The sequence below is a fragment of the Pseudomonas sp. NPDC089407 genome, assembly GCF_044900445.1.
Lineage (GTDB): Bacteria > Pseudomonadota > Gammaproteobacteria > Pseudomonadales > Pseudomonadaceae > Aquipseudomonas.
Map to the genome: position 1 here is coordinate 1 of NZ_JBJDNB010000013.1, position 102,559 is coordinate 102,559.

At 62.3% G+C, this 102,559-nt stretch carries 101 protein-coding genes; 52 read left to right on the top strand and 49 right to left on the bottom strand.

Annotated elements, in window-relative coordinates:
- Nucleotides 1-409: 409 nt before the first annotated feature.
- Nucleotides 410-1,630, bottom strand: coding sequence for a CaiB/BaiF CoA transferase family protein (locus ACI2KG_RS12060; protein WP_404662067.1), 1,221 nt, complete (start codon nucleotides 1,628-1,630; stop codon nucleotides 410-412).
- A 15-nt stretch (nucleotides 1,631-1,645) separates the two neighbouring features.
- Entirely contained in the window at nucleotides 1,646-2,827 is a 1,182-nt protein-coding gene (locus ACI2KG_RS12065; protein WP_404662068.1) for an acyl-CoA dehydrogenase, read from the bottom strand.
- Between the two features lie 161 nt (nucleotides 2,828-2,988).
- Here ACI2KG_RS12065 and ACI2KG_RS12070 point away from each other — a divergent pair, with 161 nt between their 5' ends.
- From ACI2KG_RS12070 to ACI2KG_RS12115, 10 genes are all read left to right on the top strand, one after another.
- Nucleotides 2,989-3,888, top strand: a complete 900-nt coding sequence (locus ACI2KG_RS12070) for a LysR family transcriptional regulator (protein ID WP_404662069.1) — start codon at nucleotides 2,989-2,991, stop codon at nucleotides 3,886-3,888.
- A 436-nt stretch (nucleotides 3,889-4,324) separates the two neighbouring features.
- The gene (locus tag ACI2KG_RS12075; RefSeq protein WP_404662070.1) at nucleotides 4,325-5,446 is read left to right on the top strand and encodes a Re/Si-specific NAD(P)(+) transhydrogenase subunit alpha; all 1,122 of its coding nucleotides are present in this window, start codon (nucleotides 4,325-4,327) and stop codon (nucleotides 5,444-5,446) included.
- Between the two features lie 11 nt (nucleotides 5,447-5,457).
- Nucleotides 5,458-5,772 (top strand): NAD(P) transhydrogenase subunit alpha, encoded by a 315-nt coding sequence (locus ACI2KG_RS12080; RefSeq protein WP_003256966.1) that lies wholly within the window; start codon nucleotides 5,458-5,460, stop codon nucleotides 5,770-5,772.
- A gap of 2 nt (nucleotides 5,773-5,774) precedes the next feature.
- Nucleotides 5,775-7,211, top strand: coding sequence for an NAD(P)(+) transhydrogenase (Re/Si-specific) subunit beta (locus ACI2KG_RS12085; protein ID WP_400613207.1), 1,437 nt, complete (start codon nucleotides 5,775-5,777; stop codon nucleotides 7,209-7,211).
- 189 nt (nucleotides 7,212-7,400) lie between these two features.
- Nucleotides 7,401-8,894, top strand: coding sequence for an acetyl-CoA hydrolase/transferase family protein (locus ACI2KG_RS12090; protein ID WP_404662071.1), 1,494 nt, complete (start codon nucleotides 7,401-7,403; stop codon nucleotides 8,892-8,894).
- Between the two features lie 455 nt (nucleotides 8,895-9,349).
- Nucleotides 9,350-9,565 carry a DUF1127 domain-containing protein gene (locus ACI2KG_RS12095; RefSeq protein WP_201204204.1) on the top strand — a complete coding sequence of 72 codons (216 nt, stop codon included), beginning with the start codon at nucleotides 9,350-9,352 and terminating at the stop codon, nucleotides 9,563-9,565.
- Nucleotides 9,566-9,874: 309 nt separating this feature from the next.
- Entirely contained in the window at nucleotides 9,875-10,192 is a 318-nt protein-coding gene (locus ACI2KG_RS12100) for a DUF2388 domain-containing protein (protein WP_400613202.1), read from the top strand.
- A gap of 90 nt (nucleotides 10,193-10,282) precedes the next feature.
- A complete protein-coding gene (locus tag ACI2KG_RS12105) occupies nucleotides 10,283-10,576 on the top strand; it encodes a DUF2388 domain-containing protein (protein ID WP_400613200.1) in 294 nt (97 codons plus the stop codon).
- A 36-nt stretch (nucleotides 10,577-10,612) separates the two neighbouring features.
- Entirely contained in the window at nucleotides 10,613-10,933 is a 321-nt protein-coding gene (locus ACI2KG_RS12110) for a DUF2388 domain-containing protein (protein WP_400613197.1), read from the top strand.
- On the top strand, nucleotides 10,930-12,885 hold the full coding sequence (locus ACI2KG_RS12115; RefSeq protein WP_404662072.1) for a DUF4105 domain-containing protein: 1,956 nt from the start codon (nucleotides 10,930-10,932) through the stop codon (nucleotides 12,883-12,885). The genes ACI2KG_RS12110 and ACI2KG_RS12115 overlap by 4 nt, the downstream gene beginning before the upstream one ends.
- A gap of 125 nt (nucleotides 12,886-13,010) precedes the next feature.
- Here the strand turns inward: ACI2KG_RS12115 and ACI2KG_RS12120 are convergent, their stop codons facing one another.
- Nucleotides 13,011-13,412, bottom strand: a complete 402-nt coding sequence (locus tag ACI2KG_RS12120; protein WP_404662073.1) for a GFA family protein — start codon at nucleotides 13,410-13,412, stop codon at nucleotides 13,011-13,013.
- 267 nt (nucleotides 13,413-13,679) lie between these two features.
- Between ACI2KG_RS12120 and ACI2KG_RS12125 the strand changes: the two genes are divergently transcribed.
- From ACI2KG_RS12125 to ACI2KG_RS12165, 9 genes are all read left to right on the top strand, one after another.
- Nucleotides 13,680-14,987, top strand: coding sequence for a CitMHS family transporter (locus ACI2KG_RS12125; protein ID WP_400613190.1), 1,308 nt, complete (start codon nucleotides 13,680-13,682; stop codon nucleotides 14,985-14,987).
- 74 nt (nucleotides 14,988-15,061) lie between these two features.
- Nucleotides 15,062-15,832, top strand: a complete 771-nt coding sequence (locus ACI2KG_RS12130; RefSeq protein WP_400613187.1) for a TerC family protein — start codon at nucleotides 15,062-15,064, stop codon at nucleotides 15,830-15,832.
- 280 nt (nucleotides 15,833-16,112) lie between these two features.
- Nucleotides 16,113-17,771 (top strand): Na/Pi cotransporter family protein, encoded by a 1,659-nt coding sequence (locus tag ACI2KG_RS12135; RefSeq protein WP_404662074.1) that lies wholly within the window; start codon nucleotides 16,113-16,115, stop codon nucleotides 17,769-17,771.
- Between the two features lie 30 nt (nucleotides 17,772-17,801).
- Nucleotides 17,802-19,208, top strand: coding sequence for a M16 family metallopeptidase (locus ACI2KG_RS12140; protein WP_404662075.1), 1,407 nt, complete (start codon nucleotides 17,802-17,804; stop codon nucleotides 19,206-19,208).
- A gap of 157 nt (nucleotides 19,209-19,365) precedes the next feature.
- Entirely contained in the window at nucleotides 19,366-20,388 is a 1,023-nt protein-coding gene (locus ACI2KG_RS12145) for a DUF5924 family protein (protein ID WP_404662076.1), read from the top strand.
- Nucleotides 20,389-20,589: 201 nt separating this feature from the next.
- A complete protein-coding gene (locus tag ACI2KG_RS12150; protein ID WP_404662077.1) occupies nucleotides 20,590-21,723 on the top strand; it encodes an ABC transporter permease in 1,134 nt (377 codons plus the stop codon).
- The gene (locus tag ACI2KG_RS12155) at nucleotides 21,720-22,511 is read left to right on the top strand and encodes an ABC transporter ATP-binding protein (RefSeq protein WP_404662078.1); all 792 of its coding nucleotides are present in this window, start codon (nucleotides 21,720-21,722) and stop codon (nucleotides 22,509-22,511) included. The genes ACI2KG_RS12150 and ACI2KG_RS12155 overlap by 4 nt, the downstream gene beginning before the upstream one ends.
- Before the next feature lie 3 nt (nucleotides 22,512-22,514).
- A complete protein-coding gene (locus ACI2KG_RS12160) occupies nucleotides 22,515-23,453 on the top strand; it encodes an MlaD family protein (protein WP_404662079.1) in 939 nt (312 codons plus the stop codon).
- Nucleotides 23,450-24,067 carry an ABC-type transport auxiliary lipoprotein family protein gene (locus ACI2KG_RS12165; RefSeq protein ID WP_404662080.1) on the top strand — a complete coding sequence of 206 codons (618 nt, stop codon included), beginning with the start codon at nucleotides 23,450-23,452 and terminating at the stop codon, nucleotides 24,065-24,067. The genes ACI2KG_RS12160 and ACI2KG_RS12165 overlap by 4 nt, the downstream gene beginning before the upstream one ends.
- Before the next feature lie 156 nt (nucleotides 24,068-24,223).
- Here ACI2KG_RS12165 and ACI2KG_RS12170 read toward each other — a convergent pair whose 3' ends face one another.
- The 6 genes from ACI2KG_RS12170 to ACI2KG_RS12195 form a co-directional block, all read right to left on the bottom strand.
- The gene (locus ACI2KG_RS12170; RefSeq protein ID WP_404662081.1) at nucleotides 24,224-25,453 is read right to left on the bottom strand and encodes a nucleoside recognition domain-containing protein; all 1,230 of its coding nucleotides are present in this window, start codon (nucleotides 25,451-25,453) and stop codon (nucleotides 24,224-24,226) included.
- A 224-nt stretch (nucleotides 25,454-25,677) separates the two neighbouring features.
- Nucleotides 25,678-27,006 carry a glutamate/aspartate:proton symporter GltP gene (gltP, locus tag ACI2KG_RS12175; RefSeq protein WP_201204279.1) on the bottom strand — a complete coding sequence of 443 codons (1,329 nt, stop codon included), beginning with the start codon at nucleotides 27,004-27,006 and terminating at the stop codon, nucleotides 25,678-25,680.
- 744 nt (nucleotides 27,007-27,750) lie between these two features.
- Nucleotides 27,751-28,221: an inhibitor of vertebrate lysozyme family protein gene (locus ACI2KG_RS12180; protein ID WP_404662082.1), complete on the bottom strand. Its 471-nt coding sequence runs from the start codon at nucleotides 28,219-28,221 to the stop codon at nucleotides 27,751-27,753.
- Nucleotides 28,222-28,223: 2 nt separating this feature from the next.
- Nucleotides 28,224-28,385 (bottom strand): DUF1328 domain-containing protein, encoded by a 162-nt coding sequence (locus tag ACI2KG_RS12185; RefSeq protein WP_404662083.1) that lies wholly within the window; start codon nucleotides 28,383-28,385, stop codon nucleotides 28,224-28,226.
- Between the two features lie 35 nt (nucleotides 28,386-28,420).
- Nucleotides 28,421-28,711 (bottom strand): hypothetical protein, encoded by a 291-nt coding sequence (locus ACI2KG_RS12190; RefSeq protein ID WP_404662084.1) that lies wholly within the window; start codon nucleotides 28,709-28,711, stop codon nucleotides 28,421-28,423.
- A 174-nt stretch (nucleotides 28,712-28,885) separates the two neighbouring features.
- Complete coding sequence (locus ACI2KG_RS12195) at nucleotides 28,886-29,707, bottom strand: BON domain-containing protein (RefSeq protein ID WP_404662085.1); 822 nt, start codon at nucleotides 29,705-29,707, stop codon at nucleotides 28,886-28,888.
- Nucleotides 29,708-29,919: 212 nt separating this feature from the next.
- On the opposite strand from ACI2KG_RS12195, the gene algB reads away from it, so the two are divergent.
- Together algB and ACI2KG_RS12205 are read left to right on the top strand one after the other, a co-directional pair.
- Nucleotides 29,920-31,266: a sigma-54-dependent response regulator transcription factor AlgB gene (gene algB, locus ACI2KG_RS12200; RefSeq protein ID WP_027591966.1), complete on the top strand. Its 1,347-nt coding sequence runs from the start codon at nucleotides 29,920-29,922 to the stop codon at nucleotides 31,264-31,266.
- Between the two features lie 11 nt (nucleotides 31,267-31,277).
- Entirely contained in the window at nucleotides 31,278-33,044 is a 1,767-nt protein-coding gene (locus tag ACI2KG_RS12205; RefSeq protein WP_400613157.1) for a KinB sensor domain-containing domain, read from the top strand.
- On the opposite strand, the gene ACI2KG_RS12210 is transcribed toward ACI2KG_RS12205, so the two are convergent.
- From ACI2KG_RS12210 to ACI2KG_RS12240, 7 genes are all read right to left on the bottom strand, one after another.
- The gene (locus ACI2KG_RS12210) at nucleotides 33,023-34,639 is read right to left on the bottom strand and encodes an EAL domain-containing protein (RefSeq protein WP_404662086.1); all 1,617 of its coding nucleotides are present in this window, start codon (nucleotides 34,637-34,639) and stop codon (nucleotides 33,023-33,025) included. The genes ACI2KG_RS12205 and ACI2KG_RS12210 overlap by 22 nt on opposite strands.
- Nucleotides 34,640-34,866: 227 nt before the next feature.
- Nucleotides 34,867-35,655, bottom strand: a complete 789-nt coding sequence (locus ACI2KG_RS12215) for an N-acetylmuramoyl-L-alanine amidase (RefSeq protein WP_400613152.1) — start codon at nucleotides 35,653-35,655, stop codon at nucleotides 34,867-34,869.
- Nucleotides 35,656-35,717: 62 nt separating this feature from the next.
- Nucleotides 35,718-37,652 carry a diguanylate cyclase gene (locus ACI2KG_RS12220; protein WP_404662087.1) on the bottom strand — a complete coding sequence of 645 codons (1,935 nt, stop codon included), beginning with the start codon at nucleotides 37,650-37,652 and terminating at the stop codon, nucleotides 35,718-35,720.
- 96 nt (nucleotides 37,653-37,748) lie between these two features.
- Complete coding sequence (locus ACI2KG_RS12225; RefSeq protein WP_400613147.1) at nucleotides 37,749-38,603, bottom strand: endonuclease/exonuclease/phosphatase family protein; 855 nt, start codon at nucleotides 38,601-38,603, stop codon at nucleotides 37,749-37,751.
- 12 nt (nucleotides 38,604-38,615) lie between these two features.
- Nucleotides 38,616-39,248 (bottom strand): thiol:disulfide interchange protein DsbA, encoded by a 633-nt coding sequence (gene dsbA / locus ACI2KG_RS12230; protein ID WP_404662088.1) that lies wholly within the window; start codon nucleotides 39,246-39,248, stop codon nucleotides 38,616-38,618.
- A gap of 319 nt (nucleotides 39,249-39,567) precedes the next feature.
- Complete coding sequence (locus tag ACI2KG_RS12235) at nucleotides 39,568-40,185, bottom strand: c-type cytochrome (protein WP_400613140.1); 618 nt, start codon at nucleotides 40,183-40,185, stop codon at nucleotides 39,568-39,570.
- A gap of 31 nt (nucleotides 40,186-40,216) precedes the next feature.
- Nucleotides 40,217-40,519, bottom strand: coding sequence for a c-type cytochrome (locus tag ACI2KG_RS12240; RefSeq protein WP_400613263.1), 303 nt, complete (start codon nucleotides 40,517-40,519; stop codon nucleotides 40,217-40,219).
- A 193-nt stretch (nucleotides 40,520-40,712) separates the two neighbouring features.
- Here ACI2KG_RS12240 and yihA point away from each other — a divergent pair, with 193 nt between their 5' ends.
- Nucleotides 40,713-41,345 (top strand): ribosome biogenesis GTP-binding protein YihA/YsxC, encoded by a 633-nt coding sequence (yihA, locus tag ACI2KG_RS12245; protein ID WP_009683587.1) that lies wholly within the window; start codon nucleotides 40,713-40,715, stop codon nucleotides 41,343-41,345.
- Nucleotides 41,346-41,783: 438 nt separating this feature from the next.
- On the opposite strand, the gene polA is transcribed toward yihA, so the two are convergent.
- Nucleotides 41,784-44,534 (bottom strand): DNA polymerase I, encoded by a 2,751-nt coding sequence (gene polA / locus ACI2KG_RS12250; protein WP_404662089.1) that lies wholly within the window; start codon nucleotides 44,532-44,534, stop codon nucleotides 41,784-41,786.
- Nucleotides 44,535-44,609: 75 nt separating this feature from the next.
- Here polA and ACI2KG_RS12255 point away from each other — a divergent pair, with 75 nt between their 5' ends.
- The 3 genes from ACI2KG_RS12255 to ACI2KG_RS12265 all read left to right on the top strand — a co-directional run bounded on the left by ACI2KG_RS12255 (nucleotide 44,610) and on the right by ACI2KG_RS12265 (nucleotide 47,105).
- Entirely contained in the window at nucleotides 44,610-44,897 is a 288-nt protein-coding gene (locus ACI2KG_RS12255) for a DUF2782 domain-containing protein (RefSeq protein ID WP_010951520.1), read from the top strand.
- Nucleotides 44,898-44,968: 71 nt separating this feature from the next.
- A complete protein-coding gene (locus tag ACI2KG_RS12260; RefSeq protein ID WP_201206686.1) occupies nucleotides 44,969-45,919 on the top strand; it encodes a homoserine kinase in 951 nt (316 codons plus the stop codon).
- A gap of 877 nt (nucleotides 45,920-46,796) precedes the next feature.
- Nucleotides 46,797-47,105, top strand: coding sequence for a hypothetical protein (locus ACI2KG_RS12265; protein ID WP_404662090.1), 309 nt, complete (start codon nucleotides 46,797-46,799; stop codon nucleotides 47,103-47,105).
- A 397-nt stretch (nucleotides 47,106-47,502) separates the two neighbouring features.
- On the opposite strand, the gene ACI2KG_RS12270 is transcribed toward ACI2KG_RS12265, so the two are convergent.
- Entirely contained in the window at nucleotides 47,503-48,459 is a 957-nt protein-coding gene (locus tag ACI2KG_RS12270; protein WP_404662091.1) for a zinc ABC transporter substrate-binding protein, read from the bottom strand.
- Nucleotides 48,460-48,477: 18 nt separating this feature from the next.
- Between ACI2KG_RS12270 and zur the strand changes: the two genes are divergently transcribed.
- The 4 genes from zur to ACI2KG_RS12290 all read left to right on the top strand — a co-directional run bounded on the left by zur (nucleotide 48,478) and on the right by ACI2KG_RS12290 (nucleotide 51,339).
- Nucleotides 48,478-48,963: a zinc uptake transcriptional repressor Zur gene (gene zur / locus ACI2KG_RS12275; RefSeq protein ID WP_404662092.1), complete on the top strand. Its 486-nt coding sequence runs from the start codon at nucleotides 48,478-48,480 to the stop codon at nucleotides 48,961-48,963.
- Nucleotides 48,960-49,733 (top strand): zinc ABC transporter ATP-binding protein ZnuC, encoded by a 774-nt coding sequence (gene znuC / locus ACI2KG_RS12280; RefSeq protein ID WP_016712841.1) that lies wholly within the window; start codon nucleotides 48,960-48,962, stop codon nucleotides 49,731-49,733. Before zur ends, znuC begins: the two co-directional genes overlap by 4 nt.
- Nucleotides 49,726-50,508, top strand: coding sequence for a zinc ABC transporter permease subunit ZnuB (znuB, locus tag ACI2KG_RS12285; RefSeq protein ID WP_019099207.1), 783 nt, complete (start codon nucleotides 49,726-49,728; stop codon nucleotides 50,506-50,508). Before znuC ends, znuB begins: the two co-directional genes overlap by 8 nt.
- A 126-nt stretch (nucleotides 50,509-50,634) precedes the next feature.
- Nucleotides 50,635-51,339 (top strand): PA5502 family lipoprotein, encoded by a 705-nt coding sequence (locus ACI2KG_RS12290; RefSeq protein WP_404662093.1) that lies wholly within the window; start codon nucleotides 50,635-50,637, stop codon nucleotides 51,337-51,339.
- Nucleotides 51,340-51,460: 121 nt separating this feature from the next.
- On the opposite strand, the gene katE is transcribed toward ACI2KG_RS12290, so the two are convergent.
- Nucleotides 51,461-53,596, bottom strand: coding sequence for a catalase HPII (gene katE / locus ACI2KG_RS12295; protein WP_404662094.1), 2,136 nt, complete (start codon nucleotides 53,594-53,596; stop codon nucleotides 51,461-51,463).
- 224 nt (nucleotides 53,597-53,820) lie between these two features.
- Between katE and ACI2KG_RS12300 the strand changes: the two genes are divergently transcribed.
- The 3 genes from ACI2KG_RS12300 (at nucleotide 53,821) to ACI2KG_RS12310 (ending at nucleotide 56,337) form a co-directional block, all read left to right on the top strand.
- Entirely contained in the window at nucleotides 53,821-54,828 is a 1,008-nt protein-coding gene (locus tag ACI2KG_RS12300; RefSeq protein WP_404662095.1) for a methionine ABC transporter ATP-binding protein, read from the top strand.
- Nucleotides 54,828-55,499 (top strand): methionine ABC transporter permease, encoded by a 672-nt coding sequence (locus ACI2KG_RS12305; protein ID WP_012269918.1) that lies wholly within the window; start codon nucleotides 54,828-54,830, stop codon nucleotides 55,497-55,499. Before ACI2KG_RS12300 ends, ACI2KG_RS12305 begins: the two co-directional genes overlap by 1 nt.
- 64 nt (nucleotides 55,500-55,563) lie before the next feature.
- A complete protein-coding gene (locus ACI2KG_RS12310) occupies nucleotides 55,564-56,337 on the top strand; it encodes a MetQ/NlpA family ABC transporter substrate-binding protein (RefSeq protein ID WP_404662096.1) in 774 nt (257 codons plus the stop codon).
- 97 nt (nucleotides 56,338-56,434) lie between these two features.
- Here ACI2KG_RS12310 and ACI2KG_RS12315 read toward each other — a convergent pair whose 3' ends face one another.
- From ACI2KG_RS12315 to ACI2KG_RS12335, 5 genes are read right to left on the bottom strand one after another with little or no spacing between them, the layout of a single operon-like run.
- The gene (locus ACI2KG_RS12315; protein WP_404662097.1) at nucleotides 56,435-57,067 is read right to left on the bottom strand and encodes an SCO family protein; all 633 of its coding nucleotides are present in this window, start codon (nucleotides 57,065-57,067) and stop codon (nucleotides 56,435-56,437) included.
- Nucleotides 57,064-57,957: a heme o synthase gene (gene cyoE, locus ACI2KG_RS12320; RefSeq protein WP_404662098.1), complete on the bottom strand. Its 894-nt coding sequence runs from the start codon at nucleotides 57,955-57,957 to the stop codon at nucleotides 57,064-57,066. The genes ACI2KG_RS12315 and cyoE overlap by 4 nt, the downstream gene beginning before the upstream one ends.
- On the bottom strand, nucleotides 57,942-59,021 hold the full coding sequence (locus ACI2KG_RS12325) for a heme A synthase (RefSeq protein WP_404662099.1): 1,080 nt from the start codon (nucleotides 59,019-59,021) through the stop codon (nucleotides 57,942-57,944). The genes cyoE and ACI2KG_RS12325 overlap by 16 nt, the downstream gene beginning before the upstream one ends.
- A gap of 9 nt (nucleotides 59,022-59,030) precedes the next feature.
- Nucleotides 59,031-59,612, bottom strand: coding sequence for a hypothetical protein (locus tag ACI2KG_RS12330; RefSeq protein WP_404662100.1), 582 nt, complete (start codon nucleotides 59,610-59,612; stop codon nucleotides 59,031-59,033).
- Nucleotides 59,581-60,318: an SURF1 family protein gene (locus tag ACI2KG_RS12335; protein ID WP_404662101.1), complete on the bottom strand. Its 738-nt coding sequence runs from the start codon at nucleotides 60,316-60,318 to the stop codon at nucleotides 59,581-59,583. The genes ACI2KG_RS12330 and ACI2KG_RS12335 overlap by 32 nt, the downstream gene beginning before the upstream one ends.
- A gap of 51 nt (nucleotides 60,319-60,369) precedes the next feature.
- On the opposite strand from ACI2KG_RS12335, the gene ACI2KG_RS12340 reads away from it, so the two are divergent.
- Nucleotides 60,370-60,573, top strand: coding sequence for a twin transmembrane helix small protein (locus ACI2KG_RS12340; RefSeq protein ID WP_003258925.1), 204 nt, complete (start codon nucleotides 60,370-60,372; stop codon nucleotides 60,571-60,573).
- Between the two features lie 108 nt (nucleotides 60,574-60,681).
- Here ACI2KG_RS12340 and ACI2KG_RS12345 read toward each other — a convergent pair whose 3' ends face one another.
- Genes ACI2KG_RS12345 through coxB form a run of 4 tightly spaced genes read right to left on the bottom strand, consistent with a single transcriptional unit; the run spans nucleotide 60,682 to nucleotide 64,923 of the window.
- Nucleotides 60,682-61,569, bottom strand: coding sequence for a cytochrome c oxidase subunit 3 (locus tag ACI2KG_RS12345; protein ID WP_404662102.1), 888 nt, complete (start codon nucleotides 61,567-61,569; stop codon nucleotides 60,682-60,684).
- Nucleotides 61,570-61,585: 16 nt separating this feature from the next.
- On the bottom strand, nucleotides 61,586-62,152 hold the full coding sequence (locus ACI2KG_RS12350; RefSeq protein WP_404662103.1) for a cytochrome c oxidase assembly protein: 567 nt from the start codon (nucleotides 62,150-62,152) through the stop codon (nucleotides 61,586-61,588).
- Nucleotides 62,153-62,162: 10 nt separating this feature from the next.
- Nucleotides 62,163-63,752, bottom strand: coding sequence for a cytochrome c oxidase subunit I (gene ctaD / locus ACI2KG_RS12355; RefSeq protein ID WP_404662104.1), 1,590 nt, complete (start codon nucleotides 63,750-63,752; stop codon nucleotides 62,163-62,165).
- Between the two features lie 43 nt (nucleotides 63,753-63,795).
- Entirely contained in the window at nucleotides 63,796-64,923 is a 1,128-nt protein-coding gene (gene coxB, locus ACI2KG_RS12360; protein ID WP_404662105.1) for a cytochrome c oxidase subunit II, read from the bottom strand.
- Between the two features lie 369 nt (nucleotides 64,924-65,292).
- Here coxB and ACI2KG_RS12365 point away from each other — a divergent pair, with 369 nt between their 5' ends.
- On the top strand, nucleotides 65,293-65,934 hold the full coding sequence (locus ACI2KG_RS12365) for a hypothetical protein (protein WP_404662106.1): 642 nt from the start codon (nucleotides 65,293-65,295) through the stop codon (nucleotides 65,932-65,934).
- A 139-nt stretch (nucleotides 65,935-66,073) separates the two neighbouring features.
- Here ACI2KG_RS12365 and ACI2KG_RS12370 read toward each other — a convergent pair whose 3' ends face one another.
- The 6 genes from ACI2KG_RS12370 to prlC all read right to left on the bottom strand — a co-directional run bounded on the left by ACI2KG_RS12370 (nucleotide 66,074) and on the right by prlC (nucleotide 74,524).
- Entirely contained in the window at nucleotides 66,074-67,606 is a 1,533-nt protein-coding gene (locus tag ACI2KG_RS12370) for a SulP family inorganic anion transporter (RefSeq protein WP_404662107.1), read from the bottom strand.
- 193 nt (nucleotides 67,607-67,799) lie between these two features.
- On the bottom strand, nucleotides 67,800-68,519 hold the full coding sequence (locus tag ACI2KG_RS12375; protein ID WP_003253046.1) for a carbonic anhydrase: 720 nt from the start codon (nucleotides 68,517-68,519) through the stop codon (nucleotides 67,800-67,802).
- A 426-nt stretch (nucleotides 68,520-68,945) separates the two neighbouring features.
- Nucleotides 68,946-70,004, bottom strand: coding sequence for a PA0069 family radical SAM protein (locus ACI2KG_RS12380; RefSeq protein ID WP_404662108.1), 1,059 nt, complete (start codon nucleotides 70,002-70,004; stop codon nucleotides 68,946-68,948).
- A gap of 71 nt (nucleotides 70,005-70,075) precedes the next feature.
- Nucleotides 70,076-72,070: a M3 family metallopeptidase gene (locus ACI2KG_RS12385; RefSeq protein WP_404662109.1), complete on the bottom strand. Its 1,995-nt coding sequence runs from the start codon at nucleotides 72,068-72,070 to the stop codon at nucleotides 70,076-70,078.
- A 124-nt stretch (nucleotides 72,071-72,194) separates the two neighbouring features.
- Complete coding sequence (locus ACI2KG_RS12390) at nucleotides 72,195-72,476, bottom strand: YheV family putative zinc ribbon protein (protein WP_404662110.1); 282 nt, start codon at nucleotides 72,474-72,476, stop codon at nucleotides 72,195-72,197.
- Complete coding sequence (gene prlC, locus ACI2KG_RS12395; protein WP_404662111.1) at nucleotides 72,473-74,524, bottom strand: oligopeptidase A; 2,052 nt, start codon at nucleotides 74,522-74,524, stop codon at nucleotides 72,473-72,475. Before prlC ends, ACI2KG_RS12390 begins: the two co-directional genes overlap by 4 nt.
- Nucleotides 74,525-74,626: 102 nt before the next feature.
- Between prlC and ACI2KG_RS12400 the strand changes: the two genes are divergently transcribed.
- Together ACI2KG_RS12400 and ACI2KG_RS12405 are read left to right on the top strand one after the other, a co-directional pair.
- Nucleotides 74,627-75,175, top strand: a complete 549-nt coding sequence (locus ACI2KG_RS12400; RefSeq protein ID WP_004575263.1) for a gamma carbonic anhydrase family protein — start codon at nucleotides 74,627-74,629, stop codon at nucleotides 75,173-75,175.
- Between the two features lie 114 nt (nucleotides 75,176-75,289).
- Nucleotides 75,290-75,940 (top strand): HAD family hydrolase, encoded by a 651-nt coding sequence (locus ACI2KG_RS12405; protein WP_404662112.1) that lies wholly within the window; start codon nucleotides 75,290-75,292, stop codon nucleotides 75,938-75,940.
- Nucleotides 75,941-76,063: 123 nt separating this feature from the next.
- On the opposite strand, the gene ACI2KG_RS12410 is transcribed toward ACI2KG_RS12405, so the two are convergent.
- Nucleotides 76,064-77,137, bottom strand: a complete 1,074-nt coding sequence (locus ACI2KG_RS12410; protein WP_404662113.1) for an aminopeptidase — start codon at nucleotides 77,135-77,137, stop codon at nucleotides 76,064-76,066.
- An 85-nt stretch (nucleotides 77,138-77,222) separates the two neighbouring features.
- Between ACI2KG_RS12410 and ACI2KG_RS12415 the strand changes: the two genes are divergently transcribed.
- Both ACI2KG_RS12415 and ACI2KG_RS12420 read left to right on the top strand, forming a co-directional pair.
- Entirely contained in the window at nucleotides 77,223-77,636 is a 414-nt protein-coding gene (locus ACI2KG_RS12415; RefSeq protein WP_404662114.1) for a hypothetical protein, read from the top strand.
- A 53-nt stretch (nucleotides 77,637-77,689) separates the two neighbouring features.
- On the top strand, nucleotides 77,690-78,103 hold the full coding sequence (locus tag ACI2KG_RS12420) for a hypothetical protein (RefSeq protein ID WP_404662115.1): 414 nt from the start codon (nucleotides 77,690-77,692) through the stop codon (nucleotides 78,101-78,103).
- Nucleotides 78,104-78,237: 134 nt separating this feature from the next.
- Here ACI2KG_RS12420 and ACI2KG_RS12425 read toward each other — a convergent pair whose 3' ends face one another.
- Together ACI2KG_RS12425 and ACI2KG_RS12430 are read right to left on the bottom strand one after the other, a co-directional pair.
- Nucleotides 78,238-78,471: a DUF1161 domain-containing protein gene (locus tag ACI2KG_RS12425; protein ID WP_046615292.1), complete on the bottom strand. Its 234-nt coding sequence runs from the start codon at nucleotides 78,469-78,471 to the stop codon at nucleotides 78,238-78,240.
- A 74-nt stretch (nucleotides 78,472-78,545) separates the two neighbouring features.
- On the bottom strand, nucleotides 78,546-78,971 hold the full coding sequence (locus ACI2KG_RS12430) for an OsmC family protein (RefSeq protein WP_400613073.1): 426 nt from the start codon (nucleotides 78,969-78,971) through the stop codon (nucleotides 78,546-78,548).
- A 153-nt stretch (nucleotides 78,972-79,124) separates the two neighbouring features.
- Here ACI2KG_RS12430 and ACI2KG_RS12435 point away from each other — a divergent pair, with 153 nt between their 5' ends.
- A complete protein-coding gene (locus tag ACI2KG_RS12435) occupies nucleotides 79,125-80,129 on the top strand; it encodes an LLM class flavin-dependent oxidoreductase (protein WP_404662116.1) in 1,005 nt (334 codons plus the stop codon).
- Between the two features lie 99 nt (nucleotides 80,130-80,228).
- On the opposite strand, the gene ACI2KG_RS12440 is transcribed toward ACI2KG_RS12435, so the two are convergent.
- Together ACI2KG_RS12440 and ACI2KG_RS12445 are read right to left on the bottom strand one after the other, a co-directional pair.
- A complete protein-coding gene (locus tag ACI2KG_RS12440) occupies nucleotides 80,229-80,450 on the bottom strand; it encodes a DUF1161 domain-containing protein (RefSeq protein ID WP_400613068.1) in 222 nt (73 codons plus the stop codon).
- Between the two features lie 101 nt (nucleotides 80,451-80,551).
- A complete protein-coding gene (locus tag ACI2KG_RS12445; protein ID WP_400613066.1) occupies nucleotides 80,552-80,767 on the bottom strand; it encodes a dodecin in 216 nt (71 codons plus the stop codon).
- 150 nt (nucleotides 80,768-80,917) lie between these two features.
- Between ACI2KG_RS12445 and ACI2KG_RS12450 the strand changes: the two genes are divergently transcribed.
- Nucleotides 80,918-81,241, top strand: coding sequence for a YqjD family protein (locus ACI2KG_RS12450; RefSeq protein WP_404662117.1), 324 nt, complete (start codon nucleotides 80,918-80,920; stop codon nucleotides 81,239-81,241).
- On the opposite strand, the gene ACI2KG_RS12455 is transcribed toward ACI2KG_RS12450, so the two are convergent.
- A complete protein-coding gene (locus tag ACI2KG_RS12455; protein ID WP_404662118.1) occupies nucleotides 81,238-82,134 on the bottom strand; it encodes a LysR family transcriptional regulator in 897 nt (298 codons plus the stop codon). The genes ACI2KG_RS12450 and ACI2KG_RS12455 overlap by 4 nt on opposite strands.
- A gap of 110 nt (nucleotides 82,135-82,244) precedes the next feature.
- Between ACI2KG_RS12455 and trpB the strand changes: the two genes are divergently transcribed.
- Together trpB and trpA are read left to right on the top strand one after the other, a co-directional pair.
- Complete coding sequence (gene trpB / locus ACI2KG_RS12460) at nucleotides 82,245-83,462, top strand: tryptophan synthase subunit beta (RefSeq protein ID WP_404662119.1); 1,218 nt, start codon at nucleotides 82,245-82,247, stop codon at nucleotides 83,460-83,462.
- Entirely contained in the window at nucleotides 83,459-84,268 is an 810-nt protein-coding gene (gene trpA, locus ACI2KG_RS12465; protein WP_404662120.1) for a tryptophan synthase subunit alpha, read from the top strand. The genes trpB and trpA overlap by 4 nt, the downstream gene beginning before the upstream one ends.
- Before the next feature lie 92 nt (nucleotides 84,269-84,360).
- Here the strand turns inward: trpA and ACI2KG_RS12470 are convergent, their stop codons facing one another.
- Nucleotides 84,361-84,693 carry a DOPA 4,5-dioxygenase family protein gene (locus tag ACI2KG_RS12470; protein ID WP_403200446.1) on the bottom strand — a complete coding sequence of 111 codons (333 nt, stop codon included), beginning with the start codon at nucleotides 84,691-84,693 and terminating at the stop codon, nucleotides 84,361-84,363.
- A 52-nt stretch (nucleotides 84,694-84,745) separates the two neighbouring features.
- On the opposite strand from ACI2KG_RS12470, the gene ACI2KG_RS12475 reads away from it, so the two are divergent.
- Nucleotides 84,746-85,363 carry an NAD(P)-dependent oxidoreductase gene (locus ACI2KG_RS12475; RefSeq protein WP_404662121.1) on the top strand — a complete coding sequence of 206 codons (618 nt, stop codon included), beginning with the start codon at nucleotides 84,746-84,748 and terminating at the stop codon, nucleotides 85,361-85,363.
- Between the two features lie 162 nt (nucleotides 85,364-85,525).
- Here the strand turns inward: ACI2KG_RS12475 and ACI2KG_RS12480 are convergent, their stop codons facing one another.
- Entirely contained in the window at nucleotides 85,526-86,425 is a 900-nt protein-coding gene (locus tag ACI2KG_RS12480; RefSeq protein WP_404662122.1) for a choline sulfate utilization transcriptional regulator, read from the bottom strand.
- Nucleotides 86,426-86,533: 108 nt separating this feature from the next.
- Between ACI2KG_RS12480 and betC the strand changes: the two genes are divergently transcribed.
- The 3 genes from betC to ACI2KG_RS12495 all read left to right on the top strand — a co-directional run bounded on the left by betC (nucleotide 86,534) and on the right by ACI2KG_RS12495 (nucleotide 90,690).
- Nucleotides 86,534-88,051 (top strand): choline-sulfatase, encoded by a 1,518-nt coding sequence (betC, locus tag ACI2KG_RS12485; protein ID WP_404662123.1) that lies wholly within the window; start codon nucleotides 86,534-86,536, stop codon nucleotides 88,049-88,051.
- A 14-nt stretch (nucleotides 88,052-88,065) separates the two neighbouring features.
- Nucleotides 88,066-88,995, top strand: a complete 930-nt coding sequence (gene choX / locus ACI2KG_RS12490; RefSeq protein ID WP_404662124.1) for a choline ABC transporter substrate-binding protein — start codon at nucleotides 88,066-88,068, stop codon at nucleotides 88,993-88,995.
- 129 nt (nucleotides 88,996-89,124) lie between these two features.
- On the top strand, nucleotides 89,125-90,690 hold the full coding sequence (locus tag ACI2KG_RS12495) for a SulP family inorganic anion transporter (protein WP_404662125.1): 1,566 nt from the start codon (nucleotides 89,125-89,127) through the stop codon (nucleotides 90,688-90,690).
- Nucleotides 90,691-90,831: 141 nt separating this feature from the next.
- Here the strand turns inward: ACI2KG_RS12495 and aroE are convergent, their stop codons facing one another.
- Entirely contained in the window at nucleotides 90,832-91,656 is an 825-nt protein-coding gene (gene aroE, locus ACI2KG_RS12500; RefSeq protein WP_404662126.1) for a shikimate dehydrogenase, read from the bottom strand.
- 25 nt (nucleotides 91,657-91,681) lie between these two features.
- The gene (gene hemF / locus ACI2KG_RS12505; protein WP_404662127.1) at nucleotides 91,682-92,593 is read right to left on the bottom strand and encodes an oxygen-dependent coproporphyrinogen oxidase; all 912 of its coding nucleotides are present in this window, start codon (nucleotides 92,591-92,593) and stop codon (nucleotides 91,682-91,684) included.
- Between the two features lie 135 nt (nucleotides 92,594-92,728).
- Between hemF and ACI2KG_RS12510 the strand changes: the two genes are divergently transcribed.
- Nucleotides 92,729-93,706 (top strand): NADPH:quinone reductase, encoded by a 978-nt coding sequence (locus ACI2KG_RS12510; protein ID WP_404662128.1) that lies wholly within the window; start codon nucleotides 92,729-92,731, stop codon nucleotides 93,704-93,706.
- Between the two features lie 170 nt (nucleotides 93,707-93,876).
- On the opposite strand, the gene ACI2KG_RS12515 is transcribed toward ACI2KG_RS12510, so the two are convergent.
- From ACI2KG_RS12515 to dprA, 5 genes are all read right to left on the bottom strand, one after another.
- Nucleotides 93,877-94,185 (bottom strand): Txe/YoeB family addiction module toxin, encoded by a 309-nt coding sequence (locus ACI2KG_RS12515; RefSeq protein ID WP_400740548.1) that lies wholly within the window; start codon nucleotides 94,183-94,185, stop codon nucleotides 93,877-93,879.
- Nucleotides 94,151-94,435, bottom strand: coding sequence for a type II toxin-antitoxin system Phd/YefM family antitoxin (locus ACI2KG_RS12520; RefSeq protein WP_172286922.1), 285 nt, complete (start codon nucleotides 94,433-94,435; stop codon nucleotides 94,151-94,153). The genes ACI2KG_RS12515 and ACI2KG_RS12520 overlap by 35 nt, the downstream gene beginning before the upstream one ends.
- 300 nt (nucleotides 94,436-94,735) lie before the next feature.
- Nucleotides 94,736-95,053, bottom strand: a complete 318-nt coding sequence (locus ACI2KG_RS12525) for a hypothetical protein (protein WP_404662144.1) — start codon at nucleotides 95,051-95,053, stop codon at nucleotides 94,736-94,738.
- A 782-nt stretch (nucleotides 95,054-95,835) separates the two neighbouring features.
- A complete protein-coding gene (locus ACI2KG_RS12530; RefSeq protein WP_011953122.1) occupies nucleotides 95,836-96,393 on the bottom strand; it encodes an L-threonylcarbamoyladenylate synthase in 558 nt (185 codons plus the stop codon).
- A 42-nt stretch (nucleotides 96,394-96,435) separates the two neighbouring features.
- Nucleotides 96,436-97,533, bottom strand: coding sequence for a DNA-processing protein DprA (gene dprA / locus ACI2KG_RS12535; RefSeq protein ID WP_404662129.1), 1,098 nt, complete (start codon nucleotides 97,531-97,533; stop codon nucleotides 96,436-96,438).
- A gap of 205 nt (nucleotides 97,534-97,738) precedes the next feature.
- On the opposite strand from dprA, the gene def reads away from it, so the two are divergent.
- The 5 genes from def to ACI2KG_RS12560 are packed head-to-tail and all read left to right on the top strand — an operon-like array spanning nucleotide 97,739 to nucleotide 102,263.
- Nucleotides 97,739-98,245, top strand: coding sequence for a peptide deformylase (gene def / locus ACI2KG_RS12540; protein WP_016712797.1), 507 nt, complete (start codon nucleotides 97,739-97,741; stop codon nucleotides 98,243-98,245).
- Between the two features lie 60 nt (nucleotides 98,246-98,305).
- The gene (gene fmt / locus ACI2KG_RS12545; RefSeq protein ID WP_404662130.1) at nucleotides 98,306-99,238 is read left to right on the top strand and encodes a methionyl-tRNA formyltransferase; all 933 of its coding nucleotides are present in this window, start codon (nucleotides 98,306-98,308) and stop codon (nucleotides 99,236-99,238) included.
- Entirely contained in the window at nucleotides 99,235-100,545 is a 1,311-nt protein-coding gene (rsmB, locus tag ACI2KG_RS12550; protein ID WP_404662131.1) for a 16S rRNA (cytosine(967)-C(5))-methyltransferase RsmB, read from the top strand. The genes fmt and rsmB overlap by 4 nt, the downstream gene beginning before the upstream one ends.
- Nucleotides 100,546-100,569: 24 nt before the next feature.
- Complete coding sequence (gene trkA, locus ACI2KG_RS12555) at nucleotides 100,570-101,943, top strand: Trk system potassium transporter TrkA (RefSeq protein WP_201200348.1); 1,374 nt, start codon at nucleotides 100,570-100,572, stop codon at nucleotides 101,941-101,943.
- 11 nt (nucleotides 101,944-101,954) lie between these two features.
- Nucleotides 101,955-102,263 (top strand): tetratricopeptide repeat protein, encoded by a 309-nt coding sequence (locus ACI2KG_RS12560; protein ID WP_404662132.1) that lies wholly within the window; start codon nucleotides 101,955-101,957, stop codon nucleotides 102,261-102,263.
- Nucleotides 102,264-102,559: the final 296 nt, after the last annotated feature.

Below are 102,559 nucleotides of genomic sequence, written 5' to 3' on the forward strand. Positions count from 1 at the left end.
CTGTGAGATCGAGCGCCGCCCGCGCGGCGCTTCGCGGGACAAGCCCGCTCCCACAGTCTGTTTCAGGCCAGTTATTCCTGCACCTCCCCACTCGCGCCATGGGGATTGCAGAAAAGCTGAGGCGACACCTTCTATATCGAGGGGGACAAACAAGGCGGGCAGCGGAGACCTCACAGAAGAGACTGGCCCGAAACAGACTGTGGGAGCGGGCTTGTCCCGCGAAGCGCCGCGCGGGCGGCGCTCGATCTCACAGGCGCTGCATGTGTTGAGGCGGACACCTCTCAACCCAACACTATCTATAAACAGGCCCATCACCCCATATACAACCCCATCCCGCACAGCCAAAAGCCCAAAAGCAAAAGCGGGGCGGCCTGACGGCCACCCCGCTTTTCAATACAACCCTCTACCTTTAAAGCACACCAGCACCGCGCAAGCGCTGCACCTCACCGGCATCCAGCCCCAACACCTCTCCCAACACCACCTCGGTATGTTCACCCAGCAATGGCGGCGCCCGACGATACTCCACTGGCGTCTCCGACAACCTGATCGGGCTGGCCACCTGTGGCACGCTACCCGCCAACGGGTGCGCCATGTTCACTGCCAATCCGCGCGCCAGCACCTGGGGGTCCTGGAACATCTGCGCCAGATCATTGATAGGCCCACATGGCACCCCCGCAGCCTCCAGCTGGCTCACCCACTCGGCGGTGGTCTTGAACACCGTGGCCTGGCGAATCAATGGAATCAGCTCGGCGCGGTTGGCCACACGCAGCTTGTTAGTAGCAAAGCGCGAGTCATCCGCCCACTGCGGTTGCCCCGCCACCTCAGCGAACCTGCGGAACTGGCTGTCGTTACCCACGGTAAGGATGAAGTCGCCATCCGCCGTCGGGAAATCCTGATAAGGCACGATATTTGGGTGCGCATTACCCAGCCGACGAGGCGCGACCCCCGTGGTCAGGTAGTTCATTGCCTGGTTCGCCAGGCAAGCCACCTGCACATCGAGCAAGGCCATATCGACATGCTGACCCACGCCCGTCTGATCTCGATGGGCGAGGGCGGCCAGCATGGCCACCGTAGAATAAAGGCCGGTAAGAATGTCGGTAAGCGCAACACCCACTTTCACCGGCCCTGCGCCGTCTTCACCCTCCGGGCGACCGGTCAGGCTCATCAGCCCACCCAACCCCTGGATCATGAAGTCGTAACCAGCACGCTTGGCATAGGGCCCGGTTTGGCCAAAGCCGGTAATGGAGCAATAGATAAGCCTTGGATTTACCGCCTTCAGGCTCTGGTAGTCCAGGCCATAGGCTGCCAGCCCGCCCACCTTGAAGTTCTCGATGACGATATCGCACTTCGCTGCCAGCTCGCGCACCAGACGCTGCCCCTCGGGCTGGGTGAAGTCGATGGTCACCGAGCGCTTGTTGCGGTTGGCCGACAGGTAATAAGCCGCCTCACTGGTGTTTTCACCCTCGGCATCCTTGAGGAAGGGTGGCCCCCATGAGCGCGTATCGTCGCCACTGCCCGGGCGCTCGACCTTGATTACGTCAGCGCCAAGGTCAGCGAGGATCTGGCCAGACCACGGGCCAGCCAGCACGCGCGAAAGGTCCAGCACCCGCAGATGTGATAGCGCGCCCATGGGCTGGCTCCTTTATCAATAGAAGGCCTGGATACCGGTTTGCGCACGCCCCAGGATCAGCGCATGTACGTCATGGGTGCCTTCATAGGTGTTGACCACCTCCAGGTTGACCAGATGACGGGCCACGCCAAACTCGTCGGAGATACCGTTACCGCCCAGCATGTCTCGCGCCATGCGGGCGATATCCAGTGCCTTGCCGCAGGAATTGCGTTTCATGATCGAGGTGATCTCTACTGCAGCCGTACCTTCGTCCTTCATGCGCCCCAGACGCAGGCAACCTTGCAGCGCCAAGGTAATTTCGGTCTGCATGTCGGCCAGCTTTTTCTGGATCAGTTGGTTGGCAGCCAGCGGGCGGCCGAACTGCTGGCGGTCCAGGGTGTACTGGCGGGCGGTGTGCCAGCAGGCTTCTGCAGCACCAAGCGCCCCCCAGGAGATGCCATAACGGGCTGAATTCAGGCAGGTGAAGGGGCCTTTCAGGCCGCGCACGTCCGGGAAGATGTTCTCTTCCGGCACAAACACGTTGTCCATGACGATTTCGCCGGTGATCGAGGCGCGCAGGCCGACCTTGCCATGAATAGCCGGGGCACTCAGGCCTTGCCAGCCTTTCTCCAGAACGAAGCCACGGATATCGCCGGCATCATCCTTGGCCCAGACCACGAACACATCGGCGATCGGGCTGTTGGTGATCCACATCTTGCTACCGCTCAGGCGATAACCACCATCCACTTTCCTGGCACGGGTAATCATCGATCCCGGGTCGGAGCCATGGTTGGGCTCGGTCAGGCCGAAGCAACCGATCCACTCGCCACTTGCCAGCTTGGGCAGGTATTTCTGCTTTTGTGCTTCGGTGCCGAATTCGTTGATCGGCACCATCACGAGCGACGACTGCACACTCATCATCGAACGGTAACCCGAGTCGATGCGCTCCACTTCGCGCGCAATCAGGCCATAGCACACGTAGTTCAAGCCGCTGCCACCGTATTGCTCGGGAATGGTTGCCCCCAGCAGGCCGACGTCTCCCATCTCGCGGAAGATTGCCGGGTCGGTCTGCTCGTGACGGAAGGCCTCGAGCACGCGCGGGGCCAGCTTGTCCTGGGCGAACTGATAAGCGCTGTCACGCACCATGCGCTCTTCTTCAGTGAGCTGCTGATCCAGCAGCAGCGGGTCGATCCAGTTGAAGCTTGCTTTACCGGCCATGAGCGAAATCCTCGAAATAGGGAGCAGTTTCTTGTGCCTTTGAGCCTAGGCCTGATCGGCTGCGGGTACAAACGAGGATTGCGCACCAATTAGTGATAATTTATCACTTCGTAAATCGGCAAATCGCCACATTGACAGCCTTATAAGTGAGGTTGACGTACATGCGCCGCAAGATTCCCAGTACCGCTGCCCTGATTTGTTTCGAGGCGGCAGCGCGCAACGAGAGCTTTACCAAGGCGGCTCAGGAACTTGCCCTGACCCAGGGCGCCGTCTGTCGCCAGATCGGTGGCTTGGAGGCCTTCCTTAATGTGGAACTGTTTCGTCGCTCGCGGCGCGGCGTAAAACTGACCGAGGCAGGCCTCTCTTATAGCCGCCAGGTTGCCGCACAACTGGACGCCGTGGAACGCGACACCTTGTCGGTGATGCGCCAGCAGGGCGCCAACGTGATCGAACTGGCAGTGGTGCCGACGTTTGGCACCCAATGGCTACTACCTCGGCTGAAGGACTTCCAGCAGTGCCATCCCGACGTCACGGTCAACCTCACCAACCGCACCCGGCCATTCCTGTTTGCCGATACCACCTTCGATGCCGCCATCTATTTTGGCGACGCCGACTGGTCCGGCACCCAGTCGCACCGGCTCATGGGGGAAAACCCGGTGCCTGTTTGCAGCCCTGCGCTGCTGGACGGGCAGGGCACGCTCGAGGCACAGCGCATCGCCCAGCTACCCCTGCTGCAGCAAAGCACGCGCCCCTACGCCTGGCGGCAGTGGTTCGGCAGCATGGGCATGAACGTGGAGGGCGACATGACAGGCCCGCGTTATGAACTATTCTCGATGCTCGCACAGGCGGCCATGCACGAAATGGGCATAGCCCTGATACCCCCATTCCTGATCCAGCGCGAGTTGCAGGAGGGTAGGTTGGTAGTCGCTAACAGATACGCCCTGAGTAGCGACAAGGCCTACTATCTGATGATTCCAGAGCGCAAGGTGGAGTCTGCTTCGCTCCGCGCTTTCCGCGACTGGCTGGTTAGCCAGGCCCAGGCATACACGGCAAAAGCGTGAACAAATGCGACAACTTGACTGCGTAGTCAATTATTTTGAACGCCTACAGATATATGTATTTGTCGCATTAAAGCAAACTGTTCCGCAAACACAAAAATACCCTTTAACCCTGCTGACTGCACGGCTTTGCGGGCTATTTTGCGACATTCAGCAAGTTGTAAGCGAATTGACCGAATTTATTTTGATTTTTTCTTCTAATCTGCCAATAGCCCATGTTTGACGGGCTAAAGCCTTACTGCTGCGACAAGCGGTCACAGGGTGACTTGTAGTTTTAACTTGGTTTCGCTCCAGAACGGGTTGAAGGCCCTGGGGTTCGTCTGCAAAATGCTTCGCCCGCCCGGGATCCGGCGGGTTGGCGCTCCACAGCCGCCCCAGCTCACCATCCGAAGTGTGCTGGCTTTTACAAAGACAAAAGGTCACCGCAGGAGAAATAGTCGTGCACATTGGTGTTCCTCTCGAGACGCAGACCGGTGAGACAAGGGTCGCTGCGACCCCGGAAACCATCAAGAAACTGATTGGCCAGGGCCATCAGGTCACCGTCCAACGGGGGGCAGGGCTTAACGCCGCCATTCCGGACAGTGCCTATGAGGCCGTGGGTGCTTCCCTGGGAAGCGCAGCCGATGCCTACGGCGCTCAATTGGTTCTCAAGGTGGCCGCTCCCAACGACCAGGAACTGGCGCTTATCAACAGCGGCAGCCTTCTGGTGGGCATGCTCAACCCGTTCAACAGCGAACTGATCGGCAAGATGGCAGAACGCGGCATCACCGCCTTTGCCCTGGAAGCCGCGCCGCGCACCTCGCGGGCGCAAAGCCTCGACGTACTGTCGTCGCAGGCCAACATCGCCGGCTACAAGGCTGTGTTGCTGGCCGCCCATCACTACCCACGCTTCATGCCCATGCTAATGACCGCCGCTGGTACCGTGAAGGCCGCGCGTGTATTGATCCTGGGTGCAGGCGTTGCCGGCCTGCAGGCGATTGCTACGGCCAAGCGCCTGGGCGCAGTGATCGAGGCGTCCGATGTACGCCCGGCAGTGAAGGAGCAGATCGAGTCGCTGGGCGCCAAGTTCATCGACGTACCCTACGAGACCGACGAAGAGCGTGAATGCGCCGAAGGCGTCGGCGGTTATGCGCGTCCAATGCCGGCCAGCTGGATGCAGCGCCAGGCCCAGGCCGTGCACGAGCGTGCCAAGCAGGCGGACATCGTCATCACCACCGCGCTGATTCCCGGCCGCAAGGCACCGACCCTGCTCAGCGCCGAAACCGTGGCGCAGATGAAGCCCGGCTCGGTGGTCATCGACCTCGCTGCAGCCCAGGGCGGCAACTGCCCGCTGACTGTCGCTGATCAGGTGGTGCAGGCGAACGGTGTGACCATCGTTGGCCCTACCAACCTGCCGGCTCAGCTGGGCGCTGATGCCTCGGCACTGTATGCACGCAACCTGCTGGACTTCATGAAGCTGCTGTTCGACAAGGACGGCGCGCTGGTCATCAACCTCGAAGACGACATCGTCGCGGCCTGCCTGATGTGCCGCGATGGCCAGGTCGTCCGCAAGAACGGCTAAGGAGCACGACAATGGAAGACATGCTGATTTCCCATGGCATCTACAACCTGATCATCTTCGTGCTGGCCATCTATGTGGGCTACCACGTGGTGTGGAACGTCACCCCGGCGCTGCACACACCGCTGATGGCGGTCACCAACGCCATCTCGGCGATCGTCATCGTTGGCGCCATGCTGGCAGCGGCCCTGACCGTGACCCCGGCAGGCAAGCTGATGGGCACCCTGGCGGTGGCCCTGGCCGCGGTCAACGTGTTCGGTGGCTTCCTGGTCACCCGCCGCATGCTTGAGATGTTCAAGAAGAAAACCAAGAACGAGGCGCAGAAGTAAGCATGAGCATGAATCTGGTAACGCTCCTCTATCTTGTCGCCTCGGTGTGCTTCATCCAGGCGCTCAAGGGCCTGTCGCACCCGACTACCTCGCGGCGCGGCAACCTGTTCGGCATGATCGGCATGGGGCTCGCGATCCTCACCACGGTTGGCCTCATCTATAAGCTCGGGGCTGAGCTTGCTACTGCCGGCATCGGCTACGTGATCGTCGGCCTGCTGGTCGGTGGCACCGCCGGCTCGGTCATGGCCAAGCGTGTAGAGATGACCAAGATGCCTGAGCTGGTCGCCTTCATGCACAGCATGATCGGCCTGGCTGCGGTATTCATTGCCATCGCCGCGGTACTGGAACCACAGTCGATGGGCATCGTTGCTGCCATCAGCGACCCGATCCCGACCGGCAACCGCCTGGAGCTGTTCCTTGGCGCAGCCATCGGTGCCATCACCTTCTCCGGTTCGGTAATCGCCTTTGGCAAACTGTCGGGCAAGTACAAGTTCCGCCTGTTCCAGGGCGCACCGGTACAGTTCGCCGGGCAGCACAAGCTGAACCTGATCCTCGGCCTGACCACCATCGCTCTCGGCCTGCTGTTTACCTTCACCGGCCACTACAGTGCCTTCACCCTGATGCTGGTTCTGGCCTTCATCATGGGTGTGCTGATCATTATTCCGATCGGCGGCGCCGACATGCCGGTGGTGGTATCGATGCTCAACAGTTATTCGGGCTGGGCAGCAGCCGGCATCGGCTTCTCGCTGAACAACTCGATGCTGATCATCGCCGGCTCCCTGGTCGGCTCGTCCGGTGCCATTCTCTCGTACATCATGTGCAAGGCGATGAACCGTTCGTTCTTCAACGTGATCCTCGGTGGTTTCGGCGGCGATACCGATGCCGGCGCCGCGCAAGGTTCGCAAGAGCAGCGCCCGGTGAAGTCCGGCTCGGCCGACGATGCCACCTTCCTGCTGAGCAATGCCGACAGCGTGATCATCGTCCCGGGCTACGGCCTGGCGGTGGCCCGCGCCCAGCACGCGCTCAAGGAACTGACCGAAAAGCTGACCCACAACGGTGTGACCGTGAAGTACGCGATCCACCCGGTGGCGGGGCGGATGCCCGGGCACATGAACGTGCTGCTGGCCGAGGCCGAAGTGCCGTACGACCAGGTGTTCGAGATGGAAGACATCAACGCCGAGTTCGGCCAGGCCGACGTGGTGCTGGTGCTCGGGGCCAACGATGTGGTCAACCCGGCGGCGAAGAACGATCCCAAGTCGCCTATTGCCGGCATGCCGATCCTCGAAGCGTTCAAGGCCAAGACCATCATCGTCAACAAGCGCTCGATGGCCAGCGGCTATGCCGGCCTGGACAACGAATTGTTCTACCTGGACAAAACCATGATGGTGTTCGGTGACGCGAAGAAGGTCATCGAAGATATGGTCAAAGCGGTCGAGTAATCCGTTCAGCTACAAACACTGCGTTATATAGAAAGCCCCGGCGAGAATTCTCCCGGGGCTTCTGCATTTTGCTGATCCAGATCAATGGCTCTTTTTCCGGACCTTTCATACGACCATGGTCGCGGGACGGCAAAGGGCGAAGTCTCTAGACTGCGCTGCAGTAGTTTCAGTAGCCCGAGATAACAATCCATGTACCGTGATCGTATCCGCTTGTCCTCCCTGCACAGCAAGGTAATGAGTGCGGCTGATGCCGCTGGTCTGATCGAGGACGGCATGACCGTCGGCATGAGCGGGTTCACCCGCGCCGGCGAAGCCAAGGCCGTACCGCATGCACTGGCCGAACGTGCCAAGCAGTCGCCACTGAAAATCAGCCTGATGACCGGCGCCAGCCTGGGCAACGACCTGGACAAGCAACTGACCGAGGCCGGCGTGCTGGCTCGCCGCATGCCATTCCAGGTCGACAGCACTTTGCGCAAGGCCATCAACGACGGCCAGGTGATGTTCATCGACCAGCACCTGTCGGAAACCGTCGAACAGCTGCGCAACCAGCAGCTGAAGCTGCCGGACATCGCGGTCATCGAAGCCGTGGCCATCACCGAGCAGGGTCACATCGTGCCAACCACGTCGGTGGGCAACTCGGCCAGCTTCGCGATTTTCGCCAAGCAGGTGATTGTCGAGATCAACCTCTCGCACAACACCAACCTCGAAGGCCTGCACGACATCTATATCCCGACCTACCGCCCGACCCGCACGCCTATCCCGCTGGTCAAGGTTGACGACCGTATCGGCAGCACCGCCATCCCCATCGACCCGGCCAAGATCGTGGGTATCGTCATCAGCGACCAGCCGGACTCGCCGTCCACCGTATTGCCGCCGGATGACGAAACCCAAGGTATCGCCGACCACCTGATCAACTTCCTGAAGAAAGAAGTCGACGCTGGCCGCATGACCAACAAGCTCGGCCCGCTGCAAGCCGGCATTGGCAGCATTGCCAACGCGGTGATGTGCGGCCTGATCGACTCGCCGTTCGAAGACCTGACCATGTACTCCGAAGTGCTGCAGGACTCCACCTTCGACCTGATCGACGCGGGCAAGCTGAGCTTTGCCTCGGGCAGCTCAATCACCCTGTCGACGCGCCGTAATGCCGATGTGTTCGGCAACCTGGAGCGTTACAAGGACAAGCTGGTGCTGCGCCCGCAGGAAATCTCCAACCACCCGGAAGTAGTGCGTCGCTTGGGCATCATCGGTATCAACACCGCACTGGAGTTCGATATCTACGGCAACGTCAACTCTACTCACGTGTGCGGCACCCGGATGATGAACGGCATCGGTGGCTCGGGTGACTTCGCCCGTAACGCCCACCTGGCCGTGTTCGTGACCAAGTCGATTGCCAAAGGCGGGGCGATTTCCAGCGTGGTGCCGATGGTCAGCCATGTCGACCACACCGAGCACGACGTGGACATCCTGGTCACCGAGCAAGGTCTGGCCGACCTACGTGGCCTGGCGCCGCGTGAGCGGGCACGAGCGATCATCGACAACTGTGTGCACCCGGACTACCGCGCTGCGCTGAACGACTACTTCGATCGTGCCTGCCAGCGTGGTGGCCATACCCCGCACATTCTGCGTGAAGCGCTGAGCTGGCACGAAAACCTGGAAGAAACCGGGCGTATGCTGGCTGGCTGATCCAGTCGCGGTGCGGAACAGCGGCCCTGCTTCTGCTGTTCTGGTCATGCCCCTGTAGGAGCGGCCTTGTGTCGCGAAAGGGCTGCACAGCAGCCCCGGCAATCTCAACTGTAACCTTGAGATTCCAGGCCCGCTTTGCGGCCCATCGCGACACAAGGCCGCTCCGACAATTTTGTGCAACACAGCTGAAGCGCACCTCTATAAAAATCTGTTCTACTGTATCGGTGCTTTCACCGATTCTCACCGTCTGAAATCGCTTCAACTTCTAGAAATGCACTATTTAAGTGCAGACCAGTACAGTTACGCCTATTTCGAGTGCAACAGTAGGATTACACAGTTAACTGAGCTATCGTCTTTCACCCGAACTGTATCTACTGTTATGGACAGCAGAGGAGGATCATTGGCATCAGTTAAATCACTACCTAATCCCGCCATAAGCGGAAGGATGAAGCATCATGGAACGTACCCTCAGTTCCGGTCTGGTTTTTGAAAGCAACGCCCAGCAATCCAACGCCTCGATGCCGCTGCGCGCACTGTCCACCCTGCTGCTGTGGCAGCGCCGTATGGCCAGCCGCCGTCAACTGGCTCGCCTGGACGCCCGCCTGCTGGCCGACGCCGGTATCAGCGAGTCACAGCGTTACGAAGAGCTGAGCAAGCCTTTCTGGCGCTAAGCTCCCGGCTTGCCGGCCTCAGCCGGTACCGCGAATTCCCCAAACCCGTTGCAGGTTACTGCGACGGGTTTTTTTTGCCTGTAATGTGCATTGCAGAGCATTCGCAGCCGCAACCAGTACAATTCTACTTTATTCAAAAACGACCATAACAGTTGCTTGCGCAACACTCATTAGCATCCAGATACAACACTGCGTGATACGCTTGGCTTAACCGTCTGCTAGAACCAGTTGTTGGAAATGTGCCGCGACGCGCCGTGCAAACATCCGAGAAAGCAGAATCAACCTGACCCTACCCAGGAGTCCACGATCATGTCCCGTAAACACCTGATTGGCGCCGCCCTGCTGCTCGGCCTGGCCAGCACTGCCAACGCCACCAGCTTCGTTGTCACCACCGACGCCGTAGTGGGTGCGGTAGCCGCGTCTACCGATGCTACCTCCGATATCTCCTCCTCGTTCCGCGACGACAAAATCGTTCAGGCAGCTCGGGATGACGCAGCTACCTTCGTCGGCACGCAAGGCGATATCCGTGGTGCCCGACTGGAAAGCGCCTTCGTGCACATCCGCTCGAACATGCCGGCACTGCAAGCCAGCGACGCACAGCTGGCCCAGGCCATCCTGGCGCTCTGATCCACGCCACGCAAAAACAGGTGCGTCGGCTTCGGCCCTCGCACCTGAGGTAGCGTGCGCCGCCTATTTTCCCAGCCTGCAAGAATGCCGATGCGTTATCTGTTGCCGTTGCTGTTCGCCGCCGCTGGCATGCCCAGCGCCCATGCCATGGATACCACCACGCAAGGCCTGGTCATCTCCGGCTATGCCACCAGCCAGGTCACTACCGCACCCTTCGACCGCAAACTGGTCCGCCAGGCGCGCGACGATGCCGCCGCATTCGTTGCCACCGAGGGTTTGATCCGCGGTGCACGGCTGGAAGCCGCTCTGGAATCATTACGCCACAATTGCGCGCGGCAGGCTGTCGGCGACCTGGAACTGGCGCAGGCAATTCTCGTCCAATAACTACTTCTGACTCCTTGAATTTTTCGGAGATGCTCCATGCGTAAACCGCTGATTGCCGCTACCCTCGGCATGCTGCTGCTGGCCGACCTGGCCCAGGCACAGACGCTGGTGGCCACCAGCAACATCATCGTGCGTGCCTTTGGCCGTTCGATCGACTTCACCTCGGACACCACCACGTCGATCCGCGACTCCAAAGTGGTACGCGAAGCCCACGACGACGCCGCCAGCTTCGTCGCCAGCAAGGGTGACATCCGCGGCGTCCAGCTTGAGGCAGCCTTCAACACCCTGCGCGAGCGCGTACCGGAAGCACGCGGCGCCAGCGATCAGGTACTGGCCGAAGCCATTCTTGCACTGTGAAGCGCATGCGCGCCTGGCTGTTCGGCGGCGCCCTGGCGCTGCTCGGCACGCCCGCCCTGGCCGACCTGCAGCTTGAGCTGCAGGCATCCGGCCTCGACCCACAACAAACCCAAGCCAGCCAGGCGCTGCTCGACGAGGCCATGGCCAAGCTGCCCCCACGCTTCAAACAGCAGCTCGACCGCCGTGTGCGGGTCAGCTGGAGCGACAACATGCCGGCCGACGCTTACGGTCAGGCATCGCTGGTGTCCACCCTTGAGCTCAACCGCCGCCTGCTGCCCGGGCTTACCGACGGCAGTGCCGCCCACGAACGCACCAACCGCCCCCATGGCACGGTGCGGGAAGAGCTGCTGGCCACCGTGCTGCACGAACTCAGCCATATCTATGACCGTGCCCGGCTATGGCCAGGCTCCGAGAAATCCCTGATTGCCCGCTGCAAGCGCCAGCAAGGGACGCTGGGCAAGGTCGGCCTGCCCGAGGAATGCCGAGGCCAGGCCGAGCGCCGCTTTACCCTCAGCGACGACCCGCGCCTGCTCGACCTCGCAGGCTGGCCGCAATACGTCGGCCGCCGTGGCGAGCGCGAGCAGCACAACGGCCAGTTCGTGCGCAGCCCCGACAGCTATGAACTGAGTAGCCCCAAGGAGTACATCGCGGTCAACATGGAGTACTTCCTCCTCGACCCGAGCTACGGCTGCCGCCGCCCCGCGCTTAACCGGTACCTGCGCGAACACTTTGGCTGGGCACCGCAACAGGACACCTGCGCCAAAGGCCTGCCGTTCATCAATGCCGGCAGCGACTTTGCCCGCCAGCCACTAGGCGAAATCGACCCTGAGCGGGTCTATGAAGTGGACTATCTGCTGGCCGAAGCCAACCAGAACCTGGTCAGCCGCTGGGGCCACAGCATGCTGCGTCTGGTCATCTGCAAACCGGGCCGGCCACGTGGGCCGGACTGCCGACTGGACCTCGACCAGAGCCTGGTGCTGTCGTACCGCGCCTTCGTCAACGACGTACAGCTGTCCAGCTGGGACGGCCTGGTTGGCGTTTACCCGTCGCGCCTGTTCGTGCTGCCGCTGGGCCAGGTGATCGACGAATACACCAAGACCGAACTGCGCAGCCTGGCCTCGGTGCCGTTGAAGCTGAACCGCGACGAAATCGAGAACCTGGTGCGCCAGGCTGCCGAAATGCACTGGAGCTACGACGGTAACTACTGGTTCCTGTCCAACAACTGCGCGGTGGAGTCGCTGAAGCTGCTGCGCAGCGGCACCGCCAACCCACAGCTGAACGACCTCGACAGCATCATGCCCAATGGTTTGCTGGCCGTGCTCAAGGGCAGGGGGCTGGCCGACACCAGCGTGCTCGACAACCCGCGCGAGGCGCTACGCCTGGGCTACCGTTTCGACTCCTACCGCGACCGCTACCAGGCCATGTTCGAGGTACTGCGCAAGCAACTGCCGATCAAGCAGGCACAAGTGGAAGACTGGCTGGCCCAGGATGCCGAACAACGCCGCCCCTGGTTCGCCAAGGCCGACCTGCGCACCAGCGCTGCCTTGCTGTTGCTTGAGCAAGCCAGCTTGCGCCGGCAACTGCTGCTGGCCCAGGACGAGGTCAAGCAGCGTTACCTGAATGCTGCGGCGCTGAAGGATGGCAGCATCAACAAGGCCGACGCCACGCTCAAGCAGATGCTCGCCAACAGCGGCTTCCTCAGCCGCCCGGCCGAGCTGCTCGATGCCAAGGGCTACGGGCTGCCGCAGCTGGAGGAGCGCAGGCACCTGGAGCAGGAGAGCAACGAGCGACAGGCGCAACTGTTGCGTTTGAGCACCAACCTGGACAAAGAGGTGAGGGCGCTGCTGGACCCTTCGCGGGCCAGGGAAATTGCTGCGGTCGAGGCCAATGTGAAGCAGATCGGTGAACATTTGCGGGCATTGCACAAGGCTGCGGGTGGCCTGCAGTTGTGATGTTTGCAGGTCTGGCCCTATCGCCGGCAAGCCAGCTCCCACAGGATCACCACAGGGTTGAAGGTAGTGGAATCCTGTGGGAGCTGGCTTGCCGGCGATAGGGCCAGCCGCACAAACATGATTTCCTAAAGGCTTTCCCCATTCTCCCCCGGCAAATCTTCATCCAGGCGCAGCCAAGGTAACCGGCTACCCACCCAGATATGCCGGTTGGCCCGCACCCGCTCCGGGTGATCGAAGGTGGCCACCGTCACATCGATGGTTTCAGGGCTGTGCGTGGTCAACAGCGCCACATGCGCCCCGCACTCCCCACAGAAGTAGCGGCGGCAACTGGCCGGTGCCACATAGCAGTTCGGCTCACCCGCCAGCCACTGAAAGCCCGAGCGGGGCAGGGTAAGCCAGGTCACTACCAGCCCGCCGCTGACCCGCCGGCAGATCGAACAATGGCAGTGGGCGATGTCCGTCAAGTCACCCTCCAGCCTATAACGCAAGGCGCCACAATGGCAGCCACCCTCTGTCACATCCTGCATCACCTACCTCTCGTCGCCTTTGCTTCAGCGAAAGCTGGTTGAAAGCTTGCCCTCATAGGATAGCGCCCACTACCGGCACAAGACCGGTCAGCCAGGGCACCCGGTAAACACCGCGCCCGGCCCAATCAACAACAACAATGGTGATTCTGATGTATTCCTGTGCCCGCCTTCCTGAAGTCCCCCTCCGCATGCTCCCCGCGCAGCGCCAGTCGCGCTGATCCGCCCGAATCGACAGTCCTTTCGTAGCGCCACGCCTGGAGTATTGCCATGCTGACCTTCCTTGGCTTTGCCATGGTCATCACCTTCATGTACCTGATCATGACCAAGCGCCTGTCGGCCTTGATCGCGCTGATCCTGGTACCGATCCTGTTCGCCCTGTTCGGTGGCTTTTCCGCCAAGATCGGCCCGATGATGCTCGAGGGCATCAGCAAGCTTGCGCCAACTGGCGTGATGCTGATGTTCGCCATTCTCTACTTCGCCCTGATGATCGACTCCGGCCTGTTCGACCCGGCCGTGCGCAAGATCCTCAAACTGGTCAAGGGTGACCCGCTGAAAGTCTCGGTCGGTACCGCCGTGCTGGCCCTGGTAGTCTCGCTCGACGGTGACGGTGCCACCACCTACATGATCTGCTGCGCCGCCATGCTGCCGATGTACAGCCGCCTGGGCATGAGCCCGCGGATCATGGCCGGCCTGATCATCCTCGCCGGCGGGGTAATGAACATGACGCCGTGGGGTGGGCCCACCGCCCGTGCCGCCAGCGCCCTGCATGTCGACCCCTCGGACATCTTCGTGCCGATGATCCCGGCCATGCTGTTCGGCGTACTGGCAATCCTGGCCATTGCCTACATGTACGGCAAACGCGAACGGGCCCGCCTGGGTGAACTGCATTTGCCGACCGACGACATCGACCACAGCGAAATCACCGTTTCGCAGTTCCCTGAAGCGCGCCGCCCCAAGCTGCTGTACTTCAACGGCGCGCTGACCGCTGCGCTGATGGTTGCCCTGGTCGCCGGTGTACTGCCGCTACCCGTGCTGTTCATGATCGCCTTCAGCATCGCCATGATCGTCAACTACCCGTGCCTGCAGCAGCAGAAAGACCGCATCGCCGCCCACGCCGGCAGTGTGCTGGCCGTGACCGGGCTGATCTTCGCCGCCGGCATTTTCACCGGTATCCTGTCGGGTACCGGTATGGTTGATGCCATGTCCAAAAGCTTGCTGGCGGTCATCCCCGAAGCGCTGGGCCCTTACCTGGCGGTGATCACTGCCATCGTGAGCATGCCGTTTACGTTCTTCATGTCCAACGACGCGTTCTACTACGGCGTGTTGCCAGTACTGGCCGAAGCCGCCAGCCACTACGGCATCACCCCGGTGGAAATGGCCCGTGCATCGATTGTCGGCCAGCCGGTACACCTGCTCAGCCCGCTGGTGCCTTCCACTTACCTGCTGGTGGCCCTGGCCGGTATCGAATTCGGCGATCATCAGCGCTTCACCCTGAAGTGGGCAGTGCTGGTATGCCTGTGCATAATGTTCGCCGCGCTGCTGATGGGCATTTTCCCGCTGTTCAGTAGTCTTTAATAAATACGAATTACCCTACCGCGACGCGCCCCTTGGTTTGGGGCGCTTCGCCTTTACCGTTTGAAGGAAATGACATGGAATGGCTGACCAGCCCGGAAATCTGGGTTGCCTTTTTTACCCTTACCGCGCTTGAGATCGTCCTCGGGATCGACAACATCATCATGATCTCGATCCTGGTCAGCCGCATGCCCAAGCACATGCAGCCACGCACCCGGATCTTTGGCCTGGCCCTGGCCATGGTCACCCGCATCATGCTGCTGCTCTCGATCACCTGGGTCATGCGCCTCACCGCCGACCTGTTCGTGGTGCTTGGCCAAGGCATCTCCGGGCGTGACTTGATCCTGTTCTTCGGTGGCCTGTTCCTGCTGTGGAAAAGCTCGCAAGAGATCTACCACGGCCTGGAAGGCGAGGACGAAAATGCCGACGAGCCGAAAGGCGCAGGCGGCAAGTTCTTCTACACCATCATCCAGATCGCCATCATCGACATCGTGTTCTCGCTGGATTCGGTGATCACCGCAGTAGGCATGGTTTCCCACGTACCGGTGATGATCGCCGCCATCGTTGTGGCCGTGCTGGTGATGATGCTGTGTGCCGGCGCCATCAGTGACTTCATCGACAAGCACCCGTCGCTGAAGATGCTCGCGCTGTCGTTCCTGATCGTGGTCGGTACCGTGCTGATCGCCGAAGCGTTCGACGTACATGTACCGAAGGGTTACGTGTACTTCGCCATGGCCTTCTCGCTGGCGGTAGAGGCCATCAACATCCGCATGCGCACCGCCTTGTCCCGCAAGGAAGGCAAAGAGCATGACCCGGTGAAACTGCGCAAGGACATTCCGGGTCAGTAAGATCAGGAAGTGCAGGACAGCCAGGGCCCTTCGGGGCCCTTTTTCATTTTCTGGATGACTGGAAAACGGCTTTTCTTGTGCCGGCCTCTTCGCGGGTTCACCCGCGAAGAGGCCCGCACAGACAACATTCACTGCCAGCGTGTTTCAAATCACAGGCAGCCATGCGAAGCTGGCGGCAGCTGCGTAAAACAACTAAAGCTTTGAGTGAGCACTGAAAATTATTCAAACGCTCACGTTTTTTCCTTGGCCCAGTGGGCCTGTGCAACAGGGGGCCTTCACCATGCTGACCCTGCTCAACCTGCTCTCGGCCGTGACGCTTCTGGTCTGGGGTACACATATCGTGCGTACCGGCATCCTTCGGGTATTCGGTTCCGACCTGCGGCGCATCATCAGCCAGAACATGAACAAGCGCCCGTTGGCGTTCATTGCCGGTATCCTGGTCACAGCCATGGTGCAAAGCAGTAACGCCACCGCCATGCTGGTCACCTCGTTCGTTGGCCAGGGCCTGATGGCCATGACCCCGGCCCTGGCGATCATGCTCGGTGCCGACGTGGGTACCGCGTTGATGGCCCGGGTACTGACCTTCGACCTGTCATGGCTGTCGCCGCTATTGATCTTCCTCGGTGTGATCTTCTTCCTCTCGCGCAAGCAAACCCGCGCCGGCCAGTTGGGCCGGGTAGGCATCGGGCTGGGCCTGATCATCCTGGCACTGGAGCTGATCGTGCAGGCTGCTGCGCCGATCACCCATGCGCAAGGGGTGAAAGTGCTGTTCGCCTCGCTGACCGGCGACATCATGCTCGATGCCCTGGTCGGGGCCATGTTCGCCATGATTTCCTATTCCAGCCTGGCCGCCGTGCTGCTCACCGCAACCCTGGCCGGGGCCGAGTTGATCAGCCTGCCGGTAGCCATCGGCCTGGTGGTCGGCGCCAACATCGGCAGCGGCCTGCTGGCCTTCATCAGCACCAGCATGCAGAACGCCGCCGGGCGCCGGGTGGCCTTGGGCAGCCTGCTGTACAAGCTGATCGGCTTGGTGCTGATCATTCCTGTGCTGCACCCGCTGGTAGCGTGGATGGACTCGCTGAGCTTCAGCCCACAGGAACTGGTCATCGGCTTCCACCTGCTCTACAACACGCTGCGCTGCCTGATCATGCTGCCCACGGTCAAACCGATGGGCCGGCTGTGCAACGTGCTGCTCCCCGAGCGGGAAATCGGCAATGGCCAGGTGCGAGCGCGCCACCTTGATGCCTCGGCGCTGGAAACCCCCAGCCTGGCCCTGGCCAACGCTGCCCGTGAAACCCTGCGCCTGGGTGACATCGTCGACAGCCTGCTCGAAGCCATGCTGGGTGCCCTGCGTGGCACCCAGACAGCCTTGCCGCAGCAGGTGCGCGCCTTGGGCGAGGACGCCGATGCCTTGTACAGTGCGATCAAGCTGTACCTGGCGCAAATGTCACGAGAGGACCTCAGCGAGCAGGACAACCGCCGCTGGGCCGAAATCATCGAACTGGCTATCAACCTCAAGCTCGCCTGCGACCTGGTCGAACGCATGCTGCGCAAGGTCCAGCAGCAGAAAACCAGCCAGCGCCGGGCGTTCTCCCAGGTGGGCCTGGAGGAGCTGACCGGCCTGCAGGAGCAATTGCTGGCCAACCTGCGCCTGGGGCTGTCGGTGTTCCTCAGTGCCGACCCGGAAAGCGCCCGCTTGCTGCTGCGGGAAAAGCGCCGGTTCCGTGCCCAGGAACGGCGCCTGGCCCACGCCCATGTCAGCCGTCTGCAACGCAAGGTGGTGCAAAGTATCGAGACCAGTTCGCTACACTTGGAACTGATTGCCGACATGAAGCGGTTGAACTCTTTGTTCTGTAGCAGTGCCTATGTGGTACTGGGCGGCTCGGACACCGGCGGGCTGATGCTCGACAGTGTGCCGGATGAAGCCCGCCAGCCGTGATTACGCCTAGCTGAGGATCTTTGCTCGCCCATGCGTTGCCTGATGTTCGTTTGCCTGCTGATCTGCAGCCTGCCCACCTTCGCCCTGGACCGCTCGCGGGTGGAAGGCTATCTGTTGCCCAATGGTCTTCAGGTGATCCTGAAAAACGGCTACGAGCGTGACCATGTGGCCATTCGCCTGGTGGTCGGGGTGGGCCTGGATGATTTCAATTGCGAGCAGAAAGAACTGCCGCACCTGCTTGAGCACTTGCTGTTCAGCGGCATCGACGAAACGGGCGAGGGCGGCCTGGAAGAGCGCCTGCAAGCGCTTGGCGGAGAATGGAACGCCTTTACCAGCAGCGCCGATACAACTTTCGTCATCGAGGCCCCGGCGCGCAACCAGCGCAAGGTGCTCGACCTGCTGCTGGCGGTCGTGCGCGACACTCGCATCGATGCCAAGGCGCTGGCCACCGCCAAGCGCATCATCGAACGCGAGGATGGCGGCCATTATGGCCACCTGCAGCGCTGGCTGGACCGTCAGGACATCGGCCACCCGGCCAGCGACCAGCTGGCGACCGAACTGGGCCTGAAGTGCCCGGAACGTTCCAATATCGACGACATGACGCTGGAGCAGGTGCAGGCCCTGCGTGACCACTGGTACGCCGCCAACAACATGAGCCTGATCATGGTCGGCGGCCTCGACCGCCTGCTACCGGCCTATCTGGAACGCACCTTTGGCGAGTTGCCGGCCAGCGAGCCGGGAGAGCGGCGCAACCTGGAGAGCATTACCCAGCAAGCCGAGCAACGCCGTGACCTGACCCGCGGCTGGCTGGGCGACAGCGTCAAACTGCACTGGCTGTTCATCGAGCCGGTGCTGGACAACGACCACCAGGCCACCTTGGACCTACTGTCGCGCTACCTGGACTGGGCGCTGTACGACCAACTGCGCCTGCGCAACGGCTTGTCCTATGGCCCCTCGGTGCAACGCGAAAGCTTCGGTGACACCGGCCTGCTCAGCCTCAATGCCGACCTGGAGCGCGATGACATCGACAAGGCCGTGTCGGTGATGCAGGCGCTGTTCGACCACCTGCGCGAGGAGGGCCTCGACCCGGACACGTTCGCCCGCATCAAGGACGCCAGCGTTGCCAAGGAAAGCTGGAGCACCCAGGGCAACAGTGCCTTGGCCGATTACTACTGGGGGGCGCTGAACGATTACACCGACGGGCGTTTTGCCAACCCGGTGCGTAAATTGCGCCAAGTGACGCTGGAACAGGCCAACCAGGCGTTGAAGGAACTGCTGAAGGAAAACGGGTACGTACGGGTCGAGAAGCCGTTGCTGGGTTATGACGAACTGTACGGGCTGGCGGCCTTGCTGGTGGGGCTGATACTGGCGGCGGGGTTGCTGCGCTGGCGACGCAATGGACCGCAGCGGCCAAGTGGTGCTACACGGCAGCGGTAGATCGGCGGTATCCTTTTGCCAGTACCGGCCTCTTCGCGGGTGAACCCGCTCCCACAGGATTAGTGCAGTCCCTGAAGTCTGCACTGTACCTGTGGGAGCGGGTTCACCCGCGAAGGGGCCGGAACAGCCACCTCATTCCTCCCTGTTCTAGCCTCCAATGCCCCCTATCCCTCATATCGTCCAACGCATCATCGAGCTGCTCAAACGCTACCCTGGCATCATCGCGCTCGGCGGTTTCCTCTCCGGTATCGGCAGTTTCATCCTGGTCGACCGCCAGGCCGGCCTGGCCAGTTGGGTCGCAATCCTGATGCTGGTCAGCTGGGTCTGGCTGATGCTGGAAAACACACTCACCGGCCTGTTCGCGCGCACCTTCAACCGCGAAATCCCACAGCCGCTGTTGCGCTACGCAACGCAGATGATCCACCAGGAAACGCTGTTCTTCGTGTTGCCGTTCTTCTTCATCACCACCACCTGGAACAGCGGCCAGCTGATCTTCACTGGCCTGCTCGGCGCAGCCGGCCTTATTTCGATCATCGACCCGCTCTACTACAAATGGCTGGCCCCACGGCGCTGGCTGTTCCTGGCGCTGCATACCCTGACCCTGTTCGCCGCATTGCTCACGGCGTTGCCGATCATCGTTCACCTGACCACGGCGCAGAGCTTCAAGCTGGCGCTCATCATCGCCATGGGCCTGTCATTTCCCAGCCTGGCCAGCAGTTTCCCCATCAATAACTGGCGCCGTGCCGTGGCGCTGGTGCTGGTCACCCTGTCCGTAGGCGCCGGCGGCTGGCTGGTCCGGTCCTGGGTACCCCCGGCAACCTTGTGGATGACCGAGGTGGCGGTAAGCACCGAAGTGCAAAATCGCCAGCCGGGCGAATCACTGAAGGAAATTGCCGCCAGCCGCATCCGCAGCAGCGGGCTGTATGCCTACACCGCCATCAATGCACCACGCGGCCTGAACGAACGGATCTACCATGTGTGGCAAAAAGACGGCCAGGAAGTCGATCGCATTGCCCTGGACATCAACGGCGGACGCAAGGAAGGCTACCGAGCCTGGACCCACAAGCAGAATTTCCCGCCCAACCCGGTGGGCAAGTGGCAGGTGAGGGTGCTGACCGAGGATGGCCAAGTGATTGGCGTGCTGCGCTTCAAGGTAATCGACGATAAGCCAGCGCAGTGATCGAAACGGGCTGCTTCGCAGCCCATCGCCGGCAAGCCAGCTCCCACAATGAGCAGGTATGCGCAGGCCCCTGTGGGAGCTGGCTTGCCGGCGATGGGCCGCAAAGCGGCCCCTGTGCCCAACACACAGCACATAATCACCAAACAGCCCATGCCCGCTGCGCTATGATCAGCCCCTAAGCCTTAGCGCCGAGTCAATTGCATGGAGCCTATGACCACCCCCAGCGCCACTCTGGACACCAGCAGCCAACCGGCCTGCCTGCGTATAACCGGCGACTGGACCCTGGCGCACTACGCCAGCCTCAAGCGCGAGAGCGAAAAGCTGCGTGCGCAATACACTGCCGAAACCGTCGCCGACCTCAGCCAATTGGGCCGCCTGGACACCGCCGGCGCTTCGCTGCTGGCAGAACTGCTTGGCTCCGAGCGCCTGTCTCGCTGCACCCATGACTTGCCCGAAGCCAGCCGTGCGTTGTTGAAGAACGTCTACCAATCGGTGCAGGACTACTGCATCCCGATCAAGGAGCCCGAGCGCAACGTGCTGATGCTGCTGCTGGAGCGCATCGGCTGTGCTGTCGGCACCCTGTGGCAAGACAGCATGCAGTTGCTCGGCTTCGTCGGCGTAATCCTCGAAACCTTGCTTCGTCGAGCGCTCCAGCCCCATCGCTGGCGCATCACACCGGTCGTTGCACACATCGAGCAGACGGGCCTGGATGCCGCACCTATCGTCGCCTTGCTTACCTTCCTGGTGGGCGCAGTGGTGGCCTTCCTCGGCGCCACGGTGCTGGCCGACTTTGGCGCGACCCTTTTCACCGTCGACCTGGTGGCGTTCTCGTTCTTGCGCGAGTTCGCCGTACTGCTGACGGCCATCCTCATGGCCGGGCGCACCGCCAGTGCGTTCACAGCGCAGATCGGTTCGATGAAAGCCAACGAGGAAATCGACGCCATCCGCACCCTGGGCCTCAACCCCATGGAACTGCTAGTCGTGCCACGGGTGCTGGCACTGCTGATTTCGCTGCCGTTGCTCACTTTTGTCGCAATGATCTGCGGGATTGTCGGCGGTGCGGTGGTATGCGCCCTGACGCTGGATATCTCGCCGGCCATGTTCCTGTCGCTGCTGCAAAGCGACATCGGCGTGCAGCACTTCCTGGTGGGCCTGGCCAAGGCACCGTTCTTCGCCTTCCTGATTGCCGCCATCGGCTGCCTGGAAGGTTTCAAGGTCAGCGGCAGCGCCGAATCGGTGGGGGCACACACCACCTCGGCGGTGGTGCAATCGATTTTCGTGGTCATTGTGCTGGACGCGGTGGCTGCCCTGTTCTGCATGGAGATGGGCTGGTGAGCGGTGAAGAACGCGTGATCGAAGCCCGCGGCATCTGCAACCGCTTCGGCCGCCAGGTGGTGCATGAACACCTCGACCTGGACCTGTACCGCGGCGAGATCCTTGCCGTGGTCGGTGGTTCGGGCAGCGGCAAGTCGGTGCTGCTGCGCAGTATCATCGGCCTGCGCCGGCCCAACGAAGGGCAGATCCAGGTGTTCGGCCAGGACCTGGCCGGCCTGGGTGAAGAGCAGCGCTCGCTGGTCGAGCGGCGCTTTGGCGTGCTGTTCCAGAAGGGCGCGCTGTTCTCTTCGCTGACCGTGACCGAAAACGTGGCCTTGCCGCTGATCGAGCATGCCGGGCTGTCCCGCGCTGATGCCGAGCACCTGGCGGGGGTGAAACTGGCCCTGGCCGGGCTGCCGATTTCAGCCGCCGACAAATACCCGTCATCGCTGTCAGGCGGCATGATCAAGCGCGCAGCGCTGGCACGCGCCCTAGCCCTGGACCCGGACATCCTGTTCCTCGACGAACCCACCGCAGGCCTGGACCCGATCGGCGCTGCCGCCTTCGACCAGTTGATCCTGACCCTGCGCGATGCCCTGGGCTTGTCCGTGTTCCTGATCACCCACGACCTCGACACCCTGTACACCATCACCGACCGCATTGCCGTGCTGTCGCAGAAAAAGGTCCTGGTAGCCGGCCCGCTGTCCGAGGTCGAGCAGACCAACGACGCCTGGATTCAAGAATACTTTCACGGCCCACGCGGGCGCGCTGCCGAGCAGGCCGCCACCCGTGCCGGGCAGGAGCGCTAAGCCATGGAAACCCGAGCCCATCACGTCCTTATCGGCCTGGTCACCGTCCTGGTGGTCGCCGGCGCCATGCTGTTCGGCCTGTGGCTGACCAAGTCCAGCGTCGACGATGCCTTCAAGGATTACGAAGTCGTGTTCAACGAGGCAGTATCCGGCCTGTCGCGCGGCAGCCCGGTGCAGTACAACGGCATCAAGGTGGGCGACGTGTCCACCCTGCGCCTGGACCCGAAAGACCCGCGCCGGGTATTGGCGCGGGTGCGCCTGAGCGGCGATACCCCGGTGAAGGAAGACACCCAGGCCAAGCTGACCCTGGCCGGGGTGACCGGCAACTCGTTCATCCAGCTCAGCGGCGGCACGCCGCAAAGCCCCGAGCTCAAAGGCAAGGACGGCAAGCTGCCGGTCATCATCGCCTCGCCATCGCCCATCTCGCGCCTGCTCAACGACAGCAGTGACCTGGTAACCAACATCAACCTGCTGCTGCACAACGCCAACCAGATGTTCTCCGAAGACAACATCGGCCACCTCAGCAATACCTTGGCCAACCTCGACAAGACTACCGGCGCCTTTGCCGGCCAGCACGGCAGCATTGCCGAAGCCATCGAGCAACTGGTGGAGGTGGGCAAGCAGGCCAGCGCCACCCTGGCCGAAACCCAGACGCTGATGCGCAATGCCAACGGCCTGCTCGGCACCCAGGGCAAGCAGGCCATCGGTAGCGCCGAGCAGGCCATGCAATCGCTGGCCGAAAGCACCGCCACCATCAACAGTTTGCTGAAAAACAACAGCGAGGCCATCGGTGACGGCGCCCAGGGCCTGAACCAGCTGACCCCGGCCATTCGCGAGCTGCGCGAAACCCTCAACGCCCTCAAAGGCATCTCCCGGCAACTGGAGGCCGACCCCAGCGGCTACCTGCTCGGCCGCGACAACAACAAGGAGTTCCAGCCATGAAACCGTCGCTGCGCCTGCTGGCCCTGGCGGCCGCGTTGTGCCTTGCCAGTGCCTGCTCGATACTGCCCAAGAGTGAACCCGTCGATCTGTATCGGCTGCCGGTCAACCAGCCCAGCCGTACGGCAGCGCCGCTGGACTGGTCGCTGCGCCTGAACAAGCCGCTGGCCAGTGAAGTGCTGGCCGGGCCGCGGATAGCCGTGATTCCCCAGGGCGATGTAGTCAGCAGTTACAAGGGCGCACGCTGGAGCGATACAGTGCCGGTGCTGCTGCGCAACCGCCTGCTCGACGGTTTCCAGCGTGACGGCCAGGTGCAGCGCCTGAGCGCCGATGACAGCAACCTGCAGGCTGACTACGAGCTGGCTGGTGAGCTACAGGCGTTCCAGACGGAATACCGCGCAGATGGGTCGGTGGAGGTGCTGATCCGTTATGACGCGCGGCTGGTACAGGGTCGTACCCAGCGTATTCTGGCCAGCAAGCGCTTCGAGATCCGCCAGCCATTGGCTGACAAGCAGGTGTCAGCAGTGGTGGCCGGGTTTGGCCAGGCGTGTGACCAGCTGAGCGGGCAGGTGGTGGGGTGGACGATTGCGCAGGCGGGCAGTACCTCAACTCACTGAAGGCCTGCTCGCTGTTGTAGGAGCGGCCTTGTGTCGCGATGGGCCGCGAAGCGGCCCCAGAAGTTAGCGCTAATGCTGAAATCGCCGGGGCCGCTTCGCGCCCCATCGCGACGCAAGGCCGCTCCTACAAAGGACTGTGCGTACCCGGCAAATAACTCAGGCAAAGAACCAGTAGCAGACGAAAATCGCTGCCACCACGCCAGAGAACTCAGCCAGCAGCGCACACCCCACCGCATGCCGTACACGCTGGATACCCACCGCACCAAAGTACACCGCCAACACATAGAAGGTGGTCTCGGTACTGCCCTGAATGGTCGCCGCCACCAGCGCCGGGAAGCTGTCCACGCCCTGGGTCTGCATGGTCTCGATCAGCATCGCCCGCGCCGCACTGCCAGAGAACGGCTTGACCAGCGCTGTCGGCAAGCCCTCGACAAAGCGCGTGTCCAGGCCCATCCAGTTCACCGCATGGCGAATGCCGTCCAGGGCCAGCTCCAGCGCGCCTGAGGCACGCAGCACACCAACCGCTACCAACATCGCCACCAGGTAGGGCAGCAGGTTCTTGGCCACGTCGAAGCCCTCCTTGGCGCCTTCGACAAAGGCTTCATACACCTTGACCCGCTTCAAGGCACCTATCACCAGGAACAGCATGATCACGCCAAACAGCGTGAGGTTGCCCAGGATCGACGACAGACCGGCCAGCGCGGCCGCCGACAGGGTGCCAAGGAAGGCCATGAAGCCGCCCAGCAGCAGCGCGCCAGGGATGAAATAGGCGAGCACCACCGGGTCCCACAGGCGCAGGCGCTGCATCACTGCCACCGACAGCAGGCCGACCAGGGTCGACACGCTGGTCGCCAGCAGGATGGGCAGGAACACCATGGTCGGGTCGGGCGCGCCTTGCTGGGCCCGGTACATGAAGATGGTCACTGGCAGCAAGGTCAGCGACGAGGCATTGAGCACCAGGAACAGGATCTGCGCATTGCTCGCCGTGGTGCTGCTGGGGTTCAGTTCCTGCAGCGCGCGCATGGCCTTCAGGCCGATCGGTGTGGCGGCGTTGTCCAGGCCCAGGCCGTTGGCGGCGAAGTTCATGGTGATCAGGCCCAGGGCCGGGTGGCCCGGCGGCACCTCCGGCATCAGGCGGGCGAACAGCGGGCCCAGTACCTTGGCCAGCCATTCGACGATGCCAGCTTTTTCGGCAATCTTGAGAAAGCCCAGCCACAGGGTCAGCGTGCCGAACAGCAGCACCATCACCTCGACCGACAGCTTGGCCATGGCGAAGATGCTTTCGACCATGGCCGCAAAGATGCCAGCGTTGCCACCTACCAGCCATTGGGCCAGGGCAGACACTGCCGCCACCAGGAAAAAGCCGAGCCAAAGGCCGTTGAGCATCCGTGTGTTCCCCCTGAAAAATGCCCGAATGATAGCGGAAGTTGTCTGTACCGGCCTCATCGCCGGCAAGCCAGCTCCCACAGGTGACGCGCTGGCCTCGGCCCTTGTGATATCCCTGTGGGAGCTGGCTTGCCGGCGATAGGGCCGGTGCAGGCGCCCGTGACCCTTACAGACAACAAAAAGCCCCGACAAGTCGGGGCTTTTGGGTCAATCAGCCTTCAGGCTTAGCGCTTGGCAGCTTCGCCAACCACTGCGGCGCCCTGCTTGTCGGCCATCAGCGAGGCGTAGTACTTCTCGCCCTTGGCCGCATCGTACATGCCTTCCCAACGGGAGATGACCAGTGCCGCCAAGGCATTGCCGATCACGTTCAGTGCGGTACGGGCCATGTCCATGATGCGGTCGACACCGGCGATGAATGCCAGGCCTTCCAGCGGAATACCGACACTGCCCAGGGTGGCCAGCAGCACCACGAACGATACGCCCGGCACGCCGGCAATACCTTTGGAGGTGACCATCAGGGTCAGCACCAGCAACAGCTGCTGGCTCCACGACAGGTCGATACCGTACAGCTGGGCAATGAAGATGGCCGCAATGCTCTGGTAAAGGGTCGAGCCGTCGAGGTTGAACGAGTAGCCGGTCGGCACCACGAACGAGCAGATCGACTTCGGCGCACCGTACTTCTCCATCTTCTCGATCACCCGCGGCAGCACGGTTTCCGAGCTGGAGGTGGAGTAGGCCAGGATCAGCTCATCTTTCATGATGCGCATGATCTTGATCACCGAGAAGCCGAACAGGCGGGCAACCAGGCCCAGCACCATGAAGGCGAAGAAAGCGATGGCGAAGTATACCAGCAGCACCAGCTTGGCCAGCGGCAGCAGCGAGCTGAAGCCGAAGTTGGCCACGGTCACGGCGATCAGGGCGAACACGCCGATCGGGGCGTAGTTCATGATCATGTGGGTGACCTTGAACATGGTTTCCGATACGCCCTGGAAGGTGCGTACCAGCGGGTCGCGCAGGTCAGCCTGCAGGCTCGACAGGCCCAGGCCGAACAGTACCGAGAAGAAGATGATCGGCAGCATTTCGCCACGCATCAGCGCTGCGAAGATGTTCGACGGGATCAGGTTCAGCAGGGTTTCGATGAACGCGTGCTCATGCTGCACTTCAGCCGCAGTTGCCTGGTATTTGGAAATGTCCACGGTACCCAGGGTGCTCATGTCGATGCCGGCGCCCGGGTGGAACAGGTTGGCCAGCACCAGACCGACGACGATGGCAATGGTGGTCACCACTTCGAAGTAGATGATGGTCTTCAGGCCGATGCTGCCCAGTTTCTTCGCATCGCCAACCCCGGCGATACCCACGATCAGCGACGAAATCACGATCGGGACAACGATCATCTTGATCAGGCGAATGAAGATGTCACCGGCGGGCTGGAGGACGTTGCTGATCCACCAGGCCTTTTCCGCGCTGAAGTGGTTCAGCAGCGCGCCGATTGCAACGCCCAGGACCAGACCGATCACGATCTGCCAGGCGAGGCTAAGTTTTGCCTTCTTCATGTCTTTACCCTTTGTTCTAGTGGTCATGGCAGCGGGTGGAAACAGGCGTAACAGAGCCCTTGGCAAGGTCACACGCATTGACGGTTTCCGTCCGGCGACGTCATGTAAGGACACCGCAGGCGAGCGACAGGGCGCTCTGGCCAGCGAAAAAGGCGGCAACTATTGCGATGGCAGGGGGGGAAATCTAATGCCGGAAACGCATACCCTATGCGCGATATGCATAACGCATTCGACCGAAAAGATAGGTTTGTAAGTCATTGATTTATAACGTTCGGAATCCCGAACAAGACCAACCGGCCATTTTTAGGCAGATTTGACGGTATGAAGAGGGGGTATCGGATGGCTTGTTCGACAATCCGAATGGCAGAAATGCCACTTTTTGAACGGGCCGGGTCGTTGGAAAAAAATGATGTGCGGTCGAGACAAAATGTGTCCTAGAGGAAAAAACGCGCAAGGGAAGCGACGTTTCCTACATGGCTCCTCGGAAGTCAGGTCTGGCAAGGTATCCCTGTGACACCGCCGACCTGATGCTTCCGATTCCGCCTTTCCTGACCCGGCCCAATGCTGGAGGCACTCCCTGTACCCCTAGGCCACTCCGATCCTGCAACAATCAGAACAGCCCGGCCCCTTGGTCATGTGCTGCCCCTCCTCGGGGCGGCGCATCATAGAAGGCTGAAATATAAAAAGGTTCAGCTTCTATTACGTGACAGTGGGTGACCTTTCATCGGCACTGGCAAACAAGGCTCAGTACCAGTTCGGGTCACGCTTCAACTGCTCCTGCAGCATGGCTTTCATGCCGTCGTCCGGTTTGCCCAACCAGCGATATTGCGCATGCCGGGTAGGCGACTTGTCGTTCGGCAAACCTTCGGGTACCTCCACAAGCATCCCGTAGGCATCGTCTTTGTCCCAGCTGAACGCGACGATCAGGCGCTTGTAGGTGCAGTTGTCCTGGGCCTCGCACAGCGGGCCGACCAAGTACTTGTCGCCATCCTCCGTGACTGCCGACATTTGCTGCTCAGCGCTGCCGGTCAGATTGACCACCCAATCGGGCAGGCGTTCCTCGCCCTCGATCGCGTCCTGCCAGGTTTCCCGGTATTCAGGGTCCGAGCCAAGCAGCTGGTTGGCTCGCAGCTGGCCATCATTGGCCGCCATGGCCGCTGTACTGCCGCCCATGAGCAGGGCGGCAGCCAGAGCGGACTTGAGCATCCTGCCCATTTTCAACCTCGACCACGTCCGAAGAAGAAGGACGCCACGAACAGGACCAGGAAGACAACGAACAGGATCTTCGCAATACCTGTGGCAGCGCCGGCGATACCACCGAAGCCCAGAACGGCAGCGACAATGGCGATGATGAGGAAAGTGATAGCCCAGCTCAGCATGGTGTTTCTCCTTTCTTTTTTCAAAGCAAAGCGTCTCAGAAGACCCAACGGTCCTGAGGCACCACATGTTCAAGGGTGGCCGGCGATGTGGCCTTGGTGTCGGAAGGCAGCGGCTCCGCTGCCTTGACGAAATTATTGGCACGGGTGGCCTGAATCTGGCTGAGCAGGGCAGTTTGCGCCGCTACCTGATCGGCCAGCCGCGCAGTCTGCCAGCTGTAATAGAAGAGACCGGCAGCCAAGGTCAGCAGTAGTGCCATGCCAAGCGTCAGCATGTGGCGCAGGGACAATGTGGCAACGTGCGAACGGTTGACGGATTGGCGGTTCATGCCGGCTCCTCCTGCTGTAATTTTTGTTCAAACCTGAACAGGTAATTGCAGCCTGCGTGCCAGACTTACATATCCAAGAAAACCTTTATAAATCAACAGGTTAAGTTAACGACGAATAACCAGAAGGCGCGTATCCTGCACGATGCCACCCGTGCAGCCGTGCGAATTGCACGATCAGCCTTCAACCTTGGTCGCCACCTTCAGCAAGTCGGCATCCACCCCGCGCACGCCGATGATCTGCCTGGCGATCTCCACCGCGATGGTTTTCTGCTCGGCGCTAACCACCTCGCCCGACAGCCGCACCATGCCTTCTTCGCTGGCGACTTTCAGGTTCAGCCCATCGAGGTTGCGGCTGAAGCGGTAGCTGTTCTGGATCTTGTCGATGATCCAGCTGTCGCTGGGCTGCGGGCCGGTGGGTACCCCCACGGGGGTTTCGCGCGCCTTGGCCATGGCGGCGGTATCGAGGCTGACCAGGTTGTTGACCAAATGCACACCGTCGGTGGTACGCGCCACCACACCGGCCAGTTCCTTGGCTTCGGCACTGTCGACCCGGCCACGTAGCGTCACCACGCCCTCGCTGCTTTGTACTTCTATAGGTGCCTTTTCTGTGGTGCGGCTCCACAACAGCCGGGCTCGGATCACCGCCGCCAGGGTGGCGTCCTCCAGCCGCTGGGCATAAGCCCGCAGCTCAAGTGGGCGTTCCACCAGCTGGGCATTGACCTGCAACTGGTTATCTACCTGCTCAATGCCCCGGGTAGCCCGGGCTACATCCTCGGCCAACTGCCGTTCGACAGCATTCTCCACTTCGCCGGAAAGCCGCGCCTGCTTGCCTTCCACGTCGACCTTGATGCGGAATGGGTCGAGCATGCGGTTCAGGGATAATGCAGTTTGCAGGGCGCCTTCCAGGCGCGCGTCCTGCACCGGGTCGGCGAATGCCGGGGCAAAAACCGGCAACAAAGCGGCGGCCAATACAGCGCTGCGTAGGGGAAAGGTCATGGCAGAGCCTCCTTTTTGTTGGCAAAAACTTAAAAACGTCGCAACCAATGTGCCATCGCGTGCCTCTAAGCAAAGCACCGCAAAAACGCGGCCTGCAGGCGTTGTTTGGCTATTGGCTAGCATGCAAAGGACATAATCCTTCAGAATTGACCATGCAACTTGCCCGATTTTTCCCACACTAAATAAAGATCTATCCCTAAGGAGCGTAGGAAATGGAATCAGCCCAGGACAACCAAGGCCGCATTCTGCTGGTGGATGACGAGTCCGCGATCCTGCGCACTTTCCGCTATTGCCTGGAAGACGAAGGCTACAGCGTGGCCACTGCCAACAGCGCCGCCCAGGCCGAGACCCTGCTGCAGCGCCAGGTATTCGACCTGTGTTTCCTCGATTTACGCCTCGGTGAAGACAACGGCCTTGATGTGCTGGCGCAGATGCGCATCCAGGCCCCCTGGATGCGCGTGGTGATCGTCACGGCGCATTCGGCTATCGACACGGCAGTAGACGCTATCCAGGCCGGCGCCGCAGACTACCTGGTAAAGCCTTGCAGCCCCGATCAGCTACGCCTGGCCACCGCCAAACAACTGGAAGTGCGCCAGCTTTCTGCACGCCTTGAAGCGTTGGAAGGCGAAGTGCGCAAACCCAAGGACGGCCTCGACTCGCACAGCCCGGCGATGATGGTGGTGCTGGAAACCGCACGCCAGGTTGCTACCACCGACGCCAATATCCTTATCCTTGGCGAATCCGGCACCGGTAAAGGCGAGCTGGCCCGGGCCATCCATGGCTGGAGCAAGCGTGCGCGCAAAGCCTGCGTGACCATCAACTGCCCGTCACTGAACGCCGAGCTGATGGAAAGCGAGCTGTTCGGCCATACCCGCGGTGCCTTCACCGGTGCCAGCGAAAGCACCCTGGGGCGGGTCAGCCAGGCTGACGGCGGCACACTGTTCCTCGACGAGATCGGCGATTTCCCACTGACCTTGCAGCCCAAGCTGCTGCGCTTCATTCAGGACAAGGAATACGAGCGCGTCGGCGACCCGGTCACCCGCCGTGCCGATGTGCGCATCCTGGCGGCTACCAACCTCAACCTCGAAGAAATGGTGCGCGAAAGCCGCTTTCGCGAGGACCTGCTCTATCGCCTGAACGTCATCACTCTGCATCTGCCGCCCTTGCGCGAGCGCAGTGAAGACATTCTGACCCTGGCTGACCGTTTCCTCGCCCGCTTCGTCAAGGAATACTCTCGCCCCGCCCGCGGTTTCAGCGACGAGGCACGTGCCGCCCTGCTCAATTACCGCTGGCCCGGTAATATTCGCGAGCTGCGCAACGTGGTGGAACGGGCCAGTATCATCTGCCCGCAGGAGCGGGTCGAAATCAGCCACCTGGGCATGGGCGAACAGCCGGCCGGCAACGCTCCGCGGGTGGGCGCCGCACTCAGCCTGGATGAGCTGGAACGTGCACATATCGGTGCGGTACTGGCCGCCAGCGATACCCTCGACCAGGCGGCCAAGACCTTGGGCATCGATGCCTCTACCCTGTACCGCAAACGCAAGCAGTACAACCTGTGAAGTGGCCGCCCATGAAGCTGCGCACGCGGCTTTTCCTCAGCATCTCGGCACTGGTCACCGTGGCCTTGCTCGGGCTGCTGCTGGGCCTGGTCAGCGTGCTGCAGATGGCCACGGTGCAACAGCAACGGGTGCGTGACACCACCCACGCCCTGGAGGTGGGGCTGAAGCTGCGGCAAAACCTGGGCGAACAGCTGACCTTGATCCTCGATGAGGACACTGCCCCGGAAAACCTGCGGCTGCTGCAAGAGAGCTTTCAGGGTCTGCTCAACCTGGGCCTGGAGCAGGGTGGTGAACGCACCGGCTTCAGCAAGGCCAGCAGCAACTACCAGGCCTTTCTCCAGGCCTACCGCGACAGCCCCGCACCTGCTCGCAGCATGGGCGTCGATCAGCCACTGGGGGCGGCCTTCAACCAGGTGCGCACCGACCTGATCGACGCCCACAAGCAGGCCCTGGACCTGATCACCCGTAGCGAGGAACACAGCCGTGACCGCGCGTTGCTGGTTAGCGGCGTGCTCGGCCTGATGGGTCTGGTGGTGGTGGTTCTGGGCTTTATCACCGCGCACAACATCGCCCGCCGCTTCGGCCAACCGATCGAAGCGTTGGCCAAGGCGGCCGACCAACTCGGCAAAGGCAATTTCGATGTTACCCTGCCTGTCACCCAAGCCACCGAGCTGAACCTGCTGACCCGCCGCTTCGGCCTGATGGCCGATGCCTTGCGCAAGCACCAGGCCACCAACGTCGATGAACTGCTGGCCGGTCAGCAGCGTTTGCAAGCCGTGCTCGATAGCATCGACGACGGCCTTCTGATCATCGACCGCCAGGGCCGCCTGGAACACCTCAACCCGGTAGCGCAGCGCCAGTTGGGTTGGAACGACAGCCGCGTCGGCAGCAGCCTGGCCGAAGCCTTGCAGCGACCGGAGCTGGAGCAGCAGCTGCGCCAGGTATTGCGCGGCGGCAGCCTCGACCGCCCGCCAGACGACCTGAACATGGAAGTGGACGAGGAATCGCGCCTGCTCACCTACAGCCTGACCCCGGTCAGCCACCCCCAAGGGCCGATCCTTGGCGCGGTGATGGTGCTGCACGATGTGACCGAGCAACGGGCCTTCGAACGGGTGCGCAGTGAATTCGTGCTGCGCGCGTCCCATGAACTGCGCACCCCCGTGACCGGCATGCACATGGCTTTCGGCCTGTTGCGCGAGCGGGTCAAGTTCCCGCCCGAGGCACGCGAGAACGACTTGCTGGAAACCATCGGCGAAGAAATGCAGCGCCTGACCCAGTTGATCAACGACCTGCTCAACTTCTCCCGCTACCAAAGCGGCTTGCAGAAACTCGAGTTGGCGCCGTGCGCCCTCGACGAACTGCTGGAGCGTGCGCAACTGCGCTTTGCCGACCAGGCCAGGCACAAGCAGATCGAGCTGATCAAGGAGCTGGAGCTGCCACTACCGCGCATCCTGGCCGACGTTCCCCAACTCGACCGGGTGCTGGACAACCTGTTGCACAACGCCATCCGCCACACCGCCAGCGGCGGGCGTATACGCCTGCATGCGCGGCGGCATGCCGAGCGGGTGATCATCAGTGTCGAAGATAATGGCGAGGGTATTGCCTATGGCCAGCAAGGGCGCATTTTCGAGCCCTTCGTGCAGGTAGGGCGCAAGAAAGGTGGGGCGGGGCTGGGATTGGCGCTGTGCAAGGAGATCGTGCAGCTGCACGGCGGGCGCATGGGCGTGTTCTCCCGGCCTGGGCAGGGGACGCAGTTCTACATGGCCTTGCCTGTTTGAGGGCGTGGTGGCAAATGCCCTCGTGCCACCAGTTCGGCAAACTGCCGCGCATTCAACGGCCGGGCAAACAGCCAGCCCTGGCCATAATTGACCCCCTCACTGTTCAATAACACTGCCTGGTCTTCACATTCGATGCCTTCGGCAATCACCCGCAAGTGCAGGTCGTGGGCCATGCGGATGATATGCGGGGCGACGCCGCTGCTGGCAGCATCATGGCCCAGTGCATCGATGAACGCCTTGTCGATCTTCAGGCAGTCCACCGGCAGGGTCTGCAGGTAGGCCAGGCTGCAATAACCGGTACCAAAATCGTCGATCAGCACCTGGTGCCCGACGGCGCGCAGCGCCTGCAGGTTGTCACGGGCAACGACCACGTCGATCAGGCCGCGCTCGGTCACTTCAAAGGCAATCTGGCTGGGCGCCACCCGATGCAACGCCAGCAGGCGTGCTGCCACCCGGCCAATCCGCGGCACCATCACATCGCAGGCCGCCAGGTTTATGGAGATATACAGCTTGGGGTGCGAGCGCAGCAGCTGTCCTAGCTGCTCGAGCACACGTTGCAGGACAAAGTCAGTGATCTGGCGGATCTGCCCGGTGTTTTCCGCCAGCGGAATGAACAGGTCCGGGCTGGTCAGTGAGCCGTCCGGGCGACGCCAGCGCACCAGCGCTTCGGCCCCCACGCAGCGCCGGCTGTCGAGCTCGATGATCGGCTGGTAGAGCACCTGCAGCTCGCCACGGCGCAAGGCATTCTGCAATTCCGAACTCATCGAGCGCCGCTGCAGGATCAGTTGCAGCACCAGCCAGCCAATGCAACAGGCGGCCAGCACACTCCCGGGGAACAGCAACCAGAGCATGCCGTTCATGCGCAGCGGCAGGCTGGCGCGTGGGGCAATCAGTACCAACTGGTAGTCAGGCGACTTGGTCGGCATGCGATAGATCAGCCGGTCGCTGAGTTCGAGTAGCGAGTTATGGCTGTTCGACCAGGCAGAGGGTGGCGGCCATACCTGTGGTGGGCCGAGCACCGGAATGGCGCGGGCACCGTTGTCGAGCACCACCACCAGGCTGCCCCCCGGAGGCAGGTCGACCACATCGGTCAGGTGACCACGGGAGGTGGAGACCAGAAACTTGCCCCGGCCCAGCATCAGTGCGGCCAGGTTTTCGTTCGGCTCGGTGGTGGTATTGAGCCAGTAACTGTACGTGGGCCCTTGGATGTCCGGTGCGCGCAGCGGCACGAACGCGCGTTCATCACCCCGGTTGGAGCAGGCAACCTGGCCATCCACATAAGCCGCTTCATAGATGAACCTCGAACTCAGGCCAACCTGCTGCAAGGCAGCCAGCATCGCCGGGCTGCAGCCGCGCAAGGGCTGCGCTTGCAGCAGGTCGACACCTTCGCGCAATTGGCCGAATACCTGCTCGAGGCGATCCAGAAAACGCTCGCCCTGGGCGTTCATCTGTTCGCTCTCGCTCTGCTTCATCTGTTGCAGGGCAATACCGATGCTGGCAGTCAGCAACACCGCGGCGCTGGCCAACGCTGCCAAAGTGGCCAGCATCCAGGGACGGTAAAAAATTTGGCGCAGCAGGGCAATTAAAGATGACATCGACGGCATCCAGTTGATAACTAAGGTATAGCAACTGAATCGATAATCACCCGCGCCGTTTGGCGCTTCGCTGCAGGCTTTTCTGCGGCCACAACTGCCTTGTGCCGCCTGTATAGGCCTCATCGCCGGCAAGCCAGCTCCCACAGGTTAAACACAAGCCTAGAGAACTGAGCAACACCAGTGGGAGCTGGCTTGCCGGCGATAGGGCCAGAACAGGCGGCGCATGCTCAACGCATGCGGTTAAGCACCTGCAGCATCGCTGCCGTCTGCGCATCCGGCATGCCATCGAAACGCTGTGGGCGGAAGCGCATCTGGAACGCGGCGATTACATGGCGGGTGGCCACATCCAGTACGCCGGTCTGTTCGACCTGGTAGCCGAACCGTGCCAGCTCCTGCTGGTACCAGCCAACGCTGGGCGGGTTGACGCTGAAATAGGCCTGCTGGCGTGCCACCGCATTGGCCTCGGGCCAGATTCCCAGCCCGGCGTCGGCCAGGCGCTTCCAGGGGAACAACGGCCCTGGGTCAAGCTTGCGCAACGGGGCAATGTCGCTGTGACCGATAATATGACGGGGCTCGATGTTGTTGCGTTTGACAATATCCTTGAGCAGGGCAATCAGCGCCTGGATCTGCGCTTCGCTGTAAGGGTGCCAGACCCGGCCGTTCGGCGTATCGGTAAAGCCTGGGTTGACGATCTCGATACCGATGGACGAGGAGTTCAGCCAGGTGCGCCCCTGCCACTGGCTGTCACCGGCATGCCAGGCGCGGCGGCTCTCATCCACCAGCTGATACACCGTGGCCGGGCCATCGCCGATCAGGTAATGGCTGCTGACCTCACCCTGGGTCAGCAACGCCAGCGAACGCTCCAGTGAGGCATTGGTGTAATGCAGGACAACGAACTGAATGCGGTCGTCCTGGTTGGCCGAAGGGTGGCTGCGGTCGATGCGCAGGCCCGTCGAGCAACCGGCGACAGAGAACAGCAGAAAGCAAATCAGGGTTTTTTTCAGCGTGGAAAGCACGTCAGTGGCCTCAGCGTATGAGCGCTACAGTATAACGTGCTCGCCACGACCGCGCCTGGCGGCTAGCTCTGCTCGACGCGATTGCGCCCCTGCTCCTTGGCCCGGTACAACGCCGCATCGGCACGCTTGAGCACCTGGTCGCCGCGCTCGCCAGAACGGAAAGCCGCCAGGCCGATCGAGGTGGTGATCACCACCCGCTCGCCCTTGAAGTGGAACGGGCAGGCTTCTATGGTCGCCCGCAACACCTCGGCCACCTGGGCCGCCGCCGCTGGCGGTGTCTGCGGCAGCAGCAGGACGAATTCCTCACCGCCAAAACGGGCAATGAAGTCACGGCCACGCAAACGCTTGTGCAGTTGGTCGGCAACGATCTTCAGCACTTTGTCGCCGGCCAGGTGCCCATAGCTGTCGTTGATGCGCTTGAAATGGTCCAGATCGAGGATCGCCATAGCGAGGTGACCGCCGTTTTCCTGCCATTCGAGCATTTCGCGTTCAACCCGCTCGCTCCAGGCTGCCCGGTTGGGCAGGCCGGTGAGGGGGTCGAGCAGGGCCTTCTGGCGCTGTTCTTCCAGGTGCTCGCGGTAACCGAGCGCCTCGTGCTCCATGTTTGCCACGCGCTCCGACAACCCTTGCAGGCGACCGGCCAGTTCCTGCTCGCGGCGATCACGCTCGTGCTTGTGCTCGTCCATGGTCACCAGCAAGCCTTCCAGCCGGTTCTCGAGGATGTGCTTGAGGCTGTCTACGTCGGCGGCACCTTGCACACTGCTTTGCAGCCCGTCGACGTGCTCGCGCAACTGGGTATCCAGCGCACGGGCAGCGCTGCTGTTGTCGGCGTGGCCGGCGCTGGCCTCGTGCAGGTGACTCTGGAAGCCTTCCAGGCGCTCGTTGAGTTGCTGCAGGTAAGTCTCGAATTCGTGCTGGCCGCTGTCGGTGATCGCCAGCATCAGCACCGCCAGGTCATCCAGCACCGGTATCAGCTCATACCAGTTCAAGCCGCGGGCAACCCGGACGCGCATTTCCAGCGCCTGGGCCTTGTGCCGCTCGGGCAGGCTGAGGTCGTCAAGCAGGCCGATCAGGGTTTGCTCGATGTGGGCAGCAACTTGGCTGTAAGGCGGCTCCACCGCGTAAGGCAGGGCATAGGGGCCGTCTTCGCCGAACGTTTCTTCCAGTGCCGGTAATGGCGCGGCATCAGGCAATGGCTTGCTGGCAGCGTCTTCAGGGGTGGGTGCTTCATTCTGCGGTTGCGACACCGGCGGCCTGTCGGTCGTTTCGATCAATGCCGGGCCTGATGCTTCCAGCTCCGGCTCGGGCGCTACGGCCACCTCGGCTGCGGGCTCAGAGAGGGTTGGCAACGGCAGTAACGCATCGACATCACTGGGTAGCGGGGGCTCGACACTGGCCGGCTCCGCTTGGGGCGGAGGCTCGCCAACCGGCACAGCCACTGGCACAAGCACCGCTTCGTCCTGGGCATCGTCCTCACGGCTACCGAACAAGCGCTGCAAGAAGCCAGGGCGGGCATCTTCACCCGGTTTGCCCAGGGCTGACAGCGCGCGCCCCTGCAAACCGCTCAGCTCACCCAGCAGCGGCGGCAGGTCGCGTGACTGCGCGACGCCGCCATCGAGCTTCTTCGCCAGCTTCTTCAAAGGCCGCGAAATATCGCTAGGTAGCGGCAGGCCTTGCAGTTGACCAACCAGCGCAGTCAGCGCATCGCCCACCTGGTTCATGCGCGTTTCACGACGTTGCTCGGAATCCAGCACGGCCTTTTCCAGGCGAGGGATCAACCCGGCGAGGCCGGCATCCATGTTGTCGCTACGGATGACCTCGCGCATCTCTTTCATGCACTCGTCCACTACCTTGTCACTGCCTTCGGCAGCCAGGGTGCTGCGTACCAGGCCGCGGCGCAGCAGATCGAGACGGGCGTCCCAACGGCGTTCGAGCTTTTCCTGCTGCTCGATGCTTTTAAGGTATTTTTCTTTCCAGCGCTCGGCTTCTTCGGTCATGCCTGGATCCGCGAGGGGTGATACATCTGGGCTGTCTGATTACACACTGTCGGCGCGCGCCTGCAACTCTTGAGGGCGTGCAATGCTTTAGCTGATTCAGCTCAAGACCGGCAGCGTATCCACAGTCAATGCATCAGGCAATCGGATCTCTACCGCGACCGGAAGATGGTCGGAGATGGGCTGCGCCAGCACCTCGACACGCTCCAGGGTGAGGCTTGGGCTTAGCAGGATATGGTCCAGGCAACGCTGTGGTCGCCAACTGGGGAAGGTGGCCTCGACCTGCGGGGCAACCAGGCCCAGGTCGCGCAGCGGCGAGTGCTCCAGCAGGTCGGTGGCATGGGTGTTCATGTCACCCATCAGCACCTGGTGGCGGTAACCGCCAATCAGCTCGCGGATATAGCCCAGCTGCAGGGCGCGGGTCTTGGCGCCCAGCGCCAGGTGCATCATCACCACGATCAGCGCATCGTCACCTTCGCCAAAGCGCACCAGGATCGCCCCACGCCCGGCAGGGCCTGGCAAGGGGTGGTCTTCGAGCAGTTGCGGCTTCAGGCGGCTGAGCACGCCATTGCTGTGCTGGGCAAAACGCCCCAGGTTGCGGTTGAGCTGCTGGTACCAGTAGGGGAAGGCCCCCAGGTGCGCCAGGTGTTCGACCTGGTTGACGTAGCCCGAGCGCAGGCTACCGCCATCGGCCTCCTGCAGGGCCACCAGGTCGAAGTCGCCCAACAGCTTGCCGATCTTCTGCAAATTGCCGGCACGCCCGTTATGCGGCAGCAGGTGCTGCCAGCTACGGGTCAGGTAATGCCGGTAGCGCTCGGTGCTGATGCCCACCTGGATATTGAAACTGAGCAGCCGCAGGCGACCATCCTCGGGCAGGCCAGTGGCCTGCAGGTGATGTTCGTTGACCTGCGGCTGGTGCAGGCCAATGCCACGCGTAGCTCTGAAGCGGGGCATGGGTTTCGCCGCTTACTTAGCGGCGCGCTCCTTGTCGATCAGCTGGTCGGCAACGTTCAGCACGCCTTCCGGCCCGCCAGCGGTACCGAGGTCGAAACGGTACTTGCCGTTGACCACCATCGCCGGTACGCCAGTGATTTCGTACTTCTTCGCCAGTTCCTTGGCCTGGTTGACCTGGCCCTTGATGGCGAACGAATCGAAGGTGGCGAGGAACTTGTCCTTGTCTACGCCCTGGGTGGCGAGGAATTCGGCCATGTCGTTCTTGTCGGTCAGCTTCTTGCGCTGGTTCTGGATGGCATCGAACACCGCGGCGTGTACCTTGTGCTCGACGCCCATGGCTTCGAGGGTCAGGAACATCTGGCCGTGGGCGTCCCATGGGCCACCGAACATGGCTGGAACGCGCTTGAAGTTGACGTCCTTGGGCAGCTTGTCGACCCAAGGGTTGATGGTTGGCTCGAAGTGGTAGCAGTGTGGGCAGCCGTACCAGAACAGCTCGACCACTTCGATCTTGCCAGGCACGGAAACCGGAACAGGGTTGCTCAGCTCGATATATTCCTTGCCGGCAACAGGCTCGGCGGCCTGGACGGCAGTCATACCGAATACGCTGGCGGCGACCAGCGCAGCGCTGAGAATCAGTTTACGCATGCTTTACTCCTGAGCATTCATGGGTCGCCTCTACACGACCTGAATTGAGACAGGCGGGTAACGGCGCGAGTTCTGTAGTGTAACGGCAGCGGACGAAAAAAAGGGCGGCCCGGCCGCCCTTTCATCATTGGCCTACAACATTAACTGAAGGTTAATGCAGCGCTCTCGCAGGCGCGTGTCACACCTGTAGGAGCGGCCTTGTGTCGCGATAGGGCTGCGAAGCAGCCCCAGGGTTCCAGCGCAAATGCACAAATCGCCGGGGCTGCTTTGCAGCCCTATCGCGACACAAGGCCGCTCCTACAAGGGACCGCGCCGCCAGTCAGTGCAGGCCCTGGATATAGCTGGCCAACGCTTCGATGTCGTGGTTGCTCAGCTTGCCAGCAATGGTACGCATGGTCATGGCGTCGCCATCGTTGGTGCGGTTGCCTTCGCGGAAGTCGGTCAGCTGCTTGGTCACGTACTGCGAGTGCTGCCCACTCAGATGCGGGAAGCCGGCCAGGGCGATGCCCGCGCCATTCGGCGAGTGGCAGCCGGTACAGGCGGGCATGCCTTTCTCCAGGTCGCCACCGTTGAACAGTGCACGGCCACGCTCCACCAGCTTGGGATCGGCGGCGCCTACGCTGCCTTTCTGGCTGGCGAAATAGGCAGCGATGTCGGCCAGATCCTGATCATTGAACGGGGCCAGCATGCCGGTCATTTCCAGCACGGTACGTTTGCCCGACTTGATGTCGTGCAGTTGTTTTTCCAGGTAGCGCTGGCCCTGGCCGGCCAGTTTCGGGAAGTTCGGTGCCAGGCTGTTGCCGTCAGGGTTGTGGCAGGCGCCACAGACGGCGGTCTTGGCCTGGCCAGCGGCGGCATCGCCTTTGATAGGTTGTGCAGCAGTGGCCGCACCTGCGACACCCAGGGTCAACAGCAGACTCACGACTAGTTTGTTCATCAGCTAATCCAACACGGCTAAGGGTGAAATGTTATGTATCGGGACTGCCACTCATCCAAAGGATGACCAAACGGTAGTCCTCGGCACTGCAGTCCATGCACAATCCACGCGGCGGCATAGCCTTGAAACCCTGGGTCACGTGCTTTACCAGTACCTCCATGCCTTGCGCCAGCCTTGGCTCCCAAGCTGCCCTGTCACCCTGCCTGGGTGCCTGTGGCAACTGCCCGGTGTGACAGGCCGCACACGTGCGGTTGTACAACACCTCGGGATCCTGTGTAGCCTGTGCGCTGAAATACGGCAGGAACATACCGACAGCTAGCAGCCATTTCGCCAGGCGAAACGACCTGACAGGGTTGGGGGACGCGCTGCGTTCTGATGCGCAAGCTATAGTTCGGCACCCCATGCCCGTTCTCCTTCGCTGGGAGAATGGGCACACAAAAACTGGGGCATTATATACTGCTGTCAGCCAAACGGAAACGACACCGCTTGCCGGCCTAGGCTTTGGCAACACCCACATCGGATATCCCATGCAAGTCAAGAACCCCATCCTCGGCCTCTGCCAGAAAGCCAAATTCGCCCTCAGCGCAGCCAAGGTCGAACAATGCCCGGACGACCAGGGTTACGAGGTGGCTTTTGCCGGCCGTTCTAACGCCGGCAAATCCAGCGCCCTCAATACCCTGACTCATGCCAGCCTGGCGCGTACCTCGAAAACCCCGGGGCGCACCCAGCTGTTGAATTTCTTCAGTCTGGACGATGAACGGCGTTTGGTCGACCTGCCGGGCTACGGTTATGCAAAAGTGCCGATTCCACTCAAGCAGCACTGGCAGAAACACCTGGAAGCCTACCTGGGCAGCCGTGAGTGCCTGCGCGGGATCATCCTGATGATGGACGTGCGCCACCCGATGACCGACTTCGACAAGATGATGCTCGACTGGGCCAAGGCCAGCGGCATGCCGATGCACATCCTGCTGACCAAGGCCGACAAGCTGACCCACGGCGCGGGCAAGAACACCCTGCTGAAAGTGCAGTCGGAAATCAGAAAAGGCTGGGGCGATGGTGTGACCATCCAGCTGTTCTCGGCGCCCAAGCGCCTGGGCGTGGAAGAGGCTTATCGCGTGCTGGCGGGCTGGATGGAGCTGGAAGACAAGCCAGTGGCCTGAAGCCCTGCACCGCCCCCTGTAGGAGCGGCCTTGTGTCGCGATGGGCTGCGCAGCAGCCCCGGCAATTTGTGCTGTTTCCGAGATCCTGGGGCTGCTGCGCAGCCCATCGCGACACAAGGCCGCTCCTACACAGGCAACGCGTCGCCAAGGAATTCCGGGCAAAAAAAACCCCGGACTTCGTATGGGGAGGGGGAAGTTCGGGGTCCAAGTCCGGACCGCTAGGGCGGGGTCCAGATATCTGCCAACACTTAACACAACATAGGAGCATCGAAAGGCTTCACCAGCCATTCAGTTACTCTGAGTCCCGCTTCACCGGTTTAGTTCCGAGGCCCTGAAAACTATTTGCGATAGTTTCATCAAACCTCAGCACCAACGGCACTAGCGGTGCCAGGGTCCGCGTCACCCCGTCGCAGATCCTACACAGCTTTCCCTGCTCGATCAGTGAGCTTCGTCCCAATTCGCACCAATTCCTGCTTCCACCAGCAGCGGCACATCCAGCTGCGCGGCCTGACTCATGTGCTGGCGAATTTCATCGTTCACCTGTTGAACCAGGTCTTCACGCACCTCGAGCACCAGTTCGTCGTGTACCTGCAGGATCACCCGGGCATCCAGCCCGCTCTCGCTCAGCCAGTTATCCACATTGACCATGGCGCGTTTGATGATGTCGGCTGCTGTGCCCTGCATTGGCGCGTTGATTGCCGTGCGCTCGGCGCCTTTACGCAGGGCCGGGTTCTTGGCGTTGATGTCTGGCAGGTACAGGCGGCGGCCGAACAGAGTCTCGACAAAACCTTGCTCGGCAGCTTGGGCGCGAGTGCGCTCCATGTAGGCCAGCACGCCGGGGTAGCGGGCGAAGTAACGGTCGATGTAGTCCTGCGACTGCTTGCGGTCGACACCGATCTGCTTGGCCAGGCCAAACGCGCTCATGCCGTAGATCAGGCCAAAGTTGATGGCCTTGGCCTTGCGACGCTGGTCGGTGGTGACGTCTTCCAGGGCCACACTGAACACTTCCGCTGCCGTGGCGCGGTGCACGTCGAGGTCGTTGCGAAAGGCGTGCAACAAGCCTTCGTCCTTGGCCAGGTGGGCCATGATGCGCAGCTCGATCTGCGAGTAGTCCGCCGCCAGCAGCTTGTAGCCGGGGCTGGCAACGAATGCTTGGCGAATGCGTCGGCCTTCGGCGGTACGGATCGGAATGTTCTGCAGGTTCGGGTCGCTCGACGACAGCCGGCCGGTTGCCGCCACCGCCTGCTGGTACGAGGTGTGAATACGCCCGGTGCGTGGGTTGATCTGCCCCGGCAGCTTGTCGGTGTAGGTGCTCTTGAGCTTGCTCAGGCTGCGGTACTGCATCAGTACCTCAGGCAGCGGGTAGCCTTGCTCGGCCAGCTCGTCGAGCACCGCTTCGGCCGTGGAGGGCTGGCCTTTGGCGGTCTTGCTCAGCACCGGCATGCCCAGCTTGTCGTAAAGGATCGCGCCCAGCTGCTTGGGCGAGCCAAGGTTGAACGTTTCACCGGCCAGCTCGTAGGCACGCTGCTCCAGCTCGGCCATCTTCACGCCTAGCTCACCGCTTTGCACATGCAGCAGTGCGGCATCGACCAGCGCGCCTTGGCGCTCGATCTTGGCCAGCACCGGCACCAGCGGCATCTCGATGTCCATCAGCACTGGCTGCAGACTTGGCGTTTGCGCCAGGCGGGCCTGCAGCGCCTGGTGCAGACGCAGGGTAATGTCGGCATCTTCGGCGGCGTAGGGGCCGGCCTTTTCCAGGGTGATCTGGTTGAAGGTCAGCTGCTTGGCACCCTTGCCGGCGATGTCCTCGAAGGCGATGGTGCTGTGGTCGAGGTACTTCTGCGCCAGGCTGTCCATGTCGTGACGGGTCGCAGTGGAGTTGAGCACATACGACTCGAGCATGGTGTCGTAGGCCACGCCGCGCATTTCGATGGCCGGTGAGGCATTGGCGAGGATGTTGATGTCGTACTTGGCGTTCTGCCCGACCTTGGCCTTGGTTGGGTCTTCCAGCAGAGGCTTCAGTGCCAGCAGCACGGCTTCCCGGTCCAGTTGTGCCGGAGCGCCATCGTAGTCGTGGGCCAGGGGCACATAAGCAGCTTCATGGGGTTCGACGGCGAATGACAGGCCGACCAGTTGCGCCTGTTGGGCGTCAAGACTGGTGGTTTCGGTGTCGAAGGCGAACAGCGGCGCCTGGCGCAGCTTTTCCAGCCAGGCGTCGAAGCGGGCCTGGTCGAGGATGGTCTCGTATTTCGGTTCGACCTTGGCCACCGGCTCGTCGACGACCGGGGCGAGATCCTCGCCAGCCTTGCTCGCCTCGCGCTGCACCTCGGCGACCCAGCTCTTGAACTCCATTTCGGTGTACAGCGCCAGCAGCGCGTCGCGGTCCGGCTCACCGCACACCAGTCCCTCGACCTCGATATCCAGTGGTACATCGCACTTGATGGTGGCCAGTTCATAGGACAGGAACGCCGAATCGCGGTGCTCCTCGAGCTTGGCCGGCAGGGTCTTGGCGCCGCGGATGGCCAGGGTCGGCACCTTGTCGAGGTTGGCGTACAGGTCGCTGAGGCCGCCGCCGATACCGGTCAGCAGGCCGACTGCAGTCTTTTCACCAACGCCCGGCACGCCGGGGATGTTGTCGACCTTGTCGCCCATCAGGGCAAGGAAGTCGATGATGTGCTCCGGACCGACGCCAAACTTTTCGTGCACGCCGGCAACGTCCATCACGCTGCCGGTCATGGTGTTGACCAAGGTCACGTGGCCGTCCACCAGCTGCGCCATGTCCTTGTCGCCAGTCGAGATGATCACCGGGCGGCCCTGGGTGGCACTGCTGCGCGCCAGGGTGCCGATCACGTCATCGGCCTCGACCCCTTCTACGCACAGCAGCGGGTAGCCCAGCGCCTTGACACTGGCATGCAACGGCTCGACCTGTACCCGCAGGTCGTCGGGCATGCTTGGGCGGTTGGCCTTGTATTCGGCGAACATGGCGTCACGGAAGGTGCCGCCCTTGGCGTCGAAAACCACCGCGAACAGGCTGTCGGGGTATTGCTTGCGCAGGCTCTTGAGCATGTTCAGCACACCCTTCACCGCACCGGTCGGCATGCCCTTGGACGTGGTCAGCGGCGGCAGCGCGTGGAAGGCGCGGTACAGGTAGGAGGAACCGTCCACCAGGACGAGGGGCGCTTGGCTCATGAGCAGAATCAACCTTTTCGACGGGTCCGGCGCTAGAATAGCCAGAATCATTGACGACAAAGGGACTAGGTTATCATGCGTACACTCAATCGCCTGTTACTGCTCGGCCTGTTGGCAACCATGCCGGTCGTCACCCTGGCGGCGGACGACGCCCCCTCGGCCGATCCCGAGGTGACCATTCGCACGGAAGGCGACAAGACCATCCAGGAATACCGGCAGAACGGCTTCCTGTATGCGATCAAGATCACACCGAAAAACGGCAAGCCTTATTTCCTGGTACGCGCCGATGGCACCGATGCCAATTTCATTCGATCCGACCAGCCGGACATGCTGATTCCGTCCTGGAAGATCTTCGAGTGGTAAGCTGACGCGCGCACCGTTCACATCAACCCGGCACTTCCCGGCGGAAGTGCCCGTATGGGCAAATTTTCATCATGTCAGTCTTCACCCCCGTGACCCGGCCTGAGCTGGAAACCTTTCTGGCGCCGTACGCGCTGGGCCGTCTGCTCGACTTCCAGGGCATTGCCGCCGGCACCGAGAACAGCAATTTCTTCGTCAGCCTCGAACAGGGGGAGTTCGTCCTGACGCTGATCGAGCGTGGGCCCGCCGAGGACATGCCGTTTTTCATAGAGCTGCTCGATACCCTGCACGCAGCCGACATGCCGGTGCCGTACGCCATTCGTGACCGCGACGGCCACGGCCTGCGCGAACTGTGCGGCAAGCCGGCGCTGCTGCAGCCACGGCTGTCGGGCAAGCACATCAAGGCCCCCAATGCCCAGCACTGCGCCCAGGTCGGCGAACTGCTGGCGCACATCCACCTGGCCACCCGCGAGCACATCATCGAGCGCCGCACCGACCGTGGCCTGGACTGGATGCTGGCCTCGGGTGCCGAGTTGCTGCCACGCCTGACGGCAGAACAAGCCGCGCTGCTGCAGCCGGCGCTGGACGAAATCGGTGCGCACAAGGCGCAGATCCTGGCCTTGCCACGGGCCAACCTGCACGCCGACCTGTTCCGCGACAACGTGATGTTCGAAGGCACCCACCTGACCGGTGTGATCGATTTCTACAACGCCTGCTCGGGGCCGATGCTGTATGACATCGCCATCACCGTGAACGACTGGTGCCTGGATGAGCACGGCGCGATCGACATGCCGCGTGCCCAGGCGCTGCTGGCGGCCTATGCGGCGCTGCGGCCGTTCACTGCAGCCGAGGCCGAACTGTGGCCGGAAATGTTGCGGGTAGGCTGCGTACGCTTCTGGCTGTCGCGCCTGATTGCGGCGGAATCGTTTGCCGGGATGGATGTGATGATCCATGACCCGAGCGAGTTCGAGGTGCGTTTGGCGCAGCGCCAGCAAGTGGCTTTGCACTTGCCGTTTGCGCTCTAGTCCTTCTGCTGCTTCTTCGCGGGCGCGCCCGCTCCCACAGGTACAACGACAATCTTGAGGTTTGTGTTACCCCTGTGGGAGCGGGCATGCCCGCGAAGAGGCCGGGGCAGGCGCGCGATCGTGTGAGGGCTGACAGGTGCCCGCCTTGATGCTTTCTGCGCCTGTGAAATCGAGCGCCGCCCGCGCGGCGCTTCGCGGGACAAGCCCGCTCCCACATCTGTTTCGGGCCAATTATTCCTGTGCCAGATGGGTCGCAGCCTTGGTGCATGACTGGAGATGGATGAAGAGCAGCGGCGCCCCCTTCGATATCGAATGGGACACACAAGGCGGACAGAGGTGACCTCACAGGAGTGACTGGCCGGAAACAGATGTGGGAGCGGGCTTGTGCCGCGAAGCGCCGCGCGGGCGGCGCTCGATCTCATAGGCGCTGAAAGCATCAAGACAAGCACCTGCCAGCCTTGATGCAATCTCCTGCAGGACTCAAGAGGCCGGAACAGGCTTACAACCGCGGAGCTGCTCTGCGGCCCTGTCGCGACACAAGGCCGCTCCTACAACGGACGTGCGCTGCTTCAGGTTTTTCTGATTTTGTCTCGAATGACTGTCCAGCTTGCAGCTTGGGAAATATCCTACGAGCCGCGTCCCCTGCCATCACCTTCTCAGTGGGAACCCTTGTCTCTAGGCTTGATCCATCGCCGAATAACTTGGCGATCGGGTGTGGTAGCCCGGATGCATTTGTTCCATGACAGTCTATGGCGGCTGTGCGTGGGAGGCTTTCGAGCCTGCCCGGATTGGAAAATGCCCGGGTCTACCACCTCGCGTACAGTCGCCACCCATTCACGTGGTAGTGATGGGTGGCGGCGTTGAGGAGCATTTTCCGATGGCTAAAAAAATTGTCCCCGATCCACCTTTACCTTGCACTTCCACCCGTCCCTTCGGCCGCTGCGATGCTGGCCACGAACCGCTGTTCACTCTAAACCCGAACATTTCGGCCGAGGATGCCCTGGTCCATGTTGCCCTGTACCTGCGTGGTGCGTATGAGACGGGCTCCAAGGCTTTGGAATACCTGCGCGAAGAGGGCCGTGGCATGTATTGGTCGAGCCTGCACTCCATTGAGCTGGCGGAGGGGTTGGCGGAGGCGATACTCGATGGGATCGAGTCGCCGACTGATCCGCAGAAGAAGGTGTGAGGCTGGTTGTGCCTGGCGGGGGATTGTGTGAGGGCTGACAGGTGCCCGCCTTGATGCTTTCTGCGCCTGTGAAATCGAGCGCCGCCCGCGCGGCGCTTCGCGGGACAAGCCCGCTCCCACATCTGTTTCGGGCCAATTATTCCTGTGCCAGATGGGTCGCAGCCTTGGTGCATGACTGGAGATGGATTAAGAGCAGCGGCGCCCCCTTCGATATCGAATGGGACACACAAGGCGGACAGAGGTGACCTCACAGGAGTGACTGGCCGGAAACAGATGTGGGAGCGGGCTTGTCCCGCGAAGCGCCGCGCGGGCGGCGCTCGATCTCATAGGCGCTGAAAGCATCAAGACAAGCACCAGCCTTGATGCAATCTCCTGCAGAACTCGAGGCAAAGCAGCCTTACAACTGCTCCAGGCACCCCGCCAGATCACCCCCCAGCTTCTCCAGCAACCGCTCATAGCCCTTGCCATCCACCGGGTCAGTCCCCCCCAGTGCATCCAGCTCAGCCAGGCGCACCGGCAGCCCGGCCGTCAGGGTCTCGGCCAGGCGCGGCCGCAGTGGCGGCTCGCTGAACACACAGGTCTTGCCCACTTCCTGCAGGCGCTTGCGCATGGCGGCCACATGCTGGGCCCCTGGCTGCACCTCGGACGCCACGCTGAACACGCCAGTGTGCTTCAAGCCGTATTCCGCCTCGAAATAGTCGAACGCCTCGTGGAACACGAAGTACGGTTTGTCGGCAATACCCGCCACCCGCGCCTTGATCCGCCCGTCCAGCGCATCCATACGTTCGACGAAGGTCTTCAGGTTGCTCTGGTAGCGCGCCGCATTGGCGGGATCGGCCTGGGCCAGGTCAGCTGCCATTTTTGCCGCGATAACCCGCGCATTGGCCGACGATAGCCACAAGTGCGCATCCAGGCTGCCTGGGCGGTGGTCGTGGTCATGCTCATCGTGGTCCGCTTCCTCATGGGAATGGCTGTCTTCACCAAAGTGACGCAGCTTCATACCCGGCAGCGACTGCACAGCCACCGTGACCTTGCTGCGGCTGCCCAGTACGCGTGGCAGGAAGCTCTCCATGTCCGGGCCGATCCAGTACAGCAGGTCGGCATCGCCCACCCGCCGTACGTCGGACGGGCGCAGCGCATAGTGGTGCGGCGAAGCACCCGGCGGCAGCAAGACCTCAGGGCTGCCGACCCCCCCCTGTACGGCAGCGGCAATCTGCTGCAGCGGTTTGATACTGGTCAGCACACGCACATCGGCCTGGGCCGAGCATGCGATGAAAGCGACAAAAAGGGCTAGAAATCGGGACACGGTGAATACTCGGGTCGTGAGAAACAGGTAACATAATAACGTCTCCATCCAGAACCGTCGCTGCCCATGTCCATCACGCCGCTGGCCAACCGTCCTCACGATCACTCCCATTGCGTCCACAGCGCTTTGGCTGAAGCCGACGCCCTGTGTACCCGCCAAGGCCTGCGCCTGACCGCGCTACGCCGCCGGGTGCTGGAGCTGGTGTGGCAAAGCCACAAGCCACTGGGCGCTTACGATATCCTCGCCGTGCTCAGCGAGCAGGACGGCCGCCGCGCCGCACCACCCACGGTGTACCGCGCACTCGACTTCCTGCTGGAAAACGGCCTGGTACACCGCATCGCCTCGCTCAACGCCTTCATCGGCTGCAGCCACCCCGAGCACGTGCACCAGGGCCAGTTTTTGATCTGCCGCGAATGCCATGTGGCCATCGAGCTGGAACAGAGCAGCATCAGCGAAGCCATCATCAGCAGCGCCAAGGGCGTCGGCTTCACCGTCGAGACCCAGACCGTGGAAGTGGTTGGCCTGTGCGGCAACTGCCGGAGCGCGGCATGAGCGACGCGCTGATCCGTCTGGAGCAGGTCGGCGTCACCTTTGGCGGCGAGGCGGTGCTCGACAGCATCGACCTGTCGGTCGCGCCGGGCCAGATCGTCACCTTGATCGGCCCCAACGGCGCGGGCAAGACCACCTTGGTGCGCGCCGTACTCGGGCTGCTCAAGCCGCACCGTGGCAAGGTGTGGCGCAAGCCAAAGCTGCGCATCGGCTACATGCCGCAAAAAATCCAGGTAGATGCCACGCTGCCGCTGTCGGTGCTGCGCTTCCTGCGCCTGGTGCCCGGGGTAGACCGTGCGGCAGCCTTGTCGGCGCTGCAGGAAGTGGGCGCCGAACAGGTCATCGACAGCCCGATCCAGACCATCTCCGGTGGTGAGATGCAGCGTGTGCTGCTGGCCCGCGCACTGCTGCGCGAGCCCCAGCTGCTGGTACTCGACGAGCCGGTTCAAGGCGTGGATGTGGTTGGCCAGACCGAGCTGTACAACCTCATTACCCGGCTGCGCGACCGCCACGGCTGCGGCGTGCTGATGGTGTCCCATGACCTGCACCTGGTGATGAGCGCCACTGACCAGGTGGTGTGCCTGAACCGACACGTATGTTGCTCGGGCCACCCGGAGCAAGTCAGCAACGACCCGGCCTTCGTCGAGCTGTTCGGCCAGAACGCCCCGAGCCTGGCCGTTTACCACCACCATCACGACCACAGCCACGACCTGCACGGCTCGGTCGTCGCCCCCGGCACCCATGTTCACGGAGAGCACTGCAAGCATGGCTGATTTTCTTCTTTACGCCTTGCTTGCGGGCCTTTCCCTGGCAGTGGTTGCGGGCCCGCTCGGCTCTTTCGTGGTGTGGCGGCGCATGGCTTATTTCGGCGACACCCTGTCCCACGCCGCACTGCTGGGCGTGGCTATGGGCTTCGTACTGGATGTAAGCCCGGCCTTGGCGGTAACCGTCGGCTGCCTGTTGCTGGCGATCCTGCTGGTGACCTTGCAGCAACGCCAGCCGCTGGCCTCCGACACCCTGCTCGGTATCCTCGCCCCCAGCACCTTGTCGCTGGGCCTGGTGGTGCTGAGTTTCATGCACGACGTGCGCATCGACTTGATGGCCTACCTGTTCGGCGACCTGCTGGCCATCAGCACCACCGACCTGGCCTGGATCCTCGGCGGCAGTGCGCTGGTCCTGCTGCTGCTCGCCGTGCTCTGGCGGCCACTGCTGGCGGTTACCGTGCATGAAGAGCTGGCGATGGTCGAGGGCCTGCCCGTGGCCGGCCTGCGCATGGCGCTGATGCTGCTGATTGCCGTGGTGATTGCCGTCGCCATGAAGATCGTCGGCGTGCTGCTGATCACCTCGCTGTTGATCATCCCCGCCGCTGCGGCGCAGCGTCACGCCCGCTCGCCCGAGCAGATGGCCCTGGGCGCCAGCCTGCTGGGCGTGACCGCCGTTTGCGGTGGCCTGGCCATGTCCTGGTTCAAGGACACCCCCGCCGGGCCGTCGATCGTGGTCTGTGCAGCGGTGCTATTCTTGCTGAGCCTGGCCCTGCCAAAGCGCTGAAGACAGGGCGTGTGCCGGCACGCCTTGCAACCTTTTGCCGGGTAAAGGGTCTGTAAGACCTGTTTTCGAGCGTGCGCACCTGGGTGTAGACTTGCTCGCTTTTTGCGCAAATAGAGAGTCGCAGGAATGAAGCCGTTTGCCTCCCGTTATCTGCTTGTTGCCGCGTTTTCCCTGCTCCTGGCTGCCTGCTCCAGTGCGCCGGTAGAACAGGCCGCACCTGCCCAAGCCGATGCCTGGCAGCAGTTGCAACAAAACATCGCCAGCAACGAACTGGCCACCGCCGAAGACCAGTTGGCGGCCCTGCAGGGCCAGTCGCCGGATGACGCGCGCCTGGAGCAATATCAGCGCCAACTGGCCGAAGCCTACCTGCAACGTAGCCAGATCGTGTTGCAGAAGGGTGATGTGAATGCGGCCGCTACTGCGCTGGCCCGTGCCCGGGCACTAATGCCGCAAGCCCCGGCAGTGACCGGTGGCGATCCCCTGTCCCAGGCCCGCAAGGCGGAGCTGGAGAAGGCAGAGGCTGCGCTTAAGGCCGCCGAGGCCAAGCCAAAGGCACGCATCATCGACCCGACCGCGCCAAGCACGGTGGTGGCCTTGAAGACCACCGACAGCCGCGCCATGCGCCGCCAGCTGGATGAGATTGCTGCCGATGTAGTGAGCTACCAGTGCGAGGTGGTATTCCAGGTGCCGCGTACCGATGATGCGCCGTGGCTGAAGACCTTGCTGGAGAAGCGCGTGCGCAAGATCGACAGCGGGTTTGAACTGAAGCAGAAGCATGAAATTCAGCGTTCGCTGCCAGCGCAGGTGGTCCTGGTTCCGCATCAGCGTTGAGACCCTGGGGGCGCTGCGCGCCCCTTTCGCGACACAAGGCCGCTCCTACAGGGGATCGCATTACCTTGTAGGAGCGGCCTTGCCGGGGCGCCGGACCGGTCGGATGGGCTGCAAAGCAGCCCTAGGCCGGCACAGCCTCTGCTGCAGCCTCCCTCTCCCACACCCGATGCCCCTCGACCGCTTTGACAAAGGCATCTACGGCCTGCTGGTCATCACCCAACAACAGCCCCTTGTCCTCCTTCAGCCCCAGCGTGCCCAATAGCGACTGGGTCAACACCAGCGCCTTGAGGTGCTTGTAGCCCTCCAGCAAGAAGTGCTTGGCCAGGCCGCTAGCGGCCAAGGCATCCGTTGAAGCCTTGCCCGCAGGTACGATAATCCCGTCGAACATGATAGACGGCATCCCTTCCATCGAGGCCGCTACCGGCAGTTGCGTGCCATCCGCCGCCTTTACCGGCGCCGAGGTCGGCCCCAGCAGCATCGGGCGGGCACTGTGCGCTTCCAGGGCCTTGACCAGTTTGTCCACGCTGGCGGCGTCCACGCCATTGGCCACCAGCACGGCAATCTTGCGCCCCTTGATACCCACCGAACCTGGGTGGTTCATCTGGCTCAAGGCAGGCGATTGCGCCAGCTGGCTGCCCTTGACCTGCACCGTACCCGCTTTCGGTGCAGGCAGGCCCAAGTTTGCTGCAACCGCTGCAGCCAGCTTCAAATCGATGTTGGCGAGAATCTCATTCACTTCCCGGGCGCGGATATGTTCGCGTTCCACTTTGCCCAATTCGAAGCTGTAGGCCTTGATGATGTGCTGTTGCTCGGTCGGGCTCATGCTCTGGAAGAACAGCCGGGCCTGCGAGAAGTGATCGCCAAACGACTCGCTGCGCTGACGGATCTTGTGCGCATCGATACGCTCCTGGTAGCTCTCGAAGCCGCCGTCTTGCGCCGCCGGCGGTGTTTCCTTGGGCCAGCCGCCGTCAATCGAGTTGGGTTCGTAGGACGCCCGCCCCTTGTGCACGACGTGCTGGTGCAGCGCATCACGCTGGTTGTTATGGTTAGGCGCTACCGGCCGGTTGATCGGGATCTGGTGGAAGTTCGGCCCGCCCAGGCGGCTGATCTGGGTATCGGTGTACGAGAACAGCCGGCCCTGTAGCAGCGGGTCATTGGTAAAGTCGATTCCCGGCACGATATGGCCTGGGCAGAACGCCACCTGTTCGACCTCGGCAAAGAAATTGTCCGGGTTACGGTTCAGCACCATCTTGCCCAAGGGCGTTACGGGCACCAGCTCTTCCGGGATAATCTTGGTCGGGTCCAACAAGTCGAAGTCGAACTTGTGCTCGTCGGCCTCCGGCACGATCTGCACGCCGAGTTCCCATTCCGGGTAATCACCGGTTTCGATCGCCTCCCACAGGTCACGACGCTGGAAGTCAGTGTCCTTGCCCGCCAACTTCTGCGCCTCGTCCCACAGCAGCGAATGCACGCCCTGCCGCGGCTTCCAGTGGAACTTGACGAAACTGGCCACGCCCTCGGCGTTGATCAGGCGGAAGGTATGCACGCCGAAACCTTCCATCATGCGCAAGCTGCGCGGGATAGCCCGGTCGGACATCGCCCACATCACCATGTGGGCCGATTCCGGCACCAGCGAAACGAAATCCCAGAACGTGTCGTGGGCCGAGCCACCGGTAGGGATCTCGTTATGGGGCTCGGGTTTGACCGCATGCACGAAATCGGGGAACTTGATTGCGTCCTGGATGAAGAAGACCGGCATGTTGTTGCCGACCAGGTCGAAGTTACCTTCGTCGGTATAGAACTTGACCGCGAAACCGCGCACATCACGCACGGTATCCCCCGAACCACGGGGGCCCTGTACAGTGGAAAATCGCACGAATACAGGCGTGATTTTCTCAGGGTCCCGTAAGAAACCTGCCTTGGTCAGCGCGGCATGGTTGCCATAGCTCTGGAAATAGCCATGCGCACCCGTGCCTCGGGCATGCACGATCCGCTCGGGAATACGCTCGTGGTCAAAGTGTGTGATCTTCTCGCGCATGATGAAGTCTTCAAGCAGCGAGGGGCCACGATCACCGGCTTTCAAAGTGTTCTGATTGTCGGCGATGCGCACGCCCTGGTTGGTGCGCAAAGCTTGGCCGGTGGCATCGCTGCGCACCTCCTCCAGGCTTTGCAGCTTGGCGTTGGTGTTGGCACGATCAGGCGTATCGGTACCGGCGAGCTGGCTCTGTTTCGGCGAATCCGGCTTCTTGCTGGGCATCGGGGCTCTCCTCATCAGTCATCAGGCTGCCCTTGGGGGCATGTTCCAGTAGTGACCGGAGGCGGCTTCGTTGCGTTCAATTCACTTTACCGGTTGTCGCCATATGCCCGATGGATTGGTGCATTACGAAATAAATGCTAAGAACAGCTAAGGGAAAAGGCTAAAATGCGCCACCTCAGCTAACCGCTGCCCCCAAATTCCATGCGCCCCACAAGGTTCGCTACGTGATCGAGTTCCAACAGGTACATAAAACCTACCGCGTTGCCGGTAGGGAAATCCCCGCACTGAATCCGACCAGCCTGACCATCGAAGATGGCCAGGTGTTCGGCCTGATCGGCCATTCCGGCGCCGGCAAGAGCACCATGCTGCGCCTGATCAACCGGCTGGAAGAGCCTTCCGGCGGCAAGATCATCGTCGACGGCGAAGACGTCACCGCATTCAACGCCAACCAGCTGCGCGGCTTCCGCCAGCAGGTCGGCATGATCTTCCAGCACTTCAACCTGCTGGCCTCCAAGACCGTCGCCGACAACGTCGCCCTGCCGCTGACCCTGGCCGGCGAGCTGTCGCGCAGCGAAATCGACAAGCGCGTGACCGAGCTGCTGGCCCGCGTCGGCCTGTCGGACCACGCCAAAAAGTACCCGGCGCAATTGTCCGGTGGCCAGAAGCAGCGGGTCGGCATCGCCCGCGCCTTGTCCACCAACCCGAAGATCCTGCTGTGCGACGAGGCCACCAGCGCCCTCGACCCACAAACCACGGCCTCGGTTTTGCAACTGCTGGCCGAGATCAACCGTGAACTGAAGCTGACCATCGTGCTGATCACCCACGAAATGGACGTGATCCGCCGGGTCTGCGACTGCGTGGCCGTGATGGACGCCGGCCAGATCGTCGAGCAAGGCTCGGTGGCCGATGTGTTCCTGCACCCACAGCACGCCACCACCAAGCGCTTTGTTCAGGAAGACGAGCAGGTTGACGAAGGCGAGCAGCGCGACGACTTCGCTCACGTACCGGGCCGCATCGTGCGCCTGACCTTCCAGGGCGACGCCACCTACGCGCCGCTGCTGGGCACCGTGGCCCGCGAAACGGGTGTGGACTACAGCATCCTCGCCGGGCGTATCGACCGCATCAAGGATGTCCCCTATGGCCAGCTCACCCTCGCCCTGATCGGCGGTGACATGGAAGCGGCGTTCGCCCGCTTCAAGGCAGCTGATGTACATATGGAGGTACTGCGTTGATGGACGCCCTGAATTTCTTCGCCAACGTCGACTGGGCCGAAATCTGGCTGGCCACCATCGACACCATGATCATGCTGTTCGGCTCGCTGTTCTTCACCGTGCTGCTGGGCCTGCCGCTGGGCGTGCTGCTGTTCCTGTGCGGGCCGAAGCAGATGTTCGAGCAGAAGGGCGTGTATGCGCTGCTGTCGCTGGTGGTCAACATCCTGCGCTCGCTGCCGTTCATCATCCTGCTGATCGTGATGATCCCGTTCACCGTGCTGATCACCGGCACCTCGCTGGGTGTAGCCGGCGCCATTCCGCCACTGGTGGTAGGGGCCACGCCATTCTTCGCGCGCCTGGTGGAAACCGCCCTGCGTGAAGTGGACCGCGGCATCATCGAAGCGACCCAGTCGATGGGCGCCACCACCCGCCAGATCATCACCAGCGCCCTGCTGCCGGAGGCCCGCCCGGGTATCTTTGCAGCCATTACCGTAACGGCGATTACCCTGGTTTCGTACACCGCCATGGCCGGTGTGGTCGGCGCAGGCGGCCTCGGCGACCTGGCCATCCGCTTCGGCTACCAGCGTTTCCAGACCGATGTGATGGTGGTAACCGTGGTACTGCTGCTGGTACTGGTGCAAGTGCTGCAGAGCGTGGGCGACAAACTGGTTGTGCATTTTTCCCGTAAGTAACCCCAGTGGGGTCGGCCCGGCCGACCCGTTCGGGGGCCGTCGCGGCCCTCACAAGGAGTGATCAATGAAGAAGCTGCTTGCTGTTGTCGCCGCTGTCGCGGCCTTCTCGGCCAATGCTGCCGAAACCCTGACCGTCGCCGCCACCCCGGTGCCGCACGCCGAAATCCTCAACTTCGTCAAACCGCAGTTGGCGAAAGAAGGCGTGGAGCTGAAGGTCAAGGAATTCACCGACTACATCCAGCCGAACGTGCAGGTTGCAGAAAAGCGCCTGGACGCCAACTTCTTCCAGCACCAGCCGTACCTGGATGAGTTCAACAAGGCCAAGGGCACTAATCTGGTGAGTGTGGCCGGCGTGCATATCGAGCCGCTGGGCGTGTACTCGACCAAGATCAAGAAGCTGGACGAGCTGTCTTCCGGGGCCACCGTGGTCATCCCCAACGACGCCACCAACGGCGGCCGCGCCTTGCTGCTGCTGGACAAGGCCGGTGTGATCAAGCTGAAGGACAACACCAACATCCTGTCGACCGTGAAGGATGTTGCCGAGAACCCGAAAAACGTGAAGTTCCGCGAGCTGGAAGCCGCCACCATCCCACGCGTGCTGACCCAGGTCGATGCCGCCCTGATCAACACCAACTACGCGCTGGAAGCCAAGCTGAACCCAGAGAAAGACGCCCTGGCCATCGAGGGCAGCGACTCGCCTTACGTGAACATCCTGGTTGCCCGCCCGGACAACAAGGACTCTGATGCGATGAAGAAACTGGCAGCAGCGCTGCACTCGCCTGAGGTGAAGCAATTCATCAACGAGAAGTACAAAGGCGCTGTGGTTCCGGCGTTCTGATCCGGAATCCCCGGCAAGGCCGCTCCTACATGGAATCGCATTCCCCTGTAGGAGCGGCCTTGTGTCGCGATAGGCCTGCGCAGCAGGCCCAACCATCTCAATCCCGCTTCACCAGCCCAGGCAACTGCGCAACCAGCTTCTGGTTATTGAACGGCGCCCGAATGAACCCGCGCTGACGCCCATCCGGCCCGACAACCGCCAGGTTGCCGCTGTGATCCACGGTATACCCCGGCTTGCTGGTATCCGCCGGAATGAACGGAATGCTCAAGGCATTTGCCAGCTTCTGGGTATCCTCGATCGACCCCGCCACCCCGACAAAGTCCTTGTCGAAATAGCCCAGGTACTGCTTCAGCTGGTTCGGCGTGTCGCGGTTCGGGTCCACGCTCACCAATATCACCTGCAGCCGGTCGACGGCTTCCTTGGGCAGCTCGCTCTTCACCTGGCGCAACTGGGCCAGGGTAGTCGGGCAGATGTCCGGGCAATAGGTGTAGCCAAAGAACAGCAACGACCATTTGCCCTTCAGGTCATTCAGCTGCACCGGCTGGCCGTCCTGGTTGGTCATGGTCACGTCGGCCACGGTGCGGCTTTGCGGCAGCAGAATGATGCCGGCGTCGATCAGCTCGGTGGGGTTGGGCTGGTCGCGGCCATTGAGCACCTTGTTGACGGTCAGGCCCAGGATCAACGCGACCAGGGCAACGAGAATGAAGACGGTTTTCTGGGTTCGGGTCATAGGTTCAGCAACAGGTAGTGGTCGAGGAGCAACGCGATGAACAGCGCGAACAGGTAGCCAATAGAGTACTTGAAGGTGCTGATCGCCGCGTGCGGCCGGCTGCCACGGTACAACACCCAGGCCCATTGCAGGAAGCGCAGGCCCAAGGCCAGGGCACAGGCCAGGTACAGCGGGCCACTCATGTGGATGGCATACGGCAGCAGGCTTACCGCCAGCAAAATCAGGGTGTACAGCAGGATATGCAGCGTGGTGTAACGCTCGCCGTGGGTCACCGGCAGCATGGGGATATCGGCCTTGGCGTACTCCTCCTTGCGGTGAATGGCCAAGGCCCAGAAGTGCGGCGGGGTCCAGGCAAAGATAATCAGCACCAGCAACAGTGGCTCGGCGCTGACATGGCCACTGACCGCTACCCAGCCAAGCAACGGCGGCGCAGCACCGGCCAGGCCGCCAATGACGATGTTCTGCGGTGTGGCGCGCTTGAGAAAGCCGGTGTAGAGCACCGCATAGCCCAGCAGCGAGGCCAGGGTCAGCCAGGCCGTAAGGGCATTGGTGAACACCAGCAGCAGGGCCATGCCCAGCAGCGCCAGGGCCAGGGCGAACAGCAATGCCGGCAGCGGTTCGACCCGGCCCTGGGCCAATGGCCGTTTACGGGTGCGCGCCATCAGTGCATCGATACGCCGGTCCACCACATGGTTGACTACCGCCGCACCGCCGGCGCACAAGCCGATACCCAGGTTGCCGAACAGCAGCACGCTCCAGCTCACACCCGCGCGGGTGGCGAGGAACATGCCCGCCAGCGAGGTGATCAGCATCAGCACCACCACCTTAGGTTTGGTCAGTTCCAGGTAATCGCGCCAACTGGCCCGTCGTGCGCTCAGAAGCGTCGCCACGAATCGTTCCTCATCTGATGGGAAATGCCCACACCGGTCACCGGCCGCAGGCGCCAGCCATGACCGACACCCACGCGCACCTTGTCGACCACGCGAATGCGGTAGTTCACCAGCACCATGCTCAGCAGCAACAGCGCACCCCCCGCGTTGTGCGCCACCGCCACAGCCAACGGCAGGTGGAATACGACATTGCTGATGCCCAGGCCCACTTGCAGGGCCAGCGCCAGCAGTACCAGCCGCGCCAGGCCGGGCAGGCCACAGCGGTGCAGCTTCCAGCTGAGCATCAGCAGCACGCAGGTCACCAATAGCGCCCCCAGGCGGTGGCTGATGTGGATGGCTGTGCGCGCATCACTGTCCAGTTGCCCACCCAGGTAATTGGGGCCGACGTGCTGGGTCAGGTGGAAGCCGTTGCTGAAGTCCGCTGCCGGCCACCATTGGCCGTGGCAGGTGGGCAGGTCGATACAGGCAACCGCCGCGTAGTTGGCGCTGACCCAGCCGCCCAGGGCGATCTGGCCGATCACCACCAGCAGGGCCAACGCAGCGATGCGCCGCAGGCTCAACGGCAATTTGGGCAACGGTGCAAAGGCCCGGGATAGACGCAGGGACAACAGCAGCAGCAAGCTCAGGGTCGTGAAACCGCCGAGCAAGTGCGCGGTGACCACCTGCGGCCACAGCTTCAGGGTGACAGTCCACATGCCGAACGCCGCCTGGGCCAGCACCACACCCAGCAGCAGCACCGGCAGGCGATACGGCTGGCCATCGCGGGCATGCCGGCGCACGGCCTGCAAGGCGAGCAGGGCGATCACCACCGCCAGGGTGCCGGCGAAATAGCGGTGGACCATCTCGGCCCAGCCTTTGGCTGCCTCCACCGGGTGCTCAGGGAAGTGCAGCTCGGCATGGGCCAGCTGCGCGTCGCTCTTGGGCACACTGATAAAACCGTAGCAACCCGGCCAGTCGGGGCAACCAAGGCCGGCATGGGTCAGGCGGGTGTAGGCACCGAGCAGGACAACCAGCAGCGCCAGCAGGGTGGCGAACACAGCAAGGCGAAATCCGGGTCTGGCCATGGCAGGCTCCTAGCCGATGTTGGACAGCTTGAGCAGGTGACGCAGGTCATCCAGTACGTGCTTGCCGTTGACCTTGCCGTCGTAGCGCAGCACCAGGTTGCCGTGCGGGTCGACGATCCACAGTTGCGGGCCGGCCTCGCCGACTTGCTGCAGATAACGTTGCGCATCCAGCGGGTAGCGTTGCAGCTGCGGGTATTCACGGCCGAGCAGCGCCTGGAAGTCGTCGCTCAGCGGCTGGGCGGCAGCCAGCGCATGGCTGGCGCGGCTGGCATCACGGCCCAGGCCAACCTGGATCTGCCGGGCCAGGTACACCAGGCGCTGGCAGTCTTCGGCGCAAGCCGCAGGCGCGCTAACCAACAGCTGCCAGCGCTGATCCTGGCCGGCCACGCCGATATCGGTACGACTTTCGCCGTTGCCGATCATGGCGCCGTGGTAACTGCGGCCATCCGGCACCCAGAAGTTGAGCTTGTACATGCTGGTGGCCAGGATCATCGGCCCAAGCACCACCAACAGGATCAGCAACAGCTGCAAACGCCCGCGGGCTCTGGGCTTGCTACGTTCAGGCACTTCCAGCGGAGTGGCGGTGACCATGGCGTTTCTCCTTGTTTTGGTGCCAGCCGAAATAGAGGTAAAGCAGAACCAGGGCGGTCGCCAGGGCAAACCACTGCACGGCGTAGCCCAGGTGTTTTTCCGGGCCCATGGCCACGACCGGCCAGTCCAGGCGGTAGGTCGCCGGGCCGGGTTCCAGGCGCAGTTCGTGGGCATAACCTTCACGGCCGAGCTGCGGCCAAAGCTGTGCACCATCGATTACGGTCAGCAGGTGCGGCCACTGGCCGCCGGTGGGGTCCGGGTGCAGCTGGAAGGTGCTGCCAGGTGCGACATACACCGAGGCGTCGAGGGCCAAGGCGTGCGCAGGGGTGTCGAAGTGCACCGGCACGCGGCGGTCGGGCCAAGGTAACCAGCCGCGGTTGACCAGCAACCACAGGCCGCTGGCCTGATCATGGAAAGGTTGCAGCAGCTCGACCCCGGCCTGCCCGTCGCGCATGCGGTTATCCAGCAGCACGCTGTGTTCGGCATCGAAGCGGCCATACAGGTGGACCCGGCGGAAGCTATTGTCTTGATCGGCTGTCAGCTGGGCCGTGGCCAACGGCGCTTCAATACGGCGCTCGGCGTAGCTGGCCAGCAGCACACGCTTTTCCTCAGCGCGGCCGAGTTGCCAGCAGCCAAGCGCGATCAGCCCCGGCAGCAGCGCAAGCACCACCAGGGTCGGTACCCAGCCTGGGCGAAATGACCTCACGGGCACCTCGCTATACTTATCCACATCACCGCATCCCCCCGGAGTAGCGCCATGCTCAAGGCCGCGATTGTCCTGATGCTGTTGGCCACCATTGCCAGCCTGTTCAGTGGCCTGGTGTTTCTGGTCAAGGACGACGAAAACTCGACCCGCCTGTTGAAAGCGCTGACTGTGCGGGTGACCCTGGCGGCCCTGACCATCGGCTTGGTCGCCTGGGGCTTCATCAGTGGCCAGCTGGTTTCACATGCTCCCTTCTGAATGTGCATTTGCTGATGGCCTCATCGCCGGCAAGCCAGCTCCCACAGGAACCCCGCCTGCCTCAGGCCCAGTGAGCCCCTGTGGGAGCTGGCTTGCCGGCGATTGGCCCTAGAGCACATACACAAAGATGAACAACCCCACCCACACCACATCAACGAAGTGCCAGTACCAACTGGCCGCCTCGAAACCAAAGTGTTTTTCCGGGTTGAAGTGCCCACGCAAGATGCGCACGAACATCACGATCAGGATGATCGTGCCCAAGGTTACGTGGGCGCCGTGGAAGCCGGTGAGCATGAAGAACGTCGCCCCGTAGATACCCGAGCCCAGCGTCAGCCCCAGCTTGGTATAGGCCTCGTGGTACTCGAAGGCCTGCAGAGCGATAAAGCAGATACCCAACAGGATGGTCAGCGCCATCCACAATTTCAGTGGCCCACGGTGGTCACGGCGCAGGGCATGGTGGGCAATGGTGATGGTCACGCTGGAGCTGACCAGCAAAATGGTGTTGATCAGCGGCAGGTGCCACGGGTCGATCACCTCCTTGGGCGGCGGGAACAGTTTCGGGTCGGGCGTGTGCAGCAACGGCCAGGTGAACTCGAAGCTCGGCCATAGCATGTGTGCTACACCCTTGGCCCCTTCACCCCCCAGCCACGGCCCGGCCAGCACGCGTACGTAGAACAGCGCGCCGAAGAAAGCCAGGAAGAACATCACTTCAGAGAAGATGAACCAGCTCATGCCCCAGCGGAACGAGCGGTCCAGCTGCGGGCTGTACAACCCGGCGCGGCTTTCCTTGACTACCGCCCCGAACCAGCCGAACAGCATGTAGGCCAAGAACAACGCGCCGACAAAGAAGATCAGCGGCCCGTGCGAATCCGGGTGGCCGGCCTTCATGTCGTTGAACCAGGTGCCCAGGCCATACACCGTGATGAACATGCCGAGGGTGGCGATGATCGGCCACTTGCTCTGCGCCGGAACGTAGTAATGCTCATGACTTGCCATTGCTGTTCTCCTTCCCTTAACGGGCGCCCTTGACGCCCTGGGCCGAAACGTGCGCGACCGGCGGGTGGCGAGCGGTGATGTCGAACAAGGTATAGGCCAGTGTCAGGTGCTTCACGCTGGCCGGCAGGTCGCGGTCGACGATGAAGCGCACCGGCATCTCGATGCGTTCGCCGGGCTGCAGCACCTGCTGGGTAAAGCAGAAGCACTCGGTCTTGTGGAAATACGCCGCAGCTTCGGCCGGGGTGATGCTGGGTATCGCTTGCGCACTCATCGGCCGGTCGGTCGGGTTGTGCGCGATGAAGATCATCTGGTTCACCGCCCCTGGGTTGACCTCGAGCTGATCGGCCGTGGAGTAGAAGTCCCAGACCATGTCGCTGGCATTGGTCGACATGAACTGCACGCGCACCGAACGCGATGGGTCACTGACCTGGCTGCCTTCGTACTGCCCCCCGGTTTTGCCGTTGATGCCGAAGGCCTTGCACATCACGTCGTAGATCGGCACCAGGGCGAAGCCGAAGGCGAACATCACCACCGTCAGCATCAGCAGGCGCGTGACCAGGCGTTTCAGCGACAGGCCGTTCATGGCAGCTTTCCTACTTCACTTCCGGCGGTGTCTGGAAGGTGTGGTAAGGCGCAGGCGAGGGGATCGACCACTCCAGGCCTTCGGCGCCATCCCAGGGTTTGGCCGGTGCCGGCGCCCCCCCACGGATGCACTTGATGACAATGAACAGGAAGAAGATCTGCGTGGCACCGAACATGAACGCGCCGATCGACGAGACCATGTTGAAGTCGGCGAACTGCAGGTTGTAATCGGGGATACGCCGCGGCATGCCGGCCAGGCCGACGAAGTGCATAGGGAAGAAGGCCAGGTTCATGCCGATGAACGACAGCCAGAAGTGCAGCTTGCCGAGGGTTTCGTCATACATGTGGCCGGTCCACTTCGGTAGCCAGTAGTAGGCCGAGGCGAAGATGCCGAAGATCGCCCCGGGCACCAGCACATAGTGGAAGTGTGCCACCACGAAGTAGGTGTCGTGGTACTGGAAGTCCGCCGGGGCAATCGCCAGCATCAACCCGCTGAAGCCGCCGATGGTGAACAGGATGACGAAAGCGATGGCAAACAGCATGGGAGTTTCGAAGGTGAGCGAGCCTTCCCACATGGTGCTCACCCAGTTGAACACCTTCACCCCGGTGGGCACGGCAATCAGCATGGTGGCGTACATGAAGAACAGCTCGCCCACCACCGGGATACCGACCACGAACATGTGGTGCGCCCAGACGATGAACGACAGAAAGGCAATGGCGCCGGTGGCGTACACCATGGAGGTGTAGCCGAACAGCGGCTTGCGCGAGAACGCCGGGATGATCGAGCTGACCGCGCCGAAGGCCGGCAGGATCATGATGTACACCTCGGGGTGGCCGAAGAACCAGAACACATGCTGGAACAGCACCGGGTCACCACCCCCGGCGGCACTGAAGAAGCTGGTGTCGAAGTGGATGTCCATCAGCATCATGGTCACCACGCCGGCCAGCACCGGCATCACCGCAATCAGCAGGAACGCGGTAATCAGCCAGGTCCAGACGAACAACGGCATTTTCATCAGGGTCATGCCCGGGGCGCGCAGGTTGAGGATGGTGGCGATCACGTTGATCGCACCCATGATCGAACTGATGCCCATCAGGTGGATGGCAAAGATGAAGAAGGTGACGCTGGCTGGCGCATAGGTGGTGGACAGCGGGGCGTAGAAGGTCCAGCCAAAGTTCGGCCCGCCGCCGGGGCTGAACAGGGTCGAGACCAGCAGCAGGAAGGCCGCCGGCAACAGCCAGAAGCTGAAGTTGTTCATGCGCGGCAGGGCCATGTCCGGCGCGCCGATCATCAGCGGGATCATCCAGTTGGCCAGGCCGACAAAGGCCGGCATCACCGCGCCGAACACCATGATCAGGCCATGCATGGTGGTCATCTGGTTGAAGAAGGCCGGCTCGACGATCTGCAGCCCGGGCTGGAACAGCTCGGCGCGGATCACCATGGCGAACGAGCCACCCAGCAGGAACATCATGAAGGCGAACCACAGGTACATCGTGCCGATGTCCTTGTGGTTGGTGGTCAGCACCCAGCGCATCAGGCCCTTGGCTGGGCCGTGCGCGTGCTCATGGCCACTGGCATGGTCGTCGATCACTGCACTCATGTCCTGTCTCCTGCAATCCGTTGATTGCCGCGAGTAACCCGGTTCACTTGGCTTCTGCCTGCTTCAGCGCCAGCACGTCCTTCGGCGTGACCATGTCGCCCTTGTTGTTGCCCCAGGCGTTGCGCTCGTAGGTGATCACGGCGGCGATGTCGACTTCCGACAGCTGCTTGCCGAAGGCGGCCATGGCCGTGCCCGGCTTGCCGTGGAAGACGATGCTCAGGTGACCTTCCTTCGGCCCGGTGGCGATTTTCGAGCCCTTCAGCGCCGGGAACATCGGCGGCAGGCCTTGGCCTTCGGCCTGGTGACAGGCCACGCAGGTGGTGTGGTAGACCTTGTCGCCGCGCTCGACCAGTTCTTCCAGGGTCCATTCCTTGCTGGTCAGCTCCTTGAGCTTGGCGGCCTCGGCCTTGCGCTCGCCAAGCCAGGTGTCGTAGTCGGCCTTGGATTTCACCTCGACCACCACCGGCATGAAGCCATGGTCCTTACCGCACAACTCTGTGCACTGGCCGCGGTAGATGCCGGGTTTTTCGATGCGGGTCCAGGCTTCGTTGACGAAGCCGGGGATGGCGTCGCGCTTGACCGCAAAAGCCGGCACCCACCAGGAGTGGATCACGTCGGCGGCAGTGACCAGGAAGCGCACCTTGGCGCCCACCGGCAGCACCAGCGGCTGGTCGACCTCCAGCAGGTAATGCTCGTCCTTGGGCGCCTGGTTGTGGATCTGCTCGGCGGGCGTGGCCAGGTTGCTGAAAAATTCCACGTCCTGGCCCAGGTATTTGTAGTGCCACTTCCACTGATAGCCCGTAACCTGTATGTCGATGTCCGACTCGCTGGCGTCGTAGATGTCGATCAGGGTCTTGGTGGCCGGGATGGCCATGACCACCAGGATCAGGAAGGGGACCACCGTCCAGAGGATTTCTACCCAGGTATGCTCATGGAAATGCGCGGCCTGCTGCCCGGTAGAGCGGCGGTGGACGACCATGGACCAGAACATCGCACCAAATACCACGATGCCGATGATCACGCAGATCCAGAAGATGGTCATGTGCAGGTCGAAGACGGCGTTGGAGACTTCCGTCGCCCCCGGGTGCATGTTCACGGTCCAGGCCGCGTTGGCCTGACCAAAAACCGACCACAACAGCAGGCCCATCCAGACATGTGGATGTCGCATCATTGCGGGTTCCCCTTCTAATTCTTGTTGTCCCGGAGGCGTGGCCTGCGGCAAGAGGGAACGGCGGTCAAGACTGCCTGGCTTCGACGACCGAGCCCCTGCTAAAAGCAGTCGGGCCTCATCAACGAATCACGTTCAACGGGAGTATAGACAGCGACCAATGGCACGCAATGCAGCCTGTGAAATGAACTTCACGTATTGACCAAATGGCTCGAAAAGCGCGTGCTTGATAGGGTGTGGCCAAATAATGGCCATTCGATATGCCTGAGAGCGCACACGTTTGCGCCGTTTATAACAAACAAGTCTTAGGCATTCTGTATACCGAGCTAATTTAGTGTCTTCCGTTTGAAACGTAATGTCCCTGGAGTTGTCATGAACATCGCTGCTGTACGCGAGCAGGTAAGCCAAGCCCATCAACACGAAGGCCAGACCGGCCAATTGAAAACGCGTCTCGAGCTGCAACTGCCCCACCTGCACCCCTCGATCCAACTGCCTGAGCAGGACGCCCAGGGTACTTTGGCGCGCTTCGTCAGCGCCTACATCGACCAGGTTCCGGAACTGCTGGAGGCGGCCCACGCGGTTGCCCGCGAGGCCGGGATCGAGTCGCAGATCAAACCTGTACTGAAAATTGCCGAGGCGTACTTCCTGCAACCGCCCAGCGTGATGCAAGGGCATGTGGGCCTGGATTGCCTGCTGGACGAGGCCTACCTGGCGCACCGCCTGGTGGAAGAAGTGAACGACCTGTACATCCGCCACTTCAAGCAACCACTGATTCCGGTCGATACCACAGTGGCGAACCTGATTGCTCACCAGCTGATTGGCGAACCCTTTGCCAACCAGCTGGACGAAGTGGTGCACCATTCGGTCGACGAAATGCTCGATGACGCGAGCTTTGCAGTGGAGTCGGTAGAGGCTTATCGCGAGAAATTGAGCAGCCCGGAAACCGGCGCGGCGTGGAAGCGCTGGCCGTGCCTGTCGCGCCAGCTGGGTGTTGAGCTGGGTCAACCGGCCTGATATTCCTGTTCCGGCCTCTTCGCGGGTGAACCCGCTCCTACAATGTTTTCGTGTCAACACGTTACCTGTGTAGGACCGGGTTCATCGAGGCGTCGAACCGCCGCGAATAGGCCAGTTCAAGCAATACAAAACTTCAGCTTTAGGCCCCAACCCCCGCCGTAGTCCGCAACCGCCCCTCAATCCGCCGCTTCAACCGCCGCTGCTCGATCAACAACCGCGACCCATTCGCCGAGTTACTCCGGCCCCAATCCTCCAGCAGTTCCAGGCATGAGTGATCGATATAGCTCAAGTTACCCAGCGGCACATGCAGGGTGGTCCCCGCTGGCACCCCATCCAGCACCTGGGTCAACGCCGGCACCTTGAGGAAAGTGGCCGCGCCACTGAGCCTTAGCTCCATATGCCCAGCCTTATCCAGGCTGACCAGGTTGATCCTCAGCCGCGCCGCCTTGAACGCCAGCTTCAGCAAGGTCAGGGCAAAACCGAGCAGCACACCCGTCAACAGGTCGGTGAAGATGATCGCCAGCGCCGTCACTGCATAGGTGAACATCGGCATGCGCCCATAGCGGCCCAGCCCGCGAAACGCCTTGAAGTCGACCAGTTTGACCCCGGTAAACACCAGTACCCCCGCCAGGCTCGCCACCGGAATTTGCTGCAGCACACTGCTCAGCGCGACCACGAAGGCCAGCAACCACAGGCCATGGAAGATCGCCGAGGCCCGGGTTTGCGCCCCCGCCTGGACGTTGGCCGAGCTGCGCACGATCACCCCGGTCATTGGCAGGGCACCGAGTATCCCGCACAGCATGTTGCCGATGCCCTGGGCCGACAGCTCGCGGTCGAAGTCCGAACGCTGGCCGCTGTGCATGCGGTCGACCGCTGCTGCCGACAGCAAGGTTTCGGCGCTAGCGATGAACGCCAGGGCAAACGCGGCGACCAGCAGGGTAGGGTCGGCCAGTTGCATCAGGTCACCCGGGTGGAGCCAGTCGATGGCCTCGGACAGGTCTGCCGGCACCTGCACGCGGTTCACCGGCAAGGCCAGCCACATGCTCACGGCGGTCATGCTCGCCACCCCGAGCAGTGCACCGGGCACGAAGCGTAGCCGCTGCGGCCGCAAGCGCTCCCAGCCCCACATGATGGCGATGGTACCCAGGCCCAGCGCACCGGCTATCCAGCCAGCGCCAGCGTTCTCCTGCGGCAGGGCCGCGCTCAAGGTTGCCGGGAACTCCAGCAGGTTCTGCAGGCCCGACGGCTGCGGCGCAGTGTCGAACATCACATGCACCTGTGACAGCACGATCAGCACGCCAATCCCCGCCAGCATGCCGTATACCACCGCCGGTGCGGTAACCCGGAACCAGCAGCCCAGGCGCAGGCGCCCCGCCACCAACTGCAGCAGGCCGGCCAGCAACAGGATCGGCCCGAGCATGGCCATGCCGTGCTGGCGCACCAACTCGAACACCAACACCGCCAAGCCCGCGGCGGGGCCGCTGACTTGTAGCGGAGAACCCGCGAGGAAACCCACAACAACACCGCCGATAATGCCGGTAATCAGGCCTTTTGCCGGTGGCATGCCCGAAGCAATCGCAATACCCATGCACAACGGCAAGGCCACCAGAAAGACCACCACCGACGCCAGCAACTCACGCGGCAGGGCCGCTTTCAACTGTGTAATGTTCACTGTGTTTCTCCTTTATCCAGTCGCACAGCCATTCCCCTGGCCGTGGGCACGTTTGCCCCTGACAAACGCGCAGGCGCGGGCCGCCAGCGGGCGTGCCGGCAAGGCAGTCAGGGAATTCAAGGCAGCAGAAGGCCGCGCCACACCCCTACAGGGTGCAGCCGGCTATCAAGGTTTCAGCGGGCGGACGGGTCGCTTAGTAGCGGCCTCTCGGAGTGGCGCAGGGCACTGGCTCGCCAGCAGCCAAAGGCAGGAAGCTGTCGCTCGCGGCGTCGTAGGCTTCGATCTTGCTGGTCTCGATGTCGTACACCCAGCCATGGATGAACAGCTCGCCAGCGGCCAGGCGCGAAGCCACCGAAGGATGGGTACGCAAGTGATGCAGCTGGGCGATGACGTTTTCCTTGGTCAGCACTTGCATCGTTTCGTGTTCACTACCGCAGGAGCAGTTGTTCTCGACTACGGTACGGGCCACTTCAGCGTGGCGCAACCAGGCGCCAACGGTAGGCATCTTGGTCAGCGACTGCGGGTTGAGTACCGCACGCATGGCGCCACAGTCGGAATGGCCGCAAATGATGATGTGGTGCACTTTAAGCGCCATTACGGCGTATTCGATGGCGCTGGAAACGCCGCCGTTCATCTGGCCATAAGGCGGTACCACGTTACCCACGTTGCGGGTCACGAACAGGTCGCCAGGGGAACTCTGAGTGATCAGCTCGGGCACGATGCGCGAATCGGCGCAGGTGATGAACATGGCGCGCGGCGTTTGCGCAGTGGCGAGCTTCTTGAACAGCTCTTGCTGATCGGGGAATACATCATGGTGAAAGCGCAGGAAGCCGTCGACGATGTGCTTCAAAGCAGCATCGGCGCTTTCCGCGGGGACCTGCGGTACGACCTTGGATGGGTCCTTGACGGGCATGATTCATCCTCTTGACGGTGAGTAGGTAAATCCATTTTACCGGTGAAAGATTCTGGCTATGCAGGGATTTAGATGACACGCACGGGCCATAGATCACAGTCGGTGTGGACTGGTTTCCTACGCTAGCGGGGAAAACTTAACTGAAACTTAATTCGAAGGCTCTAGAACGGGTGTTCCAGATGAAGAAGGCGGGATCTGGATAATAGCAAAAAAACATCAGCTGCCAATATGTATTAGCGTAATTATTAACTCGGATTAGTTGCATTCGAGGCTGGCAATACGCCCCCTGTAGGAGCGGCCTTGTGTCGCGATGGGCTGCAAAGCAGCCCCACGATCTTGGTAGCAGTGCTGATATTGCAGGGGCTGCGTTGCAGCCCATCGCGACACAAGGCCGCTCCTACCGGGGGCCGCGCAACCATCGGGAACTCAGAACAGGGCCATCTGCCCACCCGGCGGGCAGAACGCCGAGCAATCCAGCGTCTGCGCCTCCCGCCCCTCGAACGCCAGGCGTTTCATGGCCTTGGCAAAGCGCTGCGCCAGCAACTCGGCAAACACCCCTTCACCGCGCATGCGTGCGCCAAAACGGCTGTCATACAACTCACCACCGCGGCTCTGGCGGATCAGGCTCAACACATGCGCCGCCCGCTGCGGGTAATGGTCCTGCAGCCACTGCTCGAACAACGGTGCCACCTCCAGGGGCAGGCGCAGCATCATGTACGCCGCGCTTTGCGCGCCAGCCTCCTTGGCCGCCTCGAGCAGGCGCTCCAGTTCGCTGTCGTTGATCATCGGAATCATCGGCGAGCACAACACGCCCACCGGCACACCCGCTTCGCGCAATACGCGTATGGCCCGCAACCTCGCGCCAGGCGAGGCCGCCCGCGGTTCGAGCACGCGTTTTAGGTCATCGTCCAGCGTGGTCAGGCTGATCATCACCCGCGCCAAGCGCTGGCGGGCCATTTCGGCGAGCAGGTCGAGGTCGCGCAATACCAGCGCACCCTTGGTGACGATGGTGACCGGGTGGCGAAAGCGCAGCAGCACTTCAAGCAGGCGCCGGGTCAGCAACTGTTCCCGCTCGATCGGCTGGTACGGATCGGTATTGGAGCCCAGGTTGATCGGTGCGCACACGTAACCCGGCTTGCTCAACTGTTGCACCAGCACCTCGGCGGCGTTGGTCTTGGCGATCAGCTTGGTCTCGAAGTCCAGGCCAGGCGACAGGTCCCAGTAGGCATGTGAGGGGCGGGCATAGCAGTAGATGCAGCCATGTTCACAACCACGGTAAGGGTTGATCGAGCGGTCAAAGGGCAGGTCGGGCGAGGTGTTGCGGCTGATCACCGATTTGGCCGTCTCGATCCGCACCTCGGTGCCTTGGCTCTGCGGCACTTCCTGATACCAGCCGTCATCCTCTGCCTCCGAGTGGTTCGGGGCGAAGCGGTTGTGCGGGTTGTGCGCCGTGCCGCGGCCTTTTTGCGGTGCTGGAGGAATCATGGCCTGCCCCTTATACTGTACCTATATACAGTATCGCGCATGCACTAATCTTTCCAGCACCTCTGGTCTACCTACTTCAGGCCATGCCAGCGCAGGTACGCGGCTTGGCTGGCGGGCCGGCCAAGAAACGCCTCGATGCCTTCGCGCAACGGGCGCGATGCCCCCGGGGCGAACAACGCGTCTTGCAGCGCCCGGCCTGTAGCCCGATTCAACAAGCCCTCTGCCTCGAAGCGGGTGAACAGGTCGCAGGCATGCACATCCGACCACAGGTAGGCGTAGTAGCCGGCATCGTAACCGTTTACCAGATGATCGAAGGCATGCGCCGGGTGCTCGAAATCAGCCAATGGCCAGTAGCCACAACGCTCACGGGCGTCATTCAGGCGCTGCTCGAGGGAGCGGCCATCGTTCGGCGTGCCGTGCAGGTCGATGTCAAACAGCGCCAGGCTCAGATTACGCGCAGTTTCCTCCACGCCCTGCTGCCGCAACCCCTGCAGGTACTGCTCGGCTTGCAGCCGGGTCAGCTGGCTACCATCGCGGGTGTGCGTCGAGATCGCCGCCAGGTAGCTCGCATCCCACACCCAGCACTCGAACAGCTTGCCAAACAGCTCCACACCATCGGTACCCAGCTCGGTGACGTTGGACATCACATGGTTGGTCGTACGTACCTGCAAATGGTGCAGGGCATGGCCGAACTCGTGGAACAGCTTGCGCAACGCCAGGTGGTCGAGCAATGGCTGGCGGCCTGGCAGCGCCTGCGGCACATCACAGAAAACCACCACCGAGGCCACCTGATAGATCCCCTCGGCATCGACCCGGCGGTTTCTGACATAGGTGGTGAACACTGCGTCCGGCTGCTTGCCGGCGTGTTGCACGGCATCCAGATACAAGAAGCCGATGAAGGCGTTGTCCTGCCACACCTCAAACGGCTGTACGCTGTCTTCCCAGGTAGCCAGGGGCTTGGGTTTCAGTTCCACACCAAACAGCTTCAGTGCCAACTGCTGCAACGCGCCGACCACCGCACCCAACGGGAAGTATTCGCGCAACGATTCGCTGGAAAACGCCGTGCGCGAAGCGGCCTGCAGGTAGTCATGATCCCAAGGCTGAGGTTGCCCCAGGCCTTTGTCGGCAGCCAGGCGCTCCACCTGCGAACGCCAGCGCAGCATGGCCGGTCGCACATCCCCCGCCAGATCGTTGAGAAAGCTGCGCACCTGGGCCACCGAACCCGCGCTCTTCACATGCAGGCTCTGCTCCAGGTGGCTGGTAAAACCGAGCAGAAGGGCTGTTTCTTCACGCAATTGCGCCAGCTGCTCCAGGTGCCAGCGGTTGTCCTGCTGTGGATCATGGCTGACCCCACGGCCGTGGAACGCCCGGTACACGCGCTCTCGCAACGGGCGGTGGGCAGCATGCCTGAGCACGTCGTCAGTCGTGACACTGTCACAGGCAATCAGCCAACCTGGCTCACTTGCCTGCTGTGCCCGTGCAGCCATTTGGTCGCGTATGCGTTGCGGGATGCCGCTCAGCTCGGCCTCGTCGGTAACGCTCAGGTCCGGCCGGTTGATATTGCTGCGGAATGCCTCACGGGCTGCGCCAATCTGCGCCTGAAGACCTGCCAGGCGTGCTTTGTCAGCGGTGTCGAGCAACACGCCACTTGAAGCGAATTTGTCCAGATGCCAACGCAACGTGGCGCGCTTGTCGGCATCCAGTTGCTTGCCGATTTCGCTACCGGCCAAGCGCTGATACAGCGCATGCAGGCTACTGTTGACGAATTTCTGCTCAAAGCGTGCGGTAACTTTACCGTAGAAATCGACGATGGCATTGGCCCAGGCCACATCCCGATCAACCAACGGCGAGGCCGCATACAACACCGCCAGCAGCCGGCTATCCAGCCCATCCACGGCCAGCACCATGTCATCCCATGTAGGCATCGCCTGCTGCTCTAGAATAATGCGCTCGATACCTTGTTCATGCGCCAACAGCACATGGTCAAAGGCCGCACGCATATTTTCGAGGGTGATCGAAGAGTAATCGACGGGGATATGGCTATTTTGCAGGAGGGGGTTGTCCATCGCGCAGCACCTTGCTCGTAGTGAAGAGCAGGCAAGCTTGCATGGCCAGCGGGCAGAAGGTGGCCTGAGTATCTACCACCCAGGCCTGCCTGCCCGGGCATTGCGCCCGGGCGGCAAAGTGGCTTTATTCAGCCGGTTTCTTCAGCTTCGGGTTAGGGAAGAACTGCACCGTCTGCACCTTGGCCGGTGCCGCTTTCGGCTCCAGATGGTTAACCCGGGTGCCCAGTTCCTTCGGCACCGACAAGCCCTGCTCGTTGAGGGTATCGGTAAAGCCGCAGGCCACGCATTCGCGGTGCGGTACGCCGTCTTCGTTCCACATCATCAGCTTGTCGGGCTCGCTGCATGCCGGGCACACGGCCCCGGCAATAAAGCGCTTCTTGGTCTTGGTCACGGCTACCTCACTCATGCCGCAGCGGCCTCGGTCAGGCCACTGTGGCGCAGCAATGCATCGATGGAAGGCTCGCGGCCACGGAAGTCGACGAACAGCTCCATAGGCTCACGCGAACCGCCACGGGCCAGGATCGCCTCACGGAAGGCGCGACCCGTCTCGGCGTTCAGCACGCCTTCTTCCTCGAAGCGCGAGAAAGCGTCGGCCGACAGCACTTCGGCCCACTTGTAGCTGTAGTAGCCCGCTGCGTAGCCGCCGGCAAAGATGTGCGCGAAGCTGTTGGGGAAGCGGTTGTACGCCGGTGGGCGCATGACCGACACCTCGTCGCGCACACCTTCAAGCACCTGCAGCACGCTGCGGCCGTCGCCATGGCTGGCGTGCAACTCGAAGTCGAACAGCGAGAACTCCAGCTGGCGCACCATCATCATGCCCGACTGGAAGTTCTTCGCCGCCAGCATCTTGTCCAGCAGGTCCTGGGGCAGGGCCGCACCGGTTTCATAGTGGCCAGAGATCAGCGCCAGGCCTTCCGGCTCCCAGCACCAGTTTTCCATGAACTGGCTTGGCAACTCGACCGCATCCCAGGCCACGCCGTTGATTCCGGAAACCCCGGCATGCTCGATGCGGGTCAGCATGTGGTGCAGGCCATGGCCAAATTCGTGGAACAGCGTGGTGACTTCATCGTGGGTCAGCAGCGCCGGTTTGCCAGGCGCGGCCGGGGTGAAGTTGCACACCAGGTTGGCCACTGGGCTCTGCAGCTGGCCGCCCGCAGTGCGGCGACGGTCGCGGGCGCCGTCCATCCAGGCACCGCCACGCTTGTTGGCGCGGGCATACAGGTCGAAGAAGAAGCGGCCGACGTGCTGGCCGTTTTCCTTGATTTCGAACAGGCGCACATCGGGGTGCCAGCTGTCGAAGCCTTTCAGTTCGGCGATTTCGATGCCGTACAGGCGCTGCACGATGCTGAACAGGCCGCCCAGCACCTTGTCGATCGGGAAGTAGGCGCGCAGGGCTTCCTGCGACACGCTGTAGCGCTGCTCGCGCAGCTTCTCGCCAAAGTAGCCGGCGTCCCAGCTGGCCAGTTCAGGGGTGCCTTGCTCGGCGGCGTAGGCCTTGAGCTGCTGCAGGTCCTGGGCGGCAAACGGCTTGGAGCGCTTGGCCAGGTCACGCAGGAAGCTCAGCACCTGGTCGCTGGACTCGGCCATCTTGGTCGCCAGGCTCAGCTCGGCGTAGTTCTTGTAGCCCAGCAGCTCGGCCAGTTCCTGGCGCAGGTCGAGGATTTCCTGCATCACCGGGCCATTGTCGTTCTGGCCGGCGTTCGGACCCTGGTCCGAAGCGCGGGTGCAGTAGGCCGCGTACAGCTCTTCGCGCAGGGCGCGGTCGCTGGCGTAGGTCATGACTGCGTAGTAGCTAGGGAATTCCAGGGTGATCAGCCAGCCGTCAAGGCCCTTGGCCTGGGCGGCGGCGGCCATCTGTGCCTTGGCCGAGTCGGTCAGGCCAGCCAGCGCGGCTTCGTCGGTAACGTGCTTGGTCCAGGCCTGGGTGGCGTCGAGCAGCTGGTTGGAGAACCGGCTACCCAGTTCGCTGAGCTTGCTCTGTACCTCGGCATAGCGCTGCTGCTGGTCCGCCGGCAGGTCGATACCCGACAGGCGGAAGTCACGCAGGGCGTGCTCGAGGATAGTCTTTTGCGCCACGTCGAAGCTGGCAGCCTCAGGGCTGGCGATCAGCGCCTGGTAGGCTTCGAACAGCGCACGGTTCTGGCCCAGTTCGGTAGAGTAGGCGCTCAATGCCGGCAGGCACGACTCGTAGGCCTCGCGCAGTTCGGCGCTGTTGCACACCGCATTGAGGTGGCTGACCGGGCTCCAGGCAGCACCCAGGCGGTCGTTCAGTTCGTCCATGGCCTGCACCAAGCCGGCCCAGGTAGGGTTTTTGCCTTGCTTTTCGAGGATCTCGGCAATGGCTTTACGGTTGTCGGCCAGGATCGCTTCGATCGCCGGCAACACGTGTTCGGCACGGATTTGCGAGAAGGGCGGCAGATCGTACGGCTGCAGAAGCGGGTTGTTCGCACTCACGGTTCGGATACCTTGGCAGAAGAAACACTGCCCCATCTTAATTACAATCGACGCCGACCGCAGCAGGCAGCCTGCCTATCGGCACAGATGAGAGACGCTATCATGGCCATTCGCAGCTTCCAGCAACACACTCCGAAAGTGGGGCCCAGGGCATTCGTCGACCGTTCGGCGGTGGTGCTGGGGGACGTGGAGATCGGTGAGGACAGCTCAGTCTGGCCACTGACCGTGGTGCGCGGCGACATGCACCGCATCCGCATTGGTGCGCGCACCAGCGTGCAGGATGGCAGCGTGCTGCACATCACCCACGCCGGCCCGTTCAACCCGGACGGTTTCCCGCTCATCATCGGTGACGAAGTGACCATCGGCCACAAGGTGATGCTGCACGGCTGTACCCTGGGCAACCGCATTCTGGTCGGCATGGGCAGCACCATCATGGACGGCGCCATCGTCGAGGACGAAGTGATCATTGGCGCCGGCAGCCTGGTGCCGCCGGGCAAGCGCCTGGTCAGTGGCTACCTGTACATGGGCAGCCCGGTGAAACAGGCTCGGCTGCTGAACGACAAGGAGCGCGCGTTCTTTTCCTACAGCGCGGGCAATTATGTGAAGCTCAAGGACCAGCATCTGGCCGAGGGCTACGATCAACCTGAATGACCGTATTCGCGGGTAAACCCGCTCCCACAGGGTTACCTCTGGCCCTGTGATATCCCTGTAGGAGCGGGTTTACCCGCGAATGATGGCCACACAGACTCAAGTGGAACCCCGTACATGCACCAGCAAAACATCCTGTTCGACCTCGACGGCACCCTGACCGACCCACGCCTGGGCATCACTCGCTCGATCCAATACGCCCTGGCCAAGCTGGGCATTGACGAGCCGGATCTGGCCCGCCTGGAACACTTCATCGGCCCACCCCTGTTGCAGGCCTTCATGCAGTTCTACAGCTTCGACGAAGCCAAGGCCTGGGAAGCGGTTAACTTCTATCGCGAGCGTTTCCGGGTGACCGGCCTCTACGAAAACCTGGTATTCGCCGGTGTTCCGGAGTTGCTTGAAGCCCTGAACGGCCAAGGCCGGACGCTGTACATCGCCACCTCCAAACCGTGGGAATTTGCCCGTGAAATTGCCCGGCACTTCGCCTTCGACCACCACTTCAAGGTGATCTACGGCAGCGAGCTGGACGGCACGCGTACCAACAAGGTCGAACTGATTCGCCATTTGCTGGACGAAGAAGGGCTGGACCCGGCGCAGACGCTGATGATCGGTGACCGCAAGCATGACCTGATCGGGGCGCGCAGCAATGGCTTGCAGGCCGTGGCGGTGGGGTATGGGTTTGGTAGCCGGGAAGAATTGATGGCCGAAGAGCCAGCTTTCCACTTTGCCACCTTGACCGAGATGCATCAGGCATTTATCAAAGTTTGAAGGCCATTGGGGCTGCTTTGCAGCCCATCGCGACGCAAGGCCGCTCCTACATTTTCCGGCGTATGCAGGGCCTTTGTAGGAGCGGCCTTGCGTCGCGATGGGCCGCAAAGCGGCCCCAAAATCTCACAGGTTAACCATCAACCTCTGCAACACAGCCTTCCTTTCAGCGACCGGCAACCTTCCCAGTTGCTCAACCCGCTCATAAAACCGCGTCCAGTCCCCATCAACTTTCTTGAACACCGCCGCAAACGCCGGCAGCCACTGGTCATACAACCCAAACGGCAACAACTTGGCATTGTTCATCGGCCCATACACCCAGGCGTCATAACGCTTGTCCCCGCCCCATTGGCCATCACGCAGCTGCCGGTATTCCCGCCTCAACCGCTCAAACTCCGCCTGTTTGGCAATCCGCTTGTGCGCATCATCCAGCGGCCCGGCATAAATCGCCTGCAACCGCTCCCGGCTGGCAAGCACCAGGCGGATGAACTGCTCACGCTGCTGCCCCCGACCCTCACCAACCGCAGCCAGACCACGCGCCACGCGCCATTGCCGCGTACCTTCCTGCTCGACAAACGAGGCAAACGACTCGTTGAACTCGGTGTCGTCCTGCACATAAAAGCGCTGGTGAGCCAGCTCGTGGAAGATCAACGTCGCCAGGCGCTCGTCACCCCAACCCATCATCGACGACAGTATCGGGTCATCAAACCAGCCCAAGGTCGAATAGGCCTCCACCCCACCGACGTACACATCCAGCCCGTTCTGGCGCATCAATGCCGCCGCACCACGCGCCGCGCCTTGCTGGTAGTAGCCGCGATAGGCCACGCAACCTGCAATCGGAAAGCAATGGGTCACCGGCTGCAACGACAGTTCGGGCGTGGCGAATACGTTCCACACCACGTAGGGGCGGCCAAGGTCGGCGTACACCCGGTAGCTGCGGTTGTCGGGCAGTTTCAAGTGCTGGCTGGCAAACGCCCGCGCCTGTTCAGCCTGTTGCAGGTGCGCGCGCAAGGGCGCTGGGGTAGCGGGGTCGGCCACTACCTGCTCCACCGGCTGGCGTGCCCGCAGCAGTTGCCATTGGCCCTCGGCCAGTTGCCCATAGTAGGCAGCACTGCTGCAACCGTTCAGCAGGAGCGCTGCCAGCAGCGGAACAAAACGGGTGAAAACGCGGTCGAGTGCCCCAGGGCCTGAGCGCTGCATAAGAAAAAGTCGAAGCATCCGGGACTGTCTGACTCGCTCAAGGCCGATTCGCTCCAAGACTATCTCGCCAAGGGGGAGTTTCGCCATGCGTGCATTGTTGGTCGCCGGTTCACTGTTGCTGATATCTGCCTGTTCGACGTTGCCAGACCCGGACCCGAACCAGGCCTGGATCGACTTAACCCCCTACGACAACACCTCGCTGGACGCCGTGCAGGTGGATGAGCTCGACTGGGTCGACAGCCGTTACTTCGAAGTACAACCCGGCAGCCACGAGCTGACCGTGCGTTACCAGTTCCCGGTTACCCCCAGCAATATCGGCCCGGTCGACGCGCCGCTGTGGCGCGATTGCCAGGTCAAGCTGACCTTCAAGGACTTCAGCGCCGGGCAGCGTTACCAGCTGCAGGCTGGCAGCATCGGCTTCCGGCCCTGGATCAAACTGTACGACCATCAGCAAAAACTGCTCGGCCAAGGCCTGCCGGCGGGTTGCCAGCGCACCTGAGACGCAAACGGCGCTATGCTTGTAGCGTGTAACTCGCAAGTGGGAGTTTTGCCATGCGCCAGCCCATGATGCTGATCGCCCTCAGTGCACTGGGGGCCTGCGCCAGCCCCTTGCCACCCGTCGACCCCAAGCAGGCCTGGGTCGACCTCTACACCATGACCCCCGGCCGGGTGATCATGGCCGACCGCCTCGACGGCAAGCGCCTGGAGGACGGCCGTTACTTTCAGGTAACGCCGGGCAAGCACGAACTGGTGGTGCGCTTTGATTATGAAATCTACTCGGGGGGCACCCTGACCGAGCCGCGCGACCGTACCTGTTACCTGACCGTACGCTTTGATGACTTCAAGGCTGGCGAGCGTTACCGCCTGGAGGCGCGGGCGCCGGTGATGGAGCCGCAGGTGTTGCTGTATGACGCCAGCCGTACGGTGCTGGTGAACGAGCCCAGCAACGTGTTCTGCATTCCGTGAATCCGGGGCTGCTGCGCAGCCCATCGCGACGCAAGGCCGCTCCTACAAGGGGTACGCAATACCCTGTAGGAGCGGCCTTGCCGGTACGCCGGACCGGTCGGATGGGCCGCAAAGCGGCCCCAACATCTCAAGTCTTACCGATCATTCTTCTGATAAATGATCTTCTTGGTCCCACCATCACAGGTCCCGACCACCATGTTCTGGTCCTTGACCTCGCTGTTGGGCACGATCTCCAGGGTATAGGACGGTACCCCCTGGGCCTGGATCTTCGCTTCGATCTCGGCCTTGAGTTCCTCGCACGGTTTCACCGCCGCCAGCGCAGACGTGGCGACCAGCGAAGCCAACACGGCGATTGCTACGCGAATCATGGAACGGCTCCTGAAAGGGCAGTAGTGCTGCCGACGCTGTTTAGACTACAGCAAACTGCCATCGTTGCGCCGCTTCAGCCTACCAACGCAGCATCCAGGCTGATCTTGGCGTTCAACACCTTGGACACCGGGCAACCTTCCTTCGCCTTGTTGGCAATCTCGAGGAACTGCGCCTCGCTGGCCCCGGGTACCTTGGCCCTTAGCACCAGGTGCACAGCGGTAATTGCAAAACCATCCGCTTGCTTATCGAGGGTCACCTCGGCTGCGGTGTCGATCCGGTCCGCAGTGAGCCCCGCCTCACCAAGCATCATCGACAGCGCCATCGAGAAGCAGCCGGCATGCGCCGCACCCAACAGTTCCTCCGGATTGGTCCCGGGCGTACCCTCGAAGCGAGTATTGAAGCCATATGGGTTCTGCTTGAGTGCGCCGCTTTCGGTAGAAAGCAGGCCCTTGCCGTCCTTCAGGCCACCTTGCCAGATTGCCGATGCTGTTTTTTTCATGATGCCTCCTGGTCACTGGGTTACGTGCTTATGGGTTCAGAGGCGAGCTGCCTACGGCAAGTTCAGCGCAATCGCACAGCAAGCATTGAATCCGCCGAATGTGCCCATACAGAATTGAAAAGGCCTGTGGCCAACCACCTATGCGGAGGCTCCATGACGCAGCTGCGTGACATTAAGATTTCCACCCTCGACCTGGTGCCCGTACGCGCCGACGCAGGCCCGGCGCAATCGCTGCGCAACTCGCTGGACCTGGCGCAGCACGTCGAGCGCTTTGGCTACAACCGCTTCTGGGTGGCCGAACACCACAATATGGACGGTATCGCCAGTTCGGCCACATCGGTGCTGATCGGCTACCTTGCCGGGGGTACCTCGACTATCCGTGTGGGCTCTGGCGGGGTGATGCTGCCCAACCATGCGCCTCTGGTGATCGCCGAGCAGTTCGGCACACTGGCCAGCCTGTACCCGGGGCGCATCGACCTGGGCCTGGGGCGTGCGCCGGGCTCAGACCAGATGACCGCCTATGCCTTGCGCCGTGACCGCGCGGGCGGCCCGGACGATTTCCCGGACGATGTCGAAGAGTTGTCGCGCTACCTCGGGCCACGTACCGATGATCAAAAAGTGATCGCCGTGCCGGGGCACGACACCGATGTGCCGCTGTGGTTGCTCGGTTCCAGCCTGTTCAGCGCCCAGTTGGCCGGCATGCGCGGCATGCCCTACGCCTTCGCTTCGCACTTTGCGCCGCGCTACATGCACGAGGCAATCCGCGTGTACCGCAACCACTTCAAGCCCTCGACCACGCTGGACAAGCCGTATGTGATGCTGGGTGTTCCCATGGTGGTGGCCGAGACGGATGAGCACGCCGAGTACCTGGCTACCTCGGTGTACCAGCGCATTCTCGCGCTGATTCGCGGGCAAAGCCTGATGCAGAAACCGCCGGTGGAAAGCATGGAGGGTTTGTGGCTGCCCCATGAGCGCGATGCGGTAGGGAGCTTCCTGGGGTTGGCGATGATCGGCAACCCGCAAAAGGTGCGGGCCAAAGTCGAGGTGCTGCTGGAGCAGACCGGGGCGGATGAGCTGATCTTTACCTGTGACTTGTACGAGCATGCGGACCGGATCCGGTCCTATGAATTGATGGCGCAGGCTCTCAAGAGCGAGTGAACTTCTTCGCGGGTAAACCCGCTCCCACCGGATTATCACAAGGCCTGAGGTCTCCACCGGCCTGTGGGAGCGGGTTTACCCGCGAATGAAGCCAACACGTTAACCGCGACGGTACACAATCTCCTTGGTACCCGCCTCACAGCTACCAATCACCTTGCCCGCCGGGTCGCCTTTGTCGACGATTTCCAGCTTGTAACCGTTAACGCCCTTGGCATCCAGCTTGGCCGCGATTTCCGCCTTCAATTCTTCGCACGGCTTGCCCGCCGCCAGCGCACCACCGGCCAGGGACATCAGGCCCAGCGCCACAATCAGTTTGTTCATCACTCGCTTTCCTTGTGCAGATGAAATCAGCAGAGGCGCCCCCTAAGGGCGCCCCTGTAGTGATACCCCATCACACCGGGCTCATCCAGCCCGGTATTGTGTCAGCTGTTGGCGATACGGAAGCCGACCTTCAGCGTGACCTGAAAATGCTCGACCTTGTTGTCACGAATGTGTCCGCGGGTGTTGACCACTTCGAACCACTCCAACAGCTTGATGCTCTTGGCCGCTTCGGCCAGGGCGTTCTGAATGGCATCCTCGATGCTGGTGGTCGACGACCCTACCAACTCGATCATTTTGTACGTGTGGTGATCGGACATGTGCACTCTCCTTGAATAACGTTGACCTTGAGCCTAGCAGTGCAGGCCTGGTTTACCTGCGAGCAGGCACAAACGCGGAAAGTTCGATCGCACTTTCGCTTCGCTTGGGAGTCGCAGTCCTTACAGCCCACAACGCGAAGGAGAGTCAACATGCCACGCAACTCGCTGCGCAAGACGTCTTTGGAAAGCATGGAAGCCGAGATCGAAAGCCTTTTGAAGAGCCTGGAGAACCTCAAGCATGACGCCTCGGAGGAGTCCCAGAAGTCGGTAAAGGCCATTCGCAGTAACGCCGAGAGCGCACTTCGTCATTCGCGTAGCCTGCTGAGCGATGCCTACGAGGAAGTGAAGCAGCGCACACGCCAGACCGGCATCGCTACCCGCGATTACGCCCAGGAACATCCGTACACCACGGCAGGGGTTGCCGTCGGTGCGCTGGGCCTGCTGGCTGCCTATCTGCTGTGCAAGCGCAACTAAACACCCTGACCCGCCAATTCGGCGCGTAACCACTGCGCCAACTGCTCGGCGCGCCCATCTGCGGCGCGCCTTGGCACCCACAGCGCCAGCGCGGCTTGGGTCGCCGAAAAACCCCACGGTGCCCGTAACCGGCCTGCGCGCAGGTCATCGGCCACCAGCGGCTGCGGCGCAATCGCCACACCTAACCCGGCAACAGCCGCCTCCAGCAAATAATACAGATGCTCGAATGCCTGGCCATAACGAATGGCACTCGGGTCGAGTTGCTGTGCGGCGACCCACGTAGGCCAAGCCTGCGGGCGCGACGTAGTATGCAGCAGGCTTTCATCCAGCAATGCCTGGGCGTGCGCCCCCTGCAGCCGCTCGAAACCGGCGAAATGCGGGCTCAATACTGGCCCGATGCGTTCTTCAGCCAAAACATGCACCTGCATATCTGCCGGCCATGGTGGCTCGGCATACACCAGCAATGCATCCAGCCCCGGCCGCCGTGGGTCGAGGTCACCTTCACCCGCCGACAAGTGCAGGCGCAACTCCGGCAGGTCCGCCTGAAGCCGCCCCAGCCGAGGGATGAACCAGCGCGCCAGCAAGCTGCCGGAGCAGCCCAGCACGAACGGCGCTTCGCTGACATCGCGGCTCAACTCGGAACACACGCTGCGCAGGCGGTCGAAGGCCTCGCCACTGGCATCGCGCAGGCGCACACCGGCATCTGTGAGTTTGATGCCACGCCCGTCCTTGACGAACAAGGCCACGCCCAGGTGCTCCTCAAGTACTTTGATCTGCCGGCTGACGGCGCCATGGGTGACGTGCAGCGCTTCAGCCGCCTGGCTGACGCTGTTGAGCCGGGCGGTCGCCTCGAAGGCGCGCAGGGCGTTCAGGGGAGGGAGGTCGTGGGCCATGTTACCTGTGAGTTTTTCTGACAAGTTAACGCAATCTTATCGGTTTTCAGCCGGGCTTGCCCTGGTTAGAGTAAAGCCCATCACTCATTCATTACGCCCTGGAGCGCCCCATGACCCAGTCCCAATACCGCCCCGGCCCCGACGCCAACGGCCTGTTCGGCTCGTTCGGCGGCCGCTACGTGGCCGAAACCTTGATGCCACTGGTGCTGGACTTGGCCCGCGAGTACGAAGCGGCCAAAGCCGACCCCAAGTTCCTTGAAGAGCTGGCCTACTTCCAGCGCGACTACATCGGCCGCCCCAACCCGCTGTACTTCGCCGAGCGCCTGACCGAGCACTGCGGCGGCGCCAAGATCTTCTTCAAGCGTGAAGAACTCAACCACACCGGCGCGCACAAGGTGAACAACTGCATCGGCCAGGTGCTGCTGGCCAAGCGCATGGGCAAAAAGCGCCTGATCGCCGAAACCGGCGCCGGCATGCACGGCGTGGCTACCGCCACCGTCGCTGCCCGCTTCGGCCTGCCTTGCGTGATCTACATGGGCGCCACCGACATCGAGCGCCAGCAGGCCAACGTGTTCCGCATGAAGCTGCTGGGCGCCGAGATCGTGCCGGTTACCGCCGGCACCGGCACCCTGAAAGACGCCATGAACGAAGCCCTGCGCGACTGGGTCACCAACGTCGACGACACCTTCTACCTGATCGGTACCGTGGCTGGCCCACACCCGTACCCAGCCATGGTCCGTGACTTCCAGTCGATCATCGGCAAGGAAACCCGCGCCCAGTTGCAAGAGAAGGAAGGCCGCCTGCCAGACAGCCTGGTTGCCTGCGTCGGTGGTGGCTCCAACGCCATGGGCCTGTTCCATGAGTTCCTCGAAGAGCCAAGCGTACAGATCATCGGCGTCGAAGCCGGTGGCCACGGCGTGAACACCGACAAGCACGCGGCCAGCCTGAACGGCGGCGTACCGGGTGTGCTGCACGGCAACCGTACCTACCTGCTGCAGGACGAAGACGGCCAGATCACCGACGCCCACTCGATTTCCGCAGGCCTCGACTACCCGGGCATCGGCCCGGAGCACGCCTACCTGCACGAAGTGAAGCGCGTGGAATACGTCAGCATCACTGATGACGAGGCGCTGGACGCATTCCATGCCTGCTGCCGCCTGGAAGGCATCATCCCGGCCCTGGAAAGCTCCCACGCCCTGGCCGAAGCGATCAAGCGCGCACCAAAGCTGCCCAAGGACCACCTGATGGTGATCTGCCTGTCGGGCCGCGGTGACAAAGACATGCAAACCGTCATGAGCCACATGGCCGCCCAGGAGAAACAGGCATGAGCCGTCTTGAACAACGTTTCGCCGAGCTGAAAGCCGAAGGCCGCTCGGCGCTGGTCACCTTCGTCACCGCAGGCGACCCAGGCTACGACGCCTCGCTGCAGATCCTCAAGGGCCTGCCGGCCGCTGGCGCCGACGTGATCGAACTGGGCATGCCGTTCACCGACCCGATGGCCGATGGCGTGGCGATTCAGCTGGCCACCCTGCGCGCCCTGGAAGCTGGCCAGACCTTGGCCAAGACCCTGCAGATGGTTCGCGAATTCCGTGTGGATAACCAGACCACGCCGATCGTGCTGATGGGCTACTACAACCCGATCCACCGCTTTGGCGTGGAAAAGTTCGTGGCTGAGGCCAAGCAAGCCGGCGTCGATGGCCTGATCATCGTCGACCTGCCGCCAGAGCATGACGCCGAGCTGGCCACCCCGGCCCAGGCTGTGGGCATCGACTTCATCCGCCTGACCACTCCGACCACCGACGACGCGCGCCTGCCGCGCGTGCTGGAGCGCAGCTCCGGGTTTGTCTACTACGTATCGGTGGCCGGCGTGACCGGTGCCGGCTCGGCGACCACCGAGCACGTGACCGAGGCCATTGCCCGCCTGCGTCGGCATACCGACCTGCCGATCAGCGTAGGTTTCGGCATTCGTACGCCAGAGCAGGCGGCGAACATCGCCCGCTTGGCCGATGGTGTGGTGGTGGGGTCGGCGCTGGTCGACAAGATTGCCCAGGCCAAGACTGGGGAGCAGGCGGTGAGCGATGTATTGAGCCTGTGTTCGGCATTGGCTGAAGGGGTGCGTGGCGCTCGTCGCTAATCCGCGTCGCCTGATTCGCGGGTAAACCCGCTCCTACAAGGCCCTGTAGGAGCGGGTTTACCCGCGAAGAGGTCAGCACAGGCTACCTCAATCTACCCCCCAAAAATCGACAGATCCAAAGGCCGCACAGCCCCCATCCAGATCGCATGATCGCGGTGGTCCGCCAGTTCGTCCCCGGTCAGCGGGTGCATGAACACCACCAAGCCCTTCCGATACAGCGCCAACCAAGGCAGCACTACCCCGACATACTCCGGCTCGAACGCCAGCTGGCAGCTCCAGTCCGGGTGCGGCCCTACCGGTTTCTGATGCATGCGGCCCATGGTTACCGGAAACAGCCGCGCCGCTTCCTCGCACAGTTCACGGGCCTGCTCCATGGTCGCTGCGTCGTAATACACGTGGGCGTGATAACCCTTGATCCTCTGCACGATAACTCCTGATTGCGGTCCAACCATCACCACCTGCAAAGGGAGTGATGCAGTGAAAAACGCCGAAACCCCAGTGTTCAAGCTGGTCCTGTTCGGGCCTGAGTGCAGCCTGGGCAGTGCCCTGATGGTCGAACTGCTGTCGCGCCAGCACGAGGTCACTGCCGTGGTCGAAGACCTCAACCGCCATGCCCCGCGCCCGGGCCTGCATTTCAAGATAGGCGGGCTGGGCAATGCCGACCAAGCGGAGCAGGGCGCGGCAGGCGGTTCGGCGGTGATTGCCTTGCTGCCTGCGTTGGCGCCCGGCGACTTGCCGGGGCAGGCACGCTTGAGCGAGGCGCTGCTGACGGGGCTGAAGCGTACGACTATACGCCGGCTGTTGCTGGTGGGCGATTTCGCTGTGCTGGATGAGCCAGGCAAGTACAGCGAGGCAGAGCGGGAGTGTGTGGACCAGGTGGTGGACGGGTTACAGCGCAGTGCCTTGCACTGGACGTTGATCAATGCGCCGCAGGAGCTGCCCGGGTTGGGCATGGAGCATTTTCGCAGTACCGAGGGCACGCTTGAGCCGGGATTGGCTGAGCCGTTGCGGCACCTGGCCAGGGTCGCGGCGGGGATGGCGGATATGCTGGAGCTGGATTTGCACCGGGGCGAGCATCTCAACTTCGTGGTCTAGATTGCCGGGGCTGCTTTGCAGCCCATCGCCGGCAAGCCAGCTCCCACAGGGACGGGTGTTTCAGGCAACACAGTCTCTGCGGCAATGCCACCACTGTCAGATTGGCACCTTTCCTGTGGGAGCTGGCTTGCCGGCGATGGGCCGCAAAGCGGCCCGAAAATCTCAAAGGCTGCGCTCATGCTCCAGCCAATCCACAAACCGCTCGATCAACGCTCCACGCCGCTTGCGTGGCGGCAACACCGCGTAATACCCGCGCGCCGAGCGCAAACTCCCCTCCAACGGCCGGCATAGCAACCCTTGCTCCACCAACCCATCCACCAGGTGACCCCAACCGATAGCCACCCCCTGCCCAGCGATCGCCGCCTGGATCAGCAACGTGTAGTTATCGAACCGCAACTGCCCCGTCGGCGGCGGGCTGGCCACGCCAAACCCGCGAAACACGCCCGCCCAGTCAAACCAGCGGCTAGCCTGCTCGCCCTTCAAGTGCAGCAAGGGCAACCGTTGCAAAGCCACGGCTGACAAGGGTTTGCCATGAGTCAGCCGGGGGCTGCACACCGGGAAAACCTCCTCATCGAATAGCCAACGGCTCTCGCCCTGGTGAAAGCGCCCGTCGCCAAATAGCACCGCTACATCAATGTCCGGCCGCAACATGCCCTGGCTGCGCTCACCGGTGACCAGGCTCACGTCCACCTGTGGATAAGCCTCGTGAAAACGCTGCAGCCGTGGCATCAGCCAGAACGCCGCAAAAGCGAAGTCGGTAGCCACCTGCAGCACTTCGCGCTGGCCCCGCCCACTGGCCTGGGCGATGCCGTCCTCCATGGCCTGCAGGCCTTGATGAACCTGTTCGAACAGCACCTGGCCAGCCTCGGTCAGCTCGATACCCCGGTAAATGCGGTCGAACAGGCGCGTGTCCAACTGTGCCTCCAGCCGTTTGACTTGCTGGCTTACCGCCGGCTGCGTAGTACCCAGTTCCAGCGCCGCAGCGGTAAAGCCACGCAACCGTGCGGCGGCCTCGAACACACGCAAGCTATCCAGCGACAACTTGGCAAGGTGGTCAAACATAAGCAGGGCTAATCCCAGTCATTGCCCGCCATGGGCTTTACCCATGTTATCCACAGTCGCATCTTGATAGGCAAGCGGTACGCATAACCCTCAACGATGGATGCCACCATGACGCGCCCGAATATCCTGTTCATCATGGCCGACCAGATGGCCGCACCCTTGCTGCCGATCTACGGCCCGTCGCCAATCCAGATGCCACACCTGAGCCGCCTGGCCGAACAGGCCGTGGTGTTCGATTCGGCCTACTGCAACAGCCCGCTGTGTGCCCCGTCGCGCTTCACCTTGGTCAGCGGCCAGTTGCCCAGCCGTATAGGCGCCTACGACAACGCTGCCGATTTCCCCGCCGACATCCCGACCTACGCCCATTACCTGCGCCGCCTGGGCTATCGCACTGCGCTGTCGGGCAAGATGCACTTCTGCGGCCCGGACCAGCTGCACGGCTACGAAGAACGCCTGACCAGCGACATCTACCCGGCCGACTACGGCTGGGCGGTGAACTGGGATGAACCGGACGTGCGCCCAAGCTGGTACCACAACATGTCCTCGGTGCTGCAGGCCGGGCCATGCGTGCGCACCAATCAGCTGGATTTCGATGAAGAGGTGGTGTTCAAGGCGCGCCAGTACCTGTACGACCATGTGCGTGAAAACGATGGCCGGCCATTCTGCCTGACCGTGTCGATGACCCACCCGCACGACCCGTACACTATCCCCAAGCGCTACTGGAATCGCTATGAGGGTGTGGATATCCCCATGCCCCGTGCCGAATTCAGCCAGTCAGAACTCGACCCGCATTCGCAGCGCCTGCTCAAAGTCTACGACCTGTGGAACAAGCCGCTGCCTGTGGACAAGATCCGCGATGCCCGCCGCGCCTACTTCGGCGCTTGCAGCTACATCGACGACAACATCGGCCAGCTACTGCAAACCTTGGAGGAATGCGGCCTGGCCGACGACACCCTGATCGTGTTCTCTGGCGACCACGGCGACATGCTTGGCGAGCGTGGCCTCTGGTACAAAATGCACTGGTTCGAGATGTCCGCGCGGGTGCCACTGCTGGTCCACGCACCGAAGCGCTTTGCCGCTGGCCGGATCAGCGCCTCGGTCTCGACCTGCGACCTGCTACCAACCCTGGTCGAACTGGCTGGCGGCTCTGTGGATAAAGACCTGCACCTGGACGGCCGCTCGCTGCTCGGCCACCTGCAAGGGCACGGCGGCCACGACGAGGTGATCGGCGAGTACATGGCCGAAGGCACCGTCGGACCACTGATGATGATCCGCCGCGGGCCTTACAAATTCGTGTACAGCGAAGATGACCCTTGCCTACTCTATGACCTGAGCCGCGACCCGCACGAGCGGGAGAACCTCACCGGCAGCCCGGACCACCAGGCGCTGCTGCAGGCATTTGTCGATGAAGCACAGCAGCGTTGGGATATCCCCAGCCTGCGCCAGCAGGTACTGGCCAGCCAACGGCGCCGCCGCCTGGTGGCCGAGGCGCTGGCCATCGGCAAGCTGAAAAGCTGGGACCACCAACCGCTGGTGGACGCCAGCCAACAGTACATGCGCAACCACATCGATCTCGACGACCTCGAGCGCAAGGCACGTTATCCACAGCCCGCACCCCTGGATTGAGAAGAGAGGCCGTCATGCACAAGTTCTCCGCCGCCGTATTCACCCTGGCCTTGGGCCTGGGTGCCGCCACGGCCCACGCCGCCGACAGCGACGCACAATGCAGTACCGTGAAAATGGCCGACCCCGGCTGGAGCGACATCGCCACGACCAATGCCGTAGCCCGCCTATTGCTGGAAAGCCTGGGCTACCAAGTGAAGATCGACAGCCTGGCGGTGCCAATCATCTACGGCGGCCTCAAGGACGGCAGGGTCGATGCCTTCCTTGGCAACTGGATGCCGGCGCAGCAGGGCTTCCATGACAAGTTCATCGCCAATGGCGATGTGCAGCAGCTGTCGCGCAACCTGGAGGGAACCGAATTTACCCTGGCAGTGCCCGACTATGTGTGGAATGCCGGGGTAAAGGACTTCGCCGACCTGCAGAAGCACGCCGACCCGTTCGACAGGAAGCTGTACGGGATTGGCTCCGGCGCACCGGCCAACCTTTCGCTGAAGGAAATCATCGACAAGAATGAGTTCAACCTCGGCCAGTGGAAGCTGGTGGAGTCCAGCGAACAGGCGATGCTGACCCAAGTCGACCGGGCGGTGAAGAAGCAGCAGTTCATCACCTTCCTTGGATGGACTCCGCACCCGATGAACGTGAAGTTGAAGATGCATTACCTGACGGGCGGGGAAAAGTGGTTCGGCAGCAAGGGCGAGGTGTACACCCTGACCCGCAAGGGTTATTCACAAGCCTGCCCGAATGCAGCGAAGCTGCTGGGTAACCTGAATTTCACACTCGACATGGAAAACGCCATCATGGCCGAGGTTGTGGACAAGAAGATCAGCTTCGATGAAGCGGCCAAGGCTTGGGTGAAAGCGCATCCAGCGTTGCTGGAAGGATGGTTGGCTGGGGTGACGACCAAGGCCGATGGCAATGCCCTGGAGGCTGTCAAAGCCAAGCTGTAATCTCAGACGTGACGCGCCCCATTGTAGGAGCGGGTTTACCCGCGAATGCTGCAGTGAATGTACCGCCGCATTCGCGGGTAAACCCGCTCCTACAATGGGACAGTGTACCTTCGGAACTGTGGATATCTCATGCATCGCCTCTTCCACCTGCTGCCCTTCCTCTCCTGGCTCCCCCGCCAATCGGGCCGCAGCCTGCGCCAGGATCTGCTAGTCGGCCTGAGCGGTGCCATCCTCGCCCTGCCGCAATCCATCGCCTACGCCCTGATCGCCGGCCTGCCCGCCGAGTACGGCCTGTACGCCGCCATCGTACCGGTGCTGATCGCCTGCCTGTGGGGTTCGTCCTGGCACTTGATCTGTGGCCCGACCGCGGCCATCTCCATCGTCCTCTACGCCAGCATCAGCCCCCTGGCCGTCGCCGGCAGTGCCGACTACGTGACCTTGGTGTTGCTGCTGACCTTCCTTGGCGGCATCTTCCAATTGCTGCTGGGGTTACTGCGCTTCGGCGCGCTGGTCAATTTCGTCTCGCATTCCGTGGTGCTCGGTTTCACCCTCGGTGCCGCCATCGTCATCGCCCTGGGCCAATTACCCAACCTGCTGGGCATGGACCTGCCCAGCCAGGCCACGGCGCTGAAGACCGTGCAAGACCTGGCCAGCCACGCCGGTGAGGTCCACCTGCCGTCGCTGGCCCTCGGCCTGGCCACCGTAATAATCGGCGTAGCGTTCAAACTCTGGCGCCCGCGCTGGCCGAGCCTGTTGATAAGCCTGATGCTGGTCAGCCTGTTGGCCTGGCTGCTGCCGGGCTACTTTGGCCATGTGCAGCGGGTAGCGGTGTTCACCGGGCAACTGCCGCCGTTCAGCCCGCTGCCGTTGCTGGACGTGGAACTGATATTGCGCCTGCTGCCCAGCGCCGTGGCGGTGGGCATGCTGGGGCTGGTCACCAGTCTGTCGATTGCCCGCTCGCTGTCAGCGCGTTCGGAACAACTGATCGACCCCGACCAGGAAATTCGCGCACAAGGCCTGTCGAACATTGCCGGGGCATTTTTCTCTGGCTACCTGTCTGCCGGCTCCTTCACCCGTTCGGGCCTGAGCTATGAGGCCGGTGCCCGTTCGCCGATGGCCGGGGTGTTCTCGGCGCTGTGGGTGGCGCTGTTCGCCGTTGTCGGCGCCGGGGTGATCGCACACCTGCCCATTCCGGCCATGGCAGGCAGCATTCTGTTGATCTGCTGGGGGTTGGTGGACCACCGCGGGATTCGTGCGCTGTTCCGGGTCAGCCGTTCGGAGTTTCTGGTAATGGCGCTGACGGCGGCGGCGACCTTGTTGCTGGAGCTGCAGACAGCAATCTACGCCGGGGTGCTGGCGTCGCTGTTCTTCTATTTGAAGCGCACCTCACGGCCACGGGTGCAGCAGAGCCGTGAAGGGGAGGCGGATGTGCTGCGGGTGGGCGGGTCGATCTTCTTTGGCGCAGCGCATTACCTGCAGGTGCGCTTGCAGCGCTGCCAGGGGCCACATGTGGTGATCGATGCGCGGCAGGTGAATTTTATCGATTACTCGGGTGTGGATATGTTGCACCGCGAGGCGCGGCGGTTGGGGCGGATGGGGGGGAGCTTGACCTTGCATCGGGCGAGGCCGCAGGTGATTGAAGAATTGCAGAAGCTGGAAGGGGTGGAGCTGTGCCCGATCCGGTTTGAAGAATGAGGTTGGGTTGAGATCTTGGGGCTGCTTTGCAGCCCATCGCGACGCAAGGCCGCTCCTACAGGGGACCGCGCCAGCAAGTATTTCGCGGTCTTTGTAGGAGCGGCCTTGTGTCGCGATGGGCCGCAAAGCGGCCCCAAATTCTCAGCCCCGAGCCAATTGCCGGCGTAGTTCAGCCAAAACCGGCGCCGTATCCGGCCTAACCCCACGCCAGATAAAGAACGCCTCAGCCGCCTGCTCAGCCAGCATCCCTAACCCATCCAGCACCTTGGCCGCGCCCAGCTTCTCGGCCCACTGGCAAAACGGCGTCGGTTCCTTGCCATACATCATGTCGTAGCAGACCGTGCGCCCCGCCTCAACCAAACTGTCGGCAATCGGCGGCAATTCCCCGGCCAAACTCGCCGAAGTGGCATTGATGATCACATCCACCGGCTCCTGCAACCAGGCAAACCCACTGGCTACCACCGGCCCTAGTGCATCGAACTCACGCGCCAGCTGCTCGGCCTTTTCCACGGTACGGTTGGCAATCACCAGCGATTGCGGCTTGTGCGCCAGGATCGGCTCCAGCACGCCACGCACTGCACCACCGGCACCGAGGATCAGAATTCGCTTGCCCACCAGCTCGACCCCTGCATTCACCGTCAGGTCACGCACCAGGCCGGCGCCATCGGTGTTGTCACCCTGCAAGGTGCCATCAGCCAGCTTGCTCAGCGTGTTCACGGCGCCAGCACGCTGGGCCCGTGGGGTCAGGCTGTCGCACAGGCGGTAAGCCTCTTCCTTGAACGGCACAGTGACATTGCCACCGCTGCCTTGCTTGAAGAAGCCGCGTGCGCAGTCGCTGAACTCGTCCAGCGGCGCCAGCAGGGTGGCATATTCCAGGTCTTCACCGGTCTGCTCGGCGAACAGGCGGTGGATCAGCGGCGACTTGCTGTGGCCGATCGGGTTGCCAAAAACGACGTACTGGTCCATGACGGCTCCTTGGTTGTGCACAGGCTTACTGGCCGAGCCAGTCGCGGTCTTGCAGGAAGTACTCGGTCAGGCGCGCTTCTTCACTGCCGGGCGCGGCCTTCCAGTCGTAGCCCCAGCGCACCTGCGGCGGCAGCGACATGAGGATTGATTCGGTGCGGCCGCCGGACTGCAGGCCGAACAGGGTGCCACGGTCGTAGACCAGGTTGAACTCCACGTAGCGGCCGCGGCGGTATTCCTGGAACTCGCGTTGCTGCGAGGTGTAGGGCGTGTCCTTGCGGCGCTGGATGATCGGCAGGTAGGCATCGACGTAGGCATCGCCGATGGCGCGGATGAAGGCGAAGCAGGTGTCGAAGTCCCACTCGTTCAGGTCATCGAAGAACAGGCCGCCGATGCCGCGAGGCTCGCCCCTATGCTTGAGGTGGAAATAGCGGTCGCACCAGGCCTTGTAGCGCGGGTACACGTCGGCGCCGAACGGCGCGCAGGCCTGCTCGGCCACGCGGTGCCAGTGGATGCAGTCTTCTTCATTGCCGTAATACGGGGTCAGGTCGAAGCCGCCGCCGAACCACCACACCGCCTCTTCACCTTCCTTCTCGGCGATGAAAAAGCGCACGTTGGCGTGGGACGTGGGCACATGCGGGTTGTGCGGGTGGATCACCAGCGACACCCCCAGCGCCTCGAAACCACGGCCCGCCAGTTCAGGGCGGTGGGCACTGGCCGACGGTGGCAGGCCGGCGCCGAACACGTGGGAGAAGTTGACCCCGCCTTTCTCGATCAGCTTGCCGTCGCCGATCACCCGCGTGCGGCCCCCGCCACCGGCTTCGCGCACCCAGGCGTCCTCGACGAAGCGGGCGCCGCCGTCTTCGCTTTCGAGGGCAGAGCAGATGCGGTCTTGCAGGTCGAGCAGGTAGGCTTTCACGGCCTCGGTGCGGCTAGTCATCGGGTCACCAGGAACGGGCAGGGAAGAATTCGCCGCGTAGCATACCACCGCCAGCCCGCGCGCCGCAGTTGACGGCGATCAAGCAAAGGCGTCCGATAGAAGGCCTTTTCCCGATCCCGACGACAGGAGTGCGAGATGGCCAAGCGTATCCAGTTCAGCCAGCATGGCGGCCCGGAAGTGCTGCAGTTTGTGGAATTCGAACCCGCCCCGCCCGGGCCACAGCAGGTGCGCGTGCGCAACCATGCAATCGGCCTGAACTTCATCGACACCTACTTCCGCAGCGGGCTCTATGCACCGCCATCCCTGCCTTCGGGCCTGGGTACCGAAGCGGCGGGCGTGGTCGAGGCTGTGGGCGAGGGCGTGACCCGGCTGAAGGTCGGTGACCGCGTGGCCCATGCCGGCGGCCCGCTGGGCGCTTACAGCGAGGTGCATACGGTGCCGGAGGCCAACCTGGTCAAGCTGCCCGACAATATCAGCTTCGAGCAGGCAGCGGCGGTGATGCTCAAGGGTTTGACCGTGCAGTACCTGCTGAAGCAGACCTATGAGGTGAAGGCGGGTGACGTGATCCTGTTCCATGCCGCAGCGGGTGGCGTGGGTTCGCTGGCGTGCCAGTGGGCCAAGGCGCTGGGGGCCAGGTTGATCGGCACCGTGAGCTCTGCCGAGAAGGCCGAGCGGGCCAAGGCGTTGGGCGCATGGGCGACCATCGACTACAGCCAAGAAGATGTGGCCAAACGGGTGTTGGAACTGACCGACGGCAAGAAATGCCCGGTGGTGTATGACGGTGTGGGTGCCGATACCTGGCTGACCTCGCTGGACTGCCTGCAGCCGCGTGGGTTGATGGTGAGCTTTGGCAATGCCTCGGGTGCGGTGAGCGGGGTGAACCTGGGGATTCTGGCGCAGAAGGGCTCGCTGTATGTGACCCGGCCGACGCTGGCGACCTATGCGAATAATGCCGAGAACACCCAGGCCATGGCGGATGACCTGTTTGCGATGATTGGCAATGGCAAGCTGGTGGTGGATATCCAGCAAAGGTATCCGTTGAGTGAGGCGGCCAAGGCGCAGGCTGAGCTGTCGGCGCGGCGGACTGTAGGATCGACTGTACTGATCCCCTGAGCCAGACACATTCCCTGTGGGAGCGGGCATGCCCGCGAAGCAGCCACCGCGGTGTATGGCACCGGCTTCACCGGTGTTCGCGGGTGAACCCGCTCCCACAAGTGCTGTTTCGGCCTTGAGTACGGCGTTATCCGATTGGGATTGGGTTTGCCAGCAAAGGCGGGGCATGATCAATCGTCGTAGTGATATCGGCACTGCAAGATTGTCATCTGCCCACCTTCGAAGAGGTAGACCAACCGATGTTCGCGAGTAATACGACGAGACCAGAATCCTGAAAGGTCGCCCTTGAGTGGCTCAGGCTTGCCGGTGCCTTTGAAAGGAGTACGCAGGCACTCCTTGATCAGGGCGTTGATCGTCGTAAACACATCAGTGTCAGCATCTTTCCAATGGCAGTAGTCTTCCCAACCTTCTGAAGTAAACGCAACGCTTACAGAATTGCGAGCTTCAGTCTTGTTGCGTTGTTTTGACTTCATGTTCATCTATGGGCAGCTCATGGGTAGCAGCTTTACCCGACCGCAGCTGATCAATGGATGCGCGCAAGCGCTTGGCATTGGCTGAAGAACCCAGCAGGTACATGGTCTCTTGCATGCCGTTGTAGTCCTCAAGCGAGATCATGACCACCGGCTCACCGCGCTGGCGCGTAATGATCGCGGGTTCGTGATCCCGACATACATCATCCATCGTCTGCTTCAGGTCGGCGCGAGCCTGGCTAAAAGTCAGTACATGCATTTCTTCAAATCCTTTCCAGGCAGGACCTGGATCAGGTTTTTCTCGACCCAGGCAGCACTGCTGAATGGGCAATAGGCTTGGTGGCTTCTGCTTATGAATTTGACAGATACCCAGCACAAACATTGTACAAGCCTAGGTACAAACCTCAACATCCCGTTGTCGGGAGTCTCGAGCGTTCAAAGCATAAAACGGATGCCAAGCGGCAGGCAGGTGATGACCTGCTATAGCGTTCGTAGGAGGTTTCTGTGAGGGCAGGCCAACATGCCCCCACAGCCACAGAATCGATCTTTAGTGAAAACGCTACCTCTGTGGTGGCCGGCTTGTTGGGGTTGGTGACGACTCGATGCCATCGAGTATCGACTCCACCAATCCTTCAGCCAGTTCAATGGAATGCAGGCTCGACCAATACATGCCACGACCCTCTTCGCGCAGGTATTCCAGGGCTTTGGAGCCCGTCTCATAGGCGCCGCGCAGGTACAGGGCTACATGGACCAGGGCGTCCTCGGCGGAAATGTTCGGGTTTACGGTAAACAGCGGTTCGTGGCCGGCATCGCAGCGGCCAAAGGGGCGGGTGGAGGTGCAGGGTAGGGGTGGATCTGGAACCATTTTCTTCATCATTAGATCTCCGCTCATGGCTTCACCCAGTCGTTACCACACGAATGGGTGGCAGCTGTACGCAGGGTGGTAAACCGGGTGGGAGATCTAAAACCCAGCAGGCACGAAGCCTCCTGCGAACAGCCGCCATGGACTGCCAAGATCACCCTGAACCCGGGTTACCACACCCGATCGCCAAGTTATTCGGCGACGGTTTAAGCCTAAGGGCAGAGGTTCCCACTGAGAAGGTGATGGCAGGGGACGCGGCTCGTAGGATATTTCCCAAGCCGCAAGCTGGACAGCCATTTTGGCAAAATCAGAAAAGCCTGACTCCACCGCCCCGGGTCGTGTCTGGGTGCAAAGCGCTCGCCGACAGAGATTCATCGCCTAAGAGATCGAGCGCCGCCCGCGCGGCGCTTCGCGGGACAAGCCCGCTCCCACATCTGTTTCGGGCCAATTATTCCTGTGCCAGATGGGTTGCTGCCTTGGAGCATGGCTGGAGATGGTTGAAGAGCTGTTGCCCACCCCTGATATCGAATGGGACAAACAAGGCGGACAGAGGTGGCCTCACAGGAGTGACTGGCCCGAAACAGATGTGGGAGCGGGCTTGTCCCGCGAAGCGCCGCGCGGGCGGCGCTCGATCGCATAGGCACCCATCATCTTAAGGCAAGCGCCCGTCAGCCCTTACTGCTTAACTGACTGGTTTTAGACCGAAGCCCGTGCCATCCACAGATGGTTGCCTGGGCTGGCCTCCTCGCGGGTAACCCGCTCCCACAGGATTTCCTGCCACATTTGTGGATATGTGTTTAGCCCGGCCGCACAACCTCACCAGTAGCCAGGTTGCGAATGACACTCGGATTCTTCCTTCCACCCAAGGCCCCACCCAACACCAGATCCAGCTGCCCATGGAAGTACTGCTCCACCCGCAACCGGGTCTTCGCCGCCGGGCGCCCGCCCGGGTTGCACGAGGTGGAAATCAATGGCCCGACCAACGCACACAGTTCACGCACCACCGGGTGGTCGCTGACACGCAGCGCCACGGTGTCATGCTGCCCGGTCACCCACTCGGGCAACAGGTCCTGGTGCGGTACCAGCCAGGTGTTCGGCCCCGGCCAGGTGCTCCCCATGCGATCAATCCAGTCTTCGGGGAAATCCTCGAACAGGAAGTCGAACTGGCGGATGTTGTCGGCAATCAGGATCAGCCCTTTATCCACAGGCCGCGATTTCAGCGCCAGCAGGCGGTACACCGCGTCCTCGTTCCAGGGGTCGCAGCCCAGGCCCCAGACCGCTTCCGTCGGGTAGGCGATCACTGCGCCCGCCCGGATCTCACGTGCGGCTTGTTGCACACGAAAACTGCTCACCATTGCTGTTACTCCGCCTATATACCTTGCATATGCGCAGTGTACTTAGCCCACGCGGGCAAACCAACGCCCGGCTTCACTGCTGACCCGGCCTTCCAGCTCAAGCTCGGTAAGTTGTGCCAGCACTACGGCCAGCGGCTGCTCGCTGCAGTGGGCCAGGCTTTCGCTGGTTTGTGGTGCGGCATGCAGCAAGGCAAGCAAGGGATGATCGAATTTGTCGGCAACCGCAGGTGGCAGGTTCTGCCAGCCCTGCAGGGTTTCCATGATCTGCTCCACGGTTTCCACCAGTAGCGCGCCGTCACGAATCAGCTGGTGGCAGCCCTTGGACCCAGGGTGGTGGATAGAGCCCGGTATGGCATACACCTCACGGCCTTGCTCGGCCGCCAAACGCGCCGTGATCAGCGAACCACTGGCCAGGCTGGCTTCAACCACCAGCACGCCCAACGACAAGCCACTGATGATCCGATTGCGCCGCGGGAAGTTACCCGGCAGCGGCCCGGCATTCAGCGGGTACTCCGAAACCAGTGCGCTGCCACTGTCGACCATCGCCTGGGCCAGCTCTCGGTGGCGCTGTGGATAAAGTTTTTGCAACCCTGTGCCCAAGACGCCAATCGTGCCCCCTCCCGCCTGCAACGCGGCCCGATGAGCGGCACCGTCGATGCCTACGGCCAGCCCGCTGGTGATGACGAAACCCGCCTGCGCAAGGTAGCGGGAAAACGCCCCGGCAGTATCCAGGGCCGGGGGTGTGGCACGTCTGCTGCCCACAATTGCCAGCTGCGGACGGGCAAGCAGTGCCGGGTCGCCAGCCACGAAAAGCAGCGGTGGGGCATCGTCGATTTCTGCTAGCAGCGCGGGGTAGTCCGGGTCGTCCCACATCAGTAAATGCTGGCCGGGGCGCTCTAGCCAGGCCATCGCGGCCAAGGCTCCATCGCGTACCTCAGCGCTGCGCCGGGCATCGATGGTGGCCTGGGGGATGCCAAGCGCACGCCAGGCAGAACCCGGCGCGCCAAGTGCTGAAGAGGCGCTGCCGAAGGCATCGAGCAAGTTATGAAAGCGTCGCAATCCAGTCTCGGGAAGGCGGTGCAGTCGCAGCCGCGCCTCCAGTTCGGCAGGCGAGCAAGGCGACGAATGGTACATGGACATAGCGATCATCCTTGATCAAAACGGGGCCATAAACGTGGCACAAGCTGTGGATAACTTTGTGGGTAACACTTTGAAAAGCTGTCAATTGATTGGGGGCTATCAAGCCCATAGACACCCTAGACGAGCTTGCCAGGTGCCGAAATCCCCGTTTCCCTTTATTATGTGTGCTCAGTTTTCAACCGAACGCACAGTGACTGCCTGACTTATGGCCATCTTGAACATTCTCGAATTCCCGGACCCGCGCCTGCGCACCATCGCCAAGCCGGTGACGGTGTTCGACGACGCCCTGCGTCAGCTGATCGACGACATGTTTGAAACCATGTACGAAGCCCCTGGCATCGGCCTGGCTGCCACCCAGGTCAACGTGCACCTGCAAGTCGTGGTCATGGACCTCAGCGAAGACCGCAGCGAGCCGCGGGTCTTCATCAACCCCACGGTCGAAGAGCTGACCCACGACATGGGCCAATACCAGGAAGGCTGCCTGTCGGTACCGGGCTTCTACGAGAACGTCGACCGCCCGCTGCGTGTCCGCGTCAAGGCCCAGGACCGCGACGGCAAGCCCTACGAGCTGGAATGCGAGGGCCTGCTGGCCGTGTGCGTACAGCACGAATTCGATCACCTCAACGGCAAGCTGTTCGTCGACTACCTGTCGCAGCTCAAGCGCGACCGGATCAAGAAGAAGCTGGAAAAGCAGCACCGCCAGCAAGCCTGATCCCCACCTTCCAGAAGGCTTGCTCCGGCAAGCCTTTTTCTTTTTTGAAGCGAGAACTCCATGCGCATCGTCTTTGCAGGCACTCCAGAGTTTGCCGCCGAACACCTCAAGGCCCTGCTCGACAGCCCGTACGAGATCGTGGCCGTTTACACCCAGCCCGATCGCCCTGCCGGCCGTGGCCAGAAGCTGATGCCGAGCGCGGTCAAGGCGCTGGCCGTGGCCCATGACATCCCGGTGTTCCAGCCGCATACCCTGCGCAATGCCGATGCGCAAGCCGAACTCGCTGCGCTGAAACCCGACTTGATGGTGGTGGTCGCCTATGGCCTGATCCTGCCGCAAGCCGTGCTGGATATTCCGCGCCTGGGTTGCATCAACAGCCACGCATCCTTGCTGCCGCGCTGGCGCGGTGCGGCGCCGATCCAGCGCGCCGTGGAAGCCGGTGACGCCGAAAGCGGCGTGACCGTGATGCGCATGGAAGCGGGCCTGGACACCGGCCCGATGCTGCTGAAGGTGGTCACCCCGATCAGCGCCGACGATACCGGCGGCAGCCTGCACGACCGCTTGGCCGAGATGGGGCCGCCGGCAGTGGTACAGGCCATCGCCGGCCTGGCCGACGGGTCGCTGCAAGGCGAGGTACAGGACGATGCCCTGGCCACTTATGCACACAAGCTGAACAAGGACGAAGCGCGCATCGACTGGAGCCGCCCGGCCGTCGAACTGGAGCGCCTGATCCGTGCCTTCAACCCTTGGCCGGTGTGCCACAGCACCCTGGATGGCGAAAGCGTGAAGGTGCTGGCCGCCAATTTGTCCACAGGCAAGGGCGCCCCCGGTGAGATCCTCTCCGCCAGCAAGGACGGCCTGGTAGTCGCCTGCGGTGACCAGGCGCTGAGCCTGACCCGCCTGCAACTGCCCGGTGGCAAGGCGCTGAACTTCAGCGACCTGTTCAACAGCCGCCGCGAGAAGTTCGCCGCCGGCAAGGTGCTGGGCCAATGAACCCACGCCTCGCCGCCGCCCGTGCCCTTGCCGCTGTACTCAGTGGCAAGGCCTCGCTGAACAGCTCGCTGCCAGCCCAGCTGGACAAGGTCGAGGAGCGCGACCGTGGCCTGACCCAGGACCTGGCGTTCGGCACCGCCCGCTGGCAACCACGCCTCGACCTGCTGGCCGCGCAATTGCTGCAGAAGCCGTTCAAGGCTGCCGATGCCGATGTGCAGGCGCTGCTGCTGGTCGGCTTGTACCAGTTGTTCTACACCCGTATTCCGGCCCACGCCGCCATCGGCGAAACCGTGGGCTGCGCCGACAAACTGAAGAAGCCGTGGGCCAAGGGCCTGCTCAACGCCGTGCTGCGCCGCGCCCAGCGCGAAGGCGAAGAGCTGCTGGCAGGCATGGAGCGCGACCCGGTGGTGCGCACCGCCCACCCGCGCTGGTTGCAGAAGTCTTTGAAGGCCTTCTGGCCGGAGCAGTGGGAAGCCATCTGCGCCGCCAACAATGCCCACCCGCCGATGATTCTGCGGGTCAACCGCCGTCACCACAGCCGCGATGCCTACCTGGCGCTGCTGGCCGATGCAGGCGTTGGCGCCAGCGCCTGCCAGTTCAGCCGTGACGGCATCGTGCTGGCCGAAGCCTGCGACGTGCGCGGCTTGCCGGGCTTTGCCGAGGGCTGGGTGAGCGTGCAGGACGAAGCCGCGCAACTGTCCGCCGACCTGCTGGAGCTGGCCCCCGGCCAGCGCGTGCTCGATGCCTGCTGTGCCCCGGGCGGCAAAACCTGCCACCTGCTGGAAGCCGAACCGGGCTTGGCCCACATGACAGCCATCGACCTCGAAGCCAAGCGCCTGACCCGCGTGCGCGAGAACCTCGACCGCCTGCAGCTGGACGCCGAGCTGATCGCCTGCGACGCCCGCGATACCGCCAGTTGGTGGGACGGCAAGCCGTTCCAGCGCATTCTGCTCGATGCGCCGTGCTCGGCCACCGGCGTGATCCGCCGCCACCCGGACATCAAGCTGACCCGCCAGGCCGATGACATCCCGGCGTTGGCCGCGCTGCAAGGCGAGCTGCTCGATGCCCTGTGGCCGACCCTGGAAGTGGGCGGCATGCTGCTGTACGCCACCTGCTCCAGCCTGCCGACCGAGAACACCGAAGTGATCGACGCCTTCCTCGCCCGCACCCCGGGCGCGCGGGAGCTGGACTTGGCCACCGAAGCCGGCCTGCGCCAGCCCCACGGTCGCCAGTTGCTGGCCCAGGAAGGCGGCCACGACGGTTTCTACTATGCCAAGCTGATCAAGATCGCCGCCACGCGCGGGTAAGCACAAACGGGTAGGGAGTAGCGGATGAAGATCATCATCCTCGGCGCAGGGCAGGTAGGGGGTACGCTGGCGGAACACCTGGCCAGCGAAGCCAACGACATTACCGTGGTCGACACCGACGGCGACCGCCTGCGCGACCTTGGCGACCGTCTGGATATCCGCACGGTGCAAGGCCGCGGCTCGCTGCCGACGGTGCTGCGCCAGGCCGGTGCCGACGACGCCGACATGCTGGTGGCGGTGACCAACAGCGATGAGACCAACATGGTCGCCTGCCAGGTGGCCTATTCCTTGTTCCACACCCCGACCAAAATCGCCCGGGTGCGCGAGTCTTCGTACCTGACCCGTGAAGAGCTGTTCGACAACGACCACATCCCGGTCGACGTGCTGATCAGCCCCGAGCAGGTGGTGACCAATTACATCAAGCGCCTGATCGAGCACCCAGGCTCGCTGCAGGTGATCGACTTCGCCGAGGGCAAGGCCCAGCTGGTGGCGGTGAAGGCCTACTACGGCGGCCCGTTGGTCGGCCAGCAGTTGCGCCAGATCCGCGCGCACATGCCCAACGTCGACACCCGCGTGGCAGCCATCTTCCGCCGCGACCGGCCAATCACCCCACGTGGTGACACGGTGATCGAAGCGGATGACGAGGTGTTCTTCATTGCCGCAAAGAAGGACATCCGTGCGGTGATGGGCGAATTGCGCCGCATCGATGAGACCAATAAACGCATTGTCATCGCTGGCGGCGGGCAGATCGGCGAGCGCCTGGCCGAAGCCATCGAAAGCCGCTACCAGGTGAAGATCATCGAGATGAGCCCGGCCCGTTGCCGGCACCTCTCCGATACCCTGGAAAGCACCGTGGTGCTGCAGGGCAGCGCCTCGGACAAGGACCTGATGCTCGAAGAGAACATCGCCGATGCCGATATTTTCCTGGCCCTGACCAACGACGACGAAGCCAACATCATGTCGTCGCTGCTGGCCAAGCGCCTGGGCGCGGGCAAGGTGATGACCATCATCAACAACCCGGCCTACGTCGACCTGGTGCAGGGCGGCGATATCGACATCGCCATCAGCCCCCAGCTGGCCACCATCGGCACCCTGCTGGCGCACGTGCGCCGCGGCGACATTGTCAGCGTGCACTCGCTGCGCCGTGGTGCAGCTGAAGCGATCGAGGCGGTGGCGCATGGCGATTCGAAGTCGAGCAAGGTGGTCGGCAAGGCCATCGAGGACATTGCTTTGCCACCGGGCACCACCATCGGCGCGATCATCCGTGACGAAGAGGTGATGATTGCCCACGACGACACCCTGATCGAATCGGGTGACCATGTGATCCTGTTCGTTGTGGATAAAAAGCATATTCGCGATGTGGAGAAGCTGTTCCACGTCGGCTTGAGTTTCTTCTAGGAGAAGAGGGCATGCGCGAGTCACTGGAGAAGATGCTGGCCAAGGGTGTGGATAACCCGTTGCTGAGGTTCGGCCTGGGTAAAGCCTGGCTGGATGAGGGCAATGGTGCTGAGGCGGCGGTGCACCTGGCACGCTGTGTGGAGCAAGACCCGAAGTATTCGGCGGCTTGGAAGCTGCTGGGGAAGGCGTATCAGCTGGTCGGGGACTTGCCGGGGGCGCGCAGGGCCTGGGAGGACGGGATTGTTGCGGCGCAAGCTCACGGTGACAAGCAGGCCGAGAAAGAGATGACCGTTTTTCTCAAGAAGCTGAACAAGGCTTGAGATTGCCGGGGCTGCTTTGCAGCCCATCGCAGGCAAGCCAGCTCCCACAAGGACCGAGCAGGCCCTTGGCCTCTGTGCATAACCCCTGGTTCCCTCAGGTTGAAAGATAAGCTCAGGCCAGCGCGGTCAACGTGGGAGATTTTTGGGGCTGCTTTGCAGCCCATCGCAGGCAAGCCAGCTCCCACAAAGACCGAGCAGGCCCTTAGGCTCTGTGCATAACCCCTGGTTTCTTGAGGTTGAAGGATAACCTCAGGCCAGCGCGGTCAGGGTGGGAGATTGTTGGGGCTGCTTTGCAG

Excerpts from the sequence above, each read along its gene's own strand:
- ACI2KG_RS12515 (WP_400740548.1), bottom strand. The coding sequence starts at position 94,185 with ATGAACATGAAGTCAAAACAACGCAACAAGACTGAAGCTCGCAATTCT.
- ACI2KG_RS12265 (WP_404662090.1), top strand. The coding sequence starts at position 46,797 with ATGGCTAAAAAAATTGTCCCCGATCCACCTTTACCTTGCACTTCCACC.
- ACI2KG_RS12400 (WP_004575263.1), top strand. The coding sequence starts at position 74,627 with ATGGCCATTCGCAGCTTCCAGCAACACACTCCGAAAGTGGGGCCCAGG.
- ctaD (WP_404662104.1), bottom strand. The coding sequence starts at position 63,752 with ATGAGTGCAGTGATCGACGACCATGCCAGTGGCCATGAGCACGCGCAC.
- fmt (WP_404662130.1), top strand. The coding sequence starts at position 98,306 with ATGCGCATCGTCTTTGCAGGCACTCCAGAGTTTGCCGCCGAACACCTC.
- znuC (WP_016712841.1), top strand. The coding sequence starts at position 48,960 with ATGAGCGACGCGCTGATCCGTCTGGAGCAGGTCGGCGTCACCTTTGGC.
- ACI2KG_RS12210 (WP_404662086.1), bottom strand. The coding sequence starts at position 34,639 with ATGTCATCTTTAATTGCCCTGCTGCGCCAAATTTTTTACCGTCCCTGG.
- ACI2KG_RS12070 (WP_404662069.1), top strand. The coding sequence starts at position 2,989 with ATGCGCCGCAAGATTCCCAGTACCGCTGCCCTGATTTGTTTCGAGGCG.
- rsmB (WP_404662131.1), top strand. The coding sequence starts at position 99,235 with ATGAACCCACGCCTCGCCGCCGCCCGTGCCCTTGCCGCTGTACTCAGT.
- ACI2KG_RS12180 (WP_404662082.1), bottom strand. The coding sequence starts at position 28,221 with ATGGGCAGGATGCTCAAGTCCGCTCTGGCTGCCGCCCTGCTCATGGGC.
- ACI2KG_RS12090 (WP_404662071.1), top strand. The coding sequence starts at position 7,401 with ATGTACCGTGATCGTATCCGCTTGTCCTCCCTGCACAGCAAGGTAATG.
- coxB (WP_404662105.1), bottom strand. The coding sequence starts at position 64,923 with ATGATGCGACATCCACATGTCTGGATGGGCCTGCTGTTGTGGTCGGTT.
- ACI2KG_RS12510 (WP_404662128.1), top strand. The coding sequence starts at position 92,729 with ATGGCCAAGCGTATCCAGTTCAGCCAGCATGGCGGCCCGGAAGTGCTG.
- zur (WP_404662092.1), top strand. The coding sequence starts at position 48,478 with ATGTCCATCACGCCGCTGGCCAACCGTCCTCACGATCACTCCCATTGC.
- ACI2KG_RS12495 (WP_404662125.1), top strand. The coding sequence starts at position 89,125 with ATGCATCGCCTCTTCCACCTGCTGCCCTTCCTCTCCTGGCTCCCCCGC.
- ACI2KG_RS12560 (WP_404662132.1), top strand. The coding sequence starts at position 101,955 with ATGCGCGAGTCACTGGAGAAGATGCTGGCCAAGGGTGTGGATAACCCG.
- ACI2KG_RS12340 (WP_003258925.1), top strand. The coding sequence starts at position 60,370 with ATGCTCAAGGCCGCGATTGTCCTGATGCTGTTGGCCACCATTGCCAGC.
- ACI2KG_RS12345 (WP_404662102.1), bottom strand. The coding sequence starts at position 61,569 with ATGGCAAGTCATGAGCATTACTACGTTCCGGCGCAGAGCAAGTGGCCG.
- ACI2KG_RS12195 (WP_404662085.1), bottom strand. The coding sequence starts at position 29,707 with ATGACCTTTCCCCTACGCAGCGCTGTATTGGCCGCCGCTTTGTTGCCG.
- ACI2KG_RS12305 (WP_012269918.1), top strand. The coding sequence starts at position 54,828 with ATGGACGCCCTGAATTTCTTCGCCAACGTCGACTGGGCCGAAATCTGG.
- ACI2KG_RS12375 (WP_003253046.1), bottom strand. The coding sequence starts at position 68,519 with ATGCCCGTCAAGGACCCATCCAAGGTCGTACCGCAGGTCCCCGCGGAA.
- ACI2KG_RS12140 (WP_404662075.1), top strand. The coding sequence starts at position 17,802 with ATGCGTTGCCTGATGTTCGTTTGCCTGCTGATCTGCAGCCTGCCCACC.
- ACI2KG_RS12480 (WP_404662122.1), bottom strand. The coding sequence starts at position 86,425 with ATGTTTGACCACCTTGCCAAGTTGTCGCTGGATAGCTTGCGTGTGTTC.
- znuB (WP_019099207.1), top strand. The coding sequence starts at position 49,726 with ATGGCTGATTTTCTTCTTTACGCCTTGCTTGCGGGCCTTTCCCTGGCA.
- ACI2KG_RS12135 (WP_404662074.1), top strand. The coding sequence starts at position 16,113 with ATGCTGACCCTGCTCAACCTGCTCTCGGCCGTGACGCTTCTGGTCTGG.
- ACI2KG_RS12270 (WP_404662091.1), bottom strand. The coding sequence starts at position 48,459 with ATGGAGACGTTATTATGTTACCTGTTTCTCACGACCCGAGTATTCACC.
- ACI2KG_RS12390 (WP_404662110.1), bottom strand. The coding sequence starts at position 72,476 with ATGAGTGAGGTAGCCGTGACCAAGACCAAGAAGCGCTTTATTGCCGGG.
- ACI2KG_RS12325 (WP_404662099.1), bottom strand. The coding sequence starts at position 59,021 with ATGGCCAGACCCGGATTTCGCCTTGCTGTGTTCGCCACCCTGCTGGCG.
- trkA (WP_201200348.1), top strand. The coding sequence starts at position 100,570 with ATGAAGATCATCATCCTCGGCGCAGGGCAGGTAGGGGGTACGCTGGCG.
- ACI2KG_RS12255 (WP_010951520.1), top strand. The coding sequence starts at position 44,610 with ATGCGTACACTCAATCGCCTGTTACTGCTCGGCCTGTTGGCAACCATG.
- ACI2KG_RS12450 (WP_404662117.1), top strand. The coding sequence starts at position 80,918 with ATGCCACGCAACTCGCTGCGCAAGACGTCTTTGGAAAGCATGGAAGCC.
- ACI2KG_RS12385 (WP_404662109.1), bottom strand. The coding sequence starts at position 72,070 with ATGGACAACCCCCTCCTGCAAAATAGCCATATCCCCGTCGATTACTCT.
- algB (WP_027591966.1), top strand. The coding sequence starts at position 29,920 with ATGGAATCAGCCCAGGACAACCAAGGCCGCATTCTGCTGGTGGATGAC.
- hemF (WP_404662127.1), bottom strand. The coding sequence starts at position 92,593 with ATGACTAGCCGCACCGAGGCCGTGAAAGCCTACCTGCTCGACCTGCAA.
- ACI2KG_RS12430 (WP_400613073.1), bottom strand. The coding sequence starts at position 78,971 with ATGAAAAAAACAGCATCGGCAATCTGGCAAGGTGGCCTGAAGGACGGC.
- ACI2KG_RS12125 (WP_400613190.1), top strand. The coding sequence starts at position 13,680 with ATGCTGACCTTCCTTGGCTTTGCCATGGTCATCACCTTCATGTACCTG.
- ACI2KG_RS12185 (WP_404662083.1), bottom strand. The coding sequence starts at position 28,385 with ATGCTGAGCTGGGCTATCACTTTCCTCATCATCGCCATTGTCGCTGCC.
- ACI2KG_RS12315 (WP_404662097.1), bottom strand. The coding sequence starts at position 57,067 with ATGACCCGAACCCAGAAAACCGTCTTCATTCTCGTTGCCCTGGTCGCG.
- trpA (WP_404662120.1), top strand. The coding sequence starts at position 83,459 with ATGAGCCGTCTTGAACAACGTTTCGCCGAGCTGAAAGCCGAAGGCCGC.
- ACI2KG_RS12330 (WP_404662100.1), bottom strand. The coding sequence starts at position 59,612 with ATGGTCACCGCCACTCCGCTGGAAGTGCCTGAACGTAGCAAGCCCAGA.
- ACI2KG_RS12415 (WP_404662114.1), top strand. The coding sequence starts at position 77,223 with ATGCGTGCATTGTTGGTCGCCGGTTCACTGTTGCTGATATCTGCCTGT.
- ACI2KG_RS12420 (WP_404662115.1), top strand. The coding sequence starts at position 77,690 with ATGCGCCAGCCCATGATGCTGATCGCCCTCAGTGCACTGGGGGCCTGC.
- ACI2KG_RS12525 (WP_404662144.1), bottom strand. The coding sequence starts at position 95,053 with ATGATGAAGAAAATGGTTCCAGATCCACCCCTACCCTGCACCTCCACC.
- ACI2KG_RS12060 (WP_404662067.1), bottom strand. The coding sequence starts at position 1,630 with ATGGGCGCGCTATCACATCTGCGGGTGCTGGACCTTTCGCGCGTGCTG.
- ACI2KG_RS12080 (WP_003256966.1), top strand. The coding sequence starts at position 5,458 with ATGGAAGACATGCTGATTTCCCATGGCATCTACAACCTGATCATCTTC.
- ACI2KG_RS12530 (WP_011953122.1), bottom strand. The coding sequence starts at position 96,393 with ATGGTGAGCAGTTTTCGTGTGCAACAAGCCGCACGTGAGATCCGGGCG.
- ACI2KG_RS12145 (WP_404662076.1), top strand. The coding sequence starts at position 19,366 with ATGCCCCCTATCCCTCATATCGTCCAACGCATCATCGAGCTGCTCAAA.
- ACI2KG_RS12085 (WP_400613207.1), top strand. The coding sequence starts at position 5,775 with ATGAGCATGAATCTGGTAACGCTCCTCTATCTTGTCGCCTCGGTGTGC.
- ACI2KG_RS12130 (WP_400613187.1), top strand. The coding sequence starts at position 15,062 with ATGGAATGGCTGACCAGCCCGGAAATCTGGGTTGCCTTTTTTACCCTT.
- ACI2KG_RS12105 (WP_400613200.1), top strand. The coding sequence starts at position 10,283 with ATGCGTTATCTGTTGCCGTTGCTGTTCGCCGCCGCTGGCATGCCCAGC.
- ACI2KG_RS12445 (WP_400613066.1), bottom strand. The coding sequence starts at position 80,767 with ATGTCCGATCACCACACGTACAAAATGATCGAGTTGGTAGGGTCGTCG.
- ACI2KG_RS12160 (WP_404662079.1), top strand. The coding sequence starts at position 22,515 with ATGGAAACCCGAGCCCATCACGTCCTTATCGGCCTGGTCACCGTCCTG.
- ACI2KG_RS12435 (WP_404662116.1), top strand. The coding sequence starts at position 79,125 with ATGACGCAGCTGCGTGACATTAAGATTTCCACCCTCGACCTGGTGCCC.
- ACI2KG_RS12165 (WP_404662080.1), top strand. The coding sequence starts at position 23,450 with ATGAAACCGTCGCTGCGCCTGCTGGCCCTGGCGGCCGCGTTGTGCCTT.
- ACI2KG_RS12095 (WP_201204204.1), top strand. The coding sequence starts at position 9,350 with ATGGAACGTACCCTCAGTTCCGGTCTGGTTTTTGAAAGCAACGCCCAG.
- betC (WP_404662123.1), top strand. The coding sequence starts at position 86,534 with ATGACGCGCCCGAATATCCTGTTCATCATGGCCGACCAGATGGCCGCA.
- ACI2KG_RS12190 (WP_404662084.1), bottom strand. The coding sequence starts at position 28,711 with ATGAACCGCCAATCCGTCAACCGTTCGCACGTTGCCACATTGTCCCTG.
- ACI2KG_RS12520 (WP_172286922.1), bottom strand. The coding sequence starts at position 94,435 with ATGCATGTACTGACTTTTAGCCAGGCTCGCGCCGACCTGAAGCAGACG.
- ACI2KG_RS12235 (WP_400613140.1), bottom strand. The coding sequence starts at position 40,185 with ATGAACAAACTAGTCGTGAGTCTGCTGTTGACCCTGGGTGTCGCAGGT.
- dsbA (WP_404662088.1), bottom strand. The coding sequence starts at position 39,248 with ATGCGTAAACTGATTCTCAGCGCTGCGCTGGTCGCCGCCAGCGTATTC.
- ACI2KG_RS12150 (WP_404662077.1), top strand. The coding sequence starts at position 20,590 with ATGGAGCCTATGACCACCCCCAGCGCCACTCTGGACACCAGCAGCCAA.
- trpB (WP_404662119.1), top strand. The coding sequence starts at position 82,245 with ATGACCCAGTCCCAATACCGCCCCGGCCCCGACGCCAACGGCCTGTTC.
- def (WP_016712797.1), top strand. The coding sequence starts at position 97,739 with ATGGCCATCTTGAACATTCTCGAATTCCCGGACCCGCGCCTGCGCACC.
- ACI2KG_RS12205 (WP_400613157.1), top strand. The coding sequence starts at position 31,278 with ATGAAGCTGCGCACGCGGCTTTTCCTCAGCATCTCGGCACTGGTCACC.
- polA (WP_404662089.1), bottom strand. The coding sequence starts at position 44,534 with ATGAGCCAAGCGCCCCTCGTCCTGGTGGACGGTTCCTCCTACCTGTAC.
- ACI2KG_RS12260 (WP_201206686.1), top strand. The coding sequence starts at position 44,969 with ATGTCAGTCTTCACCCCCGTGACCCGGCCTGAGCTGGAAACCTTTCTG.
- katE (WP_404662094.1), bottom strand. The coding sequence starts at position 53,596 with ATGCCCAGCAAGAAGCCGGATTCGCCGAAACAGAGCCAGCTCGCCGGT.
- ACI2KG_RS12410 (WP_404662113.1), bottom strand. The coding sequence starts at position 77,137 with ATGCAGCGCTCAGGCCCTGGGGCACTCGACCGCGTTTTCACCCGTTTT.
- ACI2KG_RS12100 (WP_400613202.1), top strand. The coding sequence starts at position 9,875 with ATGTCCCGTAAACACCTGATTGGCGCCGCCCTGCTGCTCGGCCTGGCC.
- ACI2KG_RS12225 (WP_400613147.1), bottom strand. The coding sequence starts at position 38,603 with ATGCCCCGCTTCAGAGCTACGCGTGGCATTGGCCTGCACCAGCCGCAG.
- ACI2KG_RS12065 (WP_404662068.1), bottom strand. The coding sequence starts at position 2,827 with ATGGCCGGTAAAGCAAGCTTCAACTGGATCGACCCGCTGCTGCTGGAT.
- aroE (WP_404662126.1), bottom strand. The coding sequence starts at position 91,656 with ATGGACCAGTACGTCGTTTTTGGCAACCCGATCGGCCACAGCAAGTCG.
- ACI2KG_RS12170 (WP_404662081.1), bottom strand. The coding sequence starts at position 25,453 with ATGCTCAACGGCCTTTGGCTCGGCTTTTTCCTGGTGGCGGCAGTGTCT.
- choX (WP_404662124.1), top strand. The coding sequence starts at position 88,066 with ATGCACAAGTTCTCCGCCGCCGTATTCACCCTGGCCTTGGGCCTGGGT.
- ACI2KG_RS12120 (WP_404662073.1), bottom strand. The coding sequence starts at position 13,412 with ATGCAGGATGTGACAGAGGGTGGCTGCCATTGTGGCGCCTTGCGTTAT.
- ACI2KG_RS12110 (WP_400613197.1), top strand. The coding sequence starts at position 10,613 with ATGCGTAAACCGCTGATTGCCGCTACCCTCGGCATGCTGCTGCTGGCC.
- dprA (WP_404662129.1), bottom strand. The coding sequence starts at position 97,533 with ATGTCCATGTACCATTCGTCGCCTTGCTCGCCTGCCGAACTGGAGGCG.
- ACI2KG_RS12380 (WP_404662108.1), bottom strand. The coding sequence starts at position 70,004 with ATGATTCCTCCAGCACCGCAAAAAGGCCGCGGCACGGCGCACAACCCG.
- ACI2KG_RS12290 (WP_404662093.1), top strand. The coding sequence starts at position 50,635 with ATGAAGCCGTTTGCCTCCCGTTATCTGCTTGTTGCCGCGTTTTCCCTG.
- ACI2KG_RS12220 (WP_404662087.1), bottom strand. The coding sequence starts at position 37,652 with ATGACCGAAGAAGCCGAGCGCTGGAAAGAAAAATACCTTAAAAGCATC.
- ACI2KG_RS12310 (WP_404662096.1), top strand. The coding sequence starts at position 55,564 with ATGAAGAAGCTGCTTGCTGTTGTCGCCGCTGTCGCGGCCTTCTCGGCC.
- ACI2KG_RS12440 (WP_400613068.1), bottom strand. The coding sequence starts at position 80,450 with ATGAACAAACTGATTGTGGCGCTGGGCCTGATGTCCCTGGCCGGTGGT.
- ACI2KG_RS12455 (WP_404662118.1), bottom strand. The coding sequence starts at position 82,134 with ATGGCCCACGACCTCCCTCCCCTGAACGCCCTGCGCGCCTTCGAGGCG.
- ACI2KG_RS12405 (WP_404662112.1), top strand. The coding sequence starts at position 75,290 with ATGCACCAGCAAAACATCCTGTTCGACCTCGACGGCACCCTGACCGAC.
- ACI2KG_RS12425 (WP_046615292.1), bottom strand. The coding sequence starts at position 78,471 with ATGATTCGCGTAGCAATCGCCGTGTTGGCTTCGCTGGTCGCCACGTCT.
- gltP (WP_201204279.1), bottom strand. The coding sequence starts at position 27,006 with ATGAAGAAGGCAAAACTTAGCCTCGCCTGGCAGATCGTGATCGGTCTG.
- ACI2KG_RS12365 (WP_404662106.1), top strand. The coding sequence starts at position 65,293 with ATGAACATCGCTGCTGTACGCGAGCAGGTAAGCCAAGCCCATCAACAC.
- yihA (WP_009683587.1), top strand. The coding sequence starts at position 40,713 with ATGCAAGTCAAGAACCCCATCCTCGGCCTCTGCCAGAAAGCCAAATTC.
- ACI2KG_RS12350 (WP_404662103.1), bottom strand. The coding sequence starts at position 62,152 with ATGAACGGCCTGTCGCTGAAACGCCTGGTCACGCGCCTGCTGATGCTG.